This is a genomic window from Olsenella sp. An270 (genome assembly GCF_002159735.1).
GTDB lineage: Bacteria > Actinomycetota > Coriobacteriia > Coriobacteriales > Atopobiaceae > Thermophilibacter.
The window spans coordinates 110,253-225,595 of record NZ_NFJF01000002.1; the positions used below are offsets into that span (position 1 = coordinate 110,253).

The 115,343-nt window shown below is 68.2% G+C and carries 98 protein-coding genes and 1 riboswitch (1 of these 99 only partly in view); of the genes, 76 read left to right on the forward strand and 22 right to left on the reverse strand.

The window, feature by feature from the left end; translation table 11 throughout:
* Window positions 1–297: 297 nt before the first annotated feature.
* From B5F73_RS02865 to B5F73_RS02880, 4 genes are all read right to left on the reverse strand, one after another.
* Window positions 298–669: a DUF1508 domain-containing protein gene (locus B5F73_RS02865; RefSeq protein ID WP_087226158.1), complete on the reverse strand. Its 372-nt coding sequence runs from the start codon at window positions 667–669 to the stop codon at window positions 298–300.
* A 447-nt stretch (window positions 670–1,116) separates the two neighbouring features.
* Entirely contained in the window at window positions 1,117–1,716 is a 600-nt protein-coding gene (locus B5F73_RS02870; RefSeq protein WP_087226161.1) for an indolepyruvate oxidoreductase subunit beta, read from the reverse strand.
* A gap of 3 nt (window positions 1,717–1,719) precedes the next feature.
* Window positions 1,720–3,489 (reverse strand): thiamine pyrophosphate-dependent enzyme, encoded by a 1,770-nt coding sequence (locus B5F73_RS02875; protein WP_087226164.1) that lies wholly within the window; start codon window positions 3,487–3,489, stop codon window positions 1,720–1,722.
* 96 nt (window positions 3,490–3,585) lie between these two features.
* Complete coding sequence (locus B5F73_RS02880) at window positions 3,586–5,220, reverse strand: AMP-binding protein (protein ID WP_087226167.1); 1,635 nt, start codon at window positions 5,218–5,220, stop codon at window positions 3,586–3,588.
* Between the two features lie 160 nt (window positions 5,221–5,380).
* Here B5F73_RS02880 and B5F73_RS02885 point away from each other — a divergent pair, with 160 nt between their 5' ends.
* The 5 genes from B5F73_RS02885 to B5F73_RS02905 all read left to right on the forward strand — a co-directional run bounded on the left by B5F73_RS02885 (window position 5,381) and on the right by B5F73_RS02905 (window position 10,853).
* Window positions 5,381–6,052 (forward strand): response regulator transcription factor, encoded by a 672-nt coding sequence (locus B5F73_RS02885; RefSeq protein ID WP_087226170.1) that lies wholly within the window; start codon window positions 5,381–5,383, stop codon window positions 6,050–6,052.
* Between the two features lie 13 nt (window positions 6,053–6,065).
* Window positions 6,066–7,094, forward strand: coding sequence for a sensor histidine kinase (locus B5F73_RS02890; RefSeq protein ID WP_204206248.1), 1,029 nt, complete (start codon window positions 6,066–6,068; stop codon window positions 7,092–7,094).
* Between the two features lie 220 nt (window positions 7,095–7,314).
* Window positions 7,315–8,103 carry an ABC transporter ATP-binding protein gene (locus B5F73_RS02895; protein WP_087226173.1) on the forward strand — a complete coding sequence of 263 codons (789 nt, stop codon included), beginning with the start codon at window positions 7,315–7,317 and terminating at the stop codon, window positions 8,101–8,103.
* Complete coding sequence (locus B5F73_RS09355) at window positions 8,093–10,189, forward strand: ABC transporter permease (protein ID WP_087226177.1); 2,097 nt, start codon at window positions 8,093–8,095, stop codon at window positions 10,187–10,189. Before B5F73_RS02895 ends, B5F73_RS09355 begins: the two co-directional genes overlap by 11 nt.
* Window positions 10,190–10,283: 94 nt before the next feature.
* Window positions 10,284–10,853 (forward strand): PTS glucose transporter subunit IIA, encoded by a 570-nt coding sequence (locus B5F73_RS02905; RefSeq protein ID WP_087226180.1) that lies wholly within the window; start codon window positions 10,284–10,286, stop codon window positions 10,851–10,853.
* A 336-nt stretch (window positions 10,854–11,189) separates the two neighbouring features.
* Here B5F73_RS02905 and B5F73_RS02910 read toward each other — a convergent pair whose 3' ends face one another.
* From B5F73_RS02910 to B5F73_RS02920, 3 genes are all read right to left on the reverse strand, one after another.
* Entirely contained in the window at window positions 11,190–11,498 is a 309-nt protein-coding gene (locus tag B5F73_RS02910; protein WP_087226183.1) for a CDP-alcohol phosphatidyltransferase, read from the reverse strand.
* 109 nt (window positions 11,499–11,607) lie between these two features.
* Window positions 11,608–12,276: an HAD-IA family hydrolase gene (locus B5F73_RS02915; RefSeq protein WP_087226186.1), complete on the reverse strand. Its 669-nt coding sequence runs from the start codon at window positions 12,274–12,276 to the stop codon at window positions 11,608–11,610.
* A 218-nt stretch (window positions 12,277–12,494) separates the two neighbouring features.
* Window positions 12,495–12,791, reverse strand: coding sequence for a helix-turn-helix transcriptional regulator (locus B5F73_RS02920; RefSeq protein ID WP_087226189.1), 297 nt, complete (start codon window positions 12,789–12,791; stop codon window positions 12,495–12,497).
* Between the two features lie 102 nt (window positions 12,792–12,893).
* Between B5F73_RS02920 and B5F73_RS02925 the strand changes: the two genes are divergently transcribed.
* From B5F73_RS02925 to aspS, 4 genes are all read left to right on the forward strand, one after another.
* Entirely contained in the window at window positions 12,894–13,568 is a 675-nt protein-coding gene (locus B5F73_RS02925) for a restriction endonuclease subunit M (RefSeq protein WP_087226192.1), read from the forward strand.
* Complete coding sequence (locus B5F73_RS02930) at window positions 13,561–15,087, forward strand: Eco57I restriction-modification methylase domain-containing protein (RefSeq protein ID WP_087226195.1); 1,527 nt, start codon at window positions 13,561–13,563, stop codon at window positions 15,085–15,087. Before B5F73_RS02925 ends, B5F73_RS02930 begins: the two co-directional genes overlap by 8 nt.
* Window positions 15,080–17,899: a GIY-YIG nuclease family protein gene (locus B5F73_RS02935; protein WP_087226198.1), complete on the forward strand. Its 2,820-nt coding sequence runs from the start codon at window positions 15,080–15,082 to the stop codon at window positions 17,897–17,899. The genes B5F73_RS02930 and B5F73_RS02935 overlap by 8 nt, the downstream gene beginning before the upstream one ends.
* A 773-nt stretch (window positions 17,900–18,672) precedes the next feature.
* On the forward strand, window positions 18,673–20,442 hold the full coding sequence (aspS, locus tag B5F73_RS02945) for an aspartate--tRNA ligase (protein WP_087226201.1): 1,770 nt from the start codon (window positions 18,673–18,675) through the stop codon (window positions 20,440–20,442).
* 173 nt (window positions 20,443–20,615) lie between these two features.
* Here the strand turns inward: aspS and B5F73_RS02950 are convergent, their stop codons facing one another.
* The gene (locus B5F73_RS02950) at window positions 20,616–21,320 is read right to left on the reverse strand and encodes an aquaporin (protein ID WP_087226204.1); all 705 of its coding nucleotides are present in this window, start codon (window positions 21,318–21,320) and stop codon (window positions 20,616–20,618) included.
* A 310-nt stretch (window positions 21,321–21,630) separates the two neighbouring features.
* Here B5F73_RS02950 and B5F73_RS02955 point away from each other — a divergent pair, with 310 nt between their 5' ends.
* The 5 genes from B5F73_RS02955 (at window position 21,631) to B5F73_RS02975 (ending at window position 30,253) form a co-directional block, all read left to right on the forward strand.
* Window positions 21,631–22,425: a transporter substrate-binding domain-containing protein gene (locus tag B5F73_RS02955; RefSeq protein ID WP_239379779.1), complete on the forward strand. Its 795-nt coding sequence runs from the start codon at window positions 21,631–21,633 to the stop codon at window positions 22,423–22,425.
* Window positions 22,426–22,436: 11 nt separating this feature from the next.
* Window positions 22,437–25,553 (forward strand): mechanosensitive ion channel domain-containing protein, encoded by a 3,117-nt coding sequence (locus B5F73_RS02960; protein ID WP_087226210.1) that lies wholly within the window; start codon window positions 22,437–22,439, stop codon window positions 25,551–25,553.
* 421 nt (window positions 25,554–25,974) lie between these two features.
* Entirely contained in the window at window positions 25,975–27,714 is a 1,740-nt protein-coding gene (locus tag B5F73_RS02965; protein WP_087226213.1) for an ABC transporter ATP-binding protein, read from the forward strand.
* Window positions 27,715–29,553, forward strand: a complete 1,839-nt coding sequence (locus B5F73_RS02970) for an ABC transporter ATP-binding protein (protein WP_087226216.1) — start codon at window positions 27,715–27,717, stop codon at window positions 29,551–29,553.
* A 109-nt stretch (window positions 29,554–29,662) separates the two neighbouring features.
* Entirely contained in the window at window positions 29,663–30,253 is a 591-nt protein-coding gene (locus tag B5F73_RS02975) for a flavin reductase family protein (RefSeq protein WP_087226219.1), read from the forward strand.
* Here the strand turns inward: B5F73_RS02975 and B5F73_RS02980 are convergent.
* Window positions 30,250–31,692: an oligosaccharide flippase family protein gene (locus B5F73_RS02980; RefSeq protein WP_143803114.1), complete on the reverse strand. Its 1,443-nt coding sequence runs from the start codon at window positions 31,690–31,692 to the stop codon at window positions 30,250–30,252. The genes B5F73_RS02975 and B5F73_RS02980 overlap by 4 nt on opposite strands.
* A gap of 445 nt (window positions 31,693–32,137) precedes the next feature.
* On the opposite strand from B5F73_RS02980, the gene B5F73_RS02985 reads away from it, so the two are divergent.
* The 5 genes from B5F73_RS02985 to B5F73_RS03005 all read left to right on the forward strand — a co-directional run bounded on the left by B5F73_RS02985 (window position 32,138) and on the right by B5F73_RS03005 (window position 38,850).
* Window positions 32,138–34,798 carry a phosphoenolpyruvate carboxylase gene (locus B5F73_RS02985; RefSeq protein ID WP_239379793.1) on the forward strand — a complete coding sequence of 887 codons (2,661 nt, stop codon included), beginning with the start codon at window positions 32,138–32,140 and terminating at the stop codon, window positions 34,796–34,798.
* 132 nt (window positions 34,799–34,930) lie between these two features.
* Window positions 34,931–35,161: a FeoA family protein gene (locus tag B5F73_RS02990; RefSeq protein ID WP_087226225.1), complete on the forward strand. Its 231-nt coding sequence runs from the start codon at window positions 34,931–34,933 to the stop codon at window positions 35,159–35,161.
* Between the two features lie 45 nt (window positions 35,162–35,206).
* Complete coding sequence (locus tag B5F73_RS02995) at window positions 35,207–35,446, forward strand: FeoA family protein (RefSeq protein ID WP_087226228.1); 240 nt, start codon at window positions 35,207–35,209, stop codon at window positions 35,444–35,446.
* A 144-nt stretch (window positions 35,447–35,590) separates the two neighbouring features.
* Window positions 35,591–37,840, forward strand: coding sequence for a ferrous iron transport protein B (feoB, locus tag B5F73_RS03000; protein ID WP_087226231.1), 2,250 nt, complete (start codon window positions 35,591–35,593; stop codon window positions 37,838–37,840).
* Window positions 37,841–38,040: 200 nt separating this feature from the next.
* Window positions 38,041–38,850 (forward strand): ZIP family metal transporter, encoded by an 810-nt coding sequence (locus B5F73_RS03005; RefSeq protein ID WP_087226234.1) that lies wholly within the window; start codon window positions 38,041–38,043, stop codon window positions 38,848–38,850.
* 378 nt (window positions 38,851–39,228) lie between these two features.
* On the opposite strand, the gene gpmA is transcribed toward B5F73_RS03005, so the two are convergent.
* A complete protein-coding gene (gene gpmA / locus B5F73_RS03010; RefSeq protein WP_087226237.1) occupies window positions 39,229–39,990 on the reverse strand; it encodes a 2,3-diphosphoglycerate-dependent phosphoglycerate mutase in 762 nt (253 codons plus the stop codon).
* 123 nt (window positions 39,991–40,113) lie between these two features.
* Here gpmA and B5F73_RS03015 point away from each other — a divergent pair, with 123 nt between their 5' ends.
* The 11 genes from B5F73_RS03015 to B5F73_RS03065 all read left to right on the forward strand — a co-directional run bounded on the left by B5F73_RS03015 (window position 40,114) and on the right by B5F73_RS03065 (window position 53,461).
* Window positions 40,114–40,311 carry a FeoB-associated Cys-rich membrane protein gene (locus tag B5F73_RS03015; protein ID WP_087226240.1) on the forward strand — a complete coding sequence of 66 codons (198 nt, stop codon included), beginning with the start codon at window positions 40,114–40,116 and terminating at the stop codon, window positions 40,309–40,311.
* An 84-nt stretch (window positions 40,312–40,395) separates the two neighbouring features.
* A complete protein-coding gene (locus B5F73_RS03020; RefSeq protein WP_087226243.1) occupies window positions 40,396–41,736 on the forward strand; it encodes a glutamine synthetase family protein in 1,341 nt (446 codons plus the stop codon).
* A 432-nt stretch (window positions 41,737–42,168) separates the two neighbouring features.
* Entirely contained in the window at window positions 42,169–43,023 is an 855-nt protein-coding gene (locus tag B5F73_RS03025; protein WP_239379780.1) for an amino acid ABC transporter substrate-binding protein, read from the forward strand.
* 90 nt (window positions 43,024–43,113) lie between these two features.
* Window positions 43,114–44,448 carry an amino acid ABC transporter permease gene (locus B5F73_RS03030; protein WP_087226247.1) on the forward strand — a complete coding sequence of 445 codons (1,335 nt, stop codon included), beginning with the start codon at window positions 43,114–43,116 and terminating at the stop codon, window positions 44,446–44,448.
* Window positions 44,441–45,193, forward strand: a complete 753-nt coding sequence (locus B5F73_RS03035; RefSeq protein ID WP_087226250.1) for an amino acid ABC transporter ATP-binding protein — start codon at window positions 44,441–44,443, stop codon at window positions 45,191–45,193. The genes B5F73_RS03030 and B5F73_RS03035 overlap by 8 nt, the downstream gene beginning before the upstream one ends.
* A gap of 150 nt (window positions 45,194–45,343) precedes the next feature.
* A complete protein-coding gene (locus B5F73_RS03040) occupies window positions 45,344–46,018 on the forward strand; it encodes a response regulator transcription factor (RefSeq protein WP_087226253.1) in 675 nt (224 codons plus the stop codon).
* Between the two features lie 383 nt (window positions 46,019–46,401).
* The gene (locus tag B5F73_RS03045) at window positions 46,402–47,751 is read left to right on the forward strand and encodes a trypsin-like peptidase domain-containing protein (RefSeq protein WP_087226256.1); all 1,350 of its coding nucleotides are present in this window, start codon (window positions 46,402–46,404) and stop codon (window positions 47,749–47,751) included.
* 305 nt (window positions 47,752–48,056) lie between these two features.
* A complete protein-coding gene (locus tag B5F73_RS03050; RefSeq protein ID WP_087226258.1) occupies window positions 48,057–49,439 on the forward strand; it encodes a DUF2130 domain-containing protein in 1,383 nt (460 codons plus the stop codon).
* 75 nt (window positions 49,440–49,514) lie between these two features.
* On the forward strand, window positions 49,515–51,869 hold the full coding sequence (gene feoB / locus B5F73_RS03055) for a ferrous iron transport protein B (protein WP_087226261.1): 2,355 nt from the start codon (window positions 49,515–49,517) through the stop codon (window positions 51,867–51,869).
* A 116-nt stretch (window positions 51,870–51,985) separates the two neighbouring features.
* The gene (locus B5F73_RS03060; RefSeq protein ID WP_087226265.1) at window positions 51,986–52,735 is read left to right on the forward strand and encodes a TIGR00730 family Rossman fold protein; all 750 of its coding nucleotides are present in this window, start codon (window positions 51,986–51,988) and stop codon (window positions 52,733–52,735) included.
* A 27-nt stretch (window positions 52,736–52,762) separates the two neighbouring features.
* Complete coding sequence (locus B5F73_RS03065) at window positions 52,763–53,461, forward strand: VTT domain-containing protein (RefSeq protein WP_239379781.1); 699 nt, start codon at window positions 52,763–52,765, stop codon at window positions 53,459–53,461.
* A gap of 7 nt (window positions 53,462–53,468) precedes the next feature.
* Here the strand turns inward: B5F73_RS03065 and B5F73_RS03070 are convergent, their stop codons facing one another.
* Window positions 53,469–53,723: an HPr family phosphocarrier protein gene (locus B5F73_RS03070; RefSeq protein WP_087226268.1), complete on the reverse strand. Its 255-nt coding sequence runs from the start codon at window positions 53,721–53,723 to the stop codon at window positions 53,469–53,471.
* Between the two features lie 142 nt (window positions 53,724–53,865).
* Here B5F73_RS03070 and B5F73_RS03075 point away from each other — a divergent pair, with 142 nt between their 5' ends.
* Window positions 53,866–54,381, forward strand: coding sequence for a DNA-deoxyinosine glycosylase (locus B5F73_RS03075; protein WP_087226823.1), 516 nt, complete (start codon window positions 53,866–53,868; stop codon window positions 54,379–54,381).
* Between the two features lie 86 nt (window positions 54,382–54,467).
* Here B5F73_RS03075 and B5F73_RS03080 read toward each other — a convergent pair whose 3' ends face one another.
* Window positions 54,468–55,421: a carbohydrate kinase gene (locus tag B5F73_RS03080; RefSeq protein WP_087226271.1), complete on the reverse strand. Its 954-nt coding sequence runs from the start codon at window positions 55,419–55,421 to the stop codon at window positions 54,468–54,470.
* A 101-nt stretch (window positions 55,422–55,522) separates the two neighbouring features.
* Entirely contained in the window at window positions 55,523–56,506 is a 984-nt protein-coding gene (locus tag B5F73_RS03085) for a LacI family DNA-binding transcriptional regulator (RefSeq protein WP_087226274.1), read from the reverse strand.
* A gap of 105 nt (window positions 56,507–56,611) precedes the next feature.
* Here B5F73_RS03085 and B5F73_RS03090 point away from each other — a divergent pair, with 105 nt between their 5' ends.
* Window positions 56,612–56,944, forward strand: coding sequence for a hypothetical protein (locus B5F73_RS03090; protein WP_087226277.1), 333 nt, complete (start codon window positions 56,612–56,614; stop codon window positions 56,942–56,944).
* Between the two features lie 104 nt (window positions 56,945–57,048).
* Window positions 57,049–57,582: a DAK2 domain-containing protein gene (locus tag B5F73_RS03095; RefSeq protein WP_087226280.1), complete on the forward strand. Its 534-nt coding sequence runs from the start codon at window positions 57,049–57,051 to the stop codon at window positions 57,580–57,582.
* Here B5F73_RS03095 and B5F73_RS03100 read toward each other — a convergent pair.
* Complete coding sequence (locus B5F73_RS03100) at window positions 57,579–59,489, reverse strand: alpha-amylase family protein (protein ID WP_087226283.1); 1,911 nt, start codon at window positions 59,487–59,489, stop codon at window positions 57,579–57,581. The two genes, B5F73_RS03095 and B5F73_RS03100, sit on opposite strands and share 4 nt — an antisense overlap.
* A gap of 218 nt (window positions 59,490–59,707) precedes the next feature.
* Between B5F73_RS03100 and B5F73_RS03105 the strand changes: the two genes are divergently transcribed.
* From B5F73_RS03105 to B5F73_RS03120, 4 genes are all read left to right on the forward strand, one after another.
* A complete protein-coding gene (locus B5F73_RS03105; protein WP_158094747.1) occupies window positions 59,708–60,595 on the forward strand; it encodes a LysR family transcriptional regulator in 888 nt (295 codons plus the stop codon).
* 306 nt (window positions 60,596–60,901) lie between these two features.
* Window positions 60,902–61,270, forward strand: a complete 369-nt coding sequence (locus B5F73_RS03110) for a helix-turn-helix transcriptional regulator (RefSeq protein ID WP_239379782.1) — start codon at window positions 60,902–60,904, stop codon at window positions 61,268–61,270.
* Window positions 61,271–61,327: 57 nt separating this feature from the next.
* Window positions 61,328–61,849, forward strand: a complete 522-nt coding sequence (locus B5F73_RS03115; RefSeq protein ID WP_087226289.1) for a nitroreductase — start codon at window positions 61,328–61,330, stop codon at window positions 61,847–61,849.
* Between the two features lie 84 nt (window positions 61,850–61,933).
* Window positions 61,934–62,896, forward strand: coding sequence for a DNA polymerase III subunit epsilon (locus B5F73_RS03120; protein WP_087226826.1), 963 nt, complete (start codon window positions 61,934–61,936; stop codon window positions 62,894–62,896).
* Window positions 62,897–62,997: 101 nt separating this feature from the next.
* On the opposite strand, the gene B5F73_RS03125 is transcribed toward B5F73_RS03120, so the two are convergent.
* On the reverse strand, window positions 62,998–64,077 hold the full coding sequence (locus B5F73_RS03125) for an ATP-dependent 6-phosphofructokinase (protein WP_087226292.1): 1,080 nt from the start codon (window positions 64,075–64,077) through the stop codon (window positions 62,998–63,000).
* A gap of 166 nt (window positions 64,078–64,243) precedes the next feature.
* Here B5F73_RS03125 and B5F73_RS03130 point away from each other — a divergent pair, with 166 nt between their 5' ends.
* The 4 genes from B5F73_RS03130 to tatA all read left to right on the forward strand — a co-directional run bounded on the left by B5F73_RS03130 (window position 64,244) and on the right by tatA (window position 66,944).
* Window positions 64,244–64,663, forward strand: coding sequence for a hypothetical protein (locus tag B5F73_RS03130; protein WP_087226295.1), 420 nt, complete (start codon window positions 64,244–64,246; stop codon window positions 64,661–64,663).
* 209 nt (window positions 64,664–64,872) lie between these two features.
* Window positions 64,873–66,174 carry a phenylacetate--CoA ligase gene (locus B5F73_RS03135; protein WP_087226298.1) on the forward strand — a complete coding sequence of 434 codons (1,302 nt, stop codon included), beginning with the start codon at window positions 64,873–64,875 and terminating at the stop codon, window positions 66,172–66,174.
* A complete protein-coding gene (locus tag B5F73_RS03140) occupies window positions 66,174–66,602 on the forward strand; it encodes an amino acid-binding protein (RefSeq protein ID WP_087226301.1) in 429 nt (142 codons plus the stop codon). Before B5F73_RS03135 ends, B5F73_RS03140 begins: the two co-directional genes overlap by 1 nt.
* Before the next feature lie 138 nt (window positions 66,603–66,740).
* Window positions 66,741–66,944, forward strand: a complete 204-nt coding sequence (gene tatA, locus B5F73_RS03145; protein WP_087226304.1) for a twin-arginine translocase TatA/TatE family subunit — start codon at window positions 66,741–66,743, stop codon at window positions 66,942–66,944.
* A gap of 343 nt (window positions 66,945–67,287) precedes the next feature.
* Here the strand turns inward: tatA and B5F73_RS03150 are convergent, their stop codons facing one another.
* On the reverse strand, window positions 67,288–68,130 hold the full coding sequence (locus B5F73_RS03150; RefSeq protein ID WP_158094748.1) for a LysR family transcriptional regulator: 843 nt from the start codon (window positions 68,128–68,130) through the stop codon (window positions 67,288–67,290).
* Between the two features lie 128 nt (window positions 68,131–68,258).
* Window positions 68,259–68,993, reverse strand: a complete 735-nt coding sequence (locus B5F73_RS03155) for a hypothetical protein (RefSeq protein WP_143803115.1) — start codon at window positions 68,991–68,993, stop codon at window positions 68,259–68,261.
* Between the two features lie 273 nt (window positions 68,994–69,266).
* Here B5F73_RS03155 and B5F73_RS03160 point away from each other — a divergent pair, with 273 nt between their 5' ends.
* A complete protein-coding gene (locus tag B5F73_RS03160) occupies window positions 69,267–69,491 on the forward strand; it encodes a hypothetical protein (RefSeq protein WP_087226312.1) in 225 nt (74 codons plus the stop codon).
* 102 nt (window positions 69,492–69,593) lie between these two features.
* On the opposite strand, the gene B5F73_RS03165 is transcribed toward B5F73_RS03160, so the two are convergent.
* On the reverse strand, window positions 69,594–70,775 hold the full coding sequence (locus B5F73_RS03165) for a M20/M25/M40 family metallo-hydrolase (protein ID WP_087226315.1): 1,182 nt from the start codon (window positions 70,773–70,775) through the stop codon (window positions 69,594–69,596).
* 266 nt (window positions 70,776–71,041) lie between these two features.
* A riboswitch (Lysine riboswitch) is annotated at window positions 71,042–71,213 on the forward strand.
* 56 nt (window positions 71,214–71,269) lie between these two features.
* Here B5F73_RS03165 and B5F73_RS03170 point away from each other — a divergent pair.
* From B5F73_RS03170 to fucO, 5 genes are all read left to right on the forward strand, one after another.
* Complete coding sequence (locus tag B5F73_RS03170) at window positions 71,270–72,517, forward strand: diaminopimelate decarboxylase (RefSeq protein WP_087226318.1); 1,248 nt, start codon at window positions 71,270–71,272, stop codon at window positions 72,515–72,517.
* A gap of 34 nt (window positions 72,518–72,551) precedes the next feature.
* Window positions 72,552–73,442 (forward strand): 4-hydroxy-tetrahydrodipicolinate synthase, encoded by an 891-nt coding sequence (gene dapA / locus B5F73_RS03175; RefSeq protein ID WP_204206249.1) that lies wholly within the window; start codon window positions 72,552–72,554, stop codon window positions 73,440–73,442.
* On the forward strand, window positions 73,435–74,154 hold the full coding sequence (gene dapB / locus B5F73_RS03180) for a 4-hydroxy-tetrahydrodipicolinate reductase (protein ID WP_087226321.1): 720 nt from the start codon (window positions 73,435–73,437) through the stop codon (window positions 74,152–74,154). Before dapA ends, dapB begins: the two co-directional genes overlap by 8 nt.
* A gap of 25 nt (window positions 74,155–74,179) precedes the next feature.
* Window positions 74,180–74,881 carry a 2,3,4,5-tetrahydropyridine-2,6-dicarboxylate N-acetyltransferase gene (dapD, locus tag B5F73_RS03185; RefSeq protein ID WP_087226324.1) on the forward strand — a complete coding sequence of 234 codons (702 nt, stop codon included), beginning with the start codon at window positions 74,180–74,182 and terminating at the stop codon, window positions 74,879–74,881.
* A 218-nt stretch (window positions 74,882–75,099) separates the two neighbouring features.
* The gene (gene fucO, locus B5F73_RS03190; protein ID WP_087226327.1) at window positions 75,100–76,263 is read left to right on the forward strand and encodes a lactaldehyde reductase; all 1,164 of its coding nucleotides are present in this window, start codon (window positions 75,100–75,102) and stop codon (window positions 76,261–76,263) included.
* A 370-nt stretch (window positions 76,264–76,633) separates the two neighbouring features.
* Here fucO and B5F73_RS03195 read toward each other — a convergent pair whose 3' ends face one another.
* Both B5F73_RS03195 and B5F73_RS03200 read right to left on the reverse strand, forming a co-directional pair.
* Entirely contained in the window at window positions 76,634–76,996 is a 363-nt protein-coding gene (locus B5F73_RS03195) for a phage holin family protein (RefSeq protein WP_087226330.1), read from the reverse strand.
* 20 nt (window positions 76,997–77,016) lie between these two features.
* Window positions 77,017–77,847, reverse strand: a complete 831-nt coding sequence (locus B5F73_RS03200) for an HAD hydrolase family protein (protein ID WP_087226333.1) — start codon at window positions 77,845–77,847, stop codon at window positions 77,017–77,019.
* Between the two features lie 115 nt (window positions 77,848–77,962).
* On the opposite strand from B5F73_RS03200, the gene B5F73_RS03205 reads away from it, so the two are divergent.
* The 12 genes from B5F73_RS03205 to dnaE all read left to right on the forward strand — a co-directional run bounded on the left by B5F73_RS03205 (window position 77,963) and on the right by dnaE (window position 95,703).
* The gene (locus tag B5F73_RS03205; protein ID WP_087226336.1) at window positions 77,963–78,262 is read left to right on the forward strand and encodes a YerC/YecD family TrpR-related protein; all 300 of its coding nucleotides are present in this window, start codon (window positions 77,963–77,965) and stop codon (window positions 78,260–78,262) included.
* A 93-nt stretch (window positions 78,263–78,355) separates the two neighbouring features.
* Window positions 78,356–81,529 carry a PD-(D/E)XK nuclease family protein gene (locus B5F73_RS03210; RefSeq protein WP_087226339.1) on the forward strand — a complete coding sequence of 1,058 codons (3,174 nt, stop codon included), beginning with the start codon at window positions 78,356–78,358 and terminating at the stop codon, window positions 81,527–81,529.
* A complete protein-coding gene (locus tag B5F73_RS03215) occupies window positions 81,526–85,041 on the forward strand; it encodes a UvrD-helicase domain-containing protein (RefSeq protein ID WP_087226342.1) in 3,516 nt (1,171 codons plus the stop codon). Before B5F73_RS03210 ends, B5F73_RS03215 begins: the two co-directional genes overlap by 4 nt.
* Before the next feature lie 115 nt (window positions 85,042–85,156).
* Window positions 85,157–85,927: a GntR family transcriptional regulator gene (locus B5F73_RS03220; RefSeq protein ID WP_239379783.1), complete on the forward strand. Its 771-nt coding sequence runs from the start codon at window positions 85,157–85,159 to the stop codon at window positions 85,925–85,927.
* A 219-nt stretch (window positions 85,928–86,146) separates the two neighbouring features.
* The gene (locus B5F73_RS03225; protein ID WP_087226348.1) at window positions 86,147–86,851 is read left to right on the forward strand and encodes a triose-phosphate isomerase; all 705 of its coding nucleotides are present in this window, start codon (window positions 86,147–86,149) and stop codon (window positions 86,849–86,851) included.
* A gap of 5 nt (window positions 86,852–86,856) precedes the next feature.
* On the forward strand, window positions 86,857–87,378 hold the full coding sequence (locus tag B5F73_RS03230; RefSeq protein WP_087226351.1) for a YjbQ family protein: 522 nt from the start codon (window positions 86,857–86,859) through the stop codon (window positions 87,376–87,378).
* A gap of 84 nt (window positions 87,379–87,462) precedes the next feature.
* Window positions 87,463–87,747 carry a PTS sugar transporter subunit IIB gene (locus tag B5F73_RS03235; RefSeq protein WP_087226354.1) on the forward strand — a complete coding sequence of 95 codons (285 nt, stop codon included), beginning with the start codon at window positions 87,463–87,465 and terminating at the stop codon, window positions 87,745–87,747.
* An 80-nt stretch (window positions 87,748–87,827) separates the two neighbouring features.
* A complete protein-coding gene (locus B5F73_RS03240) occupies window positions 87,828–89,234 on the forward strand; it encodes a PTS transporter subunit IIC (RefSeq protein WP_087226357.1) in 1,407 nt (468 codons plus the stop codon).
* A gap of 147 nt (window positions 89,235–89,381) precedes the next feature.
* Window positions 89,382–89,945: a hypothetical protein gene (locus B5F73_RS03245; RefSeq protein WP_087226360.1), complete on the forward strand. Its 564-nt coding sequence runs from the start codon at window positions 89,382–89,384 to the stop codon at window positions 89,943–89,945.
* A gap of 60 nt (window positions 89,946–90,005) precedes the next feature.
* A complete protein-coding gene (locus B5F73_RS03250; protein ID WP_087226363.1) occupies window positions 90,006–90,893 on the forward strand; it encodes a class II fructose-bisphosphate aldolase in 888 nt (295 codons plus the stop codon).
* 29 nt (window positions 90,894–90,922) lie between these two features.
* A complete protein-coding gene (locus B5F73_RS03255) occupies window positions 90,923–91,405 on the forward strand; it encodes a PTS sugar transporter subunit IIA (protein WP_087226366.1) in 483 nt (160 codons plus the stop codon).
* Between the two features lie 467 nt (window positions 91,406–91,872).
* Complete coding sequence (gene dnaE / locus B5F73_RS03260) at window positions 91,873–95,703, forward strand: DNA polymerase III subunit alpha (RefSeq protein WP_087226369.1); 3,831 nt, start codon at window positions 91,873–91,875, stop codon at window positions 95,701–95,703.
* 66 nt (window positions 95,704–95,769) lie between these two features.
* On the opposite strand, the gene B5F73_RS03265 is transcribed toward dnaE, so the two are convergent.
* Window positions 95,770–96,345, reverse strand: a complete 576-nt coding sequence (locus tag B5F73_RS03265; protein WP_087226372.1) for an NAD(P)H-dependent oxidoreductase — start codon at window positions 96,343–96,345, stop codon at window positions 95,770–95,772.
* A 147-nt stretch (window positions 96,346–96,492) separates the two neighbouring features.
* On the opposite strand from B5F73_RS03265, the gene B5F73_RS03270 reads away from it, so the two are divergent.
* The 12 genes from B5F73_RS03270 (at window position 96,493) to B5F73_RS03325 (ending at window position 108,934) form a co-directional block, all read left to right on the forward strand.
* Window positions 96,493–96,873, forward strand: a complete 381-nt coding sequence (locus B5F73_RS03270) for a desulfoferrodoxin (RefSeq protein ID WP_087226375.1) — start codon at window positions 96,493–96,495, stop codon at window positions 96,871–96,873.
* 332 nt (window positions 96,874–97,205) lie between these two features.
* Window positions 97,206–99,029, forward strand: a complete 1,824-nt coding sequence (locus B5F73_RS03275) for a nitrilase-related carbon-nitrogen hydrolase (RefSeq protein WP_087226378.1) — start codon at window positions 97,206–97,208, stop codon at window positions 99,027–99,029.
* Between the two features lie 61 nt (window positions 99,030–99,090).
* Window positions 99,091–99,597 (forward strand): crossover junction endodeoxyribonuclease RuvC, encoded by a 507-nt coding sequence (gene ruvC, locus B5F73_RS03280; protein ID WP_087226381.1) that lies wholly within the window; start codon window positions 99,091–99,093, stop codon window positions 99,595–99,597.
* Window positions 99,594–100,226 (forward strand): Holliday junction branch migration protein RuvA, encoded by a 633-nt coding sequence (ruvA, locus tag B5F73_RS03285; protein ID WP_087226384.1) that lies wholly within the window; start codon window positions 99,594–99,596, stop codon window positions 100,224–100,226. The genes ruvC and ruvA overlap by 4 nt, the downstream gene beginning before the upstream one ends.
* Window positions 100,226–101,278, forward strand: a complete 1,053-nt coding sequence (gene ruvB, locus B5F73_RS03290; protein WP_087226387.1) for a Holliday junction branch migration DNA helicase RuvB — start codon at window positions 100,226–100,228, stop codon at window positions 101,276–101,278. Before ruvA ends, ruvB begins: the two co-directional genes overlap by 1 nt.
* A gap of 99 nt (window positions 101,279–101,377) precedes the next feature.
* Window positions 101,378–101,836: a fructose PTS transporter subunit IIA gene (locus tag B5F73_RS03295; protein WP_087226390.1), complete on the forward strand. Its 459-nt coding sequence runs from the start codon at window positions 101,378–101,380 to the stop codon at window positions 101,834–101,836.
* A 68-nt stretch (window positions 101,837–101,904) separates the two neighbouring features.
* Window positions 101,905–102,486, forward strand: a complete 582-nt coding sequence (locus tag B5F73_RS03300) for a DJ-1 family glyoxalase III (protein ID WP_087226393.1) — start codon at window positions 101,905–101,907, stop codon at window positions 102,484–102,486.
* Between the two features lie 194 nt (window positions 102,487–102,680).
* Window positions 102,681–103,853, forward strand: a complete 1,173-nt coding sequence (locus tag B5F73_RS03305) for a hypothetical protein (RefSeq protein WP_087226396.1) — start codon at window positions 102,681–102,683, stop codon at window positions 103,851–103,853.
* A gap of 288 nt (window positions 103,854–104,141) precedes the next feature.
* Window positions 104,142–105,218: an N-acetyl-gamma-glutamyl-phosphate reductase gene (gene argC, locus B5F73_RS03310; protein WP_087226399.1), complete on the forward strand. Its 1,077-nt coding sequence runs from the start codon at window positions 104,142–104,144 to the stop codon at window positions 105,216–105,218.
* A gap of 22 nt (window positions 105,219–105,240) precedes the next feature.
* Window positions 105,241–106,527: a bifunctional glutamate N-acetyltransferase/amino-acid acetyltransferase ArgJ gene (gene argJ / locus B5F73_RS03315; protein WP_087226402.1), complete on the forward strand. Its 1,287-nt coding sequence runs from the start codon at window positions 105,241–105,243 to the stop codon at window positions 106,525–106,527.
* A gap of 245 nt (window positions 106,528–106,772) precedes the next feature.
* Window positions 106,773–107,648: an acetylglutamate kinase gene (argB, locus tag B5F73_RS03320; RefSeq protein ID WP_087226405.1), complete on the forward strand. Its 876-nt coding sequence runs from the start codon at window positions 106,773–106,775 to the stop codon at window positions 107,646–107,648.
* 23 nt (window positions 107,649–107,671) lie between these two features.
* A complete protein-coding gene (locus B5F73_RS03325) occupies window positions 107,672–108,934 on the forward strand; it encodes an acetylornithine/succinylornithine family transaminase (protein ID WP_239379784.1) in 1,263 nt (420 codons plus the stop codon).
* 206 nt (window positions 108,935–109,140) lie between these two features.
* On the opposite strand, the gene B5F73_RS03330 is transcribed toward B5F73_RS03325, so the two are convergent.
* Window positions 109,141–110,370 carry an MFS transporter gene (locus B5F73_RS03330; protein WP_087226409.1) on the reverse strand — a complete coding sequence of 410 codons (1,230 nt, stop codon included), beginning with the start codon at window positions 110,368–110,370 and terminating at the stop codon, window positions 109,141–109,143.
* A 148-nt stretch (window positions 110,371–110,518) separates the two neighbouring features.
* Here B5F73_RS03330 and B5F73_RS03335 point away from each other — a divergent pair, with 148 nt between their 5' ends.
* From B5F73_RS03335 to B5F73_RS03355, 5 genes are all read left to right on the forward strand, one after another.
* Window positions 110,519–111,484, forward strand: a complete 966-nt coding sequence (locus B5F73_RS03335; protein WP_087226412.1) for a hypothetical protein — start codon at window positions 110,519–110,521, stop codon at window positions 111,482–111,484.
* Complete coding sequence (locus B5F73_RS03340; protein WP_239379785.1) at window positions 111,478–112,008, forward strand: very short patch repair endonuclease; 531 nt, start codon at window positions 111,478–111,480, stop codon at window positions 112,006–112,008. Before B5F73_RS03335 ends, B5F73_RS03340 begins: the two co-directional genes overlap by 7 nt.
* Window positions 112,009–112,115: 107 nt before the next feature.
* A complete protein-coding gene (locus tag B5F73_RS03345) occupies window positions 112,116–112,895 on the forward strand; it encodes a metallophosphoesterase (protein WP_087226415.1) in 780 nt (259 codons plus the stop codon).
* Window positions 112,896–112,901: 6 nt separating this feature from the next.
* A complete protein-coding gene (locus B5F73_RS03350) occupies window positions 112,902–114,692 on the forward strand; it encodes a GNAT family N-acetyltransferase (RefSeq protein WP_087226418.1) in 1,791 nt (596 codons plus the stop codon).
* Between the two features lie 325 nt (window positions 114,693–115,017).
* A protein-coding gene (locus B5F73_RS03355; RefSeq protein WP_087226421.1) for a hypothetical protein crosses the window boundary here: on the forward strand, window positions 115,018–115,343 show its 5' portion. Its footprint extends 1,066 nt past the window's final position; only the first 326 of its 1,392 coding nucleotides appear in the window; its start codon is at window positions 115,018–115,020; the stop codon falls past the right edge of the window.

Sequence of the window (115,343 nt, forward strand, 5' to 3'; positions counted from 1 at the left end):
GTAGTTTTTGCCTCGCGCAATCGAGCTGCCTTGAAATCCGACTTCTGAATAGATTTGGCCGGCGAGGGCGTCCGCAAAGCCAGTCCGGGCCAAAGAAACCGCAGGAAACGCTCTCGGAGACGGCTCGGATAACGTGCACGGCACCCGCAGATTGTTCACAACCCGGTTTTCAAGGTAGAAAGCGTTCATCAACGGTGCGTAGGGCAACGCTGACGGGAAGTCCGTCCTCACAAGGGCGCCCCGGACGTGTTCGGGGGCGTCCGGGGCGTGCCGAGTCTGGTCCGTTTTCGAGCGTCGCTAATTCTCGTCTGCGGCGAGGGAGGAGTCGCACTCCGCGCGCGTGCGCTCGATGCGCCTGAGCAGGGACTCCTTGTGCTCGTAGGTGTGCGAGCGGGCGATGTCGCCGGCCTCGTGGGTGATGAAGCGGAAGAAGTAGTGCCCGTCAAAGTCCTCGTAGATGCGGAACTTGGGCGTGGACTCGCGATCGAAGGCGTCGATCGTGCTGTCCTCGATCTCCGCGTTCTCGGCGGAAGCGCGCACGCACTCGATGCCGTGCAGGCACTCGTCCTTGGACGGGAAGATGATCGACGACATGAGGATGTGCCCGTTGGAGGCGCAGAGGTTGAAGCAGTAGCGGCCCTCGTTCTCAACCACGACGTACTGTCCCATGGGAAATCACCACCATAAGATCGCAGCGAACAGATTATTCCTTACACTATCGTGACGCGCCCCGTACCGCGGCAACAAGTACGCAGGCGGTCGGTTTTGCTCGGGGAGAAGGGCCGATTGGCCATACGTCAGACTGCGAGCAGGAAAAATGGGGTAGTATCTCTTTACATCCCCCGAAAAGACGGGTCGGCGTGGTCGGGGGACGCGTCGGCCCACCAGGACGCAAAGACCCCGGTCGCCGCGGCGGCCGGGGTCTCGTCGTCTGGGGCGCGCGTTCTTCTCGCTCGCTGCTCAGGCGTCCTGAAAAATCAACCTGCGGCACGCATCGTTTTTCTCGACCTGCTGTCTTGAGTCGAGAAGTCCTGAAAAAAGGGGCTGCGGCAACCCAGTTGTGCCGCAGCCCGGATTTTAAGGACAGCAGACGAGAAGAACCTCTCGCTGTGGCGACTAGCGCGCCTCGCCGCGCAGGGCTGCGTCGCGGCCGGCGTCGAAGGCCGCGAGGTTGGCCTCCACCGTCGCGGGCGGCACGCAGGCGCGCACGGCGTCGCGCCAGAGCTCCACGTCGAAGGGCAGCGCCGTGGAGAGCGCGCCCACGAGCACCACATTGGTGGAGCGCGGCGCACCCAGGCCGCGCGCGATCACGCCGGCGTCCAGCAGGTGGGCGCCCAGCTCGCGCAGGCGCTCGTCCACGCGCTCGGGCATCGTGAAGTTGCCGATGTTCACCGAGACGGGCGTGATCTCCTCGTCGTTCACGAACATGCGGCCCCCCTCGGCGAGGTAGTGCTGGGCGCGCAGGGCCTCCACGGCCTCGAAGGCCACCACCACGTCGGCACAGCCGTCGTCGCAGACCATGGTGGCGACGTGCTCGCCCAGGCGGATGACCGTGCTCACGGACCCGCCGCGCTGGCTCATGCCGTGGATCTCGGAGACCTTGACGTCGAGGCCCGCCCCGGCCGCCACCGTCGCGAGGAGCTTGCCCGCGAGAATCGTGCCCTGGCCGCCCACGCCCACGAGGAGGATGGTCTTGGTTCCGCTGAACTTCTCCATTGCTTACTCCTTCGTGATGCAGCCGAACGGGCAGGACTGGACGCACTGGTCGCAGCCCACGCACTGCGTGGGGTCGATGACCGCGGTGCCGTCCTTGGCGCGCCCGAGCGCGGGGCAGCCGATCTTGACGCACTGGCCGCACGCGCGGCAGTCGCGGATCGTGGGCTCCTTGCCGCGGCTGCGGTCGATGAGGCGGCACGGCGCCTTGAAGACGATGACGGAGAGCTGCTCGGTGTTGGCCACGGCGGCCTTGAGCGCGGAGCACACGGCCTGGAGGTCCTGGGCGTCCACCTCGACGACGTCCTCCACGCCCATCGCGCGGCACAGGGCGAGAAGATCGAGCGCCTTGCCGGTGGGGTTGTCCAGCGGCCCGATCTTGTGCGAGCTGTCCGTGAGGGTGACGCCGTTCACGGGGTTGCCCTGCGTGCCGGTCATGGCCGTGGTGCGGTTGTCCAGGATGCAGAGGGTGCCGGTGCCTCCGTTGTAGATGGTGCCGAGCATGCTCGTGATGCCGGAGTGCGCGAAGGTGGAGTCGCCGATGACGCCCACGACGGGGCGGCCGGTGCGCTCAGGCGCGCCGGCGAGCTCCATGCCGTGCGCCATGGAGAGCGAGGCGCCCATGTCGATGACCGTGTGGCATGCGCCGTAGGGCGCGACGGCGCCGAGCGTGTAACAGCCGATGTCACCGGTGACTATGGCCTTGAGGCGGCGCAGCTCGGTAAAGACCAGGCGGTGCGGGCAGCCGGGGCAGAACGCCGGCGGGCGCGGCGGCAGGTCCGTGGCGGGCGCGAGGTGCGTGGGCAGCTCCACGCCAAAGGCGGCGCGGATGAGCTCGGGCTTGAGCTCGCCGGCGACGGGCAGCGGCGCGGCGGGCGGCTCGGCGAGCTCGACGCCGAGGGCGCGGACGTGCGAGGAGAAGTAGTCGCTGGCCTCCTCGACCACGTAGCACGCGTCGACGGACGCGGCAAAGTCGGCGAGCGCGCGGGCGGGCAGCGGCCAGGCGAGGCCGAGCTTGAACGTGGAGGCCTCGGGCAGCGCCTCGCGGACGTGCTGGTAGACGGCGCCTGCGCAGATGACGCCGATCTTCTCGTCCCGCATCTCCACCACGTTGTACGGGCAGGTCTCCGCATAGGCCTCGAGCTCGGCCTGGCGCTCGTCCACCACCACGCGGCGCTTGACCGCGTTGGCCGGCATCATGACGTACTTGGGGATGTCGTCGGCGTAGTCGCGCGGGGCCACGGCCTCGCGCGCGCCGGACGCCGAGACGAGCGTGCGGGTGTGCGCGATGCGCATGGTCTCGTGCAGCATGACCGGCGTGTCAAAGCGCTCGGAGAGCTCGAAGGCGGCGCGGGCCATCTCGTAGCAGTCCTGCGAGTCGGCGACGTCGAGGCAGGGGATGCGGCCGAAGGCGGCGTAGAAGCGCGAGTCCTGCTCGTTCTGGGACGAGTAGCAGGACGGGTCGTCCGCGGCGAGAAGGACGAGGCCGGCGTTCACGCCGGTGGACGCGGCGGCCATGAAGGGGTCAGCGGCCACGTTGACGCCCACGTGCTTCATCGTGACGAGCGAGCGCACGCCGGCGATGGCGGCGCCGAGGCCCACCTCGAAGGCGACCTTCTCGTTGGGGGACCACTCGCAGTAGACGTCGTCCTTCCGCACGAGGGCCTCGAGCGTCTCGGTGGACGGCGTGCCGGGGTAGCCCACGCCCACGGCCACGCCGGCCTCCCAGGCGCCCTGGGCGATGGCCTCGTTGCCGGACATGAGGTGCTTGTCCATGTCTCTCCTCTCGATAAGACAAAGGGGACAGGTTCCTTTGTCTCATATATCTTTCAATGAGACAAAGGAACCTGTCCCCTTTGTCTCATGCCTCTCCTAGCGGCGCGTCTCGCGTGCGACGAGGGCGTCCGCCCCGTACTTTGCGCGCAGCGCCGGCTTCTCTATCTTGCCCGTGGGGTTTCTCGGCACGGGGGCAAAGATCACGCGGCGGGGCCGCTTGTAGCGCGGCATCCGCCCGCAGAACGTCATGACGGCATCCTCGGTGAGCGTGGCATCCGGCTTGAGCTCGATGACCGCGGCCGGGATCTCGCCCAGGCGCTCGTCGGGGAGTCCTATCACGGCCACGTCCTTGATCGCGGGGTGGCCCATCAGGAAGTCCTCGATCTCCACGGGGTAGATGTTCTCGCCGCCCATGATGACCACGTCCTTCTTGCGGTCCACGAGCCAGTAGAACCCGTCCTCGTCCTGGCGGGCCATGTCGCCGGTGTGCAGCCAGCCGTCCACGAGGGTCTCGGCCGTGGCCTCGGGGTCCTTGTAGTAGCACTCCATGAGGCCGGGGCCCTGCACGCAGAGCTCGCCGACCTCGCCGGGCGCGACCTCGGCGCCGTCCTCGCCCACGATCTTGCAGCTCCAGCGGTAGCCGGGGACGCCGATCGCGCCCACGTGGTCGATGTTCTCCAGCCCCAGGTGCACGCAGCCCGGGCCCATGGACTCCGAGAGGCCGTAGTTGGTGTCATAGGCGTGGTGCGGGAAGACCGTGCGCCAGCGGCGGATCAGGCTCTCCGGCACCGGCTGCGCGCCGATGTGCATGAGGCGCCACTGGTCCAGGTGGTAGTTGTCCAGGCGGACCGTGCCCTCCTCGAGCGCCACGAGGATGTCCTGCGCCCACGGCACGAGCAGCCACACGATGGTGCAGCGCTCGCTGGAGACGGTCTCCAGCACGGTCTTGGGCGAGACGCCGCGCAACAGCACGCCGCGGCCGCCCACCATGAGGCTGCCCAGCCAGTGCATGCACGCGCCCGTGTGGTAGAGCGGCGGGATGCACAGGAAGACGTCGTCGTGTGTCTGGTGGTGGTGCGCCTGCTCCATCTCGGCCGCCTGCGTGAGGCTCTGGTGGTGGTGCAGGATCGCCTTGGGAAAGCCCGTGGTGCCGGAGGAGAAGTAGATCGCGGCGTCCTCGTCCTCGGAGAGCGGGACGCGCGGGTCCGCCGATGAGCACAGGCTCGCCAGCTCGCGGTAGCTCTCCGCCCAGGTGGGGCAGTCGTCGCCCACGAAGAAGAGCAGGCGGCCCGCCTGGATGCGGTCCACGATCTCCTCCACGCGGCCGATGAACTCCGGGCCAAAGACGAGGATGTCCACGTCCGCCTTGTCCAGGCAGTACTCGATCTCGTCGGCGGAGTAGCGGAAGTTCAGCGGCACCACCGTGGCGCCCGACTTGAGGACGCCAAAGTAGAGCGGCAGCCACTCGATGCAGTTGTAGAGCAGGATGGCGACCTTGTCGTCCTTGCGCACGCCGCGGGACAGCAGCAGGTTGGCAAAGCGGTTGGCCTTCTCGTCAAAGACGGACCACGTCATCTCGCGGCGGAACGGCTCGTCGTCGGTGGTCTCCACCAGGTCGTAGTCGCGCCAGGTGATGTGGCGGTTCTCGCGCCTCTCGGGGTTGACCTCCACGAGGGCGACCTCGCTCGGGTACTTCTCGGCGTTGGCGCGCAGCATGTCGACGATGGTCATGGGTGCCTTTCGGTCTGGTGCGGGCCCTCACATCATAGCCCGCCGTCGCGGGCGAGAAGGGCGCGCCGCCGCGCGCGTAACGCGACCGTGACGTGCCGGCGTGTGCCGCGCCCGTTGCCCTATCATGTGGGCGAGAAGAACCGCGGACTCGGGAGGTCACATGCGACGGCTGCTCGTGGTGGAGGACGACGCGCGCCTGCGCGACGAGCTCTGCGTGCTGCTCGCACGCAACGGCTACGAGGCCACGGCGCTCTCGGACTTTGACGACGCGGCCGAGAAGATCCTGGCCGTCGCGCCCGACCTGGTGCTGCTTGACCTCAACCTGCCCGGCGTCGACGGCACCTACGTCTGCCGCGAGGTGCGCCGCCGCTCGAGCGTGCCCATCGTCGTGGTCACCTCGCGCGACAACGACATGGACGAGCTGCTCACGCTCTCCTTCGGCGCGGACGACTTCGTGCCCAAGCCCTACAACGACCAGGTTCTTCTCGCCCACGTGGCGACGGTCCTCAAGCGCAGCTACGGCGAGGGGGCGTCCTCGGCGGAGCTGACCCACGGCGGCGTCACGCTGGACACCGCGCGCTGCAGCGTGTCCTACCAGGGCCGCACCGCCGAGCTCACCAAGAACGAGCTGCGCATCCTCGCGCTGCTCATGCGCAACGTCGGCGCGGTGGTGAGCCGCCAGCGCATCCAGGAGGAGCTCTGGGCCTCCGACGAGTTCGTGGACGACAACACGCTCACGGTGAACGTGAGCCACCTGCGCGCCACGCTCGCCAAGATCGGCGTCGAGGACTTCGTGCGCACCCGGCGCGGCCTGGGCTACCTGGTGGAGTAGGGGCGAGAAGAACGTGGGCTTTGGCGCCTACATCGCAGACCGGCTGGCCCCGCTCGCCGTGGGCGCGGCGGCGCTCGCGTTTGCCGCGCTGGTGATGACCGTCTACGGCCTGGACGGCGCGGCGGTGGCCTTTGTCTGCGGCATGCTCGTGCTCGCGGCGACGCTGGCGCTCGTGCTGGACTGGCTGCACCGTCGCTCGTTCTATCAGCGGCTCGAGGACGCCCTCGACGCGCTGGACGAGACCTACCTCGCCACGGAGCTCACGGAGCGCCCCTCCTTTCCCGAGGGCCAGATCTTCTACGACGCGCTCGACCGCGAGTCCAAGGCCATGCGCGACCGCATCGCCGCGGCGCGTCGCCGCTCGCGCGAGTACCGCGAGTACGTGGAGACCTGGGTGCACGAGATCAAGACGCCAATCGCGGCCGCGCGGCTCGTGGCACGCAACAACCCCTCACCGGCCACGGAGTCCATGGACGCCGAGCTGGACCAGATCGAGGGCTACGTGGAGCAGGCGCTCTACTACTCGCGCGGCACCTCGCTCGACCGCGACTTCCAGATCCGCCAGGTCGTGCTGGCAGACGTGGTGCGCGACGCGCTGCGCCACAAGGCGCGCACGCTGATCGGCGCGCGCGTGGCGCCCGAGCTGGGCGAGCTCGACCTCACGGTGCGCGCCGACCCCAAGTGGCTGTCGTTCGTGATCGGGCAGGTGCTCGTGAACGCCGCCAAGTACCGGGGCGAGAAGGACGGGGAGGGCCGCATCCGCATTTGGGCGGAGCGGCGCGAGACCGGCCTGGACGCCTGGGAGACGGTGCTCGCGGTCGCCGATGACGGGATCGGCATCCCGGCCTCCGACGTGGGGCGCGTCTTTGACAAGGGCTTCACCGGCGAGAACGGCCGACGCTTCGCGCGTTCCACCGGCATGGGGCTCTATCTGGTGCGCGAGCTCTGCGACAAGATGGGCGTGCGCACGTGGCTGGAGTCCGAGGAGGGCGCGGGCACCACGGTCTTTCTCGCCTTCCCCGACAGCGCCGAGCGCGCCTAGCGCTGCCTCGCAAAATAACGCACAAAATCGTACATGTACGTTATTTTTTCCTGCATATATAGAATGTTGTGCTTGATTATGTACGTTAATCGGTACGGGCAGGCTCGCCGCTGCACAACCTTGCGAAAGCGTAAGGGAGCGATAAGCGCATTCGATGGCAGCGTCCTTCTCGCCGGGCGAGTATGGTCGTGTACCAGAAGGCCAGACGAGAGGAGCCGCGATGGCACCCGCTCACATCCAACCCACCCAGCCGGTCCTGTCCTGCCGGGACGTCGAGAAGCTCTACGGAACCCGTGACAACGTCACGCGCGCCCTCGACGGCGTGTCGTTCGACGTCGCCGCCGGCGAGTACGTTGCCATCATGGGCCCGTCCGGCTCGGGCAAGACCACGCTCCTGAACTGCATCTCCACGATCGACCGCCCCACCTCCGGCCACATCCTCGTGGACGGCCAGGACATCACCGCCCTGCGCCCGGGCCAGCTCTCGAAGTTCCGCCGCGAGCGCCTGGGCTTTGTCTTCCAGGACTCCAACCTGCTCGACACCCTCACCGCGCGCGAGAACATCGCGCTCGCGCTCACGATCAACCACACGCCCGCCAAGGAGGTCACGGCGCGCGTGGGCGGTGTGGCCCGCCGCCTGGGCGTCGCCGACGTGCTCGACAAGTTCCCGCATGAGATGTCCGGCGGTCAGAAGCAGCGCGTCGCCGCGGCCCGCGCCATCGTGACCGACCCGTCGCTGGTCCTGGCCGACGAGCCCACCGGCGCCCTCGACTCGCGCAACTCGCGCCTGCTCCTGGAGAGCCTCGAGGAGCTCAACGACGCCGGCGCCACGATCATCATGGTCACGCACGACTCCTTCGCCGCGAGCTACGCCCGCCGCGCCCTCTTCCTCAAGGACGGCCGCGTCTGGAACGAGCTCATCCGCGGCGCCAAGACGCGCAAGACCTTCTTCAACGAGATCATGGACGTCGTGTCCTTCCTGGGAGGGGAGGGCGCAGATGTACGCTAGGATCGCGCTCGGCAACGTCCGCAAGTCCTTCCGGGACTTCGCGGTCTTCTTCCTCACCCTGGCCTTTGGCGTCTGCGTCTTCTACGCCTTCGGCTCCATCACCGACCAGGCCGCCGTCATCCAGATGGGCGAGGACCAGCGCCGCATGGTTCAGGCGCTCGCGGACATCCTCTCCGGCCTCTCCGTGTTTGTGGTCGTCATCCTCGGGTTTCTCGTGGTCTACGCCAACCGCTTCCTCATCCGGCGGCGCAAGCGCGAGTTTGGCATCTACCTCACGCTCGGCATGGACATCCGGCACGTCTCCTGGATCATCGTCATAGAGACGCTCGTCGTGGGCGTGGTCGCGCTCGGGGTGGGCCTCTTGCTGGGCCTCGCGCTCTCGCAGGTCATGATGTACGTCACGGCCGGGCTGTTCGAGGCCACGATCAGGGGCTTCGTCTTCGCGTTCTCGCCGGCCGCGGCGCTCTCCACGGTGGCGTGCTTCGCGGGCATCTTCCTCGTGACGCTCGTCTTCAACGTGTCCACGGTCAGCCGCTACAAGCTCATCGACCTCATCAACGCGGACAAGGTGAGCGAGAAGGTCCGTCTGCGCAGCCTGCCGCTCTCCGTGGTGCTCTTCCTCGCGTCGCTCGCGCTCATCGGCGTGGCGTACAAGGTCCTGCTCGAGCACGGCATGATGGAGGAGGGCCCGTACTTCGCAATCGCCACGGGACTCGTCACGGTGGGCACGCTGCTCTTCTTCTTCTCGATCTCCGGCTTTGCGCTGCGCGCGCTCCAGGCGAGCCCGCGTGCCTACCTCAGCGGCCTCAACATGTTCGTGATGCGCCAGCTCAACAGCCGCATCAACACCGCGTGGCTCTCAATCTCCCTGGTCTGCGCGATGCTCTTCCTTGCCATCTGCGGCGTGTGCACGGGTTTCTCGGTGGCCACGGGCATGAACGAGGCGCTCGTCGCGGGCACGCGCTATGACATGTCGCTCGTGAGCTACCCCACGGGCATGCTCGGCGAGCGCAACGCGCAGGGTCCGGCGGCGGCCGACGGCTACGACGCCATCGCCCGGCTGCGCGCCGACATCCCGGAGTTCGACGAGCTCTTCCGCGACGCCGTGCAGGTCAACACCTACGACTACGACGCGAACGGCGAGCCGCTGTCGGGCTACACCGTGGAGTGGTTCGTGGCGAACACCGACTTCGACGGCAGCGCCACGATCAACCAGATGATGCTGGGCAGCAGCGAGACCGCCGTGACGCTCGTGCGCGTCTCCGAGTACAACGCCCTGTGCGCCATGGTCGGCGAGAAGGGCCTGGAACTCGGCGCCGACGAGTGCGCGTGGTGGAACGACATGCCGTCGCTGGACGGCTTCTGGCAGGCGGCGGCCGAGCAGAACCCGGAGATCACGGTGCAGGGCAGGACGCTGCGCTTCGTCGACGAGGCCGTGGTGAGCGTGCCGTTCTCGGACACCGGCGCGAGCGGTACGGTCTCCGGCGCGCTGATCGTGCCCGACGACGTGATTCCCGAGGGCCTCGGGCCGAGCACGACCGTGGTGAACCTCATGTACAACGGCGACCGTGCCGAGATGAACGAGGCGGCGACGTCCGCGATCGACGAGGCCTACGGCGACGTCATGGGCCAGGGCGAGACGATCGAGGCCTGGCCGGTCTGGAACCCCATCAACGCCCAGGGGCTTCTCGACCAGTCCTCGGGCACCACGGTGATCGTGACGTACCTGGCCATCTACATCGGCGTGGTCCTGCTCGTGTGCTGCGCGACGGTGCTCGCGCTGCAGCAGCTATCCGAGGCGGCGGACAACGTGGGCCGCTACCGCGTGCTCGCCGAGCTCGGCGCCGAGAGGCGCATGATCGACCACGCCCTTCTCGCCCAGGTCGGCGTGTACTTCCTCTTCCCGCTGGTCGTGGCCGTGGCTCACGCAGCGGTGGCGCTCTCCGTGGTGAACGACATCGTGGCGCTGCTCACGGGATTCCAGATTGGCACGGCGCTCGCGGGGACGGTGGCCTTCGTCGTGACCCTCTACGGCGGCTATTTCCTCGTGACCTATCTCACCTCGCGGGGCATGCTCTCCCGGTAACCGAATACGTCAGCCACTGCGCCGTGCTTCTCGTCTACCATGGGCGAGAAGTACGGCGCGCCCGCGTCCGTCGCATGCAGAGAAGGGGGCCCATATGGGACTGTTTGACAAGATTCGCAGCAAGATCACCTCGTCCGACGGCAAGGCCGAGCTTCCGTCCGCCACGTTCGCCACGCGTCCCGACGTGGTCTACGCCCCGGTCTCGGGCATGCTCGTGAGCCTCAAGGAGGTCAAGGACGAGGTCCTGCCCGTCGCCCTGCTCGGAGACGGCTACGGCATCCTGCCCACCACCAACAACGGCGTCGTCTACGCGCCGGTCGACGGCGTCATCGGCGCCACCACGATGACCAACCACTCGATCGTCATCGCGGCCGAGGGTGGCATGGAGGTCCTGATCCACATCGGCATCGGCACCGTCAACATGGGTGGCAAGGGCTTCTCACGCTGCGTGGAGACCGGGGACACCGTCCGCGCCGGCCAGCCGATCATGACCTTCAACGACGACTCCATCAAGCAGGCCGGCTACGAGGACGTGGTCTGCTGCACGATCTCCAACCCCGACGCTTTCTCGCAGATCGATCACGTGGGCGACACGAGCACCCTGCTCGATGGTCGTCCGCTGGTCAAGATCGGCGACCCGCTGCTCGTCGCGCGCCGCGCGTAGGCGGTTCTGCGGCGCATCCGGGAATCGCCCCCGTTGTCACGGGCGGCTCTAAGAATCGGCGCCCTTGGCTCGCCAGCGTCTAAGAATTGCCGCCCTTGGCTCGCCAGCGTCTAAGAATTGGCGCCCTTGCACCGATGCGAGGGCGCCGTTCATGACAAGGGCGTCGTTTTCTAGAAGCAGACGGGACAAGGTCCGCTTTTTCTAGAGCCAGCCCTGACAAGGGCGGCGATTTCCGGAGCGGCGGACGACAAGGGCGGCGATTCCCGGGTCGGCTACGCAAAAAAGGGCCGGCACCCGTGAGAGTGCCGGCCCCGCTGCGTGCGTATGGGCTTGGGCCTACGCGTCCTTCTCGCCCTCGAGCGAGGCGTAGAACGTGGCGTGGTCAAAGACGTCCTTGATGGTCTGGCCGTTGACAAAGGGGAGCGCCAGGAACTCGTCGACGGTGGGGACGAGCTCGGAGCAGTCGACGAAGTGGTTCTTCTCGTTGCGACGGCTCGTGTCCTGCGCGCGCCAGGACTCGTAGTTGCAATCAGTGAGGTAGTAGACGCTGGAACCGATCTTCATGTAGACGGAGTGATTGCAGTGCAGGTACTCGACCAGACCCTCGTAGTCGATATCGAGAGCCTCGGCTGCCTTCTTTCCCATGGCGATCCCCTTTCGTCGGAGGCCAATCGGACGTTAGTGAGAGTGTAACCCGCCCGGCGGACAGTTATGCGGACGTTCGCTGAATGTTAGGCGAGCGTCGCGCGAGCGGTCAGCGGGCGGTGCCGAGAAGAACGCGCTCCAGCTCGGCGGGCGTGTCCACGAAGGTGGTCGCCCCGGCGGCGATCAGCTCGTCGACTCCGCGGAAACCCCAGGTGCAGCTCACGCACGGGCAGCCCACGTTGGCCGCGGTCTGGACGTCCACCTCGGAGTCGCCGATGTAGACGAGCCCGTCGCGGCCGGCGCCCATGCGCTCGAGGGCTGCCTCCACCATGTCGGGCGCGGGCTTCTTGCGGATGCCCGCGGCCTCGTTCTCGCCGAGGATCGCGTCGAAGGTGTCGGGGAACTGGCGGGAGACGAGCTCCTGGACCGCGAAGTCGCCCTTGTTGGAGACCACGGCCAGGCGCACGCCGGCCGCGCGCAGGTGGGCCAGGAGATCAGGGATGCCGGCGTAGGGGCCGGTGTGGTCCTCGCAGTGCGCGGCGTAGTAGGTGCAGAAGTCCTCGTAGACGGCGTCCCTCTGGGCGTCGTTTGTGCCGGCGGGGACGGCGCGCTCCACGAGCTTGCGGATGCCGTTGCCCACGAAGCGGCGGACGTCGTCGAGCGAGTGGGTGGGCATGTCGTGCGCCGCGAGGACGGCGTTGATGGAGAGATGCAGGTCGCAGAGGCTGTCGAGCAGCGTTCCGTCGAGGTCGAAGACCGCGGTCTGGTATGCGGGCATGGGCGCTCCTTCCGTTGGCCGGCGTTAGGGTAGCACGTCCGGGCCGCGGCGGCGGGTTCTTCTCGCCCTGTCGCGGAGGTTATGCGACATCCGCGAGGTTATGCGACGTCACCGAGGTTATGCGCGCAGCTGCGTCTTCTATATCCGCAGCTAAAGGAGTTGCCGAGAAGAACCGTCCGCTCGCACCACGCCGCATGACCTCGACGATGCCGCATACCCTACGAGCGATCGCCGGGCGTCTGCCCCCTGTCATAGTCGACCTTGAGGCCATGTGGCGCCACGCCGTCCAGTCCATAGAAGAGGTCGGTCAGCGGAACACCCAACCCATCCGCGATCTTGACCAGCAGGTCAAGCGAGGGGTTGGCCTTACCGGCTATCAGCTCGTTGATGTTGGTGCGGTCCTTGGAGATCATCCGCGCGAGCTCGCTTTGGGTGAGCTCGCCCTTTTTGAGCAGCCCCTTGATATTTTGGCCCACTTGCCAGCGGATGAACTTGTATGGCTCTGCATGTTCCATGCGCCCATGCTATGGGCCGCTTGCCTAATGACTGTCGGATATAACCGTCAGTTGCTCTAGACTCGACTGTCGTATATATCCGACAGTCGAGACGGTGGACGCATGGCGGGACAGGTCAAATCAAGACAGCGCGTGACGGACTTCGGCGAGGTCTTCACCAACGAGCGCGAGGTCAACGCAATGCTCGATCTCGTAAAGCAGGAGACCGAGCGCATCGAGTCGCGCTTCCTCGAGCCTGCCTGCGGAAACGGCAACTTCATCGCCGAGGTGCTGCATCGCAAGCTCGCCGTCGTCAGGTCGCGCTATCGCAAGAGCCCGGGGGAGTACCAGCGCTACGCGTTCCTCGCCGTCTCGAGCATCTACGGCGTGGAGATCCAGCCGGACAACGCGCAGGAGTGTCGTGACCGCCTCTTCAAGATCGTCGAGAAGGACGCGCGCTCGGCGATCAAGGGAGCAGTCGAGCCCGCGTTCCTCGATGCCATTCGCTACGTGCTGGAGAAGAACATCCTCTGCGGCGATGCCCTGACCCTCAAGGACGCGAGCGGAGAGCCCATCACCTTTGCGGAGTGGTCGCTCGTGACGGGCGACCTGGTCAAGCGGCGCGACTTCCTGCTGAGCGAGCTTCTGGAGGGAAACGTCGAGAAGGGCAGCCAGGCGTCGCTCTTCGGCGAGGCCAACGCCTTGTGGGAGTTCGACGAGGAGACCCAGGCGTACATCCCCGCAGCCATTCGCGAGTACCCACCCACGGACTATCGGGAGGTGAGCCGCGTTGGCTAACCTTCTCAGGCGCGAGTACAACCCGGACGTCCTCACGTGTCTGGCCAACCTCTCCAACGACGAGGTCTTCACGCCGCCGGAGCTCGCGAATCAGGTGCTCGACCTGCTACCGAAGGAGCTGTGGAGCGACCCGAGCGTCAAGATCCTAGACCCGTTCTGCAAGTCGGGTGTCTTCCTGCGCGAAGCGGCCAAGCGCTTCATCAAGGGGCTCGAGCCAATCTACCCCGACCTGCATGAGCGCGTGGACCACATCATGCACGAGCAGCTCTACGGCATCGCCATCACGGAGCTGACGTCGCTGCTCTCGAGGCGGAGCCTCTACTGCTCCAAGTTTCCCAACGGCCGCTTCTCCGTCAGCGAGTTCGACGGGGAAGAGGGCAACATCCGCTACCGCAACATCCAGCACACGTGGCGAGACAAGCGGTGCATCTACTGCGGGGCGTCGCAGAAGAACTACGACCGCGACAAGGACCTCGAGACGCACGCCTACGAGTTCATTCACACCACGCACCCCGAGGAGATCTTTGACATGAAGTTCGACGTCATCGTGGGCAACCCGCCGTACCAGCTGAGCGATGGCGGGGCACAGGCGAGCGCGAGCCCGATTTATCAGCTGTTTGTTGAGCAGGCAAAGAAGCTGAATCCAAGATATCTGACAATGATTATCCCTTCTCGCTGGTTTTCTGGCGGGAAGGGATTGGATGCATTTCGTGATGACATGATTTCCGACAAGCATATACGCGTCCTTCATGATTTCACCAATGCGGCCGATTGCTTTGGGACGGGTGTTGAAATCAAGGGAGGAGTCTGTTACTTCCTCTGGCAGCGCGAGTCGGAAGGTATGTGTCAGATTGTTACCCATGTCGGTAATTCAGCTTTTGAGCAGCAACCTCGTTTTTTAAAGGAGCCAGGATCGGAGTTCCTAATTCGCTTTGAAGAGGGCGTGAACGTCTACCGAAAGGTTGTTAATGGACAATTCGAATCATTCTCGAAGCTAGTGAGCTCACAGAAGCCTTTTGGACTGAGGACGTTTGTTCAAGGCGACAGCAAGCCAAGCACCGATAGGCAAATTAAGCTATATCAGCGGGGTGGTGTTGGTTACGTCGGGCTCTCTGAGGTAGAGAAGAATCAGGGAAGTATCGACCAGTGGAAAATCTTTATTTCTAGGGCATATAACGCTGGAGATGCTATTCCTCACCAAATAATTGGACAGCCAATTCTTGCTGGGCCTAAGTCCTGTTGTACGGAAACCTACGTCATGATTGGTCCTTTTAGCCAAGAATCTATTGCTAGAAATGTTATGGGCTATATAAAGACTAAGTTCTTTAGGTTCATGGTGTCGCTGATTAAAGTGTCTCAGATGGCTCCCGCTAAGGTATACGAGTTTGTACCAATGCAGGATTTCTCATCGCCCATTACTGACAGAGATCTTTACGAGCATTACAACTTAACTGAACGAGAAATCGATTTCATCGAATCGATGATTAAGCCAATGGAATCGGACGGCACCGATGACTAGCGCCGATCGCTTTCCCGCTCGCCCGGACGTCCATCCGCAGGTCTATGCCTACCGTGAGCCGTTCATCGAGTACGACGGTCTTCTCAAGGTCGGCTACACGCAAAGGACCGCGCAAGAGCGCGTGGCCGAGCAGTTCCCGGTGATCCAGCCAAATGGGGTCAAGCCGTACGAGATTGTCTTCGTCGAGTCGGCCATGCGCGAAGACGGCACGACCTTCACCGACCATGACCTGCACAGGCGCCTGCGCGCGAACGGCATCGATGACGTGGGTGGCGAGTGGTTCCGCTGCACGGTCGAGGACGTGCGCAACGCGTGGCTCGAGGTGCGCGACCGCAAGGACTACGAGAGCCGCCGCACGGAGAGCTTCCCCATGCGCCCCGAGCAGCGAGCCGCAGTGGAGAAGACCGAGGCGTACTTCAGGAGCTGCGAGGTCCCCGGCTCCCACAACGCGCCCAAGTTCCTCTGGAACGCGAAGATGCGCTTTGGCAAGACCTTCGCCACCTACGAGCTCGCGAAAAAGATGGGCATGCGGCGCGTGCTCGTGCTCACCTTCAAGCCGGCCGTCGAGGCTGCCTGGCAGGACGACCTCGAGTGCCACATCGACTTCGACGGCTGGCAGTTCGTCGCGCGCGACGGGCGCTCGTACGAGGAGTGCGACCCGGCGCGCCCCATCGTCTGCTTCGGCTCCTTCCAGGACTACCTGGGCGTGAACCGCGAGACGGGAGGCATCAAGCCCCGCAACGAGTGGGTCCACCTCGAGAGCTGGGATCTTGTCGTCTTTGACGAGTACCACTTCGGGGCGTGGCGCGACTCTGCGCAGAAGCTCTTCGCGCCGCAGGACGATGATCGCATCGATGACGTGGACGACGCCGAGGCGGCGAGCGCGGGCAACTCCCTCGACGAGACCTGGCTGCCCATCCAGTCGCGCTTCTACCTCTACCTCTCTGGCACGCCGTTCCGCGCGCTCAACTCCGGAGAGTTCATCGAGGAGCAGATCTTCAACTGGACCTACTCTGACGAGCAGGCGGCAAAGGAGAGCTGGGAGGGTCCAAATAACCCCTACGAGACGCTGCCGCGCATGGTACTCATGACCTACCAGATCCCGGATGCCATAACGCGCATCGCCCGTCAGGGCGAGTTCGACGAGTTCGACCTCAACGTGTTCTTCTCGGCAGAGGGGCGCGGCGCGCTGGCGCGCTTCAAGTACGAGGAGTACGTGCAGAAATGGCTCAACCTCATTCGCGGCTCGTTTGCCGAGACTGCGGTGGATGACCTTAAGTTGGGAGCCAAGAAGCCGCCGATGCCCTTCTCGGACGGCGGGCTGCTCTCCTCGCTCACGCACACGCTGTGGTTTTTGCCGAGCGTGGCCTCCTGTGAGGCGATGGCGAACCTCCTGGCGCAGCGCCAGAACGTGTTCTTCCACGACTACCAGGTAATCGTTGCCGCCGGCGCGAAGGCGGGCATGGGGGTCGAGGCCGTGCGCCCCGTGCGCCGCGCGATGGGCGACCCGCTTGCCACCAAGACAATTACGCTCTCGTGCGGCAAGCTCACCACGGGCGTGACCGTCAGGCCTTGGGCTGGCGTGCTGATGCTGCGCAACCTCGGGAGGGCAGAGACCTACTTCCAGACGGCGTTTCGCGTGCAGAGCCCCTGGACCACGGTGACCGAAGAGGGGAAGACGCAGAACCTCAAGCCGCAGTGCTACGTCTTCGACTTCTCGCTCGACCGCGCGCTCACGATGGTCTCCGACTATGGCTGCCGGCTCTCTGTGGGCGAGACGAGTCCCGAGCGCAAGGTGGGGGAGTTCATCAAGTTCCTGCCGGTGCTCGCCTATGACGGCTCCGCCATGCGCGAGGTCAGCGCCGCCGACATCCTTGACACCATCACGGTCGGGTCCTCCGCGACGCTGTTGGCGCGCCGCTGGGAGAGCGCGCTTCTCGTCAACGTGGACAACGACACGCTGCTCCGTCTGCTCGGCAGCCCGGAGGCGATGCGCGCCCTCATGAGCATCGAGGGCTTCCGCAGCCTGAACTCCGACATCGAGACCATCATCAACAAGTCCGAGGCCGTGAAGAAGGCCAAGAAGGAGAGCGAGAACCTCACCCCCAAGGAGAAGAAGCAGCTCTCCGCGGAGGAGAAGGAGTTCAAGAGCAAGCGAACGGAGATCAAGGAGAAGCTCATCAAGTTCGCGACGCGCATCCCCGTGTTCATGTACCTGACGGACTATCGCGAGCAGTGCCTGAAGGACGTCATCACGCAGCTCGAGCCGGGACTGTTCAAGAAGGTGACGGGTCTGGAGGTGCGCGACTTCGAGCTGCTGGTCTCGCTCGGCGTGTTCAACGACGCGGTCATGAACGACGCCGTCTACAAGTTCCGCCGCTACGAGGACGCGAGCCTGTCCTACACGGGCATCGAGCGCCATGTGTACGACGCGAGCGTTGGCCTCTTCGACACGGCGCTCTCGCGCGAGGACTACGAGGAGATGAAACGGCGCGACTCGCGGATGGAGACGGAGGTCGCGGTTCCTCAGCTGGTGGAGCCGACGATCGTCGTCGAGAAGAGCGCGCCCGAGCCCGCGGCCGCGCCCGAGCCGGCTCCCGAGCCCGCGGCAGAGGTGCCCGCCGCGGTGCCCGCCCGTCCTTCTCGTCAGCAGCTTGACTCCATCGAGGTGGGCGACGTCGTCCGCCACAAGGCGTTCGGCGAGGGCACGGTGGTAAGCCTCGACGAGGGTCACATCGTCGTCCACCTGGGCGGCAAGGACCGCATGTTCCCGTTCCCCGGTGCGTTCGAGCAGGGGTTCCTGGGGCTGTAGAGCATCTACGACGGTCGCGTGTTTGGAGCCTGTCCAGTGTGGTATAAGAGAAGTGGGCCCTTCGGGGTCTTCCAAGCGCCGGGGGCGTTTCCCCCGGCATTTTTTATATCGAGAGGGGCTGAGTTGCGAGAGCTGAGCGTCTTCGTGGATGAGTCTGGAGCCGACGGTCTAGACTCTGACTACTACCTCCTGACGCTTGTGTTCCATGACCAGAGCGTGCCTCTGGTTGACAGTATTTCTCGGTATGAGCAGAGCCTTGCGACGCGCGGACTTCCCAATCTGCCCTTTCATGCCTCACCACTGCGCAGGCGGCCGACTATGCCTGCGCAGTCGAGCTGACGGCGCTCAAGTACCAGGCTCACGAGGAGACTGCCACCGACCGGCGCTTCTTCGGCTCGTGGGGAACGTTCAGGAGAAACGTCCTCAAGACGGTGCGCAAAAAGGCGTTTGTGAGCGAGTGACGTCGTTCAAGATGTGAAGGCGGCGCCGTCCTTCTCGTCCGATGTTCGGTTGTGTACACCCTTCGGAAGAGGCCGGAGTAGGAGCGCGGCTGCTGCCTGCGGCTTTGTGGGCGCTGCTACAACGTATTGGTTGTCCGGGTGTGCACAACCGACACGAACGCGAATATTGTCGTCCGGTTACGCTCGCGCGCCGTCCGGCCTGCCCGTAGTACAATCACCCCCGCTGTGGCGTGCGCCGTCTACGTGCGCCGCGGCCATCCGGCAGGCGCCGCCCGTACGGCACGGGGCGGCAGGACGAGAAAGGCATTGCAGATGGACTCCCATACCATGCACACCCACACCTGCGGCGAGCTGCGCCGCGAGCACATCGGCCAGACGGTCACGCTGACCGGCTGGGTCTGGCACCGCCGCGACCACGGCGGCCTCATCTTTGTTGACCTGCGCGACCGCGACGGCGTGACGCAGGTCTCCTTTGACCCGGAGCACTCCGGCGGCGAGGCGTTCCACGCGGCCGAGACCATCCGCTCCGAGTGGCCGATCAAGGTCACCGGCGTCGTCCGCGAGCGCCCCGAGGGCATGGACAATCCCAAGCTCGCGACCGGCGAGGTCGAGGTCCTCATCGACCAGATCGAGGTCCTCAACTCCTCCAAGACGCCGCCCTTCCAGATCGAGGACCACGTGGACACCTCCGAGGACGTCCGCCTGCGCTACCGCTACCTGGACCTGCGCCGCCCACGCATGACGGCCAACCTCAAGATGCGCTCCGACTTCACCTTCGCGCTGCGCCAGGCGCTGCACGACCGCGAGTTCCTCGAGGTGGAGACCCCCGCGCTCTTCAAGTCCACGCCCGAGGGCGCGCGCGACTTCCTCGTGCCGTCCCGCACCCAGCCCGGCCACTTCTACGCGCTGCCGCAGTCCCCGCAGCTCCTGAAGCAGCTCCTCATGGTCGGCGGCGTGGAGCGCTACTACCAGGTCGCCAAGTGCTTCCGCGACGAGGACCTGCGCGCCGACCGCCAGCCCGAGTTCACGCAGGTGGACATCGAGATGAGCTTCGTCGAGCAGGACGACGTCATGGGCGCGCTCGAGGACGTGCTGGCGGACGCCTTCTCCAAGATGGGCGTCGAGATGCCCACGCCGCTTCGCCGCCTGGATTACTGGGACGCCATGGACACCTACGGCTCCGACAAGCCGGACACCCGCATCGGCATGGAGCTCCACGACGTGACGCAGATCTTCTCGGCCTCCAAGTTCAAGCTCTTCGCGAGTGCCGCGGCGACCGAGGGACAGTACGTCAAGGCCATCAACGCCAAGGGCGCCGGCACCTGGCCACGCGCGCAGATCGACAAGCTGGCGAACGTCGCCGCAGAGTTTGGCGCCAAGGGCCTCGCGTGGATCGCATTCCGCGAGGACGGTTCCGTCAACAGCCCCATCGTCAAGTTCTTCTCGGACGAGGAGATGGACGCGCTCAAGGCGGAGATGGGCGTCGAGCTGGGCGACCTCGTGATGTTTGCCGTGGCCGACCGCAAGACGGCGGACGAGATCCTGGGCGGCATGCGCCTGCACATGGCAAACGCGCTGAACGTCCCGCGCGAGGGCCACGACTTCCTCTGGGTGGTCAACTTCCCGCTGTTCCACTGGGACGACGAGGCCAAGCGTTACGAGGCCGAGCACCAGCCCTTCACCCTGCCGACCGAGCTCGACGTCGAGAAGATCAAGGCCGACCCGCTGGCCATTGGCTCGGCGACGTACGACTTCGTCATGGACGGCTGCGAGGCCGGTGGCGGCGGCATGCGCATCCACAACTCCCAGATGCAGCTCGACATGCTCGAGCTCATGGGCTTCACGGTGGAGCGCGCCCGCGAGCAGTTCGGCTTCCTGATGGACGCCCTCGAGTACGGCGCGCCCCCGATGGGCGGCTTTGCGCTCGGCCTCGACCGCGTGTGCATGCTGCTGGCCGGCGAGGACTCCATCCGCGACGTCATGGCGTTCCCCAAGACGAGCTCCGGCAGCGACCTCATGTCCGACGCGCCGAGCGAGGTCTCCTCGAAGCAGCTCAAGGAGGTCGGCCTGCGCCTGCTGTAGCAAGCGACAAGAACGTCCGCTCCGGGCCCGTCTCCGCGTGATCGCGGCGGCGGGCCCGTTCTTCTCGACAGAAAAACTCAACCGAGGTCTTGGTCGGTTATTCGGCTCAAATCGAGCCAGAAAGTGACCAAAACCTCGGTTGAGTCAAACCAAGGGGCGTATGCCGAGAAGAACTACTTCTCGGAGCCGTAGAAGCTCTTGAAGCCCTTGAAGATGGCCGCGGCGAGGGCGGCGCCGGCGAGCGGGGCAAAGATGAAGACCCAGACCTGCTCGAGGGCGAGGGTGTTGCCGGTCACGGCCATGGCGAGCGCGGGGCCAAAGCTGCGGGCGGGGTTCACGGAGGTGCCCGTCAGGGGGATGCCCATGATGTGAACGAAGGTGAGGGTGAGGCCGATCACGAGGCCACCAAAGTGGCTGGTCTTGTTGTCTGCGGTCACGCCCAGGATGGTGAGCACGAACGCGCAGGTCAGGATGATCTCGACGACAAAGGCGCCGATCATGGAGAGGCCGGTCGTGGAGGCCGCGTCATAGCCGTTGCAGCCGAGGCCGGTCTCCGCCACGCCGCCGAGGGCGCCGCACTGGCCCACGATGAACAGCAGCGCGAAGGCAGCCGCGATGCCGCCCACGAACTGGGCGATCCAGTAGCCGTAGAGCTCCTTGAGGCTCATGCGGCCGTCGAGGTAGCAGCCGAAGGTCACGGCAGGGTTGATGTGGCAGCCGGAGACGTTGCCGATGACGAAGGCCATGCAGACGATCGAGAGCCCAAAGGCCAGCGCGATGCCCACGGTTCCCAGGGCGGCGCCGGCGATGCAGGCGCTGCCGCAGCCAAAGAGCGTGAGCGTGAACGTGCCCAGGGCCTCGGCCAGGTACTTCTTCATGGAATCCAAGGGTTCCTCCTTGCTTCGTGGGAGGCGTGAGGCACGTGCCGTCCGCACCCCCGTGACAAAAACGCTCACCATTTTGCAGAAGCGCCCACGCCCCACAACGAGCCGCATCGAGCATCAAAGAATGGTTGAGTGACGCCTTCCCAGCTCAGCGCGACCCTAAAAACTGAGTTGAACCTTAAAAGACTTAGATTTACCTGCATTTTTGTACGGGATAATGGCGAATCGTGTGAAACGGCTGGTTAACGAGACGTACAAGGAGATGCAGGCGTTGAATCTGACGAGACGATCGTTCGGAGCGCTCATGCTGGGGGCGCTGCCGGCGAGCCTTCTGATGGCCGGGTGCTCGGATGACGCGGTGATCGCGATCACCGGTTCCGGGACCCTGCGCGCGGGCGTCCGCGCGGACGTGGTGGGCTTCGGCTACCTCAACGAGGGCACGGGCAACTACTACGGCATGGAGATCGACCTGGTGGAGGAGCTGGCCTCCCGACTCGGCTACGGAGACATCGAGTTCGTGACCATCCTTCCCGAGAACCGCAAGGAGATGCTCCTCGACGGCCAGGTGGACCTCATTGCCGCCTGCTACTCCATCGCGGAGACGCGCCTCGAGAACTTCGACTTCTCGCCCGCCTACTACGACGACAGGGTCATCGCCGTGGTGCAGAACTCCTCGCTCATCGAGGGCATCGACGACATGAGGGGCCTCACCTTCGGCACGATGTCGGGCGCCAACGCCGCGCCGCTGCTCTCCACCAAGCTCTATGAGGACGGCTTCACCAGCGGCGAGGTCGTCACCGCCAACGAGGACAACTCCGACGTCTCCTTCGACACCTGGCACCTGCTGCAGTTCCCCAGCTACCAGGAGCTCTCCGACGCCCTCGAGGACGGCACGGTGGACGCCATGGTGCTCGACGGCGCCATCGCGCAGACCTACATGGACGACAAGCGCCACGTGATCGACGGCTTCGTCGTCGCCGAGCAGTCCTACGGCATCGCAACGCAGAAGGATTCCGAGCTCTCCGCGCCGGTCGCCGAGGCGGTCCAGGGGATGCTCGACGACGGAACCATCGACGCGCTCGTCGACAAGTGGGACTAGGGGGTAAATCGATGCGGATGTCACACAGGCTCAAGGTAAAGATCGCGGCCATCGTCATCGCCGCCCTCGCGAGCATCGCGGTCATGGGGGTGCTGCTCTCCGGCATGCAGGGCGAGCTCACCCGTGCCAACTACGACGCGGAGATGGAGGCGGAGGCCGAGCAGCTCTCCGCCCTCCTCGCCGACGCCGAGGACGAGAACGCGCAGAACAAGGAGACCTTTGACGCCATCTACCAGTCCAAGGCCCAGAGCGTCTCGTTCATGGCGGCCAACGACACCGGCTTCGAGGCGACGGACGCCAAGATGCGTGAGTACCAGGAGCTTCTCGGCGTCGACAACGTGCTCATCGTGAAGGCGGACGGCGCCGTGGCAGCCAAGGCCGCGGACACGCGCGCGGACTTTGCCTCCTCGCGCTTCAACTACCTGCGCGAGTCGCTCTCCACGGGCGAGCCGTCGCGCGCCGTCGAGGTCAACCTGCCCGAGCGGGACTGGAACACGCGCTACTACGCCGCCAGGATCGACGACGAGACCATGGTCGTCATCGAGCAGGACCCCGCAGAGCTCTACGACCTGGTGGAGTCCACCGGCTCCACCGCGAGCGTGCTGCGCAACATCCAGATCGGGCAGGACGGCTACGTCTTTGCCCTCTCCGCCCAGACCTACGTGATCGAGTACCACCCCAATGACGGCCTCGTCGGCGCCGACGCGCTCGACGCCGGCATGGATGTCGGCGACCTCGAGGACGGCTTCACCGGCTGGATGCAGCTCGGCAACGAGCGCCTCTACGGTCACGTCTGCCTGATCGACGACACGTACTACATCGAGGCCGTCCCCGCTGCCGACATGAACGCGTCGGGCGACATCACCGTCGGCGTCATCCTCTTCGTCTTTGCGGTCGTCGTGGCATCCGTGGCGCTCTACGGCATCTTCGTGCTGCGCGAGGACGAGCGCGAGGGACACGATGGGGATGATCTCATCGCCCTCTCCGGCGGCCTGAGCGTCAACCGCCGGATCGCGAGCAGGGCGGCGGTCCTCTCGGTCATCGGCTTCTTTGCCGTTATCGTCATCTCCTTCTATATGCAGACGCTCTTCGCGCTGTCCTCCCAGTCGCTCACGCTTACCGAGCGCGTCGACCAGGTCGCCTCGACCATCGAGCGCAGCCAGGACCGCGCCGCCGAGCTCGAGGACCAGTACAACGAGCGCTACCTCTCCAAAGCGCAGGTCGCGGCCTACATCCTGGACCACAACCCCGAGCTCGCCAACCGCGAGACGCTACAGGAGCTCGCCGACGCGCTGCAGATCCAGTACCTCTTCACCTTTGACATCAACGGCACGATGACGGCGACCAACTCCAGCTTCACCAACTTCGCGCTCTCCGAGGACCCCGAGGACCAGTCCTACGAGTTCCGCAAGCTCCTGCAGGGTGTCGACTCCCTCGTGCAGCCCGCCGGGCCGGACGAGGTCTCGGGGGAGATGCGCCAGTACATCGGCGTGACCACGCACGACGAGTCGGGCACCGTGAACGGCTTCGTCCAGCTCGGCATCCACCCGACGCGCCTGGAGACGCTTCTGGAGAGCGTGCAGATCGAGAACGTCCTCGACGGCGTGCAGGTGGGCGTCGGCGGCTTCGCCTTTGCCGTGAACAAGGCGGACGACACCATCGCCTACTACCCCAACGACAACATGATCGGCAAGCCGGTCACCGAGTGCGGCATGAGCGAGGACCAGCTCAAGGACGGCTACAGCGACTACATCACCATCAACGGCGAGCAGCTCTATGCCGCCTCTGCCGAGACGAGCGACTACTACGTCTTTGCCGCGGGTCCCGACGGCGCCCTCATGGCCGAGCGCGGGCCGCTCACCATGGCTACGGGCGGCGTAGCGCTCGTGTGCCTGGCGGTCCTCTACTGTCTCACGGTCTGCGAGCCGGTTGCCGGGGCCAAGGGGCAGGCCGCATCCGCCGAGCCGGGAGAGAAGGACGAGGGACGTCCGCGCATGGTGGACGTCACCGTGGGCGGACGCACCATGAAGACCATGAGCGCCGCCAGCCGCTGGTTCCGTCGCTCCCTCGACTGGAACGACATGACGCCCGAGCAGAAGCTCGGCTGCGTGCTGCGCTGGTTCGTCGGTGCCGCCGTCATCCTCGTGTGTCTTGCGGTCGTCTTCAAGGACGCCATCTTCGAGGAGGGCTCGATCTTCTCGTACATCCTCGGCGGCTCCTGGCAGCACGGGCTCAACATCTTCGCCATCACGGCGGCGATCATGTTCGCCTGCCTGGTCCTCACCGTCACGGAGATCATCCAGAAGATCCTCATGCTCGTCTCGCGCGTGGTCGAGGCCCGTGGTGTCACGATGTGTCGCCTCGCGTCGAGCATCGTCAAGTACGCCTCGGTGATCGGCATCCTGTACTGGTGTCTCGCTCTTCTCGGCGTGGACACGGCGACGCTGCTCGCTTCGGCGGGGCTGCTCACCTTTGCGGTGTCCCTCGGAGCCAAGGACATCGTCACCGACATCATCTCCGGCCTCTTCATCATCTTCGAGGGAGAGTTCCGCGTCGGCGACATCATCCAGGTGGGCGGCCAGCGCGGCACCGTCATGGAGATCGGCGTGCGCACCACCAAGATCAACGACGGCAACGGCAACGTGCTCGTGCTGCGCAACTCAAACATCTCCAACGTGGTCAACATGACCAAGGAGCACAGCTACGCCTCCGTCGAGGTGGGCATCGAGTACGGCGAGAGCCTCGAGCGCGTGGAGAGCATCCTCTCCAAGGAGCTTCCCAACATCAAGCGGCGTCTGCCGGCGATCATCGACGGCCCGTTCTACAAGGGCGTCACGATGCTCGCGGACAACTCGGTCAACATAAAGATCGTGGCGGAGTGCGCCGAGAAGGACCGCTCGGGCCTCACCAACGACCTGAACCGCGAGATGAAGCTGCTCTTCGACCGTTATGACATCTCGATCCCGTTCCCGCAGGTCGTGGTCAACCAGCCGACCGTATTCAAGAAGGCGACCATCGCCGAGAAGCTGGCTGCCGACAAGTTCAACGCGGAGCAAAAGGAGGCCATAAGGAGCATGGCCGACGAGGACGAGGACTTCGACGAGTCCAACGACTCCGAGCGGCGCTAGACTGCGGTTTCGATCCGTTCTGCGGGCCCGTCGTCGCGGATGCGCGGCGACGGGTCCTCTCGTACGGCACGACGATCTTCTCGGCTGCGCGTCCTTCTCGGCTGCGCGTCCTTCTCGGCTGCGCGGCCCTCTCGCCCTCGTCGCGGCCCTCCTTGAGGTTTTGGGCAACAAGTTTGATGCTGCGCCGCGAAGCAGGAACTTTTGCATAAGCGATGTTGCCCACAACAGGGGAGAAAGTGGCGTACGGGCCGCGAAACATAAATCATTTGCCCCAAAACAGCGGGGTACGTCTCGAAAACGGCCACCCCGCGTGCACGCGCGGGCCGAAAACCCAAAACCTTTGGTTTCGTGCCAGCGCCGCCGCCCGCGCGGGTCGCGCCCGTTGCGCTATAACGGTGCAAGGCGACGGTAAGGGGGCGGCTTGGACGGCGTGCGCCTCATAGCGCGGTTTCTGGGTCCGTATCGGCGGGACTTCCTGCTGGCCGTGCTCTGCGTCGCCGCTGAGACCTCGCTCGAGCTCTTCATCCCGATTCTCATGGCGCAGGTCGTGGATCAGGGCATCATGGCCGCTGACCTGCACGTTGTTCTCACCAACGGCGCGCTCATGCTCCTCTGCGCGGCGGCCGCCCTCGCGCTGGGCCTCGCCTACGCGCGCTTCTCGGCCCGCGCCGCGATGGGCCTGGGCGCCAACCTGCGCGCGGCGGAGTACGCGCACCTCCAGACCTTCTCCTTCGCCAACATCGACGACTTCGAGGGCTCCTCGCTCGTGACCCGCCTCACCACCGACGTCACCGTCGTGCAGAACGCACTCGTCACGGGCACGCGCCCGCTCGTGCGCGGCCCCTCGGCGCTGGTGGCGGGCATCGTCTACGCCTTCGTGATGTCGCCGGAGCTCGCCGTGGTGTTCTGCGTGGTCGTGCCGCTGCTCGCCGTTGCCATGCTCAGCGTGGTCGCGCGCGTGGCGCCGCGCTACCGCGTGCTGCAGCGCGCGATGGACCAGCTGAACGACGCCCTGCAGGAGGACCTCGCCGCCATCCGCGTGATCAAGGCCTACGTGCGCGAGGGCCACGTCGCCGAGCGCTTCGCCGCCGTGAACACGCACCTGGCAGACACCGCCACGCGCACCTTCCGCACCGCGGTCCTGAACGTCCCGATCCTCCAGGGCGCCATGTACGCGACCAGCGTGGCCATCCTGCTCTTTGGCGGGCAGATGATCCTTGCCGGCACGCTCACCGTGGGCGCGTTCACGGGCTTCATGAGCTACGTACTGCAGATCGTGAACTCGCTGATGATGATCTCCAACGTCTTCCTCATGCTCGCCCGCGCCGTGACCAGCGTGGAGCGCGTGAGCGAGGTGTTGGACGAGAGGCCCACGCTCACCTCCCCTCCGGACGCGCTCGCGGACGTGGCGGACGGCTCGGTCGTCTTCGATCACGTGTGCTTCAAGTACGCATCAGATGCCGAGAAGAACGTGCTCTCGGACGTCTGCCTGGACATTGCGGCCGGCTCCACCGTGGGCGTGCTCGGCGGCACGGGCTCGGGCAAGACCACGCTCGTACAGCTCATCGCGCGCCTCTATGACGTGACCGCGGGCGCGGTGCGGGTGGGCGGCCACGACGTGCGCGCCTACGACCTGGCCGCGCTGCGCGACGCCGTTGCGGTGGTGCTGCAGAAGAACGTGCTGTTCTCCGGCACGGTGCGCGAGAACCTGGCCTGGGGAGACGCGGACGCCACCGACGAGCAGATGCTCGAGGCGTGCCGGCTCGCCCGCGCGGACGAGTTCCTGGAGCGCATCGGCGGGCTGGACGGCCTGCTCGGCCAGGGCGGCGCCGGCGTCTCAGGCGGTCAGCGGCAGCGCCTCTGCATCGCACGTGCCCTGCTCAAGCACCCGCGCGTGCTCATCCTGGACGACTCCACGAGCGCCGTGGACATGGCCACGGACGCCGCGATCCGCGAGAACCTGGCGCGCCTCGCGGGTGTCACCAAGATCGTGATCGCGCAGCGCGTGGCGTCCGTGATGGACGCCGACAAGATCGTGGTGCTCGACGACGGGCGCGTCCACGCGTGCGGCACGCACGAGGAGCTTCTCGCTATCGACCCCATCTACCAGGAGATCTACGAGTCGCAGGTGGGATCTGGAATCAGCGGGGAGGTGGCCTAGATGCCCGCCCGCGGAAACGCCGCGCCGTCGCGGCCGCACGACCTTCTCGCCACGCTGCGCGAGCTCCTGTCCTACATGAGCCACGCCCGCTGGCTCATGCTCGCGGTGGCCGTGCTCGTCACGCTGGCGGGCTTGGCCAACCTGCTCGGCACGTACATGATCAAGCCCGTGGTGAACGCCGTGGGGGAGGGCGACCAGGCGGCGTTTGCCCGCGGCGTGGCGCTGGCGGCCGTGATCTACGTGGTGGGCGTGGCGTCGGCCGCGGGCTACACGCAGCTCATGGTGCGCGCGGCGCAGCGCGTGGTCCTTGACGTCCGCCGCGACCTCTTCGCGCACATCGAGCGGCTGCCGCTCTCGTTCTTCGACCGGGCGCGCCACGGTGACGTGATGAGCTACTTCACCAACGACGTGGACACGGTCTCCGAGGCCCTCAACAACAGCTTCGCCAACCTCGTGCAGGCGGCGGTGCAGATCGTGGGCACGCTCGTGCTGCTTCTGGTGCTGGATTGGCGCCTCACGCTGATCACGATTGCGTGCGACGCGGCGATCGCGCTCTACGTGCGGTTCTCGGGCGGGCGCAGCAGCCGGTTCTTCTCGCGCCAGCAGGCCGAGCTCGCCGGGCTCGACGGCTACGTGGAGGAGATGATCGCCGGGCAGAAGGTCGTGAAGGTCTTCAACCACGAGGATGCCAACCTGGCACGCTTCTCCGAGCTCAACGAGCGCCTGCGCGCGGCGGGCACCACGGCGCAGTCCTACGCGGCTACGATGGTGCCGGTGACGGTGTGCGTGGGCTACGTGAACTACGCGATCGTGTGCGTGCTGGGTGCGCTCCTCGCCGTGCGCGGGCTCACGGACGTGGGCTCGCTGGCGAGCTATCTGGTCTTCGTGCGGCAGGCGGCCGCGCCGCTCAACCAGTTCACGCAGCAGGGGAACTTCCTGCTCACGGCCCTTGCGGGTGCGGAGCGGATCTTCTCGGTCATGCGCATTGAGCCCGAGGTGGACGAGGGGGAGGTGCGCCTCGTGCACGCAGACGACGTGGAGGCCGCCCGTGCCGCCGCCGGTGCCGCGGGCTGGGCGTGGGAGATCTGCGGAGAGCACGTGCCGCTCCAGGGCGACGTGCAGTTCTACCACGTGGACTTTGGCTACGAGGAGGGGCAGACCGTGCTTGCGGACCTCTCGCTCTACGCCAAGCCGGGCCAGAAGATCGCGTTCGTGGGCTCCACGGGCGCGGGCAAGACCACGATCACCAACCTCATCAACCGCTTCTACGAGGTGCGCTCCGGCGTGATCACCTACGACGGCATCGACGTGCGCGACATCGAGAAGGCGTCCCTGCGCCGGTCGCTGGGCATCGTGCTGCAGGACACGCATCTCTTTGCGGGGACGATCGCGGACAACATCCGCTTCGGCAAGCTGGACGCAACCGACGAGGAGGTGCGCGCGGCGGCTCGGCTGGCCTGCGCGGACGGCTTCATCTCGCGCCTGCCGCGCGGCTACGACACGCCCGTGGTGGCAGACGGCGCGAACCTCTCCCAGGGCCAGCGGCAGCTCCTGGCCATCGCGCGGGCGGCCGTGGCGGACCCGCCGGTGCTGATCCTCGACGAGGCCACCTCCAGCATCGACACCCGCACCGAGGCGCTCATCCAGCGCGGCATGGACGCCCTCATGGCGGGGCGCACGGTCTTCGTGATCGCGCACCGGCTCTCCACCGTGCGCAACGCCGACGCAATCATGGTCCTGGAGCACGGTCGGATCGTGGAGCGGGGCACGCATGAGGAGCTTCTCGCCCAACGCGGCGAGTACTGGCAGCTCTGGACCGGTGCCAAGGAGCTGGACTAGGCCGGGCTACTCCGCCCGACCATACACACCCCACCAAAATGACGGCATAATGGGGCGAAACGGGGTAGGTGTGTATGGTCGACCCGAGTAGACAGTCAGGGAGGCGTGCGTGGCAAAGCAGGTCTGGAAGGGCGGCAACATGCTCTACCCGCTGCCCGCGGTGATGGTGAGCTGCGCGAACGAGGCGGGCGAGAAGGACATCGTCACGGTCGCGTGGGCCGGTACCGTCTGCACCAACCCGCCCATGCTCTCGATTTCCCTGCGCCCGGAGCGGCATAGCTACCACATCATCCGTGAGTCCGGCGAGTTCGTGGTGAACCTCGTGACGGCACGGCTCCAGCGCGCCTGCGACTGGTGCGGCGTGCGCTCGGGCCGTGACTACGACAAGTGGGAGGAGTGCCGCCTCACGGCCGTGCCGTCGAGCGCGCTCGAGCTCGCGCCCGCGATCGCGGAGAGTCCGGTGAACATCGAGTGCCGCGTGCGCGACGTGCTGGAGCTGGGCAGCCACCACCTGTTCCTGGCAGATGTGCTGGCGGTGCAGGTCGAGGAGTCGCTGCTCGATGCGCGCGGCAAGCTGGACCTGGCCCGCGCGAACCTCACCGCCTACAGCCACGGCGAGTACTTCGAGCTGGGGCGTCGCCTGGGGAGCTTTGGCTATTCCGTGCGCAAGCGCAAGCCCGGCCCCCGTCGGAGGCGCTAGTAGCCGCGGCTCATGCGGCGTCGGATGCCAAAGTACTCCATCACGAGCAGCGTGAGCAGGATCGCCATCGAGACGAGCGAGCCCACCACGGCGCCGGCGAGCCCCGCGAAGTTCACGAGCAACATCGCCACCGGCACTGAGAACGCGAAGGCGATGAGGTAGAGCTTGGAGACGTCGCCCTGTGCGCGCAGCACCGTGACGATCTGGTAGAGGAAGTCGATGCAGGCGCACACGCCGCCCGTGCCCACCATCACCAGGCAGAGGCCGCGGAACCGCTCGAAGTCCAGGCCGTACATGACGCTCATGAGCGGGATGCCGAGCGTGCCCATGAAGAGCGCCATCGCACCCGTGACCAGCGCGATCACACCCACCATGGCGAGCACCAGAAGGTCGAAGCGGCGGTGCTTCTCGGGGTCGTCCCAGATGCGCGCCAGACGTACGAGCTGCGGCTTGTAGATGAACCCCGCCACCATGAGGATCGAGTGCGCGGGGAAGTACATCGCGTTGTAGTAGAGCTGGTTGTCGTAGGAGAGGACGCCCTCCATCGCGAACTTGGGCACCGAGTCGATCAGGTTGTAGAGGAAGAGCGCCACGAAGAGCGGGAAGCACTCCACGAAGAGCTCCTTCACGCCGCGCAGCGTGGCCGGCATGCTCTTCTCGGTCTCGAAGTAGGCGAGCGGCACGGTGAGGACCACGAGCGACGCCACGGCGCCCACGGCCATGCCAAAGCTCGCCATCGCCAGGTTGCGCGTCACGAGCAGCACGAGCGAGAAGGCCACGAGCCCCAGCACGCAGCGGGCCGCCTGCGAGAGGCCGGCGAGGTAGAGCTTGTCCTTCTGCTGGAGGCGCCCCTCGTAGACGTCGGCGAGGCCGTCGACCGCGCGAAACACGAGCACGCCCATGCAGATGGAGAACATGTATCCGTCGTAGCCGCGGAACTGGCACCACATCCAGCCCACGAGCAGCATGGCCGCGCAGGTGACAAAGCGGTTGACCTGGTAGTCCAGGAAGGAGCGCATATCGTCCAGGTCGGAGACCTGGTAGGTGCGCACGCCGTAGTTGGCCAGGAACAGAAGCAGCGTGCCCACGGTGAAGGCCATCGAGAACAGGCCCGCCTGCTCGGCGCCGACGAGCCACGTGGCGACCATCGTGAGCAGCGGGAAGAGCATGCCCCACGCTGCCTGGCCGATCGTGTTGCAGATGTAGTCGCGCTTGGTCTGGTGCGCGAGGTACTGCTCGGTCTGCTCGGAGAACTTTCCGCCAAAGACCGCGGTGATGAGCCTGTTCCACCAGTCGTTGACTATCCGGGCGAGAAACGCCTCGCGCTCGCGCGGCTGGCGCTCGCGGCGTGGCTTGCGCGGCGACACCCCGTAGCGCGGCGTGCGCGGGGTCTGGGGCGCCGTGACGACGGCCTTGGTCCTCTTGAACGGGTTCTGCATGCGCGGTCTCTCCGGTTGACGTTCTTCTCGGCTCCTGATTGTACCGCCGTGAGACGATGTCTAGGAAATCGAGAGGTTGGCATGGCGGCATCTGGGAATTGCCGAGCTTGTCTCGGCGCAGGGCCGGGATGAGCGCATCTGCGGAGAAAAACTCTAGGAAACAGGGGCCTTGTACCGCTGCAGTCTAGAAATTTGCGCCCTTGTCGCTCGCCACGGACGCCTGCTGCGACAAGGGCGCGTTTTCCTAGATCGCGTCATGACAAGGTCGGCGATTCCTAGAAGGGCAGCCGGGGCCCGACGTGAACATCGCGTTTCTCGCGTGGGTCTTTCTTGAGGGGGATTCATCGGGGGAGGCAGCTTTGGGTATCGTATGGGTGACCACACGTCCAAAAAAGGAGCAACGTTGGCCGAGAAGAACGTGCAGGCGCCTGTCGCCACCGATATCATGCCCGCCCTCAACGTCCCCGAGAGCATCGCCGAGAACCTGGACCTGTTCCTGCGGCTCGTGCGCAAGGTGCTCGAGGAGTTTGACCCGGGGCTGCTCGAGACCTTTGACGTCCTGCTCTCGGACGCCTTCCGCGCCAACGCCGACGAGGCGGCCGAGACGCCCGATGAGCGTGCGGCCTTCGACGAGCTCGAGCGCACCATCGACGGCCTCGACGAGCGCAGCGCCACGCTGCTCATGCGCGCCTTCGTCGCCTACTTCCACCTGGCTAACATCTGCGAGGAGCACTACCGCGTGACCTCGCTGCGCGAGCGCGAGGGCGCGGTCGACCCCGCCGCCGACGCGGACCCGATCAACGACCTCACAGTGGCCTACCGTCGTCTCGTCGACGAGTGCGGCCGCGCCAAGGCGGCGGCGCTGCTCCAGCGCCTGGAGTTCCGCCCGGTCTTCACCGCCCACCCCACCGAGGCGCGCCGCAAGGCCGTCGAGGGCAAGATTCGGCGCATCTCTGAGCTCCTGGCCGAGCGCTCCCACCTGGCGGGCCTCGCGCTCGGCGAGAACGAGCGGCGCCTCCTGCAGGAGATCGACGCCCTCCTGCGCACCTCCCCGATCGCGCACAAGAAGCCGACGCCCGTCGAGGAGGCCGACACGATCGTCGACATCTTCGACAACACCCTCTTTGACATGGTGCCGGACGTCTACCGTCGCTTCGACGACTGGGAGCTCGGCGAGCTCGCGGGGACCGTGTCGCCCGTCTGCCCCGCGTTCTTCCATCCCGGAAGCTGGATCGGCTCCGACCGCGACGGCAACCCCAACGTGACCGCCCGCGTGAGCCGCGCCGTGGCCGAGAAGTTCCGCGTGCACGTGATCGAGCGCCTGGCCGACGCCACGCAGACCTGCGGGCGCAACCTCACGCTCGACGCCGTGTCCACGCCGCCGTCCGACGAGCTGGTCAACCTCTGGAACCACCAGGTCGAGATGAGCGAGGAGCTCACGGCCCGCGCCCTCGGCATCTCCGCGAGCGAGCTGCACCGCGCGGCCATGCTCGTCATTGCCGAGCGCCTGCGCGCCACCGTGGGGCGTACCGCCGACGTCATGTACCGCTGTGCGGACGACTACATTGCCGACCTGCGCGTCGTCCAGGACTCGCTCGCCCGCGCCGGCGCCGTCCGCGCGGCGTACGGACCGGTGCAGCGCCTCGTCTGGCAGGCGCAGACCTTTGGCTTCCACCTCGTGGAGATGGAGTTCCGCCAGCACTCGCTCGTGCACGCCCGCGCGCTCGAGGACATCCGCGAGCACGGGCGCTGGGGCGAGCGGGGCGAGCTCGCGCCCATGACGCGCGAGGTCCTGGACACGTTCCGCGCCATCTCGCAGATCCAGCGCAAGAACGGCGTCGACGCGGCGCGCCGCTACATCATCTCGTTCACCCGCTCGGCCGAGGACGTCGCCAACGTCTACGAGCTGGCGCACCTCGCCTTCGCGCACGAGGCCGACGTCCCCGTGCTCGACGTCATCCCGCTCTTCGAGCAGGCCGTCGACCTCGAACGCGCCACCGAGACGCTCGACCAGATCGTGCGCCTGCCGGAGGTCCAGCGCCGCCTCGCCCAGACGGGCCGCCGTCTCGAGGTCATGCTCGGCTACTCCGACTCCTCCAAGGACGTTGGCCCCACCGCCGCCACGCTTGTGCTGCACGAGGCGCAGGCCAGCATCGCGCGCTGGGCAGAGGCGCATGACATCGACCTCGTCCTCATGCACGGCCGCGGCGGCGCGGTCGGCCGCGGCGGCGGTCCCGCCAACCGCGCGGTCCTCTCCCAGCCCGCTGGCTCCGTGAACGGCCGCTTCAAGCTCACCGAGCAGGGCGAGGTCATCTTCGCGCGCTACGGCAACCCCACGCTGGCGCGCCGCCACGTGGAGTCGGTCGCGGGCGCCACGCTCCTCTCGTCTGCCCCCTCGATCGAGCTGCTCAACACCGAGATGACCGAGAAGTACGCGGGCCTCGCGGCGGAGCTCGACGCCGCCAGCCGCGAGCGCTATCTCGACCTGCTGCACACCGACGGCTTTGCCTCGTGGTTCTCCACGGTGACTCCGCTCGCCGAGGTGGGCCTCATGCCCATCGGCTCGCGTCCCGCGAAGCGTGGCCTCGGCGCGACCTCCCTCGACGATCTGCGCGCGATCCCGTGGATCTTCTCGTGGTCCCAGGCGCGCGTGAACCTGGCGGCGTGGTACGGCCTCGGCACCGCCTGCGAGCGGGTGGGCGACCTCGACCGGCTCCGCGCCGCCTACGCCGAATGGCCGCTCTTCTCGACGTTCGTCGACAACGTGGAGATGTCGCTCTCCAAGGTGGACGAGCGCATCGCCCGGCTCTATCTCGCGCTCGCCGACCGCGACGACCTTGCGGCGAAGGTGCTCGACGAGATGGAGCTCACGCGTCGCTGGGTGCTCGCGATCGCGGGCGACGAGTGGCCGCTGCAGCACCGGCGCGTGCTCGGCCCCGTCATCCGCATGCGCCTGCCGTTCGTGAACGTGCTCTCGGTGACGCAGGCGCTCGCCCTGCGCCGCCTGCGCACGGGAGACCTCGAGCCCCAGGAGCGCGACGCGCTCACCTACCTCATCCTCTGCACCGTCTCCGGTGTCGCCGCGGGCCTGCAGAACACGGGGTGATGCGGGGAGCGGTGCCACACCCTTAAAAGTTTCCTCTATGTAACTCAATCGGCGAACGGTGGTTGCTTCGTCAGAAGTTAGTCCTATATTACTTGTGTGAGTTGAAATAGGGTAACTTCAAGGGAGGCAGTCATGGCCGCACCGCAGCTCCCGCTGGCAATGGCGGGCACCGACGAGGTCGTGCGCGTGGAGCGCGTGCGCGGGGACGCCAACCTGCGCCAGCACCTCGCGGAGCTCGGCTTCGTCGAGGGGAGCGAGGTCAAGGTCGTCTCGCGCGCCGCCGGCGACGTCATCGTGACCGTCAAGGGCGCCCGTCTCGCGCTCAACCGCTCCATGGCGAGCCGCATCACCGTGTCGATCTAGCGCGCGGGAGGGGTCGCCCCTCCGCGCGGGGAGAAAGGAAGGCAGATGACAACACTCAGGGACGTGAAGGTGGGGGAGAGCTGCACCGTGGCCGCCCTCACGGGCACCGGGGCCCTCAAGCGCCGGATCATGGACATGGGACTTACCAAGGGCACCCGCGTCCACGTGCGCAAGGTCGCCCCGCTCGGTGACCCCCTTGAGCTCACGGTGCGCGGCTACGAGCTCTCCATCCGCAAGGACGAGGCGGCGGGCGTCGAGGTCACCGACGTGTCGAGGGGCGAGTAGAACCTCGCATAAACCTGACAAAGTGCCCTGGCACCTTTGTCAGGAATCGGCCGGGAGCGGCCGTTTTTCTCGCTCTAGGAGTTAACTCTATCTAACAAATGGCACCACACAAGTAGCAATTGGCTAACTTGAGAAAGGCAGGACATGGCAGAGACGACCATCGGTCTCGCAGGAAACCCAAACTGCGGCAAGACCACGCTGTTCAACGAGCTCACGGGCTCGAACGGGTACGTGGGCAACTGGCCCGGCGTCACCGTCGAGAAGAAGCAGGCGACCTGGCGCGCCAACCGCGACGTCACCTTCGTCGACCTGCCCGGCATCTACTCGCTCTCGCCGTACACGCCCGAGGAGGTCGTCTCGCGCGACTACCTCGTGGGGGAGCGCCCCGACGCCGTGATCAACCTCGTTGACGTCACCAACCTCGAGCGCAACCTCTACCTCACGACGCAGCTCCTCGAGGCGGGCCGCCCCGTCGTCGTGGGCCTCAACATGTGCGACCTGCTCAAGGAGCGGGGCGACGTCATCGACGCGGCCGCGCTCTCCGAGCGTCTGGGAGCGCCGGTCGTCGAGGTGTCCGCGCTGCGCGCGACCAACCTCGACGCGCTGGTGAAGAAGGCCGTGGCCGCCGGCAAGGAGGGTAAGGTCCAACCGGGGGCTCCCTGCTTCTCGCCCGAGGTCGAGGACGCGCTCGGCAAGATCGCGGCCATCGTCTCCGGCAGCTGCGACGCCAACCTCGTGCGCTGGTACTCGATCAAGGTCTTCGAGCGCGACGCCGAGGCCGTGAAGCAGCTGCACCTCTCGTCCGCCCAGCTCAACCAGGCCGAGAAGATCATCAAGTCCGTCGAGGAGTCCCGCGACGACGACGCCGAGTCCATCATCACCTCCGACCGCTACGACTGGATCGCCTCCGTCATGGACGCGTGCGTCAAGAAGGCGCCCAAGAAGCTCAGCATGTCCGAGAGGATCGACAAGGTCGTGACCAGCCGCGTGCTGGGCCTGCCGATCTTCGTGGCCGTGATGTTCGTCGTGTACTACATCGCGGTCTCCACGGTGGGCGACTGGGGAACCGTCTGGGCCAACGACGAGGTCTTCGGCGAGGGCTGGGAGCTCTTTGGCATGGCGATCCCGTCTATCCCTGCGGTGGTCGAGGGCTGGCTCGCCGCAGCGGGCGCCTCTGACATGGTGAGCTCGCTCGTGCTCGACGGCATCGTGGGCGGCGTGGGCTCCGTCCTGGGCTTCATCCCGCAGATGCTCGTGCTGTTCATGATGCTCGCGTTCCTCGAGGACTGCGGCTACATGAGCCGCGTGGCCTTTGTCATGGACCGCCTGTTCCGCCGCTTTGGGCTCTCGGGCAAGAGCTTCATCCCGTTCCTCATCTCCTCCGGCTGCGGCGTCCCCGGTGTCATGGCCACCAAGACCATCGAGAACGAGAAGGACCGCCGCATGACGGCGATGCTCACCACCATGATCCCGTGCGGCGCCAAGACCCCGATCATCGCCCTCGTGATGGGCGTGCTCGTGGGCGGCGCGGACGCGTGGTGGGTGGCCCCGATGTTCTACTTCCTCGGCCTCGCCGCCATCGTCGTCTCCGCGCTCATGCTCAAGAAGACCAAGATGTTTGCCGGCGAGCCCGCGCCGTTTGTGATGGAGCTTCCCGACTACCACCTGCCTGCGCTCAAGAGCTGGTGGCTGCACGTCTGGGAGCGCATCTCCGCGTACCTCAAGAAGGCCGCGACGATCATCTTTGCCGCGTGCGTGGTCGTGTGGTTCCTCTCGAGCTTTGGCTTCGCCTCGTGGGAGGGCGGCGACGGCTCCTTTGGCTTCCTCGCCTCGCTGCCCGGCGCGCCCGAGTACAGCGCCGACTACTCGCTGCTCGCCATCGTGGCCGGTGCCATCTCGTGGATCTTCGCGCCGCTCGGCGCCGACAGCTGGCAGGCGACCGCAGCCTCCATCAACGCCCTCATCGCCAAGGAGAACCTGGTCTCCACGTTTGGCTCGATCTTTGGCCTGGGTGAGGCCACCGAGGGCGACCCGGCCATGTGGCAGGCCTTCGCGGCCATGTTCACCGACGGCGCGGGCGTCATGCACGCGGGCGCGATGTGCGCGTTCGTGGCGTTCAACATGCTCGACGCGCCGTGCTTCGCGGCGATCGGCACCATCCGTCGCCAGATGGACTCGCCCAAGTGGTTCTGGTTCGCGATCGCCTACCAGTGCGTCTTCGCCTGGTGCGTGGGTCTCATCATCAACCAGCTCTGGGAGCTTATCGTGCTGGGGAACTTCGGTGTGTGGACGGTGGTGGCGTTTGTGCTGCTCGCTGGCATGATCTTCCAGGTCGTCCGTCCGATGCCCAAGACCGAGCAGGGCGAAGAGAAGGTCCTCGCGCAGCTCGCCTAGGTGCGACCGACATTGCCTCACGCGGGCGCGTCGCCAATCCGGCGGCGCGCCCCGTTCGTTGTCTGGGTACTTTTCTCAGGGGTGTCCGTGTAGTCTGGGAGGAACTGGCGGAAAAACCGCAGGCAGGAAATTGGTACTGTTTGGGTAGTACTTAACCAGACGAGAAAAAAGTACCCAGACAACGAGAGAGAGGCCCTCAGATGATCGACAACATCCCGCAGGCGCTCGCATGGGCCGCGCTCGGCTGCGGCTTCACCTGGCTTATGACCACGGCGGGCTCGGCCGTGGTGTTCTTCTTCCGCTCCGAGCGCAGGCTCATGCACCACATCTTCCTCGGCTTCGCCGCGGGCGTGATGGTTGCGGCGAGCGTGTGGTCGCTGCTCAACCCGGCGATCGAGCAGGCCGAGGGGCTTGGCGTCCCCGGCTGGCTCCCCGCGGCGGGCGGCTTTCTCCTGGGTGTCGCCTTCCTCATGGCGCTCGACACGTTCCTGCCGCACCTCCACGTCGACGCCGACGAGCCCGAGGGCGTCCCCTCCGACTGGAAGCGCACGACGCTGTTGGTCTCGGCCGTTACGCTGCACAACATTCCCGAGGGCATGTCCGTCGGTCTGCTCTTCGCGATGGCGGCGCAGACCGCCGGGGCGGCGGGGGAGGCCTACCTCGGCATGGCCGTGGCGCTTGCCGTAGGTATAGGCCTGCAGAACTTCCCGGAGGGCGCCGCCGTCTCGCTGCCACTCGCGCGCGAGGGCCTGAGCCGCCGACGCGCCTTCGCGATGGGCAGCCTCTCCGGCATCGTGGAGCCGATCTTCGGCGTGCTCGTGGTGCTCGCGAGCGGCTGGATCGCCCCGTACATGCCGTGGCTGCTGTCCTTTGCCGCCGGTGCGATGATCTACGTGGTGGTGGAGGAACTTGTCCCCGAGGCTCATCTCGGCGAGCACTCCAACGTGGGGACGCTCGGCTTCATCGCAGGCTTTGTCGTGATGATGGTCCTCGACGTCGCGCTGGGCTAGATAGTAAACCTTGGTTGACTTATGGAGAACTTGCGAATCCCAGCAAACCGGTGGGATTACCATCAAGTTACCCTATACTAACAACCGTGCCGAGAAGAACAGCGACTCGGAACCCCCGGCACGATTCGTTTAACCCTGCCCGAGCGACGGACCCTCTCCCCGTCGCGAACGGCGAACCCAAGCGCCGCCTGCCCACCCCCTCTACGGCAGGCGGCGCGCTCTTGCCGACACTCATGAGTGCCGGCAGGTCGAGAAGGGCCTCGCGACCGCCCCTCGGCGTTGACCCGACACAGAAAGGCCCGCCCCACTTGCTAGGAGGAGTTCCGCGAAGCGCACTCCTGCATGCAAGCGGGGCGGGCCCACCCTTGCTGTTGGCTGCTACTTGGCCTTGCCCTGGTTGGCGACGGCGTTGATCTTGGCCTCGATGGTGGCGGGGTCGCCGATGTAGTGCTTGTCGACGACGTTCCAGTCCTTGTCGAAGGTGTAGGCGCACGGCACGCCGGTCGGGATGTTGACCTCGAGGATCTCCTCGGGGGTCAGCTTCTCGAACTGCATGACGAGGGCGCGCAGGCTGTTGCCGTGGGCGGCGATCAGCACGCGCTTGCCGGCCTCCATCTGCGGCTTGATCTCCTGCTCAAAGTACGGCCAGGCGCGGGCGATGGTGTCCTTGAGGCACTCGGTGTAGGGGAGGTCCTCCTTGGGCACGTCGCGGAACATCTCCTGGACGTGCGGGTCGCGCTCGTCGCCGGGCTCGAGGGCGGGCGGCTGGACGTCGAAGGAGCGACGCCAGATCTTGACCTGGTCCTCGCCGTGCTCGGCGGCGGCGTCGGCCTTGTTCAGGCCCTGGAGGGCGCCGTAGTGGCGCTCGTTGAGCTGCCAGGCCTTGTGGACGGGCAGCCAGTTGCGGTCGAGCTCGTCGAGCACGCAGTTGAGCGTGTGGATGGCGCGCTTGAGCAGGGAGGTGTAGCAGACGTCAAAGTCGAAGCCGGCCTCCTTGAGGGCCTTGCCGCCCGCGTGGGCCTCCTCGCGACCGGTGTCGGTGAGGTCGACGTCGGTCCAGCCGGTGAAGAGGTTGAGCTTGTTCCACTCGGACTCGCCGTGGCGGACGATGACGAGCTGCATGGTCTGATCGTCGTTCATTGGAGACACGTCCCTTCTCGATGCGTAGTTTGTGCGGCGGGCGCCGCGCTACGTATATAGTAGCCGGAACGGGTATAGTTGACCTTGGTTAACACAAAGATTTCCTCCAGGGGAGCGTGCCCCATGGGACTCACGGACCTTCTCGTCATAGCGCTCGTCGCCGTGCTGTTCGCGCTCGCCGTCCGCTCGGTCGCGCGCTCCGGCGCCGGCGGCTGCTCGGACTGCGGCAGCAAGGACGGCTGCTCGGCCCACGCCACGGGCGGGCCGTGCCCCGCCGCCCGCAGGATGCTCGAGGACGTCGAGAATAACCTCGAGAAGTGACGCCCGACCGGTAACAGCGGCGAAACACTCATGTGAGAACCTTGCTCGGACTATGACCTTCGGCGCCGTCGGAGAGGAATCCGCATGAGCAGCGAGAAAGACATCGACTTCGTCTTGCGCACCGTCGAGAAGCGCGACATCCGCTTCGTGCAGCTGTGGTTCACGGACGTGCTGGGCAACCTCAAGTGCTTCGCCATCTCCCCGGAGGAGCTGGAGGAGGCCTTCGAGGAGGGCATCGGCTTCGACGGGTCCGCCGTCGACGGCTTTGCCTCGCTCGAGGAGTCGGACATGCTGGCGTTCCCGGACCCCGCCACCTTCGCCCTCCTGCCGTGGCGCCCCAAGGAGTCCGGCGTGGCGCGCGTCTTCTGCGACGTCCACACCCCGTCGCGCGAGCCCTTCGAGGGCGACCCGCGCCGCTGCCTGCGCAAGGTCTTCGCCCGCGCCGACGAGCAGGGCCTCGTGCCCAACGTGGGTCCCAAGATCGAGTACTTCTACTTCGACAACGACCTCGACCCCGTGCCGCTGGACACCGCCGGCTACTTTGACCTCACGCCGATGGACCGCGCCAACGACCTGCGCCGCCAGACCACGCTCACCCTCGAGAAGATGTCCATCCCGGTGCAGTACTCCTACCACGCCGCGGGCCCGTCCCAGAACGGCGTGGAGCTGCGCTTCACCGAGGCCGTGAGCTGCGCCGACAACATCATGACCGCGCGCCTGGTCATCAAGCAGGAGGCCGCCGGCCAGGGCATGTTCGCCTCGTTCATGCCCAAGCCCATCGCGAGCGCCCCGGGCTCGGCCATGTACCTCTACCAGTCGCTGCTCGACCACGACGGCGAGAACCTCTTCTGGGGCCCCAAGGAGCTCCACCCCGCGCACCTCTCGGACCTGGCGCAGCACTACGTCGCGGGCATCCTCAAGTACGCTCCGGAGTTCACTCTGGTCACCAACCCCACGGTCAACTCCTACAAGCGCTTCGTCTCCACCGGCGAGGTCCCCACGCACGCCACCTGGGGCCGTAAGAACCGCTCCGCGCTCGTGCGCATCCCCACGCACAAGCCGGGCAAGCACATCGCCACGCGCATCGAGCTGCGCAGCCCCGACCCCACGGCCAACCCCTACCTGGCGCTCGCCGTGACCATCGCGGCCGGCCTCAAGGGCATCGAGGAGGGCCTACCCATGCCGGAGGAGTCCACCTGCGACACCTTCGCCGCGCCCGACCGCGAGCTCGAGGCCAAGGGCATCCGTCGCCTGCCGCGCACGCTCGGCGAGGCCATCGACCGCTTTGAGTCCTCCGACCTCATGCGCGAGGTCCTCGGCGAGCACATCTTCACCTACTTCGTGCGCGAGAAGCGCCGCGAGTGGGAGGAGTTCTGCACGTCCGTGACCGACTGGGAGCGTGAGCACTACTACGGCGGGGTCTAGGTTGCCCCTAGGAAAAGCCACCCTTGTCCGGAGGGCGTCTAGAAATCGCGGCCCTTGTCGCCTTTGGCTCTAGGAATCGCGGCCCTTGTCCTGCAAAGGCCGCGAAAAAACCCGCTTTGGGCGAGAAGAACGTGACAAGGCCCCGGATTCTTGGACGGCCGCAGGACAAACCCGCCGGTTCCTAGACGCGCTCATGACAAGGCCAGAGTTTTCTAGATCGCATGCCGCGTCCTTCTCGCCGGGCGAGAAGGACGCGGCGTCGTCATGTCAATCTTGTTAAGTAACCCATATGTCGAGGGTCGGACGCGTGTCGTTGGCGCAAACTCTTCACTTGGCGACGGGCGGGGCATGCGCCCTGACACGGGAAGACCCGTGCCTCCGTCGGGAAAGGGCGTGACCACGCGCCAAAACTATGGGGGAAGGAACCCAGACATGAAGAGCATGACCAGAAGGAACTTTCTGACCGTCGCGGGTGCGCTCGCGGGCACCGCCACGCTTGCCGGCTGCGGCGGGCAGACCGCCGAGCAGACCGACCAGGCTGCCGACGACGCCACCGACGACACCGCCGCGGACGACTCCGCCGACGGCGACCTCGGCCTCGTGACCGAGGGTTCCCTCACCTTTGCCGTCTCGCCCGACTACCCGCCCTTCGAGAACCTCGTGGACGGCGAGTACGTGGGCCTGGACATGGACCTCGGCCGTGCCGTGGCCGAGCAGCTCGGCCTCGAGTGCGTCTACACCAACATCGACTTCGACGGCATCGTCCCGGCCATCGTCGCCGGCGGCCAGGCCGACGCGGGCCTCTCGGGCATCTCCATCACCCCCGACCGCGAGGACGAGGTCAACTTCACCACGCCCTACTACATCGACAACCAGGCCGTGGCCGTCCTCTCCTCCAACACCGACGTCACCGAGGAGAACGCCGCCGAGGTCCTCAACACCGCCGAGATGACCATCGCCGTCCAGAGCGGCTCGACGGGCGCCGACTTTGCCGCCGAGAACTTCCCCAACGCCGAGCAGCTCGCGTTCCCGCAGTTCACCGACGCCTTCGCCGCCGTCTCCGCCGGCCAGGCCAACGCCGTCTGCGGCAACCTCGCCGTCGTTGAGCAGATGCTCGCCGGCGCCTACACCGACCAGCACGTCGTGCTCACCTCCGCCACCGGCGAGGAGTACGCCATCTGCGTCAACAAGGACAACCAGGCCCTGCTCGACGCCATCAACGACGCCCTCGCCACGCTCCAGGAGGACGGCACGATCGACGAGCTCATCGCCGCCAACATGGGCTAAGCCGCGCGCCTACGTCAACGACAAGCCGTCGCGGCCCCTTCTTGCACGCGCAGGGAGGGGCCGCTGGCGCATGAGAAGCGAGGGAAACACGTGAACACTCTTCCGCTGAGCGCGTCCGCACTCCGTCGCGGCCAGACGGTCCTTCTCGCCGTCCTGGCCCTCGCGGTCGCGCTCCTGGGCGCCCTGGCGCTGCCCGCCGAGCGCGCCGACGCCATGGAGGCCGTGAAGTGCACCGGCCGCCCCAACTCCGAGGACGACCCCACGGTCATCATGGGCGCCACCGAGTCGCGCATAACCTTTGAGGCCAGCGTCGCCGAGGGTGAGGGCGTCACGAGCCTCACGCTGTGCCTCCCCGAGGGAACCGGCTACAGCAACCAGGATCTCTCCGTGACGCTGCTCACCGGCGACGACCTCATGACCAGAAACGAGCTCGACTACACCGAGACCATGGACGGTCAGGGTCTCACCCTCGACTTTGCCGAGCCCATAACCCAGGCGGGCCACCTCAACGTCATGATCTACGACGTGTTCTTCCCCGCAGAGGGTGGCGAGATGCAACTCGAGGCCACCTACGAGCTGGCCGACGGCACCGAGAAGGACATCGAGGGCATTCCGTCCATTCCGGTCGAGGGGATCTCGACCACCGAGTCCCTCTCGCAGTGGCTCGAGGAGCAGCCCTGGGTCCAGGCGTGGAACTCCAATCGGTTCCTGCACCTCTTCTTTGACCCGGCGCTTCTCGTCACGAGCTTCCCGGTGGTGCTCACCGGCTTCTTCATGTCCGTCTCTATTGTGGCGGTGGCCTTCCCGCTGGCCATTCCCATGGGCCTTCTGCTCGCGCTCATGCGCATCTCCAAGCCGCGCCTCCTGCGCGGCATAGCCACCACCTACGTCAACATCGTCCGCGGCACCCCGCTCTTCCTGCAGATTTACGTGGCCTTCTTCGGCCTGCCGCTCGCCGGGATCCAGATTCCCAACTTCGTGCTGGGCGTCACGGTCATGTGCATGAACTCGGGCGCCTACATGTGCGAGATCTTCCGTGCCGGCATCCTCTCCATCAGCAAGGGTCAGACCGAGGCCGCGCGCTCGCTCGGCATGAACGGCGCGCAGACCATGTTCTACGTCATACTGCCGCAGATGTTCCGGATCGTGATTCCCAACCTCACGAGCGAGTTCATAGTCCTCTACAAGGACACGTCGCTGCTCGCCGCCGTGGGCATAATGGAGCTCGTCATGTACGCGCGCACGATCGTGGCCTCCACCGGCTCGATCACGCCCTACATTGTGGCTGCCCTGTTCTACCTGGTGATCACGCTGCCGCTCTCCAAGGTCACGCGCCACCTGGAGGACCGCGTCCGCGGCCACCGCACCCGCAAGCACGCCGTCGAGCCTGAGGCGGCCTCCGAGGAGGGAGCCTCCCATGAGTGACGCCACCTTGACCGACGAGCCGATCCTGCGCATTGTCGACCTCCACAAGAGCTTCGGCGAGACCGTGGTCCTGCGGGGCATCGACGTCGACATCCACCGCGGCGAGGTCGTGGTCGTGCTCGGCCCGTCCGGCTCGGGCAAGTCCACGATGCTGCGCTGCCTGAACCGCCTCGAGGAGCCCACCAGCGGCAAGATCTTCTTCGAGGGCCAGGACATCACCGACCCCAAGACCGACGTCAACGACGTCCGCAAGCGCATGGGCATGGTGTTCCAGCAGTTCAACCTGTTCCCGCACCTCGACGCCATGCACAACGTCATGCTCGCCCAGCAGAAGGTGCTGGGCCGCTCCGCAGAGGAGGCCGAGCGCGTCGCCCGCGAGCAGCTGGCCCGCGTCGGCCTCGCCGAGCGCGCCGACTACTACCCCGACGAGCTCTCCGGCGGCCAGCAGCAGCGCGTGGCCATCGCCCGCGCGCTGGCCATGGACCCGCACGTGATGCTCTTCGACGAGGCCACGAGCGCGCTGGACCCGGAGCTCGTGCGCGGCGTCCTGGACGTCATGCGCGAGCTCGCCGAGCAGGGCATGACGATGGTCGTGGTCACGCACGAGATGGGCTTTGCCCGCGACGTGGCCGATCGCGTGATCTTCATGGAGGGCGGCTACGTGGTCGAGGAGGGCACCCCCGAGCAGCTCTTCGAGCACCCCAAGAGCCCGCGCACCGCGGAGTTCCTCGGCAGCATCGACTGACCAACCCGTTGGCTGCCCGGGCGTTCCTCCGAGAAGTGCGCTTCGCGGAACTTCTCTCCGGAACATCGGACGACCTGCTCGTGTGTGGCGGCTGGGATCGATGTGGTAACATGCTCACATTCATGCTGATGCTTTGGGAGGGGCCTCAGGATGCACCATAAGAACATCCTGCTCATATCCGCCACCACGCGCCTGCACGACCGCATGCGCGAGCTCTCGCACGCGATCGACGTCTCCATCGCGCTCGCGAACGAGGAGACCTTCCCGCAGGCCGTGTCCTCGGGCCACGAGTTCGACCTGGTCATCCTCGACGGCGAGGGCATGAGCCAGGACCTTCTCAACGCCGTGGACTCGTTCGTGGCCGAGAACGGCTTCACGCCGCGCCTGCTCGTCCAGGACCCCGACAAGCTGGCAACGCTCCACATGCCCACACAGGGCACCAACGACTTCATCCTCTCCACGGCCGGCGCGGCCGAGTTCGAGCTGCGCTGCACGCTGCTTCTGTGGCCGGGGGAGGAGAGCGCGCCGGCGGACATCGTCACGATCGACAACATGACGATCAACCTGGCAACCTACCAGGTCTACATCGACGAGCATCCCGTCGACCTCACGCTCATGGAGTACTCGCTGCTGTCGTTCCTCGCCACGCACCCCTCCCGCGCCTACTCGCGCGAGACGCTGCTGCACCGCGTCTGGGGCTTCGAGTACTGCGGCGGCACCCGTACCGTCGACGTTCACATCCGCCGCGTCCGTTCCAAGGTGGGCCCGCAGGTCGCGAGCCACATCGTCACCATCCGCGGCGTGGGCTACCTCTTCCGCATCTAGCGCCGAGAAGAGCGTTCTTCTCGCCCGGCGCGCGTTGTTCTTGCACAGACGGGGCGACTTGGCAGCGATTTCCCTGCCAAGTCGCCTGTTTTTTGCATTGGGCGAGAAGAACGCCCAGTTGAGGTTCTTCTCGCCCTGCCAAGTCGGCATCTTTTTACGCCGGCGGCTCCGGTTTCCTGCCAAGTCGGTAACTTTGTGCGCGCCGGCCGGACAGCCGGGCCGCGCCGCGCGCTACGATGGTCCCGAGGCGTTTTCAGGAAGCGGAAAGCAACGTGTCCGACCGGTGGCAATGTTGGCGCCAGCGCAACCGGGGCAGGGCTTTGGGTACATTTCTCGACGGTAGGAAACCCGCCGCCCGCGCGGCGCCAAGGAAAGAAGGAATCATGAGCGACTATCCCTACGGTGCCCCTGCGTCGCAGGGACCGGACCAGAGCACGGAGCAGCGGCCGACGCCGCCCGCCCCGGGTCACATGGGCGGCGGCGCACCGCAGACCCCTCCCAACTTCTCTGCCGAGAAGCCCAAGAAGAAGCCGCACACCACCCTCAAGGCCCTGCTCGTGGGCCTGCTCGGCGGTCTGCTGGGCGCCGGTGCCCTCACGGGCGTCCTGTACCTCACGGGTGTGATCGGCCCCACGAGCACCCAGGTCGTGGGCGGCGACGCCACGCAGCAGATCACCATCGACCCGGCAGACGAGGACACCACCGTCGCCAACGCCGTGGCGGCCAAGGCGCTGCCGTCCGTCGCCACGATCTACTGCACCTTCCCCGAGGGCGAGGGCATGGGCTCGGGCGTCATCTACGACACCAACGGCAACATCATCACCAACAACCACGTGATCGAGGATGCCGAGAGCATCTCCGTCTCCTACAACGGCAAGAGCTACGACGCCACGCTCGTGGGCACCGACCCGTCCAGCGACGTCGCGGTGGTCCACGTGGACTTTGGCGACGACGAGGTGACGCCGATGGAGCACGGCGACTCCGACGCGCTGCAGGTCGGCGACTGGGTCATGAGCGTGGGCAGCCCCTTCGGCCTGGAGAACTCCGTCTCGCAGGGCATCGTCTCGGCCCTCTCGCGCTCCACGCTGCTCGAGAACTCCTCCGGCAACACCCTCTACACCAACCTCATCCAGACCGACGCCACGATTAACCCCGGCAACTCCGGCGGCGCGCTCGTCGACTCCGGGGGCAAGCTCGTGGGCATCTGCACGCTCTTCTCGTCCGACACCGAGAGCTTCGCGGGCATCGGCTACGCCATCCCCGGCAACTATGCCATGGAGGTCGCCGACAAGATCATCGCCGGCGAGACGGTCACCCACGCCTACATCGGCCTCTCCATGCAGACCGTGACCCCCGCCAACGCGCTGCGCAACGGCCTGTCCGTCGACGAGGGCGCCTACGTCGTGGAGGTCACCGACGGCAGCCCGGCCGCCGAGGCGGGCATCGAGGTGGGCGACGTCATCACGAGCATCGGCGGCGAGGCCGTCACCTCGGCCGACAGCGCGATCCTCGCCGTGCGCTCCCACGACATCGGCGACACCGTCGAGGTGGTCGTCATGCGCGGCGACCGCGAGATGAGCTTCGACGTGACCCTGGGCTCCGACGAGGCCCTCCAGGAGCAGCAGGAGCAGGAGCAGACCGTGAACGTCAACGGCCAGGAGATCAGCGTCGAGGACCTCATGCGCCTCTACGAGCAGTACCAGCAGGAGCAGAGCAACCCCTTCGGACGCTAGCCCCATAACCGATCGGCGACTCGGAGGCCCCGCGGCACACGTCGCGGGGCCTCTCATGTTGCGGGCTCAGCCCCGCGCGTCCTTCTCGCCCGCCGCCCGCGTGTCCTGAAAATCGAGGCTGCGGCATGAAAATCGCCGAGAAGTCCTGAAAATCGAAGCTGTGGCAGGGTTTTGGGGTTATCCGCTGCCGTAGGTTCGATTTTCAGGACAAACGGAAGGGGCGGGGCCAGACGGGGCGGGCTTCTCGTCGTTTGTGTCCGGCGGTACGGGTAAGCTGGTTCCAGGCGAGAAGGACGGAGGGTCCCATGGCAGAGATCAGGTGCCCGCACTGCGGCGAGGTGTTCCAGGTAGACGAGACGGAGTACGCGCAGATCGCGCGCCAGGTGCGCGACGCCGAGTTCCAGCGCGAGCTGGCGGCACGCGAGCGGAGCGCCGAGCGCGAGCGCGAGAGCGCCGTCGAGGCGGCCGTGGCGCGCGCACGCCAGGAGTCGCTGACGGAGTCCGCGCAGAAGGATGCAGAGATCGCGCAGCTCAAGGCCCGCGTCAAGGAGAGCATGGACGCGCTGGCCCTGGAGCGTGCGCAGGCCGAGAAGAGCCTCGCCGAGCAGCTCTCCGAGCGCGAGCGCCAGATCGCGGAGCTCCGGGCCCGCCTCGAGGCGCGCGAGTCCGCCTTCGACACCGAGAAGAGCCTCGCCGTCGCGCAGGCCACCGGCGAGCAGGACCGTCGCATCGTGGAGCTGGAGGGGAGCCTGCGCGCCGCCCAGCTCGAGCGCGAGCAGACGGAGGCGACGCTCAAGCAGCAGATGGCCGAGCAGGCCCAATTCAAGGACCAGACCATCCGCGACCGCGAGGATGAGATCGAGCGCCTGCGCAGCCAGCGCTCGCGCCTCTCGACCAAGCTCATCGGCGAGACGCTCGAGCAGCACTGCGAGATGGAGTTCAACCGCTGGCGCGCCACGGCGTTCAGAAACGCCGAGTTCCACAAGGACAACGACGTCGTGGACCACTCCAAGGGCGACTACGTCTTCCGCGAGGTCGACGAGGACGGCGTCGAGGTCGTCTCCATCATGTTCGAGATGAAGAACGAGGACGAGGCCTCCGCCGCGTCCAGCCGCCACAAGAACGCCGACTTCTTCAAAAAGCTCGACCAGGACCGTCGCAACAAGGGCTGCGAGTACGCGGTGCTCGTCTCGCTGCTCGAGCCCGAGAGCGAGCTCTACAACACCGGCATCGTGGACGTGTCCTACGAGTACGAGAAGATGTACGTCATCCGCCCGCAGTTCTTCATCCCCATGATCACCCTGCTGAGAAACGCCGCCGAGAACGCCCACTCCTACCGCCGCGAGCTCGCCGAGGTGCGCCAGCAGAACCTCGACATCACGCACTTCGAGGACGCGCTCGAGGACTTCAAGGAGCGCTTCGGCAAGAACTACGAGACGGCGTCCCGCAAGTTCCAGGCCGCGATCGATGAGATCGACAAGACCATCTCCCACCTCCAGAAGGTCAAGGAGAACCTCACCTCGTCCGAGAACCAGCTGCGCCTGGCCAACAAGAAGGCAGACGAGCTCACCATCCGCAAGCTCACCTGGAAGAACCCCACGATGCGCGAGAAGTTCGAGGAGGCTCGCGCCGCCCGCGGGCAGGAGGGCGACGAGCGCGAGGCCGTGGAGCCCGACGCCGTGGAGTAGGGCCCGCGTCCCGGAGGTCGCCAAGTTGCCCGAACGCTACAATTGCGTGCGGACACGCAACGAGAGAGGGCACGGATGAACCTGGACGAGCTGGGGATCGGCAAGGACGCGATCGTGGCGTCGGTTGACTGCGACGAGCCGTCGCTGCGCCAGCACATCCTCGACATGGGCCTCACGCCGGGCGTGGAGGTCACGCTCATGAAGCGCGCCCCTATGGGCGACCCGCTGGAGATTCGCCTGCGCGGCTACGAGCTCACGCTGCGCCGCGACGACGCCGCGCACATCGCGCTCACGCAGGTGCACGACATGCACGACCTCCCGCAGGGCCGTGAGCGCCTGGAGGCCTCGGAGCACCCGGCCATCGGCGAGAAGTACGCGCCGCGCGCGGCCGGCACGGCCATTCCGGAGGGCCGCCCGCTCAAGCTGGCGCTCGCCGGCAACCAGAACTGCGGCAAGACCACGCTCTTCAATGCGCTCACGGGTTCCAACCAGCACGTGGGCAACTTCCCGGGCGTCACCGTGGACCGCAAGGACGGCCAGATCAAGGGCCATCCCGAGGTCACGGTCACCGACCTCCCGGGCATCTACTCGCTCTCCCCGTACACGAGCGAGGAGGTGGTCTCCCGCCGCTTCATCCTCGAGGACGACCCCGACGCGATCATCGACATCGTGGACGCCACCAACATCGAGCGCAACCTCTACCTGACGCTCCAGCTCATGGAGCTCGACCGACCGATGGTGCTCGCGCTCAACATGATGGACGAGCTCACGGCCAATGGCGGCACCGTGAGCGTGAACCGCCTGGAGGCCGCGCTCGGCATCCCGGTGGTGCCCATCTCCGCCGCGCGCGAGGAGGGCATCTCGGAGCTCGTGGAGCACGTGCTGCACGTGGCGCGCTTCCGTGAGCACCCGGGTCGCGTGGACTTCTGCGCGCCGGACGGCCCCGACCACGGTGCCCTGCACCGCTGCATCCACGGCATCTGCCACATCATCGAGGACCACGCCGCCGCGGCCAACCTTCCGGTGCGCTTTGCGGCCACCAAGCTCATCGAGGGCGACTCCCTGGTGATGGGCGCCCTCGGCCTCGACCAGAACGAGCTCGACGCCGTGGAGCACATCATCTGCCAGATGGAGGGGGAGAGCGGGCGCGACCGCATGGCGGCGCTGGCGGACATGCGCTTCTCGTTCATCGAGGGCGTCTGTGCCGAGTGCGTGGTCAAGCCGCGCGAGAGCCGCGAGCACGCGCGCTCGGTCGCTGCCGACCGCATCCTCACGGGCAAGTACACCGCCATCCCGGTCTTCGTCGCCATCATGGCGCTCGTCTTCTGGCTCACGTTCGACGTCATCGGCCAGCGGCTCTCCGACCTTCTCGCCCTGGGCATTGACTGGGTGACGGCGCAGGTCGACGCCGCGCTCACGGCCTTTGGGCTCAACCCCGTGGTGCACAGCCTCGTGATCGACGGCGTCTTTGCCGGCGTGGGCAGCGTGCTCTCCTTCCTGCCGATCATCGTGGTCCTCTTCATCCTGCTCTCGATCCTCGAGGACTCCGGCTACATGGCGCGCGTGGCCTTCGTGATGGACAAGCTGCTGCGACGCCTGGGCCTCTCCGGCCGCAGCTTCGTGCCCATGCTCATCGGCTTCGGCTGCAGCGTGCCCGCCATCATGGCCACGCGCACCCTGCCCTCCGAGCACGACCGCAAGATGACGGTCATGCTCACGCCGTTCATGAGCTGCTCGGCCAAGGTGCCGGTCTACGCGCTCTTCTCGGCCGCGTTCTTCCCGGAGTGCGCGCCGCTCGTCATGATCGCCCTCTACCTCATGGGCATCGTGGTGGGCATCCTCGTGGCGCTCGTGCTCAAGGGGACGGCCTTCCGCGGCGACCCGGTGCCCTTCGTGATGGAGCTGCCCAACTACCGCATGCCCGCGCCGCGCACCGTGGCGCGCCTGGCCTGGGACAAGGCCAAGGGCTTTGCCACCAAGGCGTTCACGATCATCTTCGTGGCGAGCGTGGTGATCTGGTTCCTGCAGACCTTCGACGTGCGGCTCGACGTGGTCTCCGACCAGTCCCAGAGCATGCTCGCTGCGCTGGGCGCCCTGCTGACGCCGCTCTTCGTGCCGCTCGGCTTTGGCAACTGGCGCGCGGCGGCGGCCCTGGCGGCCGGTTTTGGCGCCAAGGAGAACGTCGTGGCCACGCTCACGGTGCTCATGGGCGGTTCCACCGCTGGCCTGCCCGAGCTCTTCTCGCCGCTCACGGCCTTCTCGTTCCTCACGTTCACGCTGCTCTACACGCCGTGCGTGGCCGCGGTGTCCGCGGTGAAGGCCGAGCTGGGGACGCGCATGATGTGGGCCGTGGTCGCCATGCAGTGCGGCGTGGCCTGGGTCGTCGCGCTGGTGGTGCGCCTCGTGGGGATGGCCCTCGGCCTGGCCTAGGGTCGTGCGCTCGCGGTCGCCCGGCGCGCCAAAACGGGTACACAAACGCTATGGCGCAGCTTACCCGCAGCTGACGCCGGGCGCGTAACGTAGTGCGCCGACCAGAAGGAGAGACCATGGCAGACGAGAAGGACGACGTCCTCGGCACCACCTACCACCGCGGTCCCGTGATCCTGCGCGGGCCCATGATCCCCGAGAAGACCACCACGACCAACCTGCTCGAGCCGGAGGCAGATACCGACTGGCTGCACATGGACCCCTGGCGCGTCCTGCGCATCCAGGCCGAGTTCGTGGACGGCTTTGGCGCGCTCGCCGAGCTGGGCCCGGCGGTCACCGTCTTTGGCTCGGCGCGTACGCCGCGCACCGACCCGATGTATCGCGCCGCACGCCACGTGGGCCGCAAGCTCGCGCAGGAGGGCGTGGCCGTGATCACGGGCGGCGGCCCCGGCATCATGGAGGCCGCCAACTGTGGCGCGGCCAAGGCCGGCGGCAAGTCGGTGGGGCTCGGCATCGAGCTCCCGCACGAGCAGGGCATCAACAAGTGGGTGAACCTGGGCATGACGTTCAGGTACTTCTTCGTGCGCAAGACGATGTTCGTGAAGTACTCCCGCGGCGCGATCATCTTCCCCGGCGGGTTTGGTACCCTTGACGAGGCCTTCGAGCTGCTCACCCTCGTGCAGACGCACAAGGTGGCGCGCACCCCGGTGGTGCTCTTTGGCTCCGAGTACTGGGGCGGGCTCATGGAGTGGATCGAGGGCACGGTTCTGGGCGCCGGCAACATCTCGCCGCTCGATCCCGAGCTCGTGGTCGTGACCGACGACGAGGACGAGGCCGTGCGCGTGGCGCTCTCGGAGATGCGCCGCTAGGCCGGTCGGCGCGTGGGGAGGAGAAACGTGGACGAGAAGGACGAGCGACCGACGCTGCGACGCCGTCGCGCGGCCGTGGTCGCCGTGCTCGTCGCGCTGATCGCCCTTCTCGCCGTCCTGTGCTGGCACGGGCTCCCCGAGCTCTACTCCTGGCTCTCCGACGTCTCGGCGGTGCGCGCCCTCGTGGCGGAGCATCCCGTCCTGTCGCGCCTCGCCCTCGGCGGCGTCAACGTGCTCCAGATCGTCTGCGCGTTCCTCCCGGGCGAGCCGATCGAGCTGGCGTGCGGCTACGCGTTCGGCTTCGTCGAGGGCACGCTCGTGTGCCTCGCCGCGAGCGCCGTGGCGTCGGGCGCGATCTTCCTCGCGGTCCGGCGCTGGGGCTGGTCGCTCGTGGGGCTCTTCTTCGACCGGAGTCACCTCGAGCGCTTCCACTGGCTGCACAACACGCGCCGGCTCGAGCTCGTGATGCTGATCGTGTTTCTCATCCCCGGCACGCCCAAGGACTTCCTCACCTACTTCGCCGGGCTCACGAGGATGCGGCTCGCCCACGTGCTCGCCATCACCACGCTCGGGCGCATCCCCTCGATCGTGACGTCCACGGTGGCGGCGTCGGCCTTCGGCGCCGGCAACTACGCCCTGGCTGCGGGCGCGGTCGTGGTCGCCGTCGCGCTGGCGGCGGCGGGCGGCCTGCTGTATCGGCGATTCGAGAGCGCGGTGCGGGAGTAGGGCGGCGCTAGAACGTCGCCATGATCTTCTTGATGGCCTCGGCGGCGACGGCTTCGTCCGGGCCCTCCACGCGCACGACGATGTGCTCCCCGGAGCGGATCCCGAGCATCATGAGCTCCATGGGCTGCGTGACGCCCAGGGAGCGCCCGGCATGCTCCAGCGTCACGGTGCTGCGCCAGCGCTGCGCCTCGCTCGCGAGCAGGACGGCGAGCTGGACGTGCAAGCCCAGCGGGTCGGTGATGTCACACGGGATCTCTACCATGGTTCCTCTCGGGGGATGAGGCGACGCTCCAATCGTAACGCTACGACGCGCAAGGCGCCACGTCGATAGGGGAGTCGCCGAGCGTCGACATGGCCATCGGCGGACGGTGGCGTTTGGCCGGTGGGCGCGCTACCATGGGCGCATGGCAGACTACCAGCGCATATCCCACGGCTTCGAGCCCATCTTCGACGAGCGGAGCCGCGTGCTCGTGCTCGGGTCGTTCCCCTCGGTCCTCTCGCGCGAGAACCGCTTCTACTACGGCAACCTGCGCAACCGCTTCTGGCGCGTGATGGCGGACGTGCTGGGGGAGACCGAGCCCGCGGCGGACGACATCGCCGCCAAGCGGGCGATGCTGCTGCGCCATGGCATCGCGCTCTGGGACGTGATCGAGAGCTGCGAGGTGCGCGGATCCTCCGACGCCTCCATCCGCGACGTCGTCCCCGCGGACGTGGCGAGAATAACCCGCGTGGCGCCGGTTCGTGCCGTGGTCTGCAACGGCGGCACGGCGGGCCGCCTCTATCGTCGCTGGCTGGAGCCCGTCACGGGCCTGGCGGCCGAGGTGCTGCCGTCAACGAGCCCGGCCAACGCCGCCTGGTCGCTGCCGCGGCTCACCGAGCGCTGGCGCGAGGTCCTTCTCGCCGCGCTTGCCACCAAATAACGCACAAAGTTTGCTTCAGCTATGCATATTCCCAGTTGGAAATAACGCACTTGTCGAATTTTGTGCGTTATTTCCCCGGGTCTTAGCTAGACGCCGAGAAGAGCCTCGACCTCGGAGCGCGTGGGCATCGCGGGGATGGCGCCGCGCTTGCGGACGCAGAGCGACGCCACGGCGTTGCCCAGGCGCGCGAAGCCCGCGGCGTCCTCGACCGTGACCTCCGCGGCCACCTTGCCGCTCTCGCAGAAGCCAGCGAGGAAGCCGCCCCAGAAGGAGTCTCCGGCGCCCGTGGCGTCCACGGCGTCGGCGGGAAATCCCGGCACCGTGGCGCCGCCGTCGGCAGTGCGCACGTACGCGCCGCCCGCGCCGAGCGTCACGGCCACGACCTTGGGGCCGGCCGCCAGCAGCGCCGCGGCCGCGGCCTCCGGGTCGTCAAAGCCCGTGAGCAGCGCGCACTCCTCGTCAGAGAGCTTCATGAGGTCCATCTGCGGCACCACCGCGCGCATCTGCTCCACGGCCGCCTCGACCGACGGCCAGAGGTTCGCGCGGTAGTTGGGGTCGTAGGAGAGGGTGCAGCCGGCCTCGTGCGCGCAGGCGAGCGCGGCGAGCGTGGCCGAGCGCGCGGGCTCGTCGGTGAGCGAGAGCGAGCCCACGTGGAAGACGCGGGACGCAGCGATCACGTCGCGCGCGAGCTCGCCCTCGGTGATGCGGGTGTCGGCCCCGGGCTTGCGCGCGAAGGAGAACTCGCGCTCGCCGTCAGGCGAGAGTGCCACGAAGGCCAGCGTCGTGAAGGCGTCCGGGTCGCTGATCAGCCCCGTGGTGTCGATGCCCTCCCGCTCCAGCGTGGCGCGCAGGAACTCGCCGTGCATGTCGCAGCCGACCTTGCCGAGAAACGCCGTCTCGTGGCCGAGCCTCTCCAGCGCCACGAGCACGTTGGCCGGCGCGCCGCCGGCGTTGCGCTCGAAGAGGCGCTGGCCGTCCGCGGAGGTGCCGGCGTCGGTGAAGTCGATGAGAAGCTCGCCCAGTGCGGAGACGGAGAACATAGCGTGGTCCCTTCGGTTGCGGAATCGATTCCACACCCATTATGGCGCTCGTCCACCGGCCGCGCGGCTCTTCTCGGCAAGCGGCGCGATCGACGCCGGGGCTAGCGCGTGGAGTTCCTCGTCACGACCTCGTAGCCCATCCTGACCTTGCGGGGCACGTACTCCTCGCCGGACATGAAGCCCACGAGCATGCGCGCGGCCTCGAGGCCCGAGGTCTTGTAGTGGTTGTGGATGGTGGTGAGGGTGGGCGTGACGATCTGGGAGATCTCGGAGTCGTCCACGCCGGTCACGACGACGTTCCCGGGCACGGCGCGCCCGTACTCGCGCAGGCAGGTGAGGGCGCCGTAGGCGATCGAGTCGGTGGCGCAGACGATGGCGTCGAGCTCGGGATAGTCCTCGAGCAGCGCCTCGGCCTGCTCGTAGCCGGAGTCCACGGTGAAGTCCGCGATGCGCAGGGCGCGCTCGGGCACCTCGAGGCCGGCCTCGGCGCACGCGGCGAGGAAGCCCTTGCGGCGCATCTGGCCCACCGCGACGTCCTCCTCGAAGACGCCGATGTAGGCGGGGTGACGCGCGTCGCGCAGCGCGACGGCTGCCACCTCGCGCATGGCCTCGTAGTCGTCCTGGTAGACGCAGGAGCAGAAGTCGACGTCCTGGTCGAGCACCACGATGGGCACGGGTAGGGCGGAGATGGCATCGCGGTGCTCGGGGGTGATGACGGTGGCGATGAGGATGGCGCCGTCCACCTGGCTCTTCTCGGCAAAGAGGCGCAGGAAGTCCACCTCGCGCGCGGCGTCGTTGTCTGTGTTGGCGAGAAGGACCTGGTATCCGGCCTCGTTCAGGACGAGGGTGATGCCCGCGACCATCCGGCTCACGGAGGCGGAGTTGATCTTGGGGATGATGACGCCCACGACGTCGGTCTTGCCGGTGCGCAGGGACTTGGCCTGGCGGGAGGGGACGTAGCCGGTCTTCTCGATGACGCGGCGGATGGCGGCGCGCTTCTCCTGGGAGACGTAGCCGTCGTTCAGGTAGCGCGAGACCGTCGCGCGCGAGACGCCTGCCATCTGGGCAATCTGGTTGATGTCCATGTTAACGTTAACCTCCTCGTCCACCACGAGTTTAGCGCATGGGACGCGGCGACCCGGTATCATGTTCGCAGAAGGTCACCCAACGAGGAGGGACAGAGCATAGCAGTGCCGGGCAAGGCGGGGCGCGTCGTGGCGGGCGTCATCGTGGTCGCCATCATCGCGATCGGCGTCATCATGGGGTTCAACCCGTTTGGCAGCAACGTCCCCGAGGGCGTCGACACCGACGTCGCCGAGGTCCGCAGCGTCACCATGAGCGGGGAGGACTACGAGGTCGTGGACTACAACGACGTACTCTACGAGCTCTCCCCGGACGTCTGCGAGGTGTTCGTGCTGGACGAGGACGTCACCCGCCAGTTCATCTCGCGTGACCGCAACACGCTCTGGATCACCGAGGACACGGCCGAGAGGATCGGCGTGGCCGACGCCGCCTCCGAGTAGGCCGAGCCGCTGGCCGAGCGCTGGCGCCCGCATAACCTGGCCGAGCGCCTCCCGTCTGCGTTGCCTCTAGAATCGCATCAGGGACAGACGGAGGGGAGTGCCACATGATCGAGCGCGACGGGCTGGCCGTGCGACTGCTGCACGCCTGCATGGAGGTCATCGCCTCGGAGGACGAGTTGGCGGGTCTCGACGTGGCCGGCGGCCACATCATGGTGGAGGTCGCCTCCGCGATCAGCAGCTCGGTCGCCGCGTCGACCGGCGACGTGCTCGACCTCTTCGACGACGCCGCCCGCGCGGTCTCGCGCCTGGGCGTCTCGGGCGGCACGGTGGAGTTCTGGGACGCGTGGCTCGAGGGCCTCGCCGAGGGTGCCCCCGGGAGCGACGAGATGACGGTCGACGAGCTCAGGGCCATGCTCTCGCTCGGACGCGACGAGGTCGCGCGGGCGCTCGAGTCGGGGCTCGGTGACGCCGCGGCCCTCGAGGTCCTTGTCGCCGTCTGCGACGCCGTGGCCGCGAGCGAGGACGAGCTCGACCTCTTTGACGACGCCGCCGACGCTGCGGAGGGGGCCACGGAGGGGTCGACGAGCGTCGCCGCCGTGTCCGCTGCGCGCTTCCTGCGCGGGCTCGCCCAGGCCTAGCCCAGCCACCACCTGAAGTCCCAGGCCGCGAGCTCGAAGGTCTCGAACTCGCTGCGCTCCCCGGTCACGAGGTCGGTGTACTCGCCGCGCTCCGGCATCCAGAGCGTGCGCCCCTCGTCGCTGAAGTTGAAGACCGCGTGCAGGGTCCTCTCGCCCGCGCGTCGCCTGACCCAGAGGACCGAGGGGTCGCTGTACCCCACGACCGACATCTCGGCGTCCGCGTCGAAGACGCCCTCCGTGCGGCGGACCTCCTCGAGGCGCTGGATCGCGTCGTAGATGCGCTGCTGGACGCTGCCGGGCTCGTCCGTGCGGTCCACGAGCGACCAGTCGAAGCGCCCGCGGTGGATGTAGCGGGAGTCGTCCGCGCGCTCGGGGTCGTCATGGTAGGTGTAGTCGTTCACCTGGCCAACCTCGTCGCCGCTGTAGACGATCGGCAGGCCGGACTGGCTGAGCAGGTAGGCGTGGAGCATGACGTCCTTGCGGATGGCCACGTCCATGGCCTCCGCGTCGCCGGCGAAGCCCGCCGCCTCGACGCCGCACATGGAGGCCGTGGTCGCGCAGAAGCGTGCGTCGCCGGTCACGGGGTCGGCGTTGTAGAGCTCGCCGCGGGAGACGCTGCCCTCGGTCAGCCCCTGGAAGTAGGCGTTGAGGTAGCGCTTGTGCGGGACCTCCTCCATGCCCCAGTCCGAGAGCGTCGCGTAGTCGAGCCCCCACCCGATGTCGTCGTGGCAGCGCAGGTAGTTGAGGAAGGTGTAGGTGCGCGGCAGGCCGCAGACGGCCTCGAGCTGGCGGCGCAGCAGGCGCGTGTCGCGGCAGGCCACGCTGTTCCAGGTGGTGGCCATCGTCGTGACGTTGTAGAGCATGTGGCACTCGGGCTTCTCGACCGTGCCAAAGTAGGGCACGACCTCCACCGGCGCCATCACCACCTCGCCGAGAAGGACGATGCCCGGGCACACGATCTCGCCGATCATGCGCATCATGCGCACGATGGTGTGGACCTGGGGCAGGTTGCGGCAGTTGGTGCCGAGCTGCTTCCAGATGTAGGGGACGGCGTCGATGCGGATGACGTCCATGCCCTGGTTGGCCAGGAAGAGGAAGTTGTACATCATCTCGTTGAAGACGCGGGGGTTCTTGTAGTTGAGGTCCCACTGGTAGGGGTAGAACTGCGTCATGACCGACTGGCCAAGCTCCGGCAGGTAGGTGAAGTGGCCGGGCGCCGTGGTGGGGAAGACCTGCGGAACGTCGCGGGTGTAGCGGTCGATGAGGGCCTGGTCGCCGGTGAAGAAGTAGCGGCTCATGTACTCGCCCTCGCCGGCGCGCGCCCGGCGGGCCCACTCGTGCTCGTCGGAGGTGTGGTTCATGACGAAGTCCATGCAGAGGCTGATGCCGAGCTCGTGGCACCTCTCGGCGAGGTGGGCGAGGTCGTCCATCGTGCCCAGCTCGGGCTTGACGCGGCGGAAGTCGCTGACCGCGTAGCCGCCGTCGGAGCGGCTGCGGTCGGCGGGGGTGTCGAGGAACGGCATGAGGTGGAGGTAGTTGACGCCCGTCCGCTCGAGGTAGTCCAGGTTGTCCTCCACGCCGCGGATGGTGCCGGCAAAGTTGTCGATGTACATCTGCATGCCGAGAAGGTCGCGGTCACGGTACCACGCGCGTCCCTCGCGCCGGGCGTCGAGGGCCCTGAGCGCCTCGGGACGCGCGTCGTAGAAGGCCTTCATCTGGTCGCAGAGCTCGGCGAACATCGCGCCGTTGTCGTAGAGCTCCATGTAGAGCCAGCGCAGCTCGTCGTGGTGGCGACGCAGGCGGCGGAGGAACGCGGAGTCGGAGCGCGCCCGCGCGGCGGAGCGCTCGAGCGGCTGGCGGGCGCGTCGCGTGCCGGTGGTCGCGCGCTCGTTCTTCTCGTTGGCCATGGTCGGTCACCCCTCTGACTGGAAACGTTCTCACATCCATAGGCATTCTAGCCCGCGGGGCCGCTCGGGGGGAGGGAAATCCCGTGAGCGGATGCGGCGGCGCCCGGCGTCCCTCCCACTCAACCCAGCGTTTAGAGAGGGGGGTCTATTCCAGACGTCACGTGCGTATGTGCAACCATGGAAAGGCTGCGTGGCGTTCGAACGGTCGAGGAGGGGCTGTGAACATAAAGCAGGTCAGATACGTCTGCGCCATCATGGACCTCGGGAGCTTCTCGGCCGCCGCCGCGCGCGAGGGCGTCTCCGTGCAGGCCGTCTCCAAGGCCATGTCCGAGCTGGAGTCCTCGCTCGGCGAGCCCCTCTTCGAGCGCCGCAGCGCCGGCGTCTCCCCCACGCCGCTCGGCCGCGCCTTCGCCGTGCGCGCGCGTCGCGTGCTCGACGAGTGGGAGGCGCTCGAGCGCTTTGCGAGCGCGCCCGCCGCCGTGGCGAGCTCGCCGTTCCGCATGGGGTTCTGCTGCCCGGCGTACCCGGGCGTCGACCGGCTCGTCCGCCTGATCTCCACGGTGACGGGCAAGGTGCTCGGCCGTCGCGTCGACGTCGAGCTGCTGGAGTGCGCCGAGGGTCTCGACGCGCTCCGCGCCGGGCGCGTGGACGGCCTCATCACCGTGGGCACGCTCGAGGCGGACGACGTGGCCTGCACCCCGCTCGGGACCGTCTCCTCCGACGTCCTCGTCCCGCTGGACCACCCGCTCGCCGCCAAGGGCGAGGTCACGCTCGACGAGCTCGCGGGCTATCCCGTGCTCTATCCCTGCAACTTCGACCACTACTGCCACGCCGTGGTGGACGAGTACCTCAAGCGCGGCCTGCGATCGGAAGTCGTCCGGTTCTCGGTGGGCGACGCGGTCCCCGAGCCCGTCGCCGACGAGCGGTGCTACTCGTTCATCTTCGTCGGCAACATCACGGGCGCGCCCGAGGGCTTCGTCATCCGCCCGCTCGTCCGCGGCGACGCCCTGTCGGTGCCCATCTGCCTCTCGACGCTGCGCGGCCCCGGCGGCCTCGACCATGTCTCCTTCCGGCGTGCCCTCTCGCGTCTGAGCCTCTTCGCGTAGGGGATTGTCGTCCTTCTCGCCCGCCGCCCTGCCCTCCGTGTGCCGCCCTGTTCCGGCCTTGCGCCGAGTGTACGAGTTTCGATTCTCTATCCCTATGGCGTCTCCTTTCAACCTGCGGAAACGCGGCGCTCGTAGTGGGGCGGCGTCCCAAACAGAGCGCTAACTCGTACACTCGACGAGAGGGGTGGCCCTGCCGCCCCGGCGGAACGTCCGCAACCCAAACGCAACCGCACGTTGCGCGATAGGTGGTGGGCGCAACCGCGCAGCTCGGCTACAGTGGGGCAAAGTCGGCGAAAGGAGGGCGTCATGATCTATGGAATGGGGCCGATGGAGCTCGTGATGATCTTGTTCCCGATCCTCCTTGGCAGGGTGGTGCCGTGGGTCCTCTTCATCGTGATGGTGGTCCTCGCCATCCGCTGGTTCCTGCGCCAGGAGAAGGCCGACAAGAGCCCCGAGACCGTGGCCGCCCGCCGCTCGCTCGGTGAGGTGCTGCGCGAGCGCCGCGAGGGCTGCAAGATGACGCAGGAGCTCGTGGCCGAGAAGCTCGGCGTGAGCAGGCAGGCCGTGTCCAAGTGGGAGCAGGGCAAGACGGAGCCCTCGACGACGAACCTCGTGAAGCTGGCGCGCCTCTACGGCGTGGACCCCGCCGACCTTCTGCGCGAGGTCAAGGAATAGCACCCGCGCCCTCTCGGGTATAACGAACGTGACGGACCAGCCCGAGAGGAGAGCACCATGAACGAGGCCATCAGGGCCATGGAGGAGCGCCGCAGCGTGCGCGCCTACACCGACGAGATGCCGGAGCGCGAGAAGATCGAGGCGGTGATCGAGGCCGGCCTCTGGGCCGCGAGCGGCATGAACCGCCAGGGCCCCATCGTCGTGGCGGTCACGAACAGCGAGCTGCGCGACCGGCTCTCGGCCATGAACGCGGACATCATGGGCCGCCCCGGCACCGACCCGTTCTACGGCGCCCCGGTCGTCCTGGTCGTGCTCGCCCCGCGCGACCAGCCCAACCGCGTCTACGACGGCAGCCTCGTGATGGGCAACCTCATGCTCGCCGCTCATTCGCTCGGCCTGGGCAGCTGCTGGATCCACCGCGCCCGCGAGGAGTTTGACACGCCCGAGGGCAAGGCCATCCTCGCCGAGCTGGGCGTCGAGGGCGACTACGAGGGCATCGGCCACTGCATCCTGGGCTACCCCGCGGAGACCCCCGAGGCCAAGCCGAGAAACGACGGTCGCGTGTTTTACGCGGAGTAGGCGCGGGACGGTCGGGCGTTCTGCTAGCCTAGGAAGGCGCCGGGTTCTTCTCGGCGCCTTTTTCCGTTGACGGGAGTGAGCAACGTGGATCTGAGCCAGGCCATAGAGTGCGCGAGCGCCCTGACGTTCCCCGGGTTCCTCGTGGACGACGCCTCGCTCGCGGCCGAGCGCACGCGCAACGAGGACGCGCTCGTCACGCTGATGGCCGCCTGGCGCGACGCCGACGCCGGCAGGGAGCCCTGCGACTTTGGCCTCATCCGCGAGCTCGCCGACCGCAACCGCGACGTCTGCGACCGCTACGGCATCGAGCGCCTGCGCGACGTGAACCCCACGTGCCTCTCGCGCTCCCTCTCCAACTCCGAGCTCGTCCACGCCGTCGCCGTGCTCCAGCACCGGACGGACGCCCAGGTGAGCGCCCTCGCCGGCCCGGACGCGCGCGACCTCAACGTGGCGTGGGTGGACGCGCCGGTCTCGGGCATGGTCGTGGGCATCGACATCGAGACCACCGACCGCGACCCCTCGCGTGGCTACATCATCAACGTGGGCCTGGAGTTCATGACCGTGGGCCCCAAGGCCAAGCCGCACGACCCCTTCGCCGGCTACTTCGGCCTGCCCGAGATGTACGCCGAGAAGGGCGTGCCGCTGGCGGACATCCACAAGATCGAGTGGTCCGACCTCGAGGGGCGTCGCCCGTTCCGCGAGGACAGGCAGGTCCAGGCCGCGCTTCTCGCCGCCCTCACGGCCTACCCGTTCATGGCGCACAACGCCGCCTTCGAGGACTCCTGGTTCATGCTGCACATCGACGGCTACGCCGAGGCGCGCAAGGCGGGTCGCGTGGTGCCCATCGACACGCGCGACATCTGCCGTCGTGTGGACCCCGAGACCAAGATCTTGCCGCACGAGCAGCGTCCCGCCTCGCTCGAGAGCTGGGCGCGCCGCCGCGGCACGCTCAAGGCGGGGGAGTCCGAGCGTCACCTCGGCCTCGATGACGTGGAGCTCATGCTCGCCACGGTCCAGGCGGAGTTTGCGGCGCGCAACATGCTGTAGGGGTGCGACCGCGCGCCCTTCTCGCCTGCGCTCTTATCGCAAAAAAGGAGGCGGGGCCCCGAGGGACCCCGCCGTCTCGTCTGGATTGCCGAGAAGAGCCGCTACTCGTCGCCGAAGCTGATGCCGAGCGCCTTGGCCTCGCGGACGAGGTCGCCCTCGGGGTCGACGTACTTGAGCTTGCCGGCGACCTCCTCGAGCGGCACGCGGACCATCTTGCCCTTGCGCTGCGCGACCATGAAGCCAAACGTGCCCTCGAGGCAGCCGAGCGCGGCCTCGACGCCGCACTGCGTGGCGAAGATGCGGTCCTGGGCGTCGGGCTGGCCGCCGCGCTGGGTGTGGCCGGGCACGGCGATGCGGATCTCGCGGCCGGTGCGCTTGTCGATCTCTGCCGCGATGTCGTAGGCGATCGACGGCGTGGTGCGCGCGGCCACGAGCTTCTTGTACTCCTTCTTGGAGAGGGCGGCCTCCTCCTTGGAGATGGCGCCCTCGGCCACGACCACGATCGTGAAGCGCGAGCCTGCCTTGTCGCGGTCCTCGATCACGCGCACGACGTTGTCCATGTCGTAGGGGATCTCGGGGATGAGGATGACGTCGGCGCCGCCGGCCACGCCCGCGTACAGCGGGATCCAGCCGACCTTGTGGCCCATGATCTCGATCACGAAGACGCGGCCGTGGGAGCTCGCGGTGGTGTGAATCTCGTCGATGCAGCGGGTGGCCACCTCGACGGAGCTCGTGAAGCCAAAGGTCATGTCGGTGCCCCAGGTGTCGTTGTCAATCGTCTTGGGCAGGGCGATGACGTTCAGGCCCTCTTGAGAGAGGCGGTTGGCCGTCTTGGTGGAGCCGTTGCCGCCGAGCATGAACAGGCAGTCGAGCTTGAGCTTGCGGTAGGTGTGCTTCATCGCCTCGACCTTGTTGATGCCGTCGGCCTCAGGGGTGTCGAGCAGCTTGAACGGGGTGCGGCTCGTGCCGAGCACGGTGCCGCCGCGCGTGAGCAGGCCGGAGAAGTCGCGGTTGTCCATCATGCGGTAGTGCTCGTAGATGAGGCCCTGATATCCGTCCTCGAAGCCGTAGACCTCGACCGGCTCGTCGGACTGACGGTAGAGCGTCTTGACGATGCCGCGCATCGTCGCGTTGAGCGCCTGGCAGTCGCCGCCGCTCGTGAGAAGACCAACTCGAAGCATGGGCTTTCCTTCCCTCAGGACCACAGATAGGAAAAGTATGCGCCTCAATCGGGGGAACGTGCGCGTTTCTCCGCAAACGGTGTCGTTCTCAGGGATTGGCGCGGGGCTCGCGCGACGCCGCCCTGCTACCATGGGCGAGAAGAACATCGAGCCGGGGGAGGGTCCCATGACGCCGGAAGAGAGACGAGAGGTCGCCGAGGCCGTGGCGGCGGGACGCCGTGCGCTGGCGAGCCTCGAGGAGGCCGCCGACGCGCTCGACAGCGCGGGCAACTGGGGGCTCTTCGACCTGGTGATGGGCGGTCCCCTGACAAGCGTCCTCAAGCACTGGCGCCTCAACGACGCCCGCGGCGCGCTCGACCAGGCGCGTGCCGACCTCTATGCGTTTACGCGCGAGCTCTCGGACGTGCGCGGGATCGAGGCGCTGCGCGTGGACGTGGGCGCCATCGCCTCGGCCCTCGACGTCCTCGTGGACAACCCCTTCGTCGACCTCTACGTGCAGAAGAAGATCCAGGACGCCGACGAGAACGTGCAGGCCGCGATCGCCGCGACCAAGACCGTGCTCGCGCGTCTGGAGGCGGCGCGGTAGCGGGCTGCCGGGGCGGCGGGCGGGGAACGTCCGCCGCGAGTTCCGCAGGCGCGCCCTTTGCGCCGAGGACTGTCCGAGCGCCGGACGTTCCCCGCCCGCCGCCATGGCAGCCCATCCTCCGTTTCCGTTTGCGAACGACCCGCGCGCACGCGGTCCTTCTCGCCCTAGAATCGGCCCAGCGAGTTTTCAGGTTCCAACGGGAGGGCAACATGCAGGAGATTCTCCACGCGCCCCACGAGCGGATCGAGGAGATCCAGCTCGAGGGCATCAAGAAGACCGTGATCGCGTGCTACGAGAACGTGCCGTTCTACAAGAAGAGCTTCGACGAGGCAGGCTTCGACCCGTACGCGGTCAAGAGCCTCGACGACCTGCAGAAGGCGCCGTTCGTCACCAAGCAGGACCTGCGCGACAACTACCCCTACGGCATGTTTGCCACGCCGCTCTCCGAGGTGAAGGAGATCCACATGTCCTCCGGCACCACCGGCGTGGCAACGGTGGGCGGCTACACCCAGCACGACCTCGACATCTGGGGCGAGTGCTTCGCGCGCGGCATCGAGTACGCCAATGGCGGCGCCGACGACGTGGTCCACGTCTGCTACGGCTATGGCCTGTTCACCGGCGGCCTGGGCGCGCACTACGGCGGCCTCTACTCCGGCGCCACCACGATCCCCATGTCCGCGGGCAACACCGAGCGCCAGATCCGCGTGCTCAAGGAGATGGGCTCCACGATCATCTGCTGCACGCCGAGCTACGCCATGCACATCGCCGACACCGCCATCGAGATGGGCATCGACCCGGCGCGCGACTTCCACCTGCGCGCGGGCATCCACGGCGCCGAGCCCTTCTCGGACAACTTCCGCCGCGACCTCGAGCGCAAGCTCAACTACCACGTGCTCGACGTCTACGGCCTCACCGAGACCATGGGCCCGGGCGTGGCCATCGAGTGCTGGGAGCAGAACGGCCTGCACCTGGCCGAGGACCACTTCTACGCGGAGATCATCGACCCCAACACCGGCGAGGTCCTGCCCGACGGCGAGTGGGGCGAGCTCGTGCTCACCACGATCGACCGCGAGGCGTCGCCGGTGGTGCGCTACCGCACGCGCGACATCACGCGCATCCTGCCGGGCGAGTGCGCCTGCGGCTGCACGCACCGCCGCATCGACCGCATCCACGGCCGCACCGACGACATGCTCATCATCCGCGGCGTCAACGTCTTCCCGAGCCAGATCGAGGACGTCATGAAGACCTTCGACCAGGTCTCCTCCTGGTACCAGATCGAGGTCGACACCGACCACCGCTCGCTCGACATGGTCACGCTCAAGGCCGAGGTCAACCCCGACTTTGCCTTCGACTCCGTCGCCGCGGTCGAGCGCCTGCAGAAGGAGATCTCTGCGCGCCTCAAGACGGCGCTCTCCGTGGGCGTCAAGGTCAAGCTCGTCGAGCCCAAGACCATCGCGCGCAGCGAGGGCAAGGCAAAGCGCATCGTCGACCTGCGAAAGGGGATCAAGTAATGATTGATCAGATTACGGTTTTCCTCGAGAACAAGCGCGGCCGCATCGCCTCTCTGTGCCGCACCCTCGGCGATGCCAACATCAACATGGCGGCGCTCTCCGTGGCCGACACCACCGAGTACGGCATCGTGCGCATCATCTGCAGCGACACGGCGGCGGCGCTCGCCGCGCTCGACGCCGGCGGCTACCGCGCGATCAAGACCAAGGTCATGGCCATCGCCGTCCCTCACCACCCGGGCGGTGCCGCCGACCTGCTCGAGAAGCTCGACGACCTCGACGTGGACATCGAGTACTTCTACTGCTTCTCCACCACCGACGACCTCGCGGTGCTGGCGCTCAAGATCGCCGACCCGGCGAGCGCGGCGGAGGCGAGCTGGGCCATCGAGAAGGCCGGCTTCCACGTCTTCGAGCAGAGCGAGATCGAGTAGGGCCTGCGACGCCACGTTCTTCTCGACCGAGGGGTCGCCATACAACTGATGTATGGCGACCCCTTCTCATATGTATTTTACCGTTGGCCTCCCGCGACCTACGATGGACGAGAAGAACAGCGTCAGAGGAGGCATCACATGATCTTTGGCATGGGCCCGATGGAGCTTGCCGTCATCCTGCTCGTCGTCCTGGTGATCTTTGGGCCGAAGAACCTGCCCAAGCTGGGCTCGGCCCTCGGCAAGACGGTCAAGAACGTCCGCGAGGGAATGGAGGAGGGCTCCGGCGACTCGGAGCCCGTCTCCGACGCGGTCGAGACGGACGACGAGCCCGTGCAGCAGTAGCCCTTCCTCCTGCGCCCCCGGACCTTTCCCGCCGGGGGCGCCTTTGTCTACGGGGCGAGCTTCCGCCCGAGTGATCTCTCGCCGAGCGGGGGCCGGTCATCCTTCTCGCTGTGCGCATGCCCTCCAAAAGTGGGCATTCTCCCGACGGTGTGCGCACCTTCTCCAGGGTATGTACGAAGTTTCAGTGTTTATACGATGGTCAGATCCGTGTTTTCCCAGCTAGACGGGTTGGCGGGAAATACATCAATACTTCAAGCGTGCACATACCCTCTGGAACTTGACCCTTCACGAGGGGAGAGTGCAGGGCGAGCTTCCACCTCGGTGATTACTCGCCATTTGGCCGCTAGCAGAGCTCGCCGAGAAGGGCGACCGCGCGCTCGGCGAGCGGGGAGAGGGCGCGGTCGGCCTTCCATATGACGGCGGCGCGGCTCTCGAGGTCCTTCTCGACCAGCGTCTTGATGTAGCAGGGACCGGTGTCGCAGACGGTGAGCAGGGAGCGCGGCACGAGGCCCACGCCCAGCCCGGCCGCCGCGCAGGAGCAGACGCTGCGGGCGTCCTCGGTGACGCAGAAGGGCTCGCGGCCCAGGGCGGTCGCCGTTCGGGCGTCGCAGACGATCGGCACGCCCTCAAGCTGGGCGAGAAGGACGGTGAGCTCGTCGCCGTGCTCGAGCGCGGGCGGCATGACGGCGACGAGCGGCTCGGCGGGGGCGTAGCGCGTGCGCAGGCCCTGGGTGGAAAAGGGCGTGCGCACGACGCCGACCTCCGCGATGCCGCTCGCCACGAGCTCGAGCACCTCGGGGACGCCGCCCTCGCGCAGCTCGAGGGAGACGTCCGGCGCGAGCGCGGCGAGCTCCGCCAGGCGTGCCCCCGGTGCGAGCCCGGCCGCCGAACCGCAGACCGCGAGGCAGAGGGTGCCGGTGAGGCCCTTGCCCACGCTCGAGACCTCGCGCGCGGTGGCCGTGGCCATGGCGAGGATGCGCGTCGCGCGTTTGTACAGGAGCCGTCCCGCCTCGGTGGGCGTGACGCCGCGCGGGCCGCGGCGCACGAGCTGCGTGCCCAGCTCGCGCTCGAGCTCGCGGAGCTCGTAGGAGAGCGGCGGCTGGGAGATGTGCAGGCGCCGGGCGGCGGCCGTGATCTGGCCCTCCTCGGCGATGGCGACGAAGTACTCGAGCTGCTTGAGATTCAAGACGTCCTCCCTGTGGCGCTGCGTCATACAGCGATTGTATGTCGCAATGCGCCCCGCGGCGTCCCTGCCCACAGAAAAGGGGCGAGGAGCCCGCAGGCCCCTCGCCCCTGGCAGCGCCTTCGTGCGCCCTACGCCCGCTCGGATACGTAGGGGCCGTAGGAGACAAACAGCGGCATATCGGGGTTGGGCAACGATTCGGGGTTTGATGACGAGGAGACGATAAGCATAGACTCGGTTTCCTGACCCTTGAACGTGTCCGGGTAGGTGAAGTTGCCGACTATGCGGCCCGTCTCGAAGGGATCGCCGACGTAGGAGTCGGTGAACGCGGGCAGCCCGACCGCGTCGCCCACGCTCCGGGCGATCGTCTCGTACTCGGAGGAGTCAGCCTCGGGGAGGTAGAACCCAATGACGACGCCCGTGGGGACGGTGCTCGGGTCGATGGTCTCCAGGGAGCACTCGGTCTCTCCCTCCAGGAGCGCGGGGTTCTCGTAGGTGAAGGAGACCCAGACCGTCTCGTCCGATCCTTCGACGGGGTTGCTCTCGGGCGCACCCTCGAAGTAGCTGAAGTAAAACGTGATGTCGCCGAGCGCGTCTGTGTCCTCGTAGGAGTCCTCGTTCGTGAGCTCGAAGCCCAGCAGTTCGAGGTCGCTTACGATCTCTGACGTCGGGCGGTCATAGAAGGCGGCCTCCTGCCAGTTGGTCATGGCGGGCTCCGGCTCCGGCTCCGGCTCCGGCTCGGTCTGCTCGACGGCGGCCTCGTCCTGCGTCGCGTCGGTCGCGTCGGTGGCCGGCGCCTGGCCGCAGCCCACGAGCAGCGCCGTCGAGAGGACGAGCGCCGCCACTACTGTCTTTGTGAATCTCATGGCTCCTCCGTTCTTATCGTCCGCATGGGCGGATGTTCCGTAAGGCTGATGCTATCAGCGCTGATGTTTGAGACCCAAGCTGTCAGTTACCTGAAACAATGGGTCCGATGAGCGGGTGCAAACCATCTCTTAACGGTGCGTCAAATCCGGAAAACGCAGGTGAGCACATTTATGGAGCCTCTGCGTAGGAGAGATAATGACTTTGTCAACCCTCTTTCCACGAACGGTCGAAATGGGTATAACGAACGTGTCAAACTCGAAAGGAGGGAAGGCATGACCAAGATCAAGGACATGAGCAAGCGCCAGCGCAAGGTGCTCGACGCCTGCCACAACGGCTGGTTCATGAGCGGCGAGTATCGCGCGCTGATGGACGGCCACGAGCGTCGCTTCTGGGCCGACAGCCCGAGGCTTCTGTTCAATGACGTTGACGAGTGGTTCTCCTCCCACGAGCAGAACCACGCGGACTCGCCGCTGCTCGTCAAGTATGTGGCGGCGTAAGCGTCATCACATCCCAAACGGGAGGAGGAGCCTGCGGGCTCCTTTTTCTTTGACTAGAACGTCCGACCATGCACACCTACCCAAAATCGACCCCGTGGGGCGTCAAATGGGGTAGGTATGTATGGTCGGCTCATTTGCATGCTCCAGCATGAGGGCCAGGATGACCGCGAGCCCCCTCCGCAGGCTGTCCTTCTCGATCCACTCCTCGCGCGTGTGGAGCAGGTCGCCCTCGACGGTGCCCACGGTGTGCGCGGGGATGCCCAGCGAGAGCGGGATGTTCGCGTCGGTCGAGGACTCCTGGTGGTGGATCTGGTCCACGCCGCCGAGCTCGCGCAGGATCTCGTCGGTGCGGGAGACGAGCGCGGCCTGCCCCTCGGGCACGTGCTCCCCGGAGGCGGGGCGCCGCCCGATGAGCTGCACGTCGATGCGGGTGTTCTCCTTGAGGTGCTCCTCCACGAGCACCACGAACTTGCCGTACATCTCCTCGAGACACTCCTCGGAGGCCGAGCGGTACTCCACGAGTACGCTCGCGTCCTCGGCGATGGAGTTCACCGTGGTGCCGCCCACGAACCGCCCCACGTTGATCGTGGTCTTGGCGCGCGTGGGCAGCTCGAGCGCGTAGAGGTCCTCGATGAAGCTGCAGAGCGCCTCGATCGCGTTGTCGCGCCCGAAGTTCTCCCAGGAGTGGCCGCCCTCAGTGTGGCACTTCACGCGCCAGCGATGGCTGCCCACGGCGGAGACCACGTGCATGCCGAGGTAGAGGTCAAAGCTCGTGAACTCGCGCACCTGTCCGTCGTAGTGGCGGAAGAGCTCGCGCGTGCCGGCCAGGTTGCCGAGGCCCTCCTCGCAGGAGTTGGCCACCACGAGCAGGCGCCGGTCGAGCGGAACCTTGTGGCGCAGCAGGTAGCGCGCGGCGAGGAGCAGCCCCACGAGGTTGGCCGTGTCGTCGCCCACGCCCGGCGCCAGAAGGCGCGTCGCGCTCTCGGCGAGCGGCAGCGGCTCGGTGTCGGGGAAGACCACGTCGGTGTGGGCGGCAAAGACCGCGATCCCGTCATCGCCGCCCGTGGGGCCGGGCAGGCTCAAGATCACGTTCTTGGCGTCGTCGACGCGCACGGCCCCCACGGGCGCACCCTGGGCGAGCAGCCAGTCGCGGATGAACTCCGCGCGCCGCTCCTCGTGGCCGGACGGCGCGGGGATCTGCGCGAGCGTGCGCAGGAGCTCGAGCTCCTCCTCGTAGCACTCCTCGGCGTATGCCTCTGCGACGCGCCTGGTCTTCTCGTCCACCGCTCCTCCCTTCAGCCTTGCTCTAGGTTAGCGTAGGACGTTGCTGCGGCGCACGCGTTTCCGATGTTCGGGCCGCAGGGGAGCCCCAGTGGATTAACGCACAAAATCAAGCACAACAATCTATATCCGCAGGTGGAAATAACGCACATGTACGATTTTGTGCGTTATTTGGGGTGGCGTCCCGGGCGGGCGAGAAGAACGCGCCGCCGCGATGTTTCAGGTTTGTTTTTCGCCTTGTGGGCCGTGCAGGGCGGTGCTAGGCTACCCACATCGATAGAGGAGCGGACACGAAGGGTCCCGGGGGAGCCGGCGGGCGCAGATCCCGGGGCGAGGCGAGGTCCGCCGAACTGCCGAGCCGGGCGCGGCGAGGTGGTGGGCTCGCGGGAAAGACCCGCGGGACTGTCTGCGAGAAGAGCTCGCAGGGGCGCTATCCTTTGCCGCGGACGAACGCTCCGCTCGGGGGTCGCGAACCTGCCCGAGAGGCGAGAGGTGCCATGGTAAAGCGGCCGTTTGTCACAAAGGACCAGCTCGAAGCCATAGCGGACGTGTATCCCACGCCCTTCTACCTCTATGACGAGGCGGAGATCCGCCGTCGCGCGGCGGAGCTCTCCGCCGCCTTCGCATGGAACCCCGGCTTCAAGGAGTACTTTGCCGTCAAGGCCACGCCCAACCCCGCGATCCTTCGGATCCTCGCGGAGTGCGGCTGCGGCTGCGACTGCGCCACGGGCGTCGAGCTTTTGCTCGCGGACCGTGCGGGCGTGACCGGCCGCGACATCATGCTCTCGTCCAACGACACGCCCGACGAGGACTTCCGCGCCGCCGACGAGCGCGGCGCGATCATCAACCTGGACGGGCCGGACATGGTGGCCTGCCTCCGGCGCGCCCTCGGCGGCCGCGTTCCGCGCACGGTGTGCTGCCGCGTGAACCCGGGCGGGACCTTCGAGAGCGCGAACGGCATCATCGGCTTGCCGGCCGACTCCAAGTTTGGCATGACGCCGGCGCAGCTCGAGCAGGCGTTCCGCGAGCTCGCCGCCCTAGGCGTGGAGGAGTTTGGCATCCACGCGTTTCTCGCCAGCAACACGCAGGTGAACGACTACTACCCGCGTCTCGCGCGACAGCTCTTCGAGATGGCCGCCGACCTCTCGGCGCGCCTGGGCGTGCACGTTGGCTTCGTTGACCTCTCCGGTGGCATCGGTGTGGCCTACCACCCGGACGACACCCCCTGTGACCTCGCCGTCATTGGCGAGGGCGTGCGCCAGGCGTACGAGGACGTGCTCGTCCCCGCGGGCATGGACGACGTCGCGGTCTTCTCGGAGCTCGGGCGCTGGATGCTCGCGCCGGCCGGCGCGCTCGTGACCCGCGTCATCCACGAGAAGCGCACCTACCGCGACTACCTGGGCGTGGACGCCTGCGCGGCCAACCTCATGCGTCCGGCCATCTACGACGCCTACCACCACGTCACCGTGATGGGCGCCGAGGACGCGCCGGCCACGCGCCGCTACAACGTGGTCGGCCGGCTCTGCGAGAACAACGACCAGTTCGCCCGCGACCGCCTCATGCCCGAGTGTCACGTTGGCGACCTGCTGTTTATTCACGACGCGGGCGCCCACGGTCACTCCATGGGCTACAACTACAACGGCGCGCTGCGCTCCGCGGAGCTGCTGCTGCGCTGCGACGGATCGGTCGAGCTCATCCGCCGGGCCGAGACGCCCGCCGACTACCTGGCAACGCTGGACGTGTGAGGCACCCCTCGCACGGGAGATAAGAGAGGCAACCATGGACATGACCAACCTGACCGGCTCGATCGTCGCGCTGGTGACCCCGTTTTGCGAGGACGGCTCCGTCGACTTCCCCGCGCTCGAGCGCCTCGTCGACTTCCATTTGGCCAACGGCACCGACGGCATCCTCGTGCTCGGGACCACCGGCGAGTCCTCGACGATGACCGACGACGAGGACTACGAGGTCGCCCGCTGCGTCATCGAGCGCGTGGCCGGTCGCGTCCCTGTGATCGGCGGCGCCGGCTCCAATGCTACCTTCGAGTCCGAGCGCAAGGCCGCCGGCCTGGTCAGGCTCGGCATCGACGGCCTGCTGCTCATCACGCCCTACTACAACAAGTCCAACGAGGAGGGCATCTACCGTCACTTCACCGCCGTCCTGGACAAGGTGGACGTGCCCTGCATCCTCTACAACATCCCCGGCCGCACCGGCTGCTCCATCAGCGAGAAGAACCTCGCGCGCCTGGCCCAGCACCCCAACGCGTGGGGCATCAAGGAGGCCTCGGGCTCCATCAGCTATGCGACCATGGCCGCCCGCTACCTCACGGACGACTTCCGCATGTTCTCCGGCAACGACGACATCGTGGTGCCGCTCATGAGCCTCGGTGCCAAGGGCGTCATCTCGGTGTGGGCCGACGTCGCGCCCGCCACGGTGCATAAGATGTGCGTCGACTACCTGTCCGGCGACGTCGAGGCTGCGCGCCGCGCCCAGCTCGAGAACCTCGACCTCATCCACGCGCTCTTCTGCGAGGTCAACCCGATCCCGGTCAAGTGCGCGCTGGCCGAGATGGGCCTCATCGGCGAGAACTACCGCCAGCCGCTCTGGACGATCTCCGACGCCGGCCGCGAGCAGCTCGTGGCGGCCATGAGGGGGGTCGGTCTCCTTGGCTAGCGCGATCGTGGTCGGCGGCGCGGGCCGCATGGGTCGCCTCGTGCGCGAGGAGCTGTCCGCCCGCGGATTTGGCGTCGTGGGCTCCTACGACGTGGACAACATCGACGAGCTGGACGAGCTCGCGCCCGCGGCGGACGTGGCGGTGGACTTCTCGGCGCCTGCGGCGCTGCCGCACGTCCTCGCCTACGCACGCCGCACGGGCGCGGCGCTGGTCTCGGGCACCACGGGCCTTGCGGCCGACCAGCTGGACGAGCTGCGTGCGCTGGGCGAGAGGAACCGTGTTATCTGGGCGTCCAACTACTCGCTCGGCGTGGCGGCCCTGCGCCGCGCGACGGCGATGGTGGCCCGTACGCTCGCCGGCTGGGACGTGGAGATCGTCGAGACCCACCACAACCAGAAGGCCGACGCGCCGAGCGGCACTGCCAGGGCGCTCGTCGCCGCCGTCGACCCGACGGGGGAGCGCCCGGTCGTGGGCGGCCGCGAGGGCATGGTGGGCGCGCGGGTCCCCGGCGAGATCGGCGTGCACGCCGTCCGCGGCGGCACCGTTGCGGGCACGCACGAGGTCCACTTCTTCGGGCCCGACGAGGAGGTCTGCCTCACGCATCGCGCCACGAGCCGCCAGATCTTCGTCACCGGCGCCGTGGCCGCCGCGGCGCGCCTGCTCACGCGCGAGCCCGGCTTCTACGACTTTGATACCCTGATGTTTGGCTAGACCGCACGGATCGAGAGGAACGGGTTTGAACGCACAGGAGATCATCGACTTCATCGCCAGCGCTCCCAAGAAGACGCCGGTCAAGGTGTACGTCCGCGAGAAGTGCGGCATGAGGGTCGACTGGCCGGGGACCCACGTCTACGGCGGGCGCGACGGCAAGGTCGTCATCGGCGAGTGGTCAGCCATCGAGCCCGTCCTTCTCGCCAACGCCGACTCGATCGAGTATGCCGACGTCGAGTGCGACCGCCGCAACTCCGCGGTGCCGCTGCTGGACCTGCGCGGGGTGAACGCGCGCATCGAGCCGGGCGCGATCATCCGCGACCAGGTCGAGATCGGCGACAACGCCGTGGTCATGATGGGCGCCGTCATCAACATCGGCGCCGTGGTGGGCGAGGGCACCATGATCGACATGGGTGCCGTGCTCGGCGGGCGCGCGATCGTGGGCGCGCGCTGCCACGTGGGCGCGGGCGCCGTGCTCGCCGGCGTGGTCGAGCCCGCCAGCGCCACGCCCGTCGTCGTCGAGGACGACGTCATGATCGGCGCCAACGCCGTGGTCATCGAGGGCGTGCGCGTGGGCGCGGGCGCCGTGGTGGCGGCCGGGGCCGTCTGCGTGGAGGACGTGCCGGCGGGCGCCGTCGTGGCGGGCTGCCCGGCGCGCGTGATCAAGATGAAGGACGACAAGACCGCCGACAAGACCGCGCTGGTCGACGCCCTGCGTTCGCTGTAGCGAGCCCGCGTCCTTCTCGCCCCGAGGTCCCCAGCTTGCGCTTTGTCACGTTTTTGGGGCCCGTTTCGTTACCAACAGCAAATTGGCACGCGCCGCCACTTCCCCTTGCCGACACGACGTGCCGTTCGCGGAGAAGTTAGCACGTCAACAACTCTCAAAGGGAACACTACGCAGCGGACCGCCGGCATTCCGGCACGCATCAACCCAAGGGGGAACACATGGCAGTCAACCGCTTCGTCCTGAACAACATCTCCTATCACGGCTCCGGCGCGATCAAGGAGATCCCCGGCGAGCTCGAGCGCCGCGGCTACAAGAAGGCCTTCGTCTGCTCCGACCCCGACCTCGTGAAGTTTGGCGTCGTCGCCAAGGTGACCGACCTGCTCGACGAGGCCGGCATCGCCTGGGAGCTCTACTCCGAGATCAAGCCCAACCCCACGATCAAGAACGTCCAGGACGGCGTCGAGGCGTACAAGGCCTCCGGTGCGGACTGCATCGTCACCATCGGCGGCGGCTCCTCGATGGACACCGCCAAGGGCATCGGCATCATCGTCGCCAACCCCGAGTTTGCCGACGTTGTCTCCCTCGAGGGCGTGGCCCCCACCAAGAAGCACGCCGTCTTCACCATCGCCGTGCCCACCACCGCCGGCACCGCGGCCGAGGTCACGATCAACTACGTGATCACCGACCCCGAGAAGGTCCGCAAGTTCGTGTGCGTCGACGTCAACGACATCCCCGACGTCGCCGTGGTCGACCCCGACATGATGGCCTCCATGCCCGCCGGCCTCACCGCCGCCACCGGCATGGACGCGCTCACGCACGCGATCGAGGGCTACACCACCCAGGGCGCCTGGGAGCTCTCCGACATGTTCCACTACAAGGCCATCCAGCTCATCTCGAAGCACCTGCGCGACGCCGTGGCCGAGGCCAAGAGCGGCGTCCCGGGCTCCGGCCGCGAGGGCATGGCGCTCGCCCAGTACATCGCCGGCATGGGCTTCTCCAACGTGGGCCTGGGCATCGACCACGCCATGGCGCACACGCTCTCCGCGCACTACGACACCCCGCACGGCGTCGCCTGCGCGATGCTGCTGCCCGTTGCGATGGAGTACAACAAGCCCGTCGTGACCAAGCGCCTCGCCGAGGTCGCCGTGGCCATGGGCGTCGACACCACCGGCATGAGCGACGACGAGGCCGCCGACGCCGCCATCGCCGCGGTGCGCCAGCTCTCCGCCGACGTCAACATCAAGCCCACGTGCGACGGCCTGGTTGAGGAGGACCTCGACCAGCTGGCCGACGACGCCATCGCCGACGCCTGCTTCCCGGGCAACCCGCGCGAGGCCGACCACGCCGCCGTCGTGGAGCTGTTCCGCAAGGTGATGGCGTAGCATCCTCGCCAACGTAAAGGGGCCCGGCACCTCGCACGCAAACTGCTTCGCGCGTAGCGCTCAGGAAGTTTGCTTGGCGAGGTGCCGGGCCCCGCTGTCTCGGGGCTCCTTCTAGGAATTGACGTTCTTGTCGGCGGGGAATCTAGGAAAAAGCGGGGTTGTCCTCTGGTTGGCAGCGGGACGAGGCTTTTGTGCGTCGGAGGGCCCCTGTTTTGGTACAAGGGCGGGAAATCCTAGAAGTTCGGGCGACAAGGGCGGCGATTTTAGGAAGCGCGTAGGACAAGGCCCTCGGTTTCTAGAAGCCGTCCGGACAAGGGCGGCGATTCCCGGGCGACAGGGTGCCCGCGCGGGCGAGAAGGACGACCTCCCGCTACTCCTCGCCCACGGCCCCGCCGACGAGCATGCTCACGATCGAGATGATGACGGCGCCGACCAGCGCGGAGCCGAAGGACTCGATCGCGATGCCGGCGTGGAAGATGTTGCGGGAGAGGAAGCTCGCCAGCTCGAGCACCATCGCGTTGACCACCACGTAGAAGATGCCCAGCGTGCCGATCGTGAGCGGCAGCGCGAGCACCTGCATCACGGGCTTGATCGTGGCGTTGAGCAGCGCGAGCGTGAGCGCGCACATGATCGGCCCCGCCCAGGTGCCGCCCACGGCCTCGATGCCCGGGACGATCCAGATGGCCACCGCGCACGCGACGGCCGTGACGAGCCACTTGCCGAGAAACCCCATGGGTCGCACCTCCCGTCCGCCTACGCGCGCCGCGCCGCCAGCACGGCGTCGATCACCTGCGCCACGCCGCGCTCGTTGTTGGAGGGGATGCGGAAGTCGGCGAAGCGCTCCATGCGCTCCTCCGCGTTGGCGACGAGGTAGCCGTGGCCCACGGTCTCGAGCATCTCGGCGTCGTTGTCGGTGTCGCCGCAGGCCACGACGTCGGCGACGGAGATCCCCAGGTGCTCGCAGAGGCGCTCGACGCCCGTGCCCTTGTCGACGCCCTGGTTCATGATGTCGATCCACACGGCGCCGCCGCAGGTCACCGAGAGCTGCTCGCCCCAGGCCGGCGCGTACACCTCGTCGCGCATGGGCACCGCGTTGCCCTCGGGGAAGTAGACCGTGAACTTGTTGACCTCGGCCGCCAGGTGGTCGAGCGTCTCCACGTAGACGATGTTGTGGTAGAAGGTGCGGAAGACGTCGTCATAGCGGCGGTCCTGCTCGCGGACGTAGCAGGCGTCGAGTCCGCAGACCGTGGGCAGCCCGTAGCCGCCCTCGAGCGTGAACTCGGTGAGCGCCTGGACCGTCGCCGGCTCGATGAGGCTCTTGAACACGACGTCCTCGCGGCAGACCACCGCGGCGCCGTTGTCGGTGACGAAGGCCATGTGGTCCCACGAGTCCGGGAACATATCGCGCAGCGTGTAGAGCGGCCGCCCGCTCGCCGCGGCAAAGAGCGCCCCCGCGCCCTCGAGCGCGCGGATGCGTCCCGGCATGTCCTCGGGCATGGACTTGTCGTCGGCGAGCAGCGTGTAGTCCATGTCGCTCGCCACCAGGCGAACGCCGGAGAGGTCGTCCTCCAGGTAACTTCTCATCGATCCTCCGTCTCACGTGGTCCGTTCCGCGCACAATTCTAGCGTGAGCACTGGCGCGCGGGCGCTTTAATGCGCTAAAGTGTGAGGCCGAGAAGAACGAGACGGGGAGGGGCCCATGGCACAGGTCGGCGGCATCGGCGAGGCGCAGACGCGTCGCCTCTACGAGGCGCTCTGCTCGCTCGACTCCGCCGACGAGGCCCGGGCGCTCCTGGGAGACCTCTGCACCCCGCGCGAGATCGAGGACCTCTCTCAGCGCCTCGAGGTGGCCACCATGCTCGCCGCCGGGGCCTCCTACCTCGACGTCTCCCATGCGACGGGAGCCTCATCGACCACGGTCTCACGCGTCTCCAAGTGCCTGAACGGCCCCGCGGGGGGCTACCGGATGGTGCTCGCGCGCCTCGACGGCGAGGCGTAGGGGCCCGCCGCCCGCCAGCCGCCGACGGACTTTTTGTCCGGTCGGTCCGCTAGGCTAGGATGTGCCGAGAAGAACGACGGCCCGGGAGGCCCCATGCCGCTGAGCGCCCTGAGTGCAACAGATGAGAGACTCGCATCGCCCGAGCTCGTCGGCCGCGTGCGCGACGCGCTCGGGTCGTGCGGGCGCGCGGTCGTGCTCGTCCCGAGCTTCGCCCAGGCCCTCGAGGTCCAGCGCGCCCTCGCCGCCGAGCGCGGCCTCTCGCTCGGCGTCACGGTGAGCACGCCCGCCGCCTGGGCGCGGGAGCGCTGGGAGGTCTGGGGGGACGGCCGCCGGGTGGTGGACGGCGCCTCGCGCGACCTGCTCGCCGCGCGCGTGCTCCGTCGCGCCTGCTGGCGGCCCGGCTTCCCGCTCGCGGACACCCCCGGTACCGCGGCGCTGCTCGCCGACCTCTCGCGCCTCGGGATGCCCTGGCTCACGGGGTCGGTCGAGCCGCCGGAGGGGGCGACCGAGGCGGAGTGCGCGCTGGTGGGGCTCCTCCCCGACCTCGACGCCGAGCTTCGAGCCTCCGGCCTCGTCGAGGGCTGCGAGGTCATGGACGCGCTCCCGGGCGTCCTCGCTGCCGAGGGCGTCGCCGTGCCGCCCGTGACCGTCGCCGGGTTCCCGTGGATGGGCCGCGCCGAGCGCACCCTCGTCGAGGGGCTCGCCGCAACCTTCGACGTCGCCGTCGTGGGGGAGCCCGCGACCGCCTCCGGCGCGGCGCGCTCCGAGGGGCTCGCCGCCCTGCTCGCCACGCTGTTCCACCCCTCCGACGAGCCGCTTGCCGCCTCCGGCGCGGTTCGCATGCTGCTCCCGGCGGGCCCGTCCGCCGCTCCCGAGCTGGTCTGCCGCGCCATCGCCGACCTGGCGGGGGAGGGGTGTCACGACGTCGTCGTGGTGGCCCGGGACGCGTCACGCGCCTGGCGCGAGCTCTCGCCGCGCCTCGCCGCCCGCGGGGTCTCCGCCCGGGCTCAGCTCTCCTGCCACATGGCGGAGCTCGAGCCGGGGCGCGCCTTCCTGGGCTACGCCCGCGCCGTCGCGCGCCTCTCCGAGCTGGATGAGACCTGGCCCGCCAACGAGCCGGTCGCAGACGCCCCGCGGGCGGGCACCGTCCGCGTCACCCTGGGGGACATGTCGTGGTGGCCCCCGCGCGACCTCTCCGACTTCCTGGTCTCCTCGATCTCCCACCTGGACGCCGCGCGGGCGCGCCGGCTCGATGCCGAGTGGCGCGGCAACCGCCTGCTCACGCCCGGCTCCGTCCTCGAGCAGCTCGCCTCGCCGCGCTCGGTCTCGCCCGAGGTGGCCGCGGCCACCCGCGAGCTCCTGCGCGGAAGGCTCGGCTCCGCCGCGTCCAAGCTGCTCATGCCCTTCGTGGACGGGGACGCGTCCGACGCGCCCGGCGCGCGTGAGGCCGTCGCCGCGCTCGGGGCGGTGCTCGACGTGGCGCGGACCCTGAAGGAGCTCGGCGTCTCCGCCGATCCCTCCCAGCGCTCCGCCGTCGCCCTCTCCGAGCTCGTGGACCTCGCCGAGGCGGCGCTCGGGCGCGACGCCGTCGTGCTGCGCCCGGAGCGCACGGCGCCCGGCGACGTCACGGTCCGCATCGTCGACGCCACGACGGCGAGCCGCCTCGCCCCCGCCTCTTCTGACGCGCTCGTCCTCCTCGACCAGACCTCCGCCGACGCGCCCGTCTCGGAGGCAGATGACGCGCTCTCGCACATCCTGTGCTCCTGGGGCGTCGAGGAGCCGCCGAGCGCGATGGAGCGTGAGCGCGCGCGGTTCGCCGCGATCGCCCGCGTGCCCCGGCGCGTGCTCGCGCTCGAGCGGACGCTCTTCGGGACGGACGGCAAGGAGTGCTACCCCTCCGTCATGCTCTCCGAGGTCATGGCCTGCTTCGGGCTGGGGGCCGGGGCGGACGTCGCCGAGACGGCGGGCGCGCTGGGCGAGAGGAACGTGCTCACGCGCTCGGAGTCGTCCCTGGCCGAGAACGTCTCCGCGACCGGCGTCGCCGCGGCCCGCGTGGGCGAGGAGACCCCGGCGCCCGCGGGCAGGATCGACGCGCGCGAGCGCGAGCTGGTCTCGCCCCCGCCGGAGGGCGCGGACGCGGTCGACCCCCGTCCCGTCCTCTCCGCCTCCCAGATAGAGAGCTACCTCGAGTGCCCGTACAAGTGGTTCAGCCTGAGGCGCCTGCGCCTGCGCGACGCCGATGCGCTCTTCACGGGCGCGGAGATGGGCACGTTTGCGCATCGCGTGCTCGAGGTGAGCCGCCGCGAGCTCGTCGCCCGCGCGCGAGAGCGCGCCGACGGGGGCCGCGTCCTTGCCGACCTGCGCGCGGGGAGTCCCGACGCCATGCAGCAGGAACCCTACCGCGACGAGGTGGAGCGCCTGCTGGCGCTCGCCCAGCAGGACCCCGCCGCCCGCCTTCCCGGCTCGGCGCCGGGCAATGCCGCTGAGCTCGAGGAGGCCCGCGCCGTGCTCGAGGAGGAGTTCGACGCGCACCTCGCCCACCAGTACCAGCTCGTCGGCGGCCGCAGGCCGCTGCCGCAGGCCCTCGTGCCGCACCTCGCGCGCGAGCACGGGCAGCTCGCGGGCCTCCGGCGCGACCTGGGGACGCTGCTCGACTTCGAGGCCGGCGTGCTCGCGGGCTTCGAGCCGCGCTTCTTCGAGTGGGGCTTCGGCCGCGGCTCCGCGCCCAAGGTCGAGTACGCCGGGGTGCTGCTCACGGGCACGGTCGACCGCATCGACGTGGACGCACACGGCCAGGTGGCCGTCGTCGACTACAAGCACAAGTCCGACGACGGCTTCGCCAGGGAGTACGACGCGTTCTCCGGAGACCGCGAGCCGGGGTCCTTCTCGCTGCCCCGGCGCGTTCAGTCGCTGATATACGCGCAGGTCGTCCGCCGCGCGTTCCCCGACCTCACCGTGCGCGCCGCCCTCTACCTGTGCACCAAGGGTGACCATGCGCTCGCCGGCGCGGTCGACGAGAACCTCGCCGACCTCGTGCTCGGCGAGGGCGCCTCCTCCAGGAGGCTCGCGTCCGTGGCGGTGCCCCGCGACGAGCGCTTTGGCCGCGGGGACGCTGCCGGCATGGAGGCCCTGCTCGACGCCAGCGAGGACCAGATCGCGCAGAAGATGGAGCGCCTGCTCGCCGGGGACATCGAGGCGAGTCCCCTCGACGCGGAGGCCTGCCGCTTCTGCCCGGTGCTCAACTGCGAGAGGAGGCTGCGGAAGTGAGCGCGAAGGTCGACCTTTCCGAGCTCAACGACAGGCAGCGCGCAATCGTCACGACGCTCGACGAGCCCCTCTTCGTGGAGGCGGGCGCCGGGTCCGGCAAGACGTTCACGCTCACGAGGCGCATCGCCTGGGCCCTCTCGCCCGAGTCGGGGCCGGACGGGCGCCCCTTCGTCGACAGCCTCGACCAGGTGCTCGTCATCACCTTCACCGAGGCGGCCGCCCGCGAGATCAAGGAGCGGACGAGAAGGACGCTGCGCTCCGCGGGCATGGTCGAGCAGGCGCTCGCGGTCGACGACGCCTGGATCTCGACGATCCACGGCATGTGCTCGCGCATCCTGCACCGTCACGCGCTCGACCTCGGGCTGGACCCCTCCTTCGAGGTGGCCGCCGAGTCCGTGCGGGCGGCGCTGTTCGACCGCGCGATGGACGACGTGATGCGCGCCGCGCGCTCCGACGACGAGTTCGCGCCCCTGTTCGCCGAGTTCGACCTGGGGATGCGGACAAGGACCGGCTACACGGGGGTCATGGGGCTCGTGGCTGCGCTCGTGGACGCCGGGGCGTCCTGCCCCCGCGGCGTGGACGCGCTCGAGGCGGCGCAGGGCGATCCCTCCCTCGTGCGCGAGGCGCTCGCCACCCTCACGGCGCGCATGGAGGAGCTCGCCTCGCTGCGTCTCACGCCCGCCGCCCTGGGGCGGGTGGCGCCCGCCCTGGAGGAGCTGCGAGCGTTCGAGCGGCGCCCCCTCCGCGAGTGCACGCCCGAGGCGGTGTGCGAGCTCGTCTCGCGCCTCTCGCTCCCCCAGGCGAGAGGTGCGATAAAGGACGAGGTCAAGGCAGTCAAGGCAGCCCGCGCGCTCGTGCTCGCGGAGGCGCGCTTCTGCGGCGTGGCCCCGCTCGGGGGATCTTTGCGGGAGCTCGCCCGCCGCGTGGCGGTCCGCTACCGCGAGATCAAGGACGCCAATCGCTGCCTCGACAACGACGACCTCGTGCGCGAGGCCCTGGCCGCCGTGCGCGACGTCGCACCCGTGCGCCGGGACTACGAGGGGCGCTTCCGCCTCGTGATGGTCGACGAGTTCCAGGACACCGACGAGATGCAGCTCGAGCTCATCGGACTGCTCGCCGGCGAGGACGTGGCGCACCTCTGCACCGTCGGCGACGCCCAGCAGTCGATCTACCGCTTCCGCGGCGCCGACGTGGGAGTCTTCCGCAGGCACGGGGAGCGGGTCTCCCGCGCCGGGACCGTCCGCCTCGACACCAACTACCGCAGCCACGCGGACATCCTCGCCCTCGTCGAGCGTGTGTGCACGGGCGGTGACTCCGCCGCGCCCGGCACGCTCGAAGGCTTCATGCACCTCGCTGCCAATGACGAGCGCAAGGACGGCTACCAGGCACATAACCTGCCGCGCGTCGACATCGAGGTGTGCTCTGGGCGGGGGGTCTCCGGGCGTCCCTCCAAGCACCAGGTGGCGACCGCCGCCGCGCAGGTCGCGGACGCGCTCGCGCGCTATCGCGCGGCGGGGGAGCGCGCCGGCGACATGGCCCTTCTGCTCGGCGTGACGACCAACGCCGACCTCTACATCGACGCCATCCGCTCGCGCGGGATGGAGTGCGTGGTCACCGGCGGGTCCACCTTCACCTCGACGGACGAGGTGAAGGTCATGTGCGCCCTGCTGCACACCCTGGCCAACCCGGCGGACACGCAGTCGGGTCTCTTCCCGCTGCTGGCGAGCGAGATGTTCGGTCTCGATGCCAATGACTTCTGCGAGCTCGGCTCCCGGGCGCAGGAGAAGTCCGACGCACCCGCCAAGCGCGGGATCGACCGCGGCCTGGCTTCGATGGAGCTCTTTGGCGGCCATGAGCCCTCGGCGCGGCTCTCCCGCGCCCACGAGGTGCTCTCCCGCGCGCTCGAGCAGGTGCGGTGGCGCGGCGTGGCGGACGTGTGCCTCGACGTGGCGCGCGACTCGGGCTGGCTCTCCCGCCTCGAGCGCTCCGGAGCCGAGGGCCGCGCCCGCGCGGCCAACGTGCTCGCCGCGGTGCGCTACGTCCGCGACCTCACGGAGGACCTGGGGCTCGGCGCCGCCCGCGCGGCGACGGAGTTCGACGCGTGGCTCCAGGTGGCCAAGGTGCCCCCCGCCTCCCTCGCGGGCGCCGACGGCGCGGCGGGCGACGGAACGGTCCGCGTGATGACGATCCACGCCTCCAAGGGCCTGGAGTTCGGCGTCTGCGCCGTCGCCGAGTGCTGGTCGCGCCCGCGATCGGAGGCCGCGCTGGCGCTCGGCCCCCTGCGGGACGGGACCCGCACGTTTGTGCTGCGTCCCCGCGACGACGACCACAAGCTCTCGAGCCTCCTCGACGAGCTGGACCCCGAGGAGCTCGAGGAGAGTGCGGACCGGGCGGCGCACCTGTCGCTCTGCGCGCGCTACGCGACGCTCCGGTCGCAGGACGAGGAGGCGGAGTCCCACGAGCGCGCGCGGCTGCTCTACGTCGCGCTCACGCGCGCCTGCGAGGCCCTGGTGCTCTCGGTCCCCGCGGCCTGCGGCAAGGACGGCATCCCCTCGTCGGCGCTCGCCGCCGCCACGCTCGAGGCGCTCCTCGGCGAGGCGTCCGCGCCGTCGGTGGGGGAGACGCGGGCGGACTTTGGCGGGAGCGCGCCCGCCCGCGTGCGCTGCGTCGAGGTGACGAGCGAGGGCAGCGGCGATCAGAGGTCCGTCCTCGCGTCGTCCGGCGGCTCGCTGGCCGCCTTCGACGGCGCCCTCCCCGACGACCCCGCCGACGTGGTCCGCCTCGGCACCCCGGGCGCCGTAGGCGGCGAGGCCGACGCCGGCCCCGTCCCGTTCGAGCTCTTCGAGATGGCCGGCGAGGCCGCGCCGGAGACCGGGTCCTGGCGAGCTCGCGAGGGCGTCTTCAGCTACTCGAGCGTCCGCGCCTCCCTCGAGCCCCCGGCCCCGCCCTCGCGCAGGTCCCGCGAGGCCGACGCCGCCGGCGAGGCCGACGCCGACGATGCCGACCGCGCAACCAACCTGGGCTCGGCGTTCCACGAGCTCGCCCAGGCGATGGTCGAGTCCGGCGCTCCGGCGGGCGAGGCCCGCGTCCGTGCGCAGGCGAGGCGCTGGCACCTGTCCTCCCGCGCGGAGGCGCGCCTGCGCGAGGCGCTCGCGCGCTGGGAGGGTTCGCGCGTCCGCGCCGAGGCCCTGTCGTGGGACCTCGTGCGCGCGGAGGTCCCGTTCTTCCGGCGCGTGGACTCGCCGCACGGCGAGTACCTCGAGGGGGCGATGGACCTGCTCTGCACGAGCGCCGACGGGCGCCGCGCGCTGGTGGTCGACTACAAGACGGGAGACCGCGGCCTCACGCCCGACGAGGTGCGCGAGCGTCACGCCATGCAGGCCGAGTTCTACGCCGGGGTCCTTCTCGACGAGGGAGTCAAGCGGGTGGAGTGCGCCTTCGTCTGCGTCGAGCGCGAGGACCCGGAGACCCCGGGCGAGCCGCTCGTGGCCCGCTACTCCTTCGGCTCGTAGGCGCCGCCCGCCCTCTCGCAGACCGTTCGCCTCTCAACTTGCATATAACTTGTACATGGTCCACCCAGTTGGTGTAAGGTTGCCGTGTCAGGAGTCTTTCAGGAAGGGTCGTGCCGTGGTAGGGGAGTCGCTCAGGGACGCACGGCTCGCGAAGGGGCCGTCGGGCGCCTCGCGGGCCACCCTCTACAACCAGCTCGCGGACATCCTGCGCGAGAAGATCTACTCCCACGAGTGGGGCGTCCGCAGCAGGATCCCCTCCGAGCACGAGCTCATGGACCTCTTTGGCGTCGCCCGCGGCACCGTCCGCCGCGCCCTCAAGATGCTCGTCGACGAGGGGCTCCTCGTCCAACAGCACGGCCGCGGCACCTTCGTCGCCGAGCCCGGCCTGTCGCACCCCGGCGGGACGCGCCCGTTCTCGTTCGCCGCGTCGCTCGCCGAGCGCGGCCAGCCCTTCGTCACGCGCGTGGTCGAGAAGGTCCTCGTCCCGGCTCCCGCGAGCGTCGCCTACGAGCTGGAGGTCGAGCCGGGCAGCACGGTCATGTACCTGCGCCGCGTGCGCAGCGTCGGGGGCGTCCCCGTGGTGTGCCAGGAGAGCTGGTCGCCCGTGGCGGAGTGCCCGGGCATCTTCGAGGCGGACTTCACCCGCGAGTCGATGTTCGACGTGGTCCAGCGCTGCTCGGGCAAGAGAATCAAGTACGCCCACGTGCGCTACTCCGCGCGCGTCGCCGGCAACGAGCACTCCGAGCTCCTCGACTGCGACGAGCAGGCCCCGCTGCTTGTCCTCGAGCAGGTGATCCGCCTGGAGAGCGGCACGCCCATCGAGTGGAGCAGCACGTGGCTGAGCCCCGGCCAGTCCGTTGAGGGCGACGTCGTCCAGCCCGACTAGTGCGTCCTTCTCGCCCGCTCCTCCCGCCTGCGCAGGGACAATCCACTCACCTAGAAAGCGGTCCCGCCTGCGGAATACACGTGCCCTTCAAATTTACTACAGGTACCACAAACGCTATACCAGTACTTGTATACGGGCACTTGTACAAGTGCCACAAGAACGTCATAATACGTGGCGTTCGCACACAGGTGCGGCCAGTGAGAGACCTCGGGAGGAAGCATGGAAAAAGTCCAGCTCAGAACACCTTTCTTTGTGGTTAACCCCAAGTCCTACCTCTACGGTGAGGAGATCCTCAAGCTTGCCAAGCACACCGATCAGCTTGCTGAGAAGTACGACTTCGACGTTCTGTTCACCGCCCAGCTGATCGACCTCCCGCGCATCATCGCCGAGTGCCCGCACCTCATCCCGTGCGCGCAGAACATGGAGAGCCTCAAGCCCGGTCGCGGCATGGGCCACATCCTGCCCGAGGCGCTCGCCGCCGCGGGCGTCAAGGCGACGTTTCTGAACCACGCCGAGAACCCCGCCACGGCCCACGAGCTGGCCGCCACGATCGCGCGCGCCAACGAGCTCGGCATCCTCACGGTCGTCTGCGCCGACTCCGTGGAGGAGGGCGAGTGGATCGCCGGCCTCAAGCCCGACGTGATGGTCTGCGAGCTCACGAGCCTCATCGGCACCGGCCAGGTGGCCGGCGAGGACTACATGCGCGGCTCCACCGAGGCCGTCAAGCGCGTCTCGCCCTCGACGAAGGTCCTCCAGGCCGCCGGCATCTCCACCGGCCAGAACGTCTACGACGCCATCAAGTACGGCGCCGACGGCACGGGCGGCACGTCCGGCATCGTTGCCGCGGCCGACCCATTCGCGACCCTCGACGAGATGTTCGAGGCGCTCGACCGCGCCCGTACCGACTTCTGCAAGGAGGCGTAAGAGACATGGCCGTGTACAAGAAGAAGATCGAGCTCCAGACGCTCGCCGGCAAGCCCACCTACGTGGACATCACCGAGGGCGTGCGCGAGGCCGTGGAGGAGTCCGGCGTCAAGGAGGGCATCGCCGTGGTGATCTCGTGCCACACGACCTGCGCGGTGTTCTCCGAGGAGTACGACCACGACCACACGCCCGCCGGGGACACCTTCCTGCAGGCCGACCTCTCGGACGGCCTCGAGCGGATCTTCCCCGAGCAGCACGACTGGAGCACGTACCGCTATCCGGGCATCCAGCACTTCGAGGAGGTCGAGACCTGGCCCAACCTCGACTCGTGGCTGCCCGGCGGCGACCGCACGATGCTCTGGAACGGCGACGCCCACCTGCGCTCCACGCTCATCGGCTCCAACCAGACCTTCGAGGTCGAGGACGGCAAGCTGCAGATGAACGGCCTCGCGAGCATCTACTTCGTCGACTTCGACCGCACCCGCGAGCGCACGCGCAAGGCGAAGGTCGTCGTCATCGGCGAGTAAGGGCAGGGCTCTCGGCTCCCCGCGCCCGCGGGGACGCCTAGAATTATGGTGTCGTTCAGCAGTCGCTCGTGAAAGGAGCACCCCATGAAGAAGATCGTCCTCGCCTGTGGTTCGGGCATCGCCACCTCGACCGCCGTCGCCAACAAGGTCTCCACCTTCCTCGACGAGAACGGCATGGCGGGCAAGTACAACATCGTCCAGTGCGCCATCGCCGAGGCTCCCAGCCAGTGCGCCGACGCCGCCCTGCTGATCTCCACCACGGTGGCGCCCGCGGGCATCGCCTGCCCGTACGTGAGCGGCATCCCGTTCCTCACCGGCATGGGCGCCGCCCAGGCCCAGCAGCAGATTCTGGACATCCTGACCAAGTAGTCGTGCAGGAGGCGCGCGTCGCGCACGACCGAGCGACGCGCGCCTTGGCAATATCGGAAGAGTAGGAGAGAGAGGGAGAGATGGACGCAATTCTTGCATTCTTCACCTTCATCCAGGGCCTCGGCGTCAGCGTCATGATGCCGATCCTGCTTACCATCTTCGGCACCATCCTGGGCGCCGGCTTTGGTAAGAGCCTCAAGGCCGGCCTGACCGTCGGCGTCGGCTTCATCGGCCTCAACCTCGTCATCAACAACGTCCTCGGCACGAGCCTCGCGCCCGCCGTCGAGGCCATGACCGAGCGCTTCGGCCTCGCGCTGAGCATCATCGACGTGGGCTGGCCCGCGTCCTCGGCCATCGCCATGGGCTCCACCATCGGCCTGTTCATCATCCCGCTGGGCCTCGTGGTGAACATCCTCATGCTCATCACCAACACCACCCAGACGATCGACGTCGACATCTGGAACTACTGGCACTTCGCCTTCACCGGTTCCATCGTCTCGATCATCACTGGCGACATCATGCTCGGCTTCGCCGCGGCCGTCATCAACATGGTCGTGGTCCTGATCCTCGGCGACATCACCGCGCCTCAGGTCGAGAAGTCGCTCGGCATGCCCGGCGTCTCGCTGCCCCACGGCTTCACCGCCGCGTTCGCTCCGATCGCCATGCTCGTCAACTGGATCATCGACAAGATCCCGGGCGTCCGTGACATCAACCTCGATGTCGAGTCCATGCAGAAGAAGTTCGGCGTCTTCGGCGAGCCCCTCATGGTCGGTACCGTGATCGGCATCGTCATCGGCTGCGTCGCCTACTTCGACCCGGCCGACGTCGCCGCCTCCGTGACCACGATCCTCACCCTGGGCGTGTCCCTCGGCGCCGTGCTCGTGCTCATCCCGCGCATGGCCGCGCTGCTGATGGAGGGCCTGCTCCCCATCTCCGACGCCGCCGCCGCGTTCATGCAGAAGCACTTCGCCAACCGCGGCAAGATCTACATCGGCCTCGACTCCGCCGTGGGCGTCGGTCACCCCGTGACCCTGTCGCTCGCCCTGATCCTGATCCCCGTCATGCTGCTGCTCGCCGTCATCCTGCAGCCGCTCGGCAACCAGGTCATCCCGTTCGGCGATCTGTCCACCGCCACCTACATGCTCGTTCTCATCACCCCGATCGTGAACCAGAACGGCTTCCGCGGCCTCATCGTCGGCATCATCGTCCTGTCCGTCGGCCTTCTCATCTCCACCTACATGGCGCCGTTCCAGACCGCCGCTGCCCTGCAGTCCGGCTTTGACGTCGCCTCCTACGCCGGCAGCTCCGACGCCCTCATCTCGTCTCTGTGCGACGGCGCCAACCCGCTGACGTTCGTCTTCGTGTTCCTGGCCAACATCAACGGCTGGGTCTGCATCGGCGTCACCGGCGTCCTCGCCGTGGTCTTCGCCGTGTGGAACCGCATGCGCATCCTCAAGGAGGCCAAGGAGCTCCACGAGCAGGCCTAAGCCTGTCATGACAGTCGGGACCTGTCGGGGCTCCTGCACCCCCGGCACCTGAAGAAACTGTCCGGAGGCCCGCGACCGCACGTCGTTTTCCGGCTGCGGTGGCGGGCCTCCCCTCAAAGCACAACGTGACGACCACGAGGGAGGACCGTGAGCGAGAGCACCAGGGCCGAGGCGACGGGCGGCGAGCTCGCCGCTACCGGCACGACCTACGTCTACGACGACAGACGCTATCTCTTCGACGTCCAGATCACGGGCGTGGTGGGCGCCGTCGCCGTGGTCGCCGGCATCGTGATGGTCGCCGTGAACTTCCTCGCCTTCGTCGGCGTCATCGCCTTCGTGGTAGGCCTCTACACCGCCTTCAACACCTTCGTCGCCCGCTGCTACCCGCGCACGGTCACGCTGGGCGAGAAGGACGTCACGTTCGAGTCGTTCGGCCGGCGCGACACCTACGCGCTCGCCGACATCACGCGCCTGCAGGTGCGCGAGAACGCCCGCGCGCTCGCGGTCTACGTCCGCATCAACGGCGGCGGCCTCACGCGTGGCCGCTACTTCGTGGGCTGCGGCGACATGTACGACGAGAGCGGGGAGAAGGCCCGCGCCCTCTTCGACTTCTTCCTGGACACCGAGGCGCGCCTCGACCCCGACAACATCCGCGTGAGGGCCCGTCGCCAGGAGGCGGCCAAGGCAAAGGGCGACGGCAAGCGCCGCTGAGCCGCCCGAACGCAAGCAACGGCCCGCCCGAGGGCGGGCGACGACGAAAGGAGTGTCAGCATGCTCGTCAACCTTCGCGACATCTGCGCCATCGCCGAGCAGAACAACATGGCGATCGCCTCGTTCAACGCCCCGAGCTTCGAGGCGTGCCGCGCCACGATCGACGCCGCCGAGGCCACGGGCTACCCCGTGATCCTCTCCCACGCCGAGGCGCACGAGCCGTTCATGCCGCTCGACGCCATGGGCCCGGCCATGGTCGCGCTCGCGGAGCGCTCGAGCGCCATGGTCTGCGTGCACCTCGACCACTGCGAGCACCTCTCCTACATGCGCCGCGCCCTCGAGATGGGCTTCAACGGCGCCATGTACGACGGCTCGATGGAGCCCTACGAGGTCAACGTCGAGAACTCCGCCCGCGCCGCGGCGATGTGCCACGACTTCGACTGCGGCCTGGAGTGCGAGCTCGGCTCCATGGGCTCGCGCGAGGGCGGCGCGTCGGCCGAGGGCGGCACCGCCGAGGAGGCGGGCGCCATCTACACCGACCCCGACCAGGCGCGCGAGTTCATCGAGGCAACCGCGCTCGACATCCTCGCCTGCTCGTTCGGCACGGTGCACGGCCTGTACAAGGGTGAGCCGCACCTCTCCTTCGACGTGCTCACCGCCATCCGCGACCGCGTCAAGGTGCCGCTCGTCATGCACGGCGGCTCCGGCGTCTCCGACGAGGACTACGTCAAGGCCATCAACGCCGGCATCCGCAAGGTGAACTACTACACCTACGGCGCCAAGTTCGCGGGCGAGGCCGCCACGGCCACGGTCGACCGCATCCGCAACTCCGGCTCCGGCCAGCCCGTGTACTGGCACGACCTCACCTGCGCGGCTTACGACCGCCTCGTCGAGGACTTCACCTCCGTCATCAAGGTCTTCGCCAACGGCGCCGAGCCGCTCGCGTAGCGCAAGGCCACCAGCAGAAAGGAAAGCACATGTCCGCCGTCGACACCAGCCTCTTCACCCCGGAGCTCGTCTTCTTCGACTTCGAGGCCGCAGACCGCGACGAGTTCTTCACCAAGCTCGGCGACGAGCTCAAGGCCCGCGGCTACATCAAGGACACCTGGCACGAGGCCATCACCACGCGCGAGAAGAACTACCCGACCGGACTCGCCTGCGAGGCCGTCCAGGTGGCCATCCCGCACACCGACCCCGAGCACCTCGAGAAGCCCTATATCGCCGTGATCCGCCCCAAGAACCCCGTGGACTTCGAGCCCATGGGCGGCATCGGCGACACGGTCCACGCCGAGCTCATCATCAACCTCGGCCTTCTCGCCCACGCCAACGACCAGGTCGCCGTCCTGCAGGCCCTCATGATGGTCTTCATGGACGACGCCGCCGTGGCCGACGTCATGTCCCAGACCACGCCCGAGGGCATGGTCGAGACCATGGTCAAGTACTGCGGCCGCGAGCAGTAGACCCGACCCCAGACGTCCTCGGCGCCCCCGCGAGCACCCCTCCGCTCGCGGGGGCGTCTCCCTGCCGTGGGTCCTTCTCGCCCGCCCTTCTCGCCCCTCTTATCGCCCGCCCTTCTCGCCCCTCCCGGAGGTTATGCGACATCCTGGAGGTTATGCGACGTCGCCTTGCCGAGAAGGACGATGGGGCAGCCTGTCTACCTGCAAACATAGTTATTGCAACCGCATACATACCCTCGCGGATGCCGCATAACCTCGACGATGCCGCATACCCTCGCGGATGTCGCATACCCTCCCCGCGGGGTGGCGTGCGGCCGTTTTGGAGATTTTCCGCTCCTCTCACCTGCGCAAACGAAACCATCTGCAGCTCGCGGGCCCGCTGCGCGGCGCGTTGTAGTCCGGCCGGTCGGCTATCCTAGAGACGTCAAACTTACGCGAATCTCTCACCTGTCTGACGGGAGCTGCGCCCCATGGCATTCGTCCATCTGCACAACCACTCCGACTTCTCGATCCTCGATGCCGCCACGCGCGTCTCTGACATGGTCAAGCGCGCCGTCGACCTCGGCATGCCGGCGCTCGCCCTCACCGACCACGGCTACATGTTTGGCATCCCCGACTTCGACATGGAGTGCCGCAAGTACAACGACGCCCAGAAGGACATGGGGCAGTGGCGCCACGACGTTGAGTGCTTCCAGAAGGGGTGGGAGCTCGAGGAGCCCGCGCCCGACGCGCCGGACGCCGCCCCGCACGACCGCGTCCACGCCCAGTGGGCCTCCGACGTGCGCGTCTGGGAGGAGACTCACGACCTCGACGCCGTGCGCGCCAACCGCCCGAGCCTGCTCATCAAGCCCATCTTTGGCTGCGAGGCCTACTTCATCACCGACGACTGCATCGAGAAGGGCACGCGGCAGCACCGCTACCACCTGATCCTGCTCGCCAAGAACGAGACCGGCTACGTCAACCTCATGAAGATGATGAGCGAGGCCGCCTCGGGCGACATGTTCTACTACTACCCGCGCACCACCCTTGACATGCTGCGCCGCTACCACGAGGGCATCATCTGCACCTCGGCGTGCGTCTCGGGCATCATCCCGCGCATGTACTTCGACGGGCGCCCGGACGAGGCCCGCCGCTGGGCCCTCACCTACAAGGAGATCTTTGGGGACGACTTCTACCTCGAGGTCCAGGACCACGGCCTCGCGGACCCCAACTGGGGCGGCTTCACCGACCGCACGCTCTCCGAGCAGATCGTGAAGCTCGGTCGCGAGCTGGGTATCAAGGTCGTCGCCACCAACGACAACCACTACCTCACGCGCGAGGACGCCCCCACCCAGGACGTGCTCTCCTGCATCGGCACCGCCTCCAAGCTCGACGACGAGAACCGCAAGCGCATGACGGGCACCGAGTTCTACCTCAAGAGCGAACAGGAGATGCGCGAGCTCTTCTCGTGGTGCCCGGAGGTCATCGACAACACGCTCGAGGTGGCCGAGAAGTGCAGCTACGAGCTTGACTGGTCGCACATGTACCTTCCCAAGTTCCCGGACCTCGAGCCCGGCGAGACCTCGGAGGAGCGCTTCCGCAAGGAGTGCGAGACGGGCCTGGCCAGACGCTACGGCGAGAACTGGCGCGAGCTCACCGTCGGCGGCGAGAACGTCAAGGAGCGCTTTGAGTACGAGTACAAGGTCATCTGCGAGAAGGGCTTCGCCGACTACTTCCTGATCGTTCAGGAGTACGTGCGCTGGGCCAAGCGAAACGGCATCGGCGTGGGGCCGGGCCGAGGATCTGCGGCCGGCGCCATCGTGGCCTACGCGATGGACATCACCACCTTCGACCCGCTCGAGAACGGCCTCATGTTCGAGCGCTTCCTCTCCCCGCAGCGCTCCGAGATGCCCGATATCGACATGGACTTCGACGACGAGCGCCGCCTCGAGGTCGTGGAGCACGTCCGTCAGCTCTACGGCCCCGAGCGCGTCTGCCACGTCATCACCTACTCCACGATCAAGGCCAAGCAGGCCATCAACGACGCCGCGCGCGTGCTGGACTTCCCCGTCTGGCAGGGCCAGAAGCTCTCCAAGATGCTCAACAACGACCCCAAGCTCACGCTCGGCGCGGCCCTGCACAAGACCGAGAAGCATCCCGACCAGTACTCGCCCGACTTCGAGGCGGCCTACAACGACGACGCCGACATGCGCCGCATCATCGACGCCGCGCTCTCGATCGAGGGCCTGCACCGCGGCGAGGGCGTCCACGCCTGCGCCGTCCTGATCACCCCCACGCCGGTGAACGACCACGTGCCCACCAAGGTCGACACCAAGGGCGGCGTGGAGATCACCCAGTACGAGGGCCACTCGGTCGCCGACATGGGCCTGCTCAAGATGGACTTCCTGGGACTGCGCACCCTCACGGTCATCTCCAAGGCCCTGGCCAACATCAAGGCAAACCACGGGGTGGACATCAACGTCGACGAGATCCCCTTCGACGACCCGGAGATCTTCAAGCTCATGCGCGAGGGCCGCACGGCCGGCGTCTTCCAGATCGAGTCCGCGGGTATGACGTCCACGATCAAGAACATGCGCCCCACCGAGTACAAGCAGGTCGTGGCTCTTATCGCCCTGTACCGCCCGGGTCCTCTGGGCGCCGGCATGGTCACGAGCTACATCAACCGCATGAACGGCCGCGAGGAGGCCGTCTCCTACGACCCGCGCCTCGACGACATCCTGGACGAGACCTACGGCACGATGGTCTACCAGGAGCAGGTCATGAAGATCTCGATGAAGATGTCGGGATTTTCGGCCGGCGAGTCGGACTCCCGCATCCGCAAGCCCGTGGCCAAGAAGAAGATCAAGCTCCTCACCGACACGGTCTTCCACTGGGACGACGGCAAGGACGAGACCACCTACGACCACTGGATGAACGGCGCCGTCCAGAACGACTACAAGAAGGAGACGGCCCAGAAGATCTGGGACGACGTCCTGGAGTTCGCGTCCTACGCCTTCAACAAGAGCCACTCCGCGGGCTACGCCATCCTCGTCATGCAGACGGCCTGGCTCAAGGCCCACTACCCCAAGGAGTACATGGCCTCGGTCCTCACGTCCTACATGGGCAAGACCGACAAGATCGTCCACTACGTCACGGCCTACCGCCACGAGGGCGTGGCCATCCTGCCGCCCGACATCAACGAGTCCGGCCGCGACTTCACGGCCGTCCCCGAGGGCGTGCGCTTTGGCTTTGCCGGCATCCGCGGCGTGGGCGAGGGCGTGGGCGAGGCGATCATGGAGGAGCGCGAGAAGAACGGTCCCTTCAAGAACCTCCACGACTTCGTCGACCGCATGGACACCGCCCAGGCCAACCGCCGCGTGGTCGAGGCGCTCATCTGCTCGGGCGCCTTCGACTCCACGGGCTACACGCGCATGCAGCTCATGCGCTTCGTCGACAAGACCAACCCCGAGAACATCATCGACGCCGCCACGCGCCGCCAGAAGGTGCGCGCGAGCGGGCAGATCTCGCTCTTCGACCTCTTTGGCGACGTGGAGGGCTCCGGCTTCGAGGAGCAGGTCCCCGAGCCCGACGGCGTGGAGTGGGACCGCTCGGTCAAGCTCGCCCGCGAGCACGAGGTGCTCGGCCTCTACGTCTCGGACCACCCGCTGCGCCCCTACGAGTACGCGCTCGCCAAGAACCGCGACTACACGATCGCCGACATAGAGCTCTCCGAGGAGTACGCCGACCCGACGGGTGCCGTCCACGAGCGCTTCAAGGTGCCCGAGGGCAAGGTCATCCGCCTCGCCGGCATGGTGTCCGGCGTGCAGAAGAAGACCACCAAGAACGGCGACTCCATGGCCATCGTCACGCTCGAGGACATGGAGGGCGAGGTCACGCTCGTCGTCTTCCCCAAGCTCTACAAGAAGTGCGCCTCGGCGCTCGCCGGCCAGGTCGACGAGGAGACGGGGGAGAGCTCGGGCGACGTCTTCGTGAAGGTGGAGGGCAAGCTCGAACGCTCCGACCGCGGCAACCAGATCATCTGCATGGCCGTGGAGCCGCTCGTGCTGGACGAGAAGTCCAACCGCCCCAAGGTGCTCGAGGTCAACATCCCGGCGTCGCTGCTCACGCGCCCCTACATGGACAGCCTGGGAGCGGTCCTCGGTCGCTATCCCGGCCTCGACCGCGTCGAGCTGCGCGTGGAGGCCACCTCCGGCGACGTCATGCGCATGGAGCTGCCCTGCCGGATCGACGCGCGCAACATGGTCCTTCTCGCTGAGATGACCGACCTGGTGGGTCGTCAGGGCAAGGTGCTCGTGGCGTAGGGGCGTCTCGCCCGCGCGTCAAAACGCCCGACTTGGCACGAAACCCTCTGCCAGGTCGGCACGTTTTTACAGGCCGCGCAGCCAGGCGAGATAGGCGGCGGTGCTGGCCTCGAGCTCGTCGTCGGTGAGGGCGCCCTCGGTGCCAAAGAGCGTGAACGGCTCGGCCACGCAGGTCGCGCCCACGTAGTTGGCCGTCGCGCGGAAGGGGATGATCACCTCCGCCGGCGTGAAGCCGACGGTGCCCTCGCGACAGTAGTTGGCCTCGACGTCGCCGGCGCACATGGCCACCGCGAAGCGCTTGCCCGCAAGCATGCGCCCGGGCTCGCCGGGTGCGGCCGCCTCGCCGCCGTATGCCCAGCCGAGACCGTAGACCTCGTCGGTCCAGGTGCGTAGCAGCGCCGGCGCGCTGTACCAGTAGACCGGGAACTGGAAGACGATCGTGTCGTGCGCGGCGAGAACCTCGCGCTCGACCTCCACGTCCTTCTCGCCCAGCGTGCCGTCGGGGTAGAGCGCGTAGAGGTCGCGTACGACGAACTCGTCCGGGTGGGCGGCGAGCTCGCGGGCCCAGCGCCGGTTGACGCGGCTGGTTCCCGAGAGGCTGGGGTGGGCTACGATCACGAGCGTGCGTGGGTCTGCGGCCATGGGTCCTCCTCGACGGCGTGTGTGCGTTCGACACCGTTTTACCACCTCCGGGCCCCGCCCGCGCTTCTCGGCTTAGGGACGCCGCCGTACGGGTACGAGAGGGACAACGGGCGCAGACGGCGCCCGACCCATGAGAGAGGACCTGCCATGGCCGAGGTCAAGTTCTACCGCTGCAACCACTGCGGCAACATCGTGGCCGTCGTGAAGGACGGGGGCGTCACGCCGAGCTGCTGCGGCGAGCCCATGGAGCTGCTCGTCGCCGGCTCCACCGACGCGGCGGCCGAGAAGCACGTGCCCGTCGTGGCGCGCGACGGCAACCACATCGTGGTCTCCGTCGGTGAGGTGGCACACCCCATGACCGAGGAGCACTACATCGAGTGGATCGCGCTCGTGACGGACGGCAAGCTCTGCCTGAAGCACCTTGCGCCGGGCGACGAGCCCAAGACCAAGTTCGGCGCCTGCTGCTCCGAGGGCGGCACGGTCTACGCCTACTGCAACCTGCACGGCCTCTGGAAGGCCGACGTCTAGGCTCGACGTCCAACGGACTCGGCGGGGCCCCGGCGACGGGGCCCTTTCGTGTGCGGGGCCGCGGCGGCGGGTCCTTCTCGGCCTCCCGTGGCCCTTCTCGGCCCCTTTCTTCGCCGAGTGTACGAGTTTGCCTAGGCGCTGCCGACAGCCCAAATCTCCCAACAGGCAAAACGTGAGCCCGGGCGGGACGATTTCCCGTCGGATGCGGAGAAACTCGTACACTCGGCGGGTGAGGCAGGGGGGGGGAGACGAGGGAGGTGCGGCGGCCGAGAAGGACGGTGCGTCCGGTGGGTGTGCCACAATGAGGGGCGAGAAGAACGAGAGGGGAGCACATGAGGATCGCCATCGCACAGATCGCCACGCGCGCGGGTGACTTCGACGGGACCGCGCGCCGGATGGCGGAGGTCTCCCGTCGCGCCGCCGACGCTGGAGCCGACCTGCTGGTCTTTCCGGTCGCGGCGCTCTGCGGCGTCACGCCCGTCCAGCGCACGGACCGCGAGGGGTTCCTCATCGACCTGATGGAGTGCCTGCTGGGTCTCATCGACGAGCTGGCCTGCCCCTGCCTGCTCCCCGTGCTTCTCGACACCGACGAGGCGGCTCTTCCCGAGGCGCTGCTCATCGACGAGGGGGAGATCCGCCCCGTGCGCCTCGCCGCGCGCCTCGAGTCGGCGTCGGCCGGACGAGGCGACGCCGCGGCGGACGCGCTCCCGGAGGTGCCCTTCCGCGGCGCGCGCCTGGGCGTGGCGTTCACCTACGACGACCTCGACGTCTATGACGACTACGACTACGACGTCGACGTGATCGTGTTCCTCTCCGGCTACGGCTTCGCCGCCGACGACCCGTCGAGCGCGCTCGGCACCTCGCTCACCGAGGGCCGCTTCCTCGCCGACGCCGAGGCGACGGGCGCCTGGGTCGTGGGCGTGGGGTCGCTCGGCTGCTACGACACCCAGGTCTTCTGCGGCTCGAGCTTCGTGCTCGCGCCGTGGGGCGAGCTGGCGGCGCAGTCGCCCGCGTTCGAGGAGGACCTGCTGGTCTGTGACGTGGACCCCTCGGCCGAGGGCCCGCTCGCGGACCCCGTGACGCCGGAGGTCTACGACGCGCCGCTCATGACGTGGGGCGCGATCGGCTCGGGCCTGTCGTCGCTCGTCCGCGAGGCGGGCGCGACGGGTGCGTGCGTCGCCGTGACGGGCGAGCTCGCGCCGATGCTCGCCGCGACGCTCGCCGTCGACGCGCTCGGCCCCACCAACGTGAGCGCCGTCGTGGCGCGGGGCATGGGCGCAGAGCGCGACGCGGACGCCCTCGCCCTCGTTCGCGCGCTGCGCCTGGACGAGAAGGACGTCGAGGTCGTCGACGTGAGCGCCGCCGAGGACGACGTCGCCGCGGAGGACCTGCTCGCGTGCCGCCTCGCCGCCCTGGCGCGGCGGACGGGCCGCGTGCCGCTCGGCTCTCTCGACAAGACCGGGCGGGCCCTCGAGGCGTCGCCCGCGCGGGCGAGCGTCGCGGCCGTGGAGCCGTTCGCCGACGTCTATCGCTCCGACCTGCTCGCCCTCGCGCGCACGCGCACCACCATCTCGCCGGTCGTCCCGCCCGCCGCCCTCGCGCGCTTCCATGTTCCCGACGTCGCCGGGGGACCCGACTCCGCCCCGGCCGAGGCGCGTCTTGCGTTCGTGGACCTGGTGCTCTCGAGCTACCTCGAGTGGGAGCTCCCCGTCTCCGACATCGTCGCCGAGCGCGGCCGCGCCGAGGAGGTCTCGGCCATCGTGGGGCGCCTGCGCGACCTCGAGGCGACGCGCCCCGCCCGCGCGCTCGCGCCCACCGTCTCCTCGCGCACGCTCGACGAGGCGCGCCAGGCCGTGGGCCTCGCCTGGCGCGACCGTCCCCGCGACGACGGCGAGCGCCTGGAGGCGCGCATCAGGGACCTCGTCGGCGACGCGGCCGACGAGCCCCGCCCCGATGACGCCGACGACGAGCGCGCCGGCTCGGACGCGCCCCCCGAGGGGGAGATCCGCGACCTCATGGGCTACCTCCGTGACTTCTCCGCCGGCGGGGCCTTCTCCGCGATGGGGGGCCTTCAGCGCGGCGAGTCGTCCGGTCGCCACGAGGGTGGCGCGCCGCGCACGCCCGACGTGTGGAACGGTCCCTTCTCCGAGAACTGACGCCGAACGCCCCTCACGGATGTGATAGCATAGAACGGACGTTCGCATGAGAAGGGGGAGCATGGTCATTCTCGGCATCGACCCGGGTCTGGCCCACACGGGCTGGGGCGTCGTGGAGACGCGCGGGACGGCGTGTCGCGCGCGGGCCTACGGCTGCGTGACCACGACCGCATCCGAGCCGATCGACGTGCGCCTCGGCAGGATCTGCCGCACCCTCGCGGACGTGATCGAGAAGTACGGCCCCACCGAGCTCGCCATAGAGAGCATCTACTTCGGTGAGAACACCAAGTCCGCCATCGCCACCGCACAGGCGCGCGGGGCGGCCATCGTGGCGTGCTCGACGGCGGGGCTCAGGGTGGGGGAGTACACCCCCATGCAGATCAAGCAGGCCGTCGTGGGCACCGGTGCCGCCGACAAGCACCAGGTGGCGTACATGGTGAGGAGCGTGCTCGCGCTCGACCACGAGCCGCGTCCCGACCACGCGGCCGACGCCCTGGCCGCCGCCGTGTGCCACGCCAACGTCTCACGCACCAAGAGCCTGAGCGAGTCAAGGAGGATCCCCTCGTGATAGTGCAGCTGACCGGCACGCTCCTGGAGGTGACCCCCTCCCGCGTCGTGATGGACGTGGGGGGCGTCGGCTACGAGCTCGGCGTCTCGTCCACGACCGCCGCGTCCCTCCCGCACGTCGGCGAGGCGGGCGTCACCGTCCTCGCGCGCATGATCGTCCGCGAGGACGCGATGGAGCTCTACGGCTTTGCCACGCGTGAGGAGCGCGCCCTCTTCGACCAGCTCCGCGCCATCTCGGGCGTGGGGCCCAAGCTCGCGCTCTCGGTCCTCTCCACGTTCTCGCCCGGCGCCCTCGCGCAGGTCGTGATGGGGCAGGACGCCGCGCGCATGGCCCAGGTCCCGGGCGTGGGGCGCAAGAAGGCGAGCCGCCTGCTCGTGGAGCTCTCCGACGTCTTCTCCAAGAACGCCGAGCTCCGCGGCCTGGTGGGGCTCTCCGAGCCGGACGCCGCGCAGCCCCTGTCGGCGGCGCCCTCCGCCGGTGTCGAGTCCGAGGCCGCCGAGGCCCTGCTCTCCATGGGCTTCACCTCCCAGGAGGCCGAGCTCGCGCTCGAAGGACACGAGGAGGCCGGTGCCGTCACCATCGAGCAGGTGCTCGCCTACGCGCTGCGCCGCCTGGGGAGTGGTAGATGATGTGGGAGGCGAGCGAGAAGGACCTCTTCGCCGACGCCACCCCGCGCCGCGCCGCCGCGCGCGACGTCACCGGCGAGCTCACGGCCGACGACCTCGACCAGGACCGCACCCTGCGCCCGCGCACCCTCGACGAGTACATCGGCCAGGAGCGCGTTCGTGAGAACCTGCGCGTGCTCATCCAGGCCGCCCGCGACCGCGGCGAATCGCTCGACCACGTGATCTTCTCGGGCCCTCCGGGCCTGGGCAAGACCACCCTCGCGGGCATCGTCGCCAACGAGATGGGTGCCAAGATGCACACCACCTCCGGCCCCGCGATCGAGCGCGCCGGCGACCTCGCGGCGATCCTCACCAATCTCGAGGAGGGCGACGTCCTCTTCGTGGACGAGATACACCGCCTCAACCACCAGATCGAGGAGATCCTGTACCCGGCGATGGAGGACTTCTTCCTCGACATCGTCATCGGCAAGGGGCCGGCCGCGCGCTCGATCCGTATCGACGTGCCGCACTTCACGCTCGTGGGCGCCACCACACGCACGGGACTGCTCACCGGCCCGCTGCGCGACCGCTTTGGCATCTCGTATCGCCTGGACTACTACACCCCCGCCGAGCTCTCGGTCATCGTGGGCCGCTCGGCGCGCATCCTGGGGGTGGGGATAGACGCCCGGGGCGCCGCGGAGATCGCCTCGCGCTCGCGCGGCACGCCGCGCCTGGCCAACCGCCTGCTCAAGCGCGTGCGCGACTACGCCCAGGTCAAGCGCGAGGGGACGATCACCGGTGAGGTGGCGGCCGAGGCGCTCGAGTTCTTCGAGATAGACGCGCTCGGCCTGGACACCATGGACGTGCGGATTCTCACCGCGCTCTGCGAGACCTTCCGCGGCCGCCCGGTGGGGCTCACCACCGTCGCGAGCGCCGTCTCGGAGGACCCTGCCACGCTCGAGGACGTCTACGAGCCGTACCTGCTGCAGTGCGGCCTCATCGTACGCACACCGCAGGGTCGCCAGGCCACGCTCGCGGCCTTCGACCACCTGGGGATGGAGCCGCCCGCCCGCTAGGGGCGCGTCCTTCTCGCCCCGCGCGCCCTGCGTCTGGGATATGATAGGGGACGTGAAGATGCAGGCGTCGCACCTGCCGTTCCGTAGCAAAGGAGAGCCATGAGCCAGTTTGTCAGCGAGAAGAGCGTCTTCGTCAACCAGAACCTCGAGTCGCGCGAGGCGCTGCTCCGCTTTGTCTCCGACAAGGCCGCCGAGTTTGGCATCACCGACAACGCCGACGCCGTCTACGACGCCTTCATGGCACGCGAGGCCATGGGCGAGACCGGCATGACCGACGGCTTTGCCGTGCCGCACGCCAAGTCCGACGACATCAAGGACGCGGCCGTCATCGTGGTCAAGAACGCCACCCCGCTCGAGTGGCCGAGCTTTGACGAGAAGCCCGTCGACGTCGCCATCGCCCTGCTCGTCCCGGGCGGCGAGGCCGGCACCACCCACATCAAGCTCCTGTCCAAGACCGCCGTGCTGCTCATGAAGGACGAGTTCAAGAACCTCGTCCACGGCACCGACGACGCGTCCGCCATCGCCGACGCCATCAACGCCGGCATCGACGAGGACTAGACGGACAGACAGTCGCATCCTCGGGCCCCGTCGGCGTGCCGGCGGGGCCCTCGTCATAGGGAGGCATCATGTTCAAGCATGCAGGCGACGCGCGCGTGGCGGTCTTCGTGGCGCCGGGCCTCGAGGAGATTGAGGGTCTCACGGTGGTGGACCTGCTCTTTCGCGCCGGGGTCCCGTGCGACACCGTGGCGATCACGCCCGAGCGCCAGGTGACGTCCTCGCACGAGGTCACTATCGTCTGCGACCGCTCCATCTGCGAGCCGGGCTTCTCGTTCGACGACTACGACATGCTCGTGCTGCCCGGAGGCATTCCCGGCACGCCCAACCTGCGCGCCTGCGCCCCGCTCTGCGACGCCGTCTCCGCGTTCGCTGCGGCGGGCCGCCCGGTCGCGGCGATCTGCGCGGCGCCGTCGATCCTCGCGGAGCTCGGCCTGCTCGAGGGCAGGCGCGCCACGTCCAACCCCGGCTTCCAGCACGTGCTCGCCGAGCACGGCGCGGAGCTCCTCGCCGACGAGCCCGTCGTCGTGGACGGTAACCTGATCACGAGCCAAGGCGCGGGCACGGCGATGCTCTTCGGCCTTGAGATCGTGCGCCACTTCCTGGGCGACGAGGCGGTGGAGCGCGTGCGCGCCGGCGTGGTACTGCGCTAGGGGCACGGCGCCGCGTCCTTCTCGCCCGCGCTCTTGTCGCCCCCCGCGCGCGAGTGTACGAGTTTCTCGCCTGCCGCCTTGAGCAGTTAACCGTATACGATAAAAACACAACCGATAAGGATATTCTCGTCAGGAGACCCGGTCGCTAACTCGTACACTCGCCAAACAATGGGGCGCGGCGAGAGGGGCGGGGCATGGATTCGGTCGTCTGCGGGGAGTCGGCGTTCGCGGTCTGGAGGACCCCGCCGCTCGTGCGCCTGCTCGTGAACCCCCTGTTCCGCGGCACCGGGACCGGCGTCTCCCTCGACCGCCTCGCGAGCCTTCGGACGGACCTCATGGCAGAGCGCGACCTGTGGCGCACCAGCGCAGGGCTGCACGCGAGGGGTCCGGCCGTCTTGCTCGACGTCGCCGAGGGGGTCATGCTCAACCTGCGCACCCTGATGGCGAGCGTGGAGGCCCCGGTCGACGTCCTGGTCGCCTCGCGCGAGGAGCGGCGCCCCTCCAGGCTGCTCCGCCCGCACGTCATGGACGCGAGGCTCGTCGAGGGGGAGCTCAGGCCCCTGGGGAGCCACCTCTCCCTGACCTCGCCCGCCCTCACCCTGCTCCAGCTTGCGCGGGGCCTCTCCCTCCCGCGGCTGGTCGCCGCCGTCTCGGAGGCGTGCGGGACCTTTGCCGTCTACCGCGCGCCCGGACCCGTCGCCTCCCTCGTCGAGGAGATGGCCGCGGGCGCGGGCGTGCCGGAGGTCGGCGGGTGGCGCCCCTCGTTCGACGGGGACGGGCGACTCACCGACCTCTGGTCGCGCCCGGCCCTGACGACCCCGGGGGAGATCGCCGCGCTGGCCGCCCGTGCGCGGGGCCAGAGGGGGCGCAGCGCGCTCGCTCGTGCGGCGGAGCTTGCGGTGCCCGGGGCGGCCTCGCCCTTCGAGGTGCAGACGGGCATGCTGCTCGGGCTTGATCCGGACCTGGGGGGCGAGGGGCTCGGCGGCTTCTCGCACAACGAGCGCATCGTCCTGGGCGGGCGGGCGCGCGAGATCGCCCGGCAGGACGGCTGCAGGTGCGACCTGCTCTGGCCGGGGGAGGGCGGGCGTGGCCCGCTCGACGTCGAGTGTCACAGCCGCACGTTCCACCTCGGGGAGGACCGGAGCCTCTCGGACGCCGACCGGGCGCTGGCGCTGCAGAGCATGGGCGTGGAGGTCCTGTTCGTGACCTACGCGCAGATTGCCGGCGTGCGGCGCTTCGACGCGCTCGCGCGCACGGTCGCGGAGAAGCTGGGGCGTGACGTCACGCCGAGGACGACGGACTTCCTGGCGGCGCGGGCTGAGCTGCGCCGTGAGGTCCTTGTCGACTTCGCCGATCTTCTCGCCTGAGCCTGTGTCGCGCCCTCGCGCCGAGTGTACGAGTTTCCCGCGCGACGGGGCCCTCGGACGGACGCTCGGCGCACGTTTTCCCAGTTGGCCGAGAAGAACGAATGGGGCTGAACGGCGAAACTCGTACACTCGGCGTGAGAGGGCACGGGCGAGAAGGACGCGGGGGCGCGGGCGAGAAGGACGCGGCATCCGGGCGCCGCATGTGACAAGCAGGTGACGGCTCCTTGACGGGGTGGCGCCCGCGTGCCATTGTCGGCGTGAAGAAAACGCGACGGGGAGGTTGGTTCGATGGAGCGCGTGCGGGTGTGCGTCGTGGGTGCCACGGGCTATGCGGGGGTCGAGGTGTGCCGCCTCGTCCTCGGTCACCCCGTGTTCGAGCTCGCCATGGCGACGGACCGCAAGGAGGCGGGGACGCGCCTCGACGCCGTCTACCCCTCTCTCGCCGGCTGCTGCGACCTCGAGCTCTCGCTGCCGGAGCCGGATGCCATCGCCGCGGCGGCCGACGTCGCCTTCCTCGCCGTGCCGCACACCGCGAGCCTGGCGCTCACGCCGGAGCTGCTCGCGCGCGGCGTCCACGTGATCGACCTCTCCGCCGACTACCGCCTGCACGACCCGGCGGTCTACGAGGCGTGGTACGCCACGCCGCACACCTCGCCCGAGCTTCTCGGCAAGACCGTCTACGGCCTGCCGGAGCTCTTCCGCGAAGGCATCGACGCGCTCGCCGCTTGCCGCGCCGCCGGCGAGGCCGTGCTCGTGGCCGTCCCGGGCTGCTACCCCACGGCGACCGCGCTCGCCGCCGCCCCGGCGCTGGCCTCCGGCGTCGCGACCGGCGACCTCGTGATCGCCGACGCCATCTCCGGCGTCTCCGGGGCCGGCCGCGGCTGCAACGCGCGCACCCACTTCTGCCATGCCAACGAGTCCGTCGAGGCCTACGGCGTGGCAAAGCACCGTCACACGCCCGAGATCGAGCAGACGCTCTCCGAGGTGGCGGGCCGCGAGATGTCCGTCGTCTTCACGCCGCACCTCGCGCCGCTCACGCGCGGCCTGCTCTCCACCGTCTACCTCGAGGCCGCCCCCGACGCGACCGCGGAGGACGTCCGCGCGGCCTACGAGCGTGCCTATGCGGACGAGCCGCTGGTCACGGTGATGCCGGCGGGTCAGATGCCGGCGACGGCCTCCGTCGCGGCCACGGCACGCGCCCAGGTGGGCGTCGCGCTCGACGACCGACGACGACGCACGATCGTCGCCTCGTGCGCGATCGACAACCTCGGGAAGGGCGCTGCCGCCCAGGCCGTCCAGTGCGCCAACGTCGTGCTGGGGCTCCCCGAGACCTGCGGGCTTCTCGCCCCGGCACCGCTCATCTGACACAGACACGGAGAAGGACCCCATGACCCATATAGCCCCGCTCGCAGTCCCCGCGGCGTCCGACACGCCCGAGGCCTGCGGCTTCTCCCCCTGCGAGGGCGGCATCTGCGCCGCCGCCGGCATCAGCGCCGCCGGCGTCTCCGCCGGCTTCCGCAGGAACCCCCAGCGTCTCGACCTCGCCCTCGTCGCCGCCGACGAGCCGTGCGTGACCGCCGCGACCTTCACCACCAACCGCTTCTGTGCCGCGCCCGTCACGGTGAGCCGCGAGCACGCGGCCGACGGCCGCGCCCGCGCCGTCGTGCTCAACTCCGGCAACGCGAACGCCTCCACGGGCGAGCCGGGCCTCGAGAGCGCCCGCGCCGCCTGCGAGCGCGTCGCCCGCGAGCTCGGCTGCGACGCCGACGACGTGCTCGTGTGCTCCACGGGCGTGATCGGCGTGCCGCTGCCCTGGGAGCCCTACGAGGCCGGCGTGCCCGCCGCCGTCTCCGCCCTCGCGCCCACCGCCGCCGGCGCGCACGACGCCGCCTGCGCCGTCATGACCACCGACACCTACGCCAAGGAGGTCTCGCTCGCCGGCGACGTCCCCCAGGAGGGCGGCGGCACCGTGACCGTGCACGTGGGCGGCTTCGTCAAGGGCTCGGGCATGATCCAGCCCAACATGGCCACGATGCTCGCGGTGCTGGCAACCGACGCCCCGCTCACCGCCGACGCCGCCCGAGCGGCCCTCTCCGCCGCGGTGGGAGAGAGCTTCAACAAGGTGACCGTGGACTCCGACATGTCGACCAACGACACCTGCATCCTGCTCGCCACCGGGGCGGCCGGGGGCGAGAAGATCGACCTTGCGCACCCCGCCTACCCCGCGCTCGCCGCCGCGGTGCGCGCCGCGTGCGTCGACCTGGCGCGCAAGATCGCCGCCGACGGCGAGGGCGCGACCAAGCTCGTCACCGTGACCGTCACGGGCGCCGCGACGGACGCCGACGCCGACACCGTGGCGCGCGCGATCGCCAACTCCCCGCTGGTGAAGACCGCCATCTTCGGCCACGACGCCAACTGGGGCCGCGTGGCCGCGGCCGCGGGCAAGTGCGGGGTGCCCTTCGACCAGTACGGCGTGGACATCGACTTCCTCGGCGTGCCGGTCTGCCGCGGGGGTCTCACCGTCCCCATGGACGAGGACGACATGCTCCGCCGCTTCGAGGAGCCCGAGATCCCGATCACCGTCGACCTCGGCATGGGGGAGGCGTCCACCCGCATCTGGACCTGCGACCTCACCCGCGACTACGTTACGATTAACGGAGACTACCGGACGTAGCCGGCAGGGCCGCGGAGCCGGGCGGGCGAAGTCCGCCGCGAGTTCCGCAGCCCGGAGGGGAGTTTGCCGACCAGGTCCGGCGCTCAGACAGCTTGGCGCAGAGGACGCGCCAAGAACTCGCGGCGGACCTGGTCGGCAAACTCCTCGCAGGGCAAGGACTGTCCGAAGCGCCGGACTTCGCCCGCCCGGCTCCGCGGCCCGGACGACCCGACCGTTCTTCTCGCCAGCGTATCGAAGGAGCAGACATGAAGCAGCGTGACAGGCAGCAGCGTGACGCCGCGGCCTCGAAGGTCGACGTCCTGAACGAGGCCCTGCCGTGGATCCATCGCATGGCGGGCAAGACCTTCGTCATCAAGTACGGCGGCTCGGCCATGGAGGACGGCGAGCTCTGCCGCCAGGTGGTGGCCGACATCGAGATGCTCAAGCTGCTGGGCATCCGCATCGTGCTCGTGCACGGAGGGGGCAAGGCGATCAGCGCGCACGTCAAGGCACTCGACCTGCCCGTGCAGTTCAAGGGCGGCCTGCGCGTGACCGACGACGCCACGATGGAGGCCGTGCGCGAGGTGCTCGTGGGCAAGGTCAACCAGGACCTGGTCTGGGCCCTCAACGAGTACGGCCACAACGCCGTGGGCATCTCCGGCGCCGACGGCAAGATGATCAAGGCCGAGCAGATCGACCCCGAGCTGGGTCGCGTGGGGCGCATCCGCGAGGTCGACCCGAGCCTCATCGAGACCATTCTCGAGGACGGCTACATCCCGGTGGTCGCCACGGTGGGCTGCGCCCCCGACGGCTTCTACAACATCAACGCCGACGTCGCCGCCGGCAAGATCGCCGAGGCGATGGGGGCCGACAAGCTCATCTACCTCACCGACGTGGACGGCCTCTACGGCAACGTCGACGACGAGGACTCGCTCATCCAGACCCTCACGCAGACCGAGACCCACATGCTGCTCGAGTCCGGCGAGCTGGACGGCGGCATGCTGCCCAAGATCCGATCGATCGCCGAGGCGCTCGACGGCGGCGTCTCCGAGGTCGTCATCCTGAACGGAACCTACCCGCACTCCCTGCTTCTCGAGATCTTCACCGACGCGGGCTGCGGTACCATGTTCACCAGAGACTAGACTCCAGGCGAAGGGAGCCCCCGATGTCCGAGGACGAGAAGAACAGCCAGGCCTGCGCCGTCGACGCCGAGGAGAGGCGCCTCGACGACACGTACGTGATGGGCACCTACGCCCGTCTGGGCGTCGAGTTCGTGAGCGGCCACGGGGCCACGCTCGTGGACGCCGCGGGCCGCGAGTACCTCGACCTTCTCGGTGGCATCGGCTGCGCGAGCCTGGGGCACGCGCACCCCGCCGTGGTGGAGGCCCTGCGCGAGCAGGCCGGCCGCGTCTGGCAGACGAGCAACTACTTCTACGCCGAGCATCGCGGCGAGCTGGCCGCGGCGCTCTCCGGGATGCTCTCCACCACGACCGACGAGGGCGGCCACGAGATGGGCTCCACGGGCACACGCTGGAAGACCTTCTTCGCCAACTCCGGCGCCGAGGCCAACGAGGGGGCCATCAAGCTCGCCCGCCGCTGGGGCGAGACCCACCTCGACGGCGCGAGCATCATCGTGACCGCGCGCCAGAGCTTCCACGGCCGCACGCTCGCCACGCTGGCGGCGACCGGCCAGGACAAGTTCCACCGCAGCTTCCGCCCGCTGCCCGAGGGCTTCGTCACCGTCTATCTGAACGACATCTACGCCCTGCGCGAGCGCGTGGAGCGCGGCGGCGTGTGCGCCGTCATGCTCGAGTGCGTCCAGGGCGAGGGCGGCGTCTGGAACGCCAACTACGACTACCTGCGCGACGTGCGCGAGCTCTGCACCGAGAAGGGCATCCTGCTGATCTGCGACGAGGTCCAGACGGGCTTCTACCGCTGCGGCTCGCCCTTCTGCTACCAGCGCTCCGGCATCGAGCCCGACGTGGTGGCCATGGCCAAGGGCATCGCCGACGGCTTCCCGATGGGTGCGGTCGCCGCCCGCGCCGAGGTGGCCGACCTTCTCGTCCCCGGTGACCACGGCTCCACCTTCGGCGGCAGCCCGCTCGCCTGCGCGGTGGGTCTGGCCTGCGTGAACGCGCTTCTCGACGCCGACATGGGCGAGCACGTGCTCTCCGTCGGGCGCCACCTGCGCCACCGTCTCACGGCCCTGCCGCACGTGAGCGAGGTGCGCGGCCACGGCCTCATGCGCGGCGCCCAGCTCGACGTGCCGATCGCCACGCAGATGGTGGAGGAGGGCCTGGCCGAGGGCCTGGTCATGAACCACATCGGCGACTCGATCCTGCGCTTCCTGCCGCCGCTCGTGATCACGCGCGAGCAGGTCGACGACGCCTGCGACCGCCTCGAGGCCCTCATCTCCCGTCTGGCGTAGCGAGCCCTGCCGCACTCCTCTCCGCCGAGTGTACGAGTTTCTCGGTTTGGGCTCGTTCGTGCTTCTCGGCCAACTGGGAAAACGTGCGTCTAGGATGAGCCCGGGCACCCCGAGCAGCGAGAAACTCGCACATTCGATGCAAGGGCCTGGGGCACGTGGCCCCTCGCGGCAGACGCCCGTGCCGGTGGGCCGGCCGAGAAGAGCCCCTATGCGGCGGTGCGCTCCGGGACGCGCAGCATCGTGACAAAGCCCACGACGAAGAGCACCGCGATCGAGAGCACGCCCAGGCTGGAGTTGCCGGTGAGCGCGGTGAACGTGCCCACGAGGAACGTGCCCAGGATGGCGGCGTACTTGCCGAAGATGTCGAAGAAGCCAAAGTACTCGTTGGCGCGTTCCTTAGGGGCCAGCTTGCCAAACTCGCTGCGGCTGAGCGCCTGGATGCCGCCCTGGAACATGCCCACCAGGATCGCCAGGAACCAGAACTCGGCGGCGGAGCGCAGGAAGAACGCGGCGAAGAGCGTGATGCCAAAGTAGGCGGCGATCGCGATCAGCAGCATGCGGCGCGTGCCGTACCTGGACGAGAGCCGGCCGTAGATGATGGCGCTCGGGAACGCCACGAACTGCGTCACCAGAAGCGCGAGCACGAGCTGCGTGGAGTCGATCCCCAGCTCGGTTCCGTAGCTCGTGGAGAGCTTGATGATGGTGTGCACGCCGTCGATGTAGAAGAAGTACGCGATCATGTAGTAGCGGATGGCGCGGTTGGCCCAGATCTCGCGCAGCGTGGCGGTCAGGCCGCGGACGGCGTTGGCCACGGCGTGCGGCGCGCGCGGCTTGTAGTGCAGCTGCTGCACGTTCCTGAGCAGGGGCACCGTGAAGGCGGCCCACCAGACGCCGGTGATGATGAACGCGATCTGCATGGCGGTCTGCAGCGTGATGCCCAGCGCCTCGTAGCCCAGGACCACGCCCAGGCACGCGATGAACGGCACGCAGCTGCCGATGTAGCCCCAGGCGTAGCCCTGGGAGGAGATCTCGTCCATGCGGTCGTCGGTCGTGGTGTCGACCAGCAGCGCGTCGTAGAAGACCATCGAGGAGTTGAGCGCCACCGACGAGATGACGTAGATCACCAGGAACGCCAGCGCCGTGGTCACAAAGCCCAGCGCCACCGTGGCCACCACGCCGGTGCCCACGCAGCCCACGATGAACTTCTTCTTCATGCCCTGCATGTCGGCGATCGAGCCCAGCACGGGCATGAGCAGCGCGATGATCAGCGACGCCACCGTCTCGGCGTAGCTCCAGGCCACCACGACCCCGCCGTCGGGGGACAGGGACGAGAAGTAGATCGGGATCACGCTCGTGGCGAGAAGGACGAGCGCGGAGTTGCCCACGTCGTAGACGATCCAGCTCTTCTCGGCCTTGGTCATCTTCTGGTGCGCCATGTGCTTCCCTTCCCGCGACGCCACAACGCCTCCATGTTAGGCGAGTTGGGGGCGCGTGACGCGTAAGAAGTGCGTAACGCCGGGCGAGAGGAACGACGCCCCGCGGATTGGGGCATAATCGGGTCAGGACACGACGAAAGGGCTCGCGATGCCTGCCATCCTCACGCACGATCTCTTCGGGCGCGGCGTCCTCGAGGACGCGACCGCCCTGCTGAACCTCCGCACGACCGCCGAGCGCGACGCGTTCCTGCTGGGCAACCAGGGCCCCGACCCGCTCTTCTACCTCGTCGTCGACCCGCTCATGCACAAGTGGTCGCCCCTCGGCAACGCCCTGCACGACGCCGCCCCCGCCGAGGTCCTGCTCGCCATGCGCGAGGCGGCGCTGCGCCTGGAGGGGCGCGAGCGCTCCGTGGCCCGCGCCTACGTGGCCGGCTTCGCCTGCCACTGGCTGCTCGACTCCACGCTCCACCCGCTCATCTACTGGTGGCAGAACGGCCTGACCTCGGCCGGGGTGGAGGGTCTCGACGAGTCCGCCGGCTCCCGCGTCCACGCCGAGATCGAGCGTGACTTCGACGAGATGGTCCTCTTTGCCACGACCGGCCGCACCGTCGAGCGCTGGCGCCCGCACGAGCGCGCCCTCGCCGCGTCCCGCGCGACGCTGGCGGCCATCGACAAGCTCTACTTCTACGCCACCCTCTGGATCTTCGAGCGCGCGATCGACCCGCGCACGTTCTCCACGGCGGTCCACGAGTTCCGCCTGGTCCAGCGCGTCTTCGACTCGCCCTCGGGTAGGAAGCGCGCGGTGCTCTCGACGGCGGAGCGCCTGGTGTGCCGCGAGCGCTTCTCGCTCGTGGGCTCGATGTCGCACCGGGTGCGCCCCGAGGACACCTCCGACTTCGACAACCGCGACCACCGGCCGTGGGAGAACCCGTTCACGCACGAGGTGAGCACCGCGAGCTTCTGGGACCTCTACGACGGCGCCCACGCGCGTGCCCTGACCACGCTCGACGAGCTCCTCGCGCCCGAGCTCGACCTCGACGCCGCCCGCGCGCTCACCGCCGACCTCAACTTCGAGGGCGACCCCACGCCTCCGGGCGAGAAGATCGCGTGGTAGCGAGCGCGCGCGTCCCCGAGGCGTCCTCCGAGGCGACGCGTCACGTCATGCAGGCCAACCGCTCCAAGAACACCTCGCCGGAGCTGCGGGTTCGCGCCGCGCTGCGCGAGGCGGGCCTCACCGGCTACCGACTCCACTGGAAGGGCGCGCCCGGCAGGCCCGACGTGTGCTTCCCGGGCCGGCGCGTGGCGATACAGATCAACGGGTGCTTCTGGCACCGCTGCCCGCACTGCGACCCCTCCCGGCCCAAGACCCACGCGGAGTTCTGGCAGGAGAAGTTCGCGCGCAACCGCGAGCGCGACGCCCGCAACGCCCGGCTCATGCTGGACGAGGGCTGGACGCTGCTCGTGATCTGGGAGTGCCAGCTCAAGCGCGACCGCCTCGCCGCCACGATGGCGCGCGTCGTCGCCGAGGTGCGCGCGGCGGGCGAGCGTCGGCTGCCGGCCCACGTGGTCGACGTCGGGGCCGTGCCCGCCTGGCGGCTGCGGGCGGTGCGGGCGCGCCGCCGCGGGAGGCGCTCCTAGGCCGCGCGCGACCGCTCGCCCGCGTCCGGGGGCCCCGGACGGGCGCGAGATGCTAGGCTGACTCCGAGGGCGATAAGGACGTCGATCCGTCGAGGGAGGTCGGTCCCATGGCAACGTATGTGTTCTCGGACGTGCACGGGCACCGGGCCACCCTCGAGCGCGCGCTCGAGCGCGTCTCGCCGACCGAGGGCGACGCCCTCTTCTGCCTGGGCGACATGATCGACCGCGGCCCCGACCCGGTGGGCGTCCTGCGCCTCGTTCGCGCGCTGCCCGGCGCGGTGGCGCTGCTGGGCAACCACGAGGACCTCATGCTCGACTGCCTGCGCGACAGAGACGACTCGCTCGCGGCCATGAACTGGGCGATCAACGGGGGCGCCGTCACCTCGGAGGGGCTTGCCGCGCTGGACGCGGACGAGCTCGCCGGCCTCGTCGCCTGGGTGAGATCCTGCCCCCGGAGCGCGCAGGTCCGCGTGGGGGGCCGGCTCTTCCTGCTCGCGCACGCGGGCGTGAACCTGGACGTGCGCGCGCCCGACGTCTGGGACGACGAGACCGCCCGCGCCTACCTCGCCGCGCAGACGGACGAGGACCTCACCTGGGTCCGCGAGGAGTTCTGGGGCGCCGAGCACGGCCTCGCGGGCGCCGCGGGCAGGGGACCTGTGGTCGTTGCCGGCCACACCCCCACGCCCTATCTCGAGGGCATGGCGAGCCAGATGGACCGCCCCGCCATCGGCGAGGACGGCCGGGCGCGCATGGTTCGCGTGGGCGCGGAGCGGGACCGCTGGGACATCGACAGCGGCGCCGCGGGAGGGGCGGGCTTCGGGCAGGTGCTCGTGCTGCGCCTCGACGACGGCGAGGAGTTCTACGAGCCCGTCCGCGAGGGGGAGTAGCCGCCCATGCCGACCGAGGTCTCCTCTCCCGCCGCCGAGCTTTTGCACGGGGCGGTCGCCGTTCTGGACGCCGGCGACGGCTGGGTCCGCCCGTCGCGCTTCTCGTCCTCCCAGCTGCGCGCGCTCGGGAGCGTCCGCGCCTGGCACCCGGGGCTCTACCGTCAGATGGCCGCCTGCACCGCCGGCGTCACCGTGGAGTTTGAGACCGACGGCAGCGAGGCGGTGCTGGAGCTGCGCATGGGCGAGGTCCCGGGCGGCACCGCGGGCGCCCTCGAGGACGTGGCGCGCCACACGGGCGTCGAGCCGGCGCGGCCCGACGCCGTCTTCGTCGACGTCGACGGCCGTCATCTGGGTCCGCTCTTCCCGGACGAGCAGAGCCTCCTGTCGATCGACCTCGCCGACCCCGAGGCGACGGCCCTGCCGCTGCCGGGCCTGGGGGAGCCCCGTCGCGTCCGCGTGTGGCTTCCGTGCCTCGTGCCGTGCGAGCTGCGCTCCGTCACCGCGAACGGCGCCCTGCTCGAGCCGGTGGGCCCGCGCCGCGCGCTGCTCGTGCTCGGCGACTCCATCGCGCAGGGGTTCTGCGCCGAGGACCCGTCGCGCACGTGGGCGGCCCTTCTCGCCGACCGCCTGGGCCTCGACCTCGTGAACCAGGGCGTGGGCGGGCAGGTCTTCCAGCCGGGGACGGTCTGCGGCGCGCGGGGACTCGACGTGGCCGCGGTGGTCGTGGAGCTCGGCGAGAACTACCGCTTCGAGCCGTGCGGCGCGGACGCGGTTGAGCGGGACGTGCGCTCCCACCTAGCAGAGGTCGCCGCCACCTTTCCCGACGTCCCGACCTGGGTCCTCACGACGCCCCCGCACCTGGAGGTGGCCTACCCGACGCACCCGCGCAGCTGCTTCGCCGAGGTCGACCGCATCATCGCGGACGCCGCCGCGCGCCATCCGCAGATGCGCCTCGTGAACGCCGGGGCGCTCCTCGATGCGCACCTCCTGCCGCGCCTCCTCACGGACGGCTCGGACCACCCGGGCCCCGAGGGGCACGCGATGATGGCCGAGCGGCTCTCGTTCGTCGTGGACGCCACGGCGGACGACCCCGCGGAGCGGCGATCGCGCGCCCTCGAGGCCGTGCGCGCCGACGGCGACGCCGCGCTGCCGGTTTCCGACGCGCTCTCCCGCGGAGTCGGCGAGGTCCTTCTCGCCGAGGAGGGGGCCGTCGTCGTCGACGTGCCGCACGGCGTGCGCCTCGTCTGGGCGCGCGACCGCAGGCTCGTGCGTCGCGCGCTCTCCTGTCTGGGGGCTGCCCCGGTGACCTGCGTCTGCGGGGAGCGCGACGTCGCACGGGAGGTCGGGCGGGCCGCGCGCGGCAAGGCACGCCCCTGCGAGCTCGTCGTGTGGAGCGGCGAGGCGCCCGCCGTCGAGCCCACGCGCGACCTGCGCACGCTCACGCCCGCCTATGCCGGCGCGATCGTCGCCCACTACAGCCACCCCGAGTTCCTGCGTCCCGGCGAGCTCGAGGTCCTTCTCGCCGCCGGCCGCGTGATCGGCGGCTTCGAGGAGGGGAGGCTCGTGGGGTTTGTCGGCGAGCACCCGCACGGGTCGATGGGCATGCTCGAGGTGCTCCCCGACGCGCGCCGTCGCGGCTGGGGCAGCGCGCTCGCCGCGGCGAAGATTCGCCAGCTCCTGGGCGAGGGGCGTCTGCCCTGGGCCGAGGTCCTGCCCGACAACGACGCCTCTCTCGCGCTCGAGCTCTCGATGGGCTTCGACATCCTGGAGAGCGGCCGGCTCTGGTACGTTTCCTGACAAAGGTGCCAGGCACCTTTGTCAGGTTTTGCTGGGCTGGTGCCCCGCTGCTCCGCGCTCCGGGCGAAACTCGTACATTGGGAAGCTGAAAAGCGACAAAACCGCAGGTTCGCTAAGCCCGACCCGCGATTTCTCTCGTCGAGTGTACGAGTTTGCGCCGGGACGAGAAGGACGCCTCCCCTCTGTGCCACGGTCTCGCTCCACCGAAGGTCCACACAATCGGCCGCGTCAAACGGCGACCTTTGTTTTTGTCCGCCCATACACCTACAATGCGCGTGCTGTGCATGACTCGCTCACGCTGCGACAACCAGAAACGAGGGACACCATGAGCAACCTCCGCTGCCGCGCGCTCGAGGACGAGTACCTCGACATCCTGCGCGACCTCGACGGCGACGCCGACGGTCGCAAGCTCGCGGCGAACTACCTCGCCTCCGCCCACCCCGTCGCCAACCGCGAGGGCACCCCCACCTGGGCGCTCACCCCCAAGGTCCTCTCGAGCGCCGAGCTCGGCATCCTGCGCGACGCGGCGGAGACCTTCGGCCGCATCCTCGAGAAGGTGACCGCCCGCTACCTCGACGACGCCGACTTCCGTGCCCGCTTTGGCCTCTCGCCGGAGCTCGAGGAGCTGACCCGCATCCCCACCGGCTACGA

Bases quoted from the DNA above. Each gene is read 5' to 3' on its own strand.
- B5F73_RS02970 (WP_087226216.1), top strand. From the start codon at position 27,715: ATGCCCGCCCGCGGAAACGCCGCGCCGTCGCGGCCGCACGACCTTCTC.
- B5F73_RS03095 (WP_087226280.1), top strand. From the start codon at position 57,049: ATGATCGAGCGCGACGGGCTGGCCGTGCGACTGCTGCACGCCTGCATG.
- B5F73_RS02925 (WP_087226192.1), top strand. From the start codon at position 12,894: ATGGCGGGACAGGTCAAATCAAGACAGCGCGTGACGGACTTCGGCGAG.
- B5F73_RS03255 (WP_087226366.1), top strand. From the start codon at position 90,923: ATGTCCGCCGTCGACACCAGCCTCTTCACCCCGGAGCTCGTCTTCTTC.
- B5F73_RS03235 (WP_087226354.1), top strand. From the start codon at position 87,463: ATGAAGAAGATCGTCCTCGCCTGTGGTTCGGGCATCGCCACCTCGACC.
- B5F73_RS03335 (WP_087226412.1), top strand. From the start codon at position 110,519: ATGCCTGCCATCCTCACGCACGATCTCTTCGGGCGCGGCGTCCTCGAG.
- B5F73_RS03325 (WP_239379784.1), top strand. From the start codon at position 107,672: ATGTCCGAGGACGAGAAGAACAGCCAGGCCTGCGCCGTCGACGCCGAG.
- B5F73_RS03295 (WP_087226390.1), top strand. From the start codon at position 101,378: ATGAGCCAGTTTGTCAGCGAGAAGAGCGTCTTCGTCAACCAGAACCTC.
- B5F73_RS02960 (WP_087226210.1), top strand. From the start codon at position 22,437: ATGCGGATGTCACACAGGCTCAAGGTAAAGATCGCGGCCATCGTCATC.
- aspS (WP_087226201.1), top strand. From the start codon at position 18,673: ATGGACTCCCATACCATGCACACCCACACCTGCGGCGAGCTGCGCCGC.
- dnaE (WP_087226369.1), top strand. From the start codon at position 91,873: ATGGCATTCGTCCATCTGCACAACCACTCCGACTTCTCGATCCTCGAT.
- B5F73_RS02915 (WP_087226186.1), bottom strand. From the start codon at position 12,276: ATGCCCGCATACCAGACCGCGGTCTTCGACCTCGACGGAACGCTGCTC.
- fucO (WP_087226327.1), top strand. From the start codon at position 75,100: ATGGCAGTCAACCGCTTCGTCCTGAACAACATCTCCTATCACGGCTCC.
- B5F73_RS03075 (WP_087226823.1), top strand. From the start codon at position 53,866: ATGGCAGACTACCAGCGCATATCCCACGGCTTCGAGCCCATCTTCGAC.
- B5F73_RS03205 (WP_087226336.1), top strand. From the start codon at position 77,963: ATGGCACAGGTCGGCGGCATCGGCGAGGCGCAGACGCGTCGCCTCTAC.
- B5F73_RS03040 (WP_087226253.1), top strand. From the start codon at position 45,344: ATGCACCATAAGAACATCCTGCTCATATCCGCCACCACGCGCCTGCAC.
- B5F73_RS03050 (WP_087226258.1), top strand. From the start codon at position 48,057: ATGGCAGAGATCAGGTGCCCGCACTGCGGCGAGGTGTTCCAGGTAGAC.
- B5F73_RS03085 (WP_087226274.1), bottom strand. From the start codon at position 56,506: ATGGACATCAACCAGATTGCCCAGATGGCAGGCGTCTCGCGCGCGACG.
- B5F73_RS03330 (WP_087226409.1), bottom strand. From the start codon at position 110,370: ATGGCGCACCAGAAGATGACCAAGGCCGAGAAGAGCTGGATCGTCTAC.
- B5F73_RS02980 (WP_143803114.1), bottom strand. From the start codon at position 31,692: ATGCAGAACCCGTTCAAGAGGACCAAGGCCGTCGTCACGGCGCCCCAG.
- B5F73_RS03100 (WP_087226283.1), bottom strand. From the start codon at position 59,489: ATGGCCAACGAGAAGAACGAGCGCGCGACCACCGGCACGCGACGCGCC.
- B5F73_RS03210 (WP_087226339.1), top strand. From the start codon at position 78,356: ATGCCGCTGAGCGCCCTGAGTGCAACAGATGAGAGACTCGCATCGCCC.
- B5F73_RS03155 (WP_143803115.1), bottom strand. From the start codon at position 68,993: ATGAGATTCACAAAGACAGTAGTGGCGGCGCTCGTCCTCTCGACGGCG.
- B5F73_RS02865 (WP_087226158.1), bottom strand. From the start codon at position 669: ATGGGACAGTACGTCGTGGTTGAGAACGAGGGCCGCTACTGCTTCAAC.
- B5F73_RS03115 (WP_087226289.1), top strand. From the start codon at position 61,328: ATGAACGAGGCCATCAGGGCCATGGAGGAGCGCCGCAGCGTGCGCGCC.
- gpmA (WP_087226237.1), bottom strand. From the start codon at position 39,990: ATGAACGACGATCAGACCATGCAGCTCGTCATCGTCCGCCACGGCGAG.
- argJ (WP_087226402.1), top strand. From the start codon at position 105,241: ATGACCCATATAGCCCCGCTCGCAGTCCCCGCGGCGTCCGACACGCCC.
- B5F73_RS02920 (WP_087226189.1), bottom strand. From the start codon at position 12,791: ATGGAACATGCAGAGCCATACAAGTTCATCCGCTGGCAAGTGGGCCAA.
- B5F73_RS03230 (WP_087226351.1), top strand. From the start codon at position 86,857: ATGGCCGTGTACAAGAAGAAGATCGAGCTCCAGACGCTCGCCGGCAAG.
- B5F73_RS03020 (WP_087226243.1), top strand. From the start codon at position 40,396: ATGAGCAGCGAGAAAGACATCGACTTCGTCTTGCGCACCGTCGAGAAG.
- B5F73_RS02875 (WP_087226164.1), bottom strand. From the start codon at position 3,489: ATGGACAAGCACCTCATGTCCGGCAACGAGGCCATCGCCCAGGGCGCC.
- B5F73_RS03035 (WP_087226250.1), top strand. From the start codon at position 44,441: ATGAGTGACGCCACCTTGACCGACGAGCCGATCCTGCGCATTGTCGAC.
- B5F73_RS03025 (WP_239379780.1), top strand. From the start codon at position 42,169: ATGAAGAGCATGACCAGAAGGAACTTTCTGACCGTCGCGGGTGCGCTC.
- B5F73_RS02870 (WP_087226161.1), bottom strand. From the start codon at position 1,716: ATGGAGAAGTTCAGCGGAACCAAGACCATCCTCCTCGTGGGCGTGGGC.
- B5F73_RS03275 (WP_087226378.1), top strand. From the start codon at position 97,206: ATGAGGATCGCCATCGCACAGATCGCCACGCGCGCGGGTGACTTCGAC.
- B5F73_RS09355 (WP_087226177.1), top strand. From the start codon at position 8,093: ATGTACGCTAGGATCGCGCTCGGCAACGTCCGCAAGTCCTTCCGGGAC.
- B5F73_RS03270 (WP_087226375.1), top strand. From the start codon at position 96,493: ATGGCCGAGGTCAAGTTCTACCGCTGCAACCACTGCGGCAACATCGTG.
- B5F73_RS02985 (WP_239379793.1), top strand. From the start codon at position 32,138: ATGCCCGCCCTCAACGTCCCCGAGAGCATCGCCGAGAACCTGGACCTG.
- B5F73_RS03015 (WP_087226240.1), top strand. From the start codon at position 40,114: ATGGGACTCACGGACCTTCTCGTCATAGCGCTCGTCGCCGTGCTGTTC.
- argC (WP_087226399.1), top strand. From the start codon at position 104,142: ATGGAGCGCGTGCGGGTGTGCGTCGTGGGTGCCACGGGCTATGCGGGG.
- B5F73_RS03200 (WP_087226333.1), bottom strand. From the start codon at position 77,847: ATGAGAAGTTACCTGGAGGACGACCTCTCCGGCGTTCGCCTGGTGGCG.
- B5F73_RS03195 (WP_087226330.1), bottom strand. From the start codon at position 76,996: ATGGGGTTTCTCGGCAAGTGGCTCGTCACGGCCGTCGCGTGCGCGGTG.
- B5F73_RS03080 (WP_087226271.1), bottom strand. From the start codon at position 55,421: ATGTTCTCCGTCTCCGCACTGGGCGAGCTTCTCATCGACTTCACCGAC.
- ruvB (WP_087226387.1), top strand. From the start codon at position 100,226: ATGTGGGAGGCGAGCGAGAAGGACCTCTTCGCCGACGCCACCCCGCGC.
- B5F73_RS02905 (WP_087226180.1), top strand. From the start codon at position 10,284: ATGGGACTGTTTGACAAGATTCGCAGCAAGATCACCTCGTCCGACGGC.
- B5F73_RS03350 (WP_087226418.1), top strand. From the start codon at position 112,902: ATGCCGACCGAGGTCTCCTCTCCCGCCGCCGAGCTTTTGCACGGGGCG.
- argB (WP_087226405.1), top strand. From the start codon at position 106,773: ATGAAGCAGCGTGACAGGCAGCAGCGTGACGCCGCGGCCTCGAAGGTC.
- B5F73_RS03300 (WP_087226393.1), top strand. From the start codon at position 101,905: ATGTTCAAGCATGCAGGCGACGCGCGCGTGGCGGTCTTCGTGGCGCCG.
- feoB (WP_087226261.1), top strand. From the start codon at position 49,515: ATGAACCTGGACGAGCTGGGGATCGGCAAGGACGCGATCGTGGCGTCG.
- tatA (WP_087226304.1), top strand. From the start codon at position 66,741: ATGATCTTTGGCATGGGCCCGATGGAGCTTGCCGTCATCCTGCTCGTC.
- B5F73_RS02935 (WP_087226198.1), top strand. From the start codon at position 15,080: ATGACTAGCGCCGATCGCTTTCCCGCTCGCCCGGACGTCCATCCGCAG.
- ruvC (WP_087226381.1), top strand. From the start codon at position 99,091: ATGGTCATTCTCGGCATCGACCCGGGTCTGGCCCACACGGGCTGGGGC.
- B5F73_RS03060 (WP_087226265.1), top strand. From the start codon at position 51,986: ATGGCAGACGAGAAGGACGACGTCCTCGGCACCACCTACCACCGCGGT.
- dapA (WP_204206249.1), top strand. From the start codon at position 72,552: ATGGACATGACCAACCTGACCGGCTCGATCGTCGCGCTGGTGACCCCG.
- B5F73_RS03070 (WP_087226268.1), bottom strand. From the start codon at position 53,723: ATGGTAGAGATCCCGTGTGACATCACCGACCCGCTGGGCTTGCACGTC.
- B5F73_RS02895 (WP_087226173.1), top strand. From the start codon at position 7,315: ATGGCACCCGCTCACATCCAACCCACCCAGCCGGTCCTGTCCTGCCGG.
- B5F73_RS02950 (WP_087226204.1), bottom strand. From the start codon at position 21,320: ATGAAGAAGTACCTGGCCGAGGCCCTGGGCACGTTCACGCTCACGCTC.
- B5F73_RS03005 (WP_087226234.1), top strand. From the start codon at position 38,041: ATGATCGACAACATCCCGCAGGCGCTCGCATGGGCCGCGCTCGGCTGC.
- B5F73_RS03305 (WP_087226396.1), top strand. From the start codon at position 102,681: ATGGATTCGGTCGTCTGCGGGGAGTCGGCGTTCGCGGTCTGGAGGACC.
- B5F73_RS02910 (WP_087226183.1), bottom strand. From the start codon at position 11,498: ATGGGAAAGAAGGCAGCCGAGGCTCTCGATATCGACTACGAGGGTCTG.
- B5F73_RS02885 (WP_087226170.1), top strand. From the start codon at position 5,381: ATGCGACGGCTGCTCGTGGTGGAGGACGACGCGCGCCTGCGCGACGAG.
- B5F73_RS03135 (WP_087226298.1), top strand. From the start codon at position 64,873: ATGCAGGAGATTCTCCACGCGCCCCACGAGCGGATCGAGGAGATCCAG.
- B5F73_RS03130 (WP_087226295.1), top strand. From the start codon at position 64,244: ATGACGCCGGAAGAGAGACGAGAGGTCGCCGAGGCCGTGGCGGCGGGA.
- B5F73_RS02990 (WP_087226225.1), top strand. From the start codon at position 34,931: ATGGCCGCACCGCAGCTCCCGCTGGCAATGGCGGGCACCGACGAGGTC.
- B5F73_RS03160 (WP_087226312.1), top strand. From the start codon at position 69,267: ATGACCAAGATCAAGGACATGAGCAAGCGCCAGCGCAAGGTGCTCGAC.
- B5F73_RS03240 (WP_087226357.1), top strand. From the start codon at position 87,828: ATGGACGCAATTCTTGCATTCTTCACCTTCATCCAGGGCCTCGGCGTC.
- B5F73_RS03225 (WP_087226348.1), top strand. From the start codon at position 86,147: ATGGAAAAAGTCCAGCTCAGAACACCTTTCTTTGTGGTTAACCCCAAG.
- feoB (WP_087226231.1), top strand. From the start codon at position 35,591: ATGGCAGAGACGACCATCGGTCTCGCAGGAAACCCAAACTGCGGCAAG.
- B5F73_RS02880 (WP_087226167.1), bottom strand. From the start codon at position 5,220: ATGACCATCGTCGACATGCTGCGCGCCAACGCCGAGAAGTACCCGAGC.
- B5F73_RS03125 (WP_087226292.1), bottom strand. From the start codon at position 64,077: ATGCTTCGAGTTGGTCTTCTCACGAGCGGCGGCGACTGCCAGGCGCTC.
- B5F73_RS03250 (WP_087226363.1), top strand. From the start codon at position 90,006: ATGCTCGTCAACCTTCGCGACATCTGCGCCATCGCCGAGCAGAACAAC.
- B5F73_RS03140 (WP_087226301.1), top strand. From the start codon at position 66,174: ATGATTGATCAGATTACGGTTTTCCTCGAGAACAAGCGCGGCCGCATC.
- B5F73_RS03345 (WP_087226415.1), top strand. From the start codon at position 112,116: ATGGCAACGTATGTGTTCTCGGACGTGCACGGGCACCGGGCCACCCTC.
- B5F73_RS02955 (WP_239379779.1), top strand. From the start codon at position 21,631: ATGCTGGGGGCGCTGCCGGCGAGCCTTCTGATGGCCGGGTGCTCGGAT.
- B5F73_RS03110 (WP_239379782.1), top strand. From the start codon at position 60,902: ATGATCTATGGAATGGGGCCGATGGAGCTCGTGATGATCTTGTTCCCG.
- B5F73_RS03170 (WP_087226318.1), top strand. From the start codon at position 71,270: ATGGTAAAGCGGCCGTTTGTCACAAAGGACCAGCTCGAAGCCATAGCG.
- B5F73_RS03265 (WP_087226372.1), bottom strand. From the start codon at position 96,345: ATGGCCGCAGACCCACGCACGCTCGTGATCGTAGCCCACCCCAGCCTC.
- B5F73_RS02995 (WP_087226228.1), top strand. From the start codon at position 35,207: ATGACAACACTCAGGGACGTGAAGGTGGGGGAGAGCTGCACCGTGGCC.
- B5F73_RS03045 (WP_087226256.1), top strand. From the start codon at position 46,402: ATGAGCGACTATCCCTACGGTGCCCCTGCGTCGCAGGGACCGGACCAG.